The following is a 115,343-nucleotide window of genomic DNA, read 5'->3' as shown; positions in this document are numbered from 1 at the left end:
AATAATATTTTAACTATATAAATAAATGCATTAACCGTGCGTTAAAGATGTTGAAAATCTAATTTAAGCTTGGGAGGGTGCTATATATTCTAATTTAGTTTATAAGAAATGAGTAGTTAAAAATTGCATGAGAATTTATTAATGAAAAAGGGCGGGCGTATGTAATATTAATAAAAAAATAAATTTTTTGTTTTTATGTATTGACAAAGTTTAAAAATATGTTAGAATATACTAACAAATGTTAGAGAGTATTTATAAAGTCAACAACTTTGTATCCCTAAATTGATACAATATATTTTATAACCTTCATTTAATTAAACTGTATGCCCCCTATGATAAGTAGGGGGTAATATTTTTTTATAAATTGTAAAAATAAATATAGCAAATTATTTTTTATAATTTATAATATTTTATCAATAAAAAAATTATAAATGGAGGATTAAAATATTATTATGAAAGCCATAACAACTATATTACTTCTTATTATGTCAAATACATTTATGACATTTGCTTGGTACGGACATTTAAAATTCAGCGAGATAAAAGGCTTTGAAAAACTATCACTTCCTATAATTATATTAATAAGCTGGGGTATTGCTTTATTTGAATACTGTTTTCAGGTTCCGGCAAATAGAATAGGGTTTCAAGGTAATGGAGGACCTTTCTCATTAATGCAGCTTAAAGTTATGCAGGAAGTTATTACATTAACTATATTTACTATTTTTACTGTAGTATTTTTTAAAACAGAAACTTTAAGAATAAATCATTTTATAGGTTTTTTATGTTTGATATTAGCAGTATTCTTTATTTTTAAGAAATAGCATTATTAATTATAAAAATATATAAATAAAGGCAATTATATTTTGTATAATTGCCTTTATTTATGCTAGTCTTATATTTTATCTTATATTATGTTTTTTCACTCTAGCTTCTTGTATATGTTCATTTTCCCATTCTAATTGAATATTATTAATTCTCTGTCTTTTAATAGTATTTATATTAATAGCATTTAAATCAGCAGTCTTTGGCTTTTCTTCAGAAACTAATCTTATAACAGCCACACCATTATCTAATTTTATAACATCACTTATTTGATTAGTTTGCATAGAGAATACATGCATATAGAAAGATTCAGTTGAAGAGTCAGGTATAATAGTTCCTTCAGCTGTATTTAATCTTCCTTGATTATAAGAGAAAGGTGCTGCTGGTTTATAATATTTGATATATCCGTTTCCATTTAAAGCTGCTAGATTATTAATGCCGGTAACTGCAGCTTTTAATACCTCAGCTTGTTTTGTTTTTTCAGCTTCTAAAAGAGTATTAATATTGGCATTTAAATATTCTCTTTTCAATACTTCAGGATTAACATCATTGTATTTTTCTGGAAGCCTTATATCATTAACAAGAACTATGTAATAATATCCATTTGCATATATAGGCTCAAGTAATTTTTGTCCTTTATTATCAGCAAATATCTTATTAGCAAAATCTTCGGTAGGAAGCTGCATTCTAGTAACATAACCTAATTTATAATTATTACTAGCGATACTTTTTTCTAAAGCAGTTTTTTCAAATAAAGTTATATCATCTTTTAAAGTCTTATATAAATTATCTGCCACTCCGCCGCTTTCTAATACTATCCAAGATATATCAGCCTGTGCAAAATTGGTTTTATTATCATTAAAATATTTCTCCAAATCATTAGAAGCTATTTCATTAGCCTGTACTATTGCAGCAGCATCTATATAAGCCATCTCTATATCTCTTTTAGTAAAATTTCTTTTATATTCTTTTTGAATATCAAGAGGATTTATTTTAACACTTGTAAAAAGCTCAGAAGAAATTGTTTGTGATAATATCTCCTCTCTCAAATCCTTTTCTATTCTTAATTTATCAGCCTGAGTAGAGTTTTTAATGAATGATTCATAAGCCATTTGATTATAAACACCATTAGTATCTATAAATTCACTTTTCATAGCTTCAACTATAAAATTATCGCTTACATTGATGTTTTTTCTTGCTATATCATTTAACAATATAGTAGAAACAGCTCTTCTAAATGCCAAATCTTCTATATACTTATACATTTCATTATTTATTTGTATTCCTAATTGCTGATAATAACTTTCTATCTGCTTAAAAGCTATGCCATAAGGACTAGTACTTGTGTAATATATAGGTTTTCCATTAACTGAACCTATAGTAGGAGTTTTTTGGCTTCCCCTTGTATCAACTACCAAAAAATAAACTATTAAAAGTATAGAAACAGCAGATACTCCTAGCCATTGTAAAGTTTTTATTACCGGGCTTTTCTTTTTAGGTACAAATTTTTTATTAGATGACATTATATATATCCTTAATTCTTTATTAAAAAATGATTATAATTTAATAATTATATAAGAAGAGTTTAAAAAATTCAAGTTTTTATAAAATTAAATTTATAATTGCTTATAGTTATTATTATTATAAAATAGCTAAAAAAATCTGATAACTTTACTGTATAAATAAAATTATCAGATATTATTTTATTATTAATAGTTAGGAGCTTTAGAAGTAATTTTTACATCATGGACATGACTTTCAGCCAAACCTTGATTAGTTATTCTTATAAATTCAGCTTTATCCTGAAGCATCTGTATATCTTTAGCACCTATATATCCCATACCGGCACGAATACCGCCCACTATTTGATATACAACATCAGCAACATGCCCCTTATATTCAGTAACTCCCTCTATTCCTTCAGGTACAAATTTAGATTTATTAACAACCTCACTCTGGAAATATCTGTCTTTACTTCCATGTATCATAGCACCAACAGACCCCATTCCTCTATAAGGCTTGTATTTTTTACCATCTATTATGATAACATCTCCCGGAGCTTCATAAGTAGATGAGAAAAGTCCTCCAGCCATAACAGCATCCGCCCCTATAGCAAATGCTTTTACTATATCGCCTGAATATTTAATTCCTCCGTCAGCAATAGCTCCCACATTATGTTTTTTTGCAATTTCAGAAGCGTCATGTATAGCAGTAAGCTGAGGAACTCCAACACCAGCAATTATTCTTGTTGTACAAATAGAACCAGCTCCTATTCCTATTTTTATGGCATCTACTCCTGCATCAATTAATGCTTTAGCTCCGTCGGCAGTAGCAATATTACCTGCTATTACTTCAACTTGAGTGTATTTATCTTTTATCTCTTTTATAGCAGTAAGCACATTTTTTGAATGTCCATGTGCTGTGTCTATTACTATTAAATCCACTTTTGCTTCTATAAGTTTTTCTATTCTCTCATATCTGTCTTCAGATATACCTATAGCAGCTGCCGCTATTAAAGAACCATCTTCTGATAAAGTAGCTTTTTCTTTGTCTTCTATATCTTTAAAACTTTTTACCATTTCTACTTCTTTAGTTTGCTGTTCCAAAGGCATATTTTTATGTATAACGCCTAATCCTCCGCATAATGCCATAGCTATTGCCATTTTAGATTCTGTTACAGTGTCCATCGGAGAACTTATTAATGGCGTGTTTAATGTTACTTTTTTTGTTAATTTTCTTCTTAAAACTACATCTTTAGGCAGAATATCTGATTCTTTTGGTACTAATAATACATCATCAAAGGTTAATGCTTCTTTAATATTAATAGGCATAATTATTTTTCCTCTTTTTTAAATTTTAGATATGAATTGAATAAAAAGATATTTTGATAATCGATTCTATAGTAAAAATGCTTTAATTGCAATTATTTTTTATTTTTTTATCTGAGATTTTTATTAAAAATATTAGGATGTATTAAATGTTTTTTAGTATTGTAATAATAGTGTAAAATTATAAGTATTTTTATATTTTTTAAGTAAAATATATTTACAAAACTGCTATAATATATTATACTATAATTGTAAATAAAGTTTACTTAGTATACAGGAGGTAAATTATGACTGCAGAAATAAAAGAAAATAATAATTTATTTGATTTATATAAGAACTATTTTAATCAGACAGATTTAACTTTAAATAATTTTACTAAATTAAAAAAGAATGAACTTTTATCTTCTTTGATTAAAGAGGTAGAAGAAATTAATTCTAATAGGGGAAGCATTTCCGAAAAAGATTTTGAAAGTATTTATTATATTTTGATAAAACTTTCTATTATAGCTAGAATTGACTTGATTATAGTTATGAATTCTATAAAGAATAAAGATATGTCATTTAGAAATAGTTTAAAGTATTCTAAAGATGTTATAGATCTAAGTTTGAGAATTATAGTAAAATTATTGAATAAAATGAATAGTGAAGATCTTAATTTATATTTTAAAGAATATTTGGTAAATAATGATGATATTATATCCCATACTAATAGAGTATTCATTACAGTAGTAAGATTTATAAAGTACTACAATGATAGTATACATAATAATATAGTTATTGATATAAGAAAAAAATTCAATAAAAAATATGCATATTATTATAGAAGTATTTTCAAAAAATTTAATATAAATAAAAATGTATCTAAATTAGAGCATGTATATAAATATGGTTTAAGAGATATGTTATTTAATGAGATAATTAATATTTCTATAGCGGCATTTTGGCATGATATAGTAAATGTTTTTAATAATTATAATACAGAACACAATGCAGATAAATGCTACTCTTATTTAAAACATTTTATTAGATATAATGATGATATATCTTTAACAGTTGCTCTTCATAACGAGTATTATGGATATGGCAGCGGAGTATTTTTAAATTATTATAATACGCTAATAAATTCAAATGGAGCTTATAATTTAGATTACGCTGTAAGTTTTGATTATAATGATACATTGAAATTCAGCAGCGTATCATATTTTCCATCTAAGGTTCTTGAGATAATAGATTTGTTTGATAGGGTTAATAGTTCTTCGAGCATTGATAATACATTGTTATTTATTAGAGAAAATTATTTAGAGGTAGAGGTAAAAATAGATCCTATAATTTTTGATATATTTTCTTCTTTTGTATCTGATAATATGAAATTAATAGCTTGATAATAGATTAACCTTTTAAAAAGAAAAGAGGGAGAAAATTATTTCCCCCTCTTTTTATTTTTAATACAATATAAATTCTAAAAATTAAAAGTTTTCAACACGAACTTCAAAGAATTTTTTAGCATGTTTACAAACAGGACAAAGTTCAGGAGCTTCTTCGCTTTCAACTATGAAACCGCAGTTTCTGCATTTCCATTGAACTTTAGTAGCTTTTTTGAAAACGCTTCCGCTTTTTACAGCTTCTCTTAATTTAGCATATCTTTCTCTATGTTCTTTTTCAACATCACCGATTAATTTCATAGAACGAGCTATTTCATCGAAACCTTCTTCAGTAGCTTCTTTAGCCATTCTTGGGTACATATTTTCATATTCTTCATTTTCGCCTTCCCAAGCAGATTGTAAGTTTTGAAGTGTATCACCTATACCATTAAGATATTTGAAATGTACTTTAGCATGTTCTCTTTCATTTTCAGCTGTTTCAAGGAATATAGCAGCTATTTGTTCATAGCCTTCATTTCTTGCTACGCTAGCAAAATAAGTATATTTGTTTCTAGCCATAGATTCGCCGGCAAAAGCTTCATTTAAGTTTTTTTCTGTTTTTGTACCTTTTAAATCCTTCATTTTAATTCTCCTAAAAAGTATATAAATAATTAGTTTGAAACTATATTATTTAGCAAGTTTAATCCTTTCTGCAACATAATCCCAATTTACTAAATGATCAACAAAAGTAGTTAAGAAATCAGGTCTTCTGTTTTGATAATCAAGATAATATGCATGTTCCCAAACATCGCAAGTTAAAACACCATGTACTTTATCAGCAACAGGGTTCATAGCATTAGCATATTTTCTAACTTCTAATTTACCATTATTCATAACAAGCCAAACCCAACCAGAACCAAATTGAGTTTTACCGCCTGTAGTGAAAGCTTCTTTGAAAGCATCAAAAGAACCGAAATCTGCTTCAATTTTTGATTTTACTTCTGCAGGTATAGCAGTATCTTTTTTAAGCATTTTGAAGAATTCTTCATGGTTATAAACTTGACCGGCATTATTAAATACTGCTTGTTTATCAGCATTGTTATGTGATAAAGTAATCAATTCTTCAATGCTTTTTCCTTGTAATGATGAATCCTTAGATACTAAATCATTAAGAGTAGTTACATAAGTATTTAAGTGTTTTCCATGATGGAAATCCAATGTGTTGGAAGACATATATGGTGCTAAATCTTCCTTTCCGTAAGGTAATTTCATTAGATCAAACATATATTTTACTCCTTCATTTTTATTTTATTTAAATAAATAATAAACTATTTTAAATTAATGTCAAGCATTTATTAAATAACAGAAAAACTTTATTAGTAAAAATTACTATTAATAATAAATAAAGGCATACCAAAAACATGGCATGCCTTCAAATTATTTATCAATTTTTTTATTAATTAGCAGTATCAGCCGCAGTTTCTGTTTCGGTAGTAGTTGTTTCTGCAGCTACAGTATCTGAAGATTCGGTTTCAGAATCTTTATAAACAGGCATTTTTTCTCTGCTTAATATTTCATCTTCTGTTTTACCGTAAGTAAATCCTAATTCATCGTAATATTTAGAATATGTAGTTCTAAATCTTTCAGAAGTAGTATATAAAACTTTATGGTATTTAGTTATTAATAATTTATATTTAGCAGTTTTAATATTTTCATCAGCTGTTTTCAAAGTAGTTAGATCCCAAAGATTATTGAACATTTCATTTAGGAAATAAACTTTACTTACATCGCTGTTCTGATTGATAGTAGCTAAGTTATAGTTAACGCCTGCTAAATAAGTATTTAACATGATCAAATTAGTAGTATTATTCTGCCCTGCTTTTTCATTATTCAAAGCATTCATTAAATGATATCTGCTTTTTGCATAATATCCGGCAGTACCTTTGAAAAGATTAAATATTCCAGCATATAGATTTAATTCATAATCAGCCTGAGCTAATTCATTAGTTTTTCCAAGTATTTCATAAATAGGTTTTACTTCATCATAAAGTCTGAAAGATTTATCTAATTCATAAAGAGCTATATCCACATTATTATCATTAGCTATAGGATTAGCAACTAAATCGTAATAGTAAACAGCATTGTAGAACATTTCATTAGTATCAATGAAATTAACATTAGTATAACGTTCTAATATTTTGTTGGCTTTATAAAGTATTCTGAATAAATAATCTTCTCTTATTTTAGTAAGATTAGTTTGAAGAAGATTGTATTCTTTATCAAGAGCAGCATCATCAGTATTCCTTAAATCAACAAAAGAAGGTGCAAAAGCTGATACTTCATTTACAGTGTTAGTATTTTCTGAAGCTCCTTGATTTTCATCTGTAGCAGCAGTTTGTTCTGTTGCAGCAGTATCTGTAGTTTCTGCTGCTGTTTCATCCTGAGCGTATGCTGAACTTAACGCTAGAATCATTACGCTTAATACAAGAAATAGTTTTTTCATGTATAACTCCTATAAGTTTTTATTATAATTGTGTAACCACATATAAATGTTGCCTAAAGTTTTATAAAGCAGCATTTTAGGTTGAGTATTTGTATTCATTAGAATATTGACTGCTGAATCCAATTCATCAATAGTCCATACAATACTTTCATCTGAAATAGAACTAGGAAATATATAATCTCTATTTTCTATTCCAAGGTATTTATCTTCTAAAGACTTTTTAAGAATATTTATCATTTCTATAATAGCATCCGTAATCTCATATTCTCCTTCGCTCAAAAGGGAAGTTAAGGAGGCTATTTGAGGCTGAACATTATTTAATGCAGCGTCCATAAAAGATAATAATACTTTGTATATATTATCGCTTGTATTTGATTTTTTGTCAAGTACATATTTTACTGCTTTAGCAACACTTCCATAAGAATTTTCTAGTGCAAGGGCTGTTTTTTCCTCATTTAGCCTTAATCTCTTCATTAATATGGATCTTAAAGTATTTTCTGACAACGGTGAAAATTTTAATTCCATCATTCGCGAACGAAGAGGCTTCATACCATCTTGAACCAATTTATTAGTATCTGAAGTTATTAGAATAAATATATTATTGTCGGAAGGTTCTTCTAAAGTTCTTAAAAATATGTTAGGTGCCCTCTTATCCATTAATTCTATGCCTTCTATGATAATAATTCTTTTATTTGATATTCTCGGCTTTCTGTATGTTAATTCGATAATATTTCTTACGGTATCAAGAGGAATTACAGTATGTATTATATTATAATATATTTTTTTTAAGGCACTGAAAAAATCTCCTTCTATTGAAATTTTTTTCTTTCCGCCTTTGTTTTTGGCTATATTTAAAGCTTCTTTTGATTTATTTCTAAATATTGAATCTATAAACTCGGCATTATCAGCATTTAACTCATTTAAAGTATAATTTGCAGCCAAATAATAAGGTTCTATAAGAGCATATCTTGAAGTTTCTTTTTTACTTCCAAGCATATATTCTTTAGGTTCGTTTACAGGATAATTGTCATAACTATCAAAAAGCATAGATTCTGCCTTATACAGTATAGAACGGCATGAAGTATAAAAATTATTAAATAAATGAGGAAGTTTATATTCTAAATACTGATTAAAATAAAGCTCAGCATTTCTAAATCTCTCATCTGTAGCTGCTACTATGACATCCGGATGTTTATATTGATCTATCATTTTACACGATTTGCATTCATCGCAGTAAGTTCCGTTTCCTCTCTCACAGCAAATAGCTTTAGCATAGTTTAAAGCACTTTCAAATTTTCCAATTCCTTCATCTCCGTAAAAAAGATATGCATGATGAATACGGCCGCTTTTATATATTCCAGCCATTATTTTTAAAGGAGTTGTTTGTCCTAATACTTTAGCCAATATTAAACCTCTAATCATATATTTTTACGAATACATGTATAAAGCATAAATAAAATTATATCAACAATAATTTTTTGATTTTAAATTATAAGTATAATAATGACGATATTTTACTGTTATGTTTTAATTTTATCTAATTAATATAACAATATAATAAAACGAGGAATATCTTAATGGCTGCAAATGATGATATGATAAAAAAAGATTTAATAGAAGATGGCGGAAATTCTCTTGATAATAAAATTGTGAATATTTATGAAAGAATAGACAAGCTGGAAAAAGATTTAGAAAATATTTTTTCTAATGATAAAATAACAGAAGATGAAAAAAAACATATTATTAAAGAGATTGTACAAGATGAAGATTTATTAAAATTTGCAGCGGAAACTATGAATAAAGACAGCTTAAAATATGATGAACTTATAAATGAATTAAAAAAAGAATTGTATAATAATGTTGATGATAAGATAGATGAAAAAATAGATAAGAATAATTCCAATTATAATAATATAATGCTTGAGCAGAATCTCAAAAATTTTAAAGATATTTCTAATTTAAGAAAGAATCAGAAAGATTTAGAAAACTCTATCAATGAGAATAATACAAAATATGATGAAGTAATAAATAATATTAATAATATCAATAATAAATTAGATACTCATTCAGAAGAGTATAAAAAAGAGATAGAAAGTTTAAATATAAAATTAGAAGAAAGCCGAGAAGAACAAAATAAATTTCTAGAAGAAGAAAAAGAAAATTTAAATAATCTCAAAGAGGAATTATCTAATAGTATTAATGAAACTATAGATGAAAGAATAGAAAAAAATAATGCTAATTACAATAGTATAATGCTTGAGCAGAATCTCAAAAATTTTAAAGATATTTCTAATTTAAGAAAGAGTCAGAAAGATTTAGAAAACTCTATCAATGAGAATAATACAAAATACGATGAAGTAATAAATAATATTAATAATATCAATAATAAATTAGATACTCATTCAGAAGAGTATAAAAGAGAAATAGAAAATTTAAATAATAAAATAAATGAATCAAAAGAAGAGCAAACGAAATTTTTAGATAAAGAAAAAGGAAATTTAAATAAAAATTATGAAGGTTTATTAATTGATATTAAAGACATTAATGAAAAAGTAGATAGGTATAAATCTCTATATGATGAAAAACTTTCTACAGCAGAAAATCAATTTAGTACATTAATGTTGGATCAGAATTTAAAAAATTATAATGAGATTGACAGCTTAAAGAAAGAGCATTCAGATTTAAAAGATTTTGTAGAAAAAATAGATAATACAGTAAGTATAAATAGTTTAAAATATGATGATTTAATAAATGATATTAATAATAAATTGTCAGACAATTCATTCAAACATAGAAAAGAGATGGAGAGCTTAAATACAAAATTAGAAGAATCTAAAGAAGAACAAAATAAATTCTTAGAAGAGGAAAAAGAAGATTTAAATAATATCAAAGAAAATTTAAATAATCTTAAAGAGGAATTATCTAATAGTATTAATGAAACTATAGATGAAAAAATAGAAAAAAATAATGCTAATTATAATAGTATAATGCTAGAGCAGAATCTCAAAAATTTTAAAGAGATATCAGATTTAAGAAAAAATTATAAAGATTTAGAAAACAGCATAAAAGAAAATATTTCTAATACAGTTTATGCTTCAGTTAATGAAAATAATTCCAAATACGATGAATTAATAAGTCAATTAGGAGTTAAGACAGAAGATAATAAAAAAGAAATAGACGGTTTAAATAGCAGAGTAGAAGAGGTAAGAGAAGAACAAACTAAGTTCTTAGAAGAAGAGAAAGAGAATTTAAATAATCTCAAAGAAGAATTATCAAACAGCGTAGATGAAAAAATAGAAAAAAATAATGCTAATTATAATAGCATAATGCTGGAACAGAATCTTAAGAATTTTAAAGAACTATCCGGCTTGAAAAAAGTACAGAAAGATTTAGAAGATTCTATCTTAGTAAATAATTCCAAATATGATGAATTAATAAATCAATTAGCAGTTAAGACAGAAGATAATAAAAAAGAAATAGACAGCTTAAACACTAGGGTAGAAGAAGTTAGAGAAGAACAAAATAAATTTTTAGAAGAAGAGAAAGAGAATTTAAATAATCTCAAAGAAGAATTATCAAACAGCGTAGATGAAAAAATAGAAAAAAATAATGCTAATTATAATAGCATAATGCTGGAACAGAATCTTAAGAATTTTAAAGAACTATCCGGCTTGAAAAAAGTACAGAAAGATTTAGAAGATTCTATCTTAGTAAATAATTCCAAATATGATGAATTAATAAATCAATTAGCAGTTAAGACAGAAGATAATAAAAAAGAAATAGACAGCTTAAACACTAGGGTAGAAGAAGTTAGAGAAGAACAAACTAAATTCCTAGAAGAAGAGAAAGAGAATTTAAATAATCTTAAAGAAGAATTATCAAACAGCGTAGATGAAAAAATAGACGAAAAAATAGAAAAAAATAATGCTAATTACAACAGCATAATGCTAGAACAGAATCTTAAGAATTTTAAAGAACTTTCCGGTTTGAAAAAAGTACAGAAAGATTTAGAAGATTCTATCTTAGTAAATAATTCCAAATATGATGAATTAATAAATCAATTAGGAGTTAAGACAGAAGATAATAAAAAAGAAATAGACGGTTTAAATAGCAGAGTAGAAGAGGTAAGAGAAGAACAAACTAAGTTCTTAGAAGAAGAGAAAGAGAATTTAAATAATCTCAAAGAGGAATTATCTAATAGTGTAGATGAAAAAATAGACGAAAAAATAGAAAAAAATAATGCTAATTACAACAGCATAATGCTAGAACAGAATCTTAAGAATTTTAAAGAACTTTCCGGTTTGAAAAAAGTACAGAAAGATTTAGAAGATTCTATCTTAGTAAATAATTCCAAATATGATGAATTAATAAATCAATTAGGAGTTAAGACAGAAGATAATAAAAAAGAAATAGACGGTTTAAATAGCAGAGTAGAAGAGGTAAGAGAAGAACAAACTAAGTTCTTAGAAGAAGAGAAAGAGAATTTAAATAATCTCAAAGAGGAATTATCTAATAGTGTAGATGAAAAAATAGAAAAGAATAATGCTAATTATAACAGTATTATGCTAGAACAGAATCTTAAGAATTTTAAAGAACTTTCCGGTTTGAAAAAAGTACAGAAAGATTTAGAAGATTCTATCTTAGTAAATAATTCCAAATATGATGAATTAATAAATCAATTAGGAGTTAAGACAGAAGATAATAAAAAAGAAATAGACAGCTTAAACACTAGGGTAGAAGAAGTTAGAGAAGAACAAACTAAATTCCTAGAAGAAGAGAAAGAGAATTTAAATAATCTCAAAGAAGAATTATCAAACAGCGTAGATGAAAAAATAGATGAGAAGATAGAAAAAAATAATGCTAATTATAACTGCATAATGCTAGAACAGAATCTTAAGAATTTTAAAGAACTTTCCGGTTTGAAAAAAGTACAGAAAGATTTAGAAGATTCTATCTTAGTAAATAATTCCAAATATGATGAATTAATAAATCAATTAGGAGTTAAAACAGAAGATAATAAAAAAGAAATAGACGGTTTAAATAGCAGAGTAGAAGAGGTAAGAGAAGAACAAACTAAGTTCTTAGAAGAAGAGAAAGAGAATTTAAATAATCTCAAAGAGGAATTATCTAATAGTGTAGATGAAAAAATAGAAAAGAATAATGCTAATTATAACAGTATTATGTTAGAACAGAATCTTAAGAATTTTAAAGAACTTTCCGGTTTGAAAAAAGTACAGAAAGATTTAGAAGATTCTATCTTAGTAAATAATTCCAAATATGATGAATTAATAAATCAATTAGTAGTTAAAACAGAAGATAATAAAAAAGAGATAGACAGCTTAAACACTAGAGTAGAAGAAGTTAGAGAAGAACAAACTAAGTTCTTAGAAGAAGAGAAAGAGAATTTAAATAATCTTAAAGAAGAATTATCAAACAGCGTAGATGAAAAAATAGATGAGAAGATAGAAAAAAATAATGCTAATTATAATAGCATAATGCTAGAGCAGAATCTCAAGAATTTTAAAGAGCTTTCAGGCTTGAAAAAAGTACAGAAAGATTTAGAAGATTCTCTCTTAGTAAATAATTCCAAATACGATGAATTAATAAATCAATTAGGAGTTAAGACAGAAGATAATAAAAAAGAGATAGACAGCCTAAACACTAGAGTAGAAGAAGTTAGAGAAGAACAAACTAAGTTCTTAGAAGAAGAGAAAGAGAATTTAAATAATCTTAAAGAAGAATTATCAAACAGCGTAGATGAAAAAATAGACGAAAAAATAGAAAAAAATAATGCTAATTATAACAGTATTATGCTAGAGCAGAATCTCAAGAATTTTAAAGAACTATCAGATTTGAGAAAACATTATAAAGAATTGGAAGAAGAGATTAATAAACTTGCTAACAAAGATATTCAATATAATCCTAACAATTCTAATTTTGAAGAGTTTGCTGATATTATCAATAAAAGATTGAATAATCAGGAAGCAAAGAATGATGAGTTCATAAAAACTGTAAATGATATCTTGAATAAAAATAATATAAAGTATGAAGAGTTATTTGATTCAGTAAGCAGAAAATCTGATGTTTATAATGTTAATAATAATTCTGAATATATAAGATATGTGAAAAATAAAGAGGAAAGATGTAAAGATAATAAAACATTAGATAAAAAAATAAGCGATGTTACTATATTATCCATTTCTATTTTTGCAGTTATAGTTGTTATATTTTTGGCATATCAGCTGCTGTAATTTTATATAAAGATTTATATATGTTTTTTGATGATAAAGCAGATAAATTTGTATATGAAAGAGAATATTTATCATTGGGGCATAAATATATATGCGGCATTGATGAAGTAGGCAGGGGCTGTTTATTCGGACCTGTTACGGTTGCTGCAGTTATAATGCCTTTAGAATTTTACAATGATACTGAATTAAAAATAGAAAACATAGTGAAAGAAGTTGATGATTCAAAAAAAATATCTGCTAAAAAAAGAGAAGAGCTTTATGACAAAATTATAGATAAGGCTTTATCTTTCAGTATTTACTCAGTTGATTCAAAAACTATAGATGAGATAAATATTTATAATGCTGTAAAACTTGCTATGATTAAGGCAGTTGAAAAATTGAGTATTAAGCCTGATATATTATTAATAGATGCTATGAAGCTGGATACTGATATAAAGCAATGTTCTATAATTAAAGGTGATTCTAAGTCCTATAGTATAGGCTGTGCAAGCATATTAGCGAAAGTATACAGAGACAGAATGATGAATGATCTTCCTGATTTTTATCAGAAGTATAAAGTTTCAAAAAATAAAGGATACGGCACTAAAGAACATATGAAAGCTATAGAAATGTACGGACCAAGCGATATGCATAGATATTCTTTTGAGCCTATGAAATCAAATTATAAAAAAACTGAAGATGATTTATTATTATAAAATACTTGTTTTTGATAAATTTTATGATAATATATTTATATGATTAATAATATAAAATTAATAGCAACCGATTTAGACGGCACATTTTTCAATAGCAGGAGTTCTATAAGCGATTATAATAAAAATATTTTTCAATTTCTAATGAAAAACGGTATAGAAATAATACTTGCCACAGGAAGATCTTTCAGCGGTATGAAGCCGTATAAAGATATTCTTTCTAATGATAATTATTCTATAATATTTAATGGTGCTATAATAATAGATAATAAAGAAAATTTTATATATGATAAGGTTATAGATTCTGATACATCAAAATCTATCATAGATATTTATGATAAGTATAATGTTCATCTTCATGTTTATAAGGGAAATAGACATATAGCATCAGAATCTGATTTTTATTTGGAGAAATATATTAGAAAGTCAAAAATTAATGATATATCTATCGGTTTAGAAAATATTGATAATTTTGAATTTAATAAAATGGTATTTATAGGTGACAGAGAAGAACTTGAAAGACTTCAAAATGATATACGAAAGAATTTTAATGTTCATACATGTTTTTCCCATACTAATTTTTTAGAAATATTAGCTTCAGGAATTAATAAAGGCAGTGCTTTGGAATGGATATGTTCAAAAAAAGGAATAAATAGAGATGAAATAATAGCTTTCGGAGACAATTATAATGATATTGAAATGATAGAATATGCCGGAATTGGTGTTGCTATGGGAAATGCCGAAGATGAATTAAAAAGAAAAGCCGATTATATATGTTTAAGTAATGATGAAGACGGAGTAGGAAGATTTTTAAAGACATATATGAAATTTTAGTTATATAAGTTTTATTAAATATATTTTTATTAACGGACTATTGACATTTTTTATATTTAATGTTATATTTCTTTCAATGTCTATGCGGGAATAACTCAGTTGGTAGAGTTTCTGCTTGCCATGCAGACTGTCGCGGGTTCGAGTCCCGTTTCCCGCTCATTAATAAACCCCAGTAGATGTATTTTTTTCTATTGGGGTTATTTTTTTTATTTTTATTTAAAAAGGTATTGCTAAAATGGATATTAAAGATTTAAATTTTGAAACTTCAACCGATGAAAAAGATTTAGTTACATTAAAAATCACTATTTCTAAAGATGCTTATGATAAAGAATTAGAAAATCAAATAGAATATTATAAGCCTAGAGTTAATGTTAAAGGTTTTAGAGTAGGTCATGCCCCTAATAATATTATACTTTCAAGGTATAGAGAGGCTTTAGAAGGTGCTACTAATGAAGTTTTGATAGAAGATGCTTGGAATACTTATCATGACGAAAAAAATGTTAAGGCTTTAGGTACTCCTAAACTTCTTAATTTAGAAAAGAAAGATGACGGACTTCATCTTGATTATGAATATTATCCTATACCTGAATTTGATTTGCCGGATTTGTCATCTATAAATGTAGAAAAAAATAAATATACAGTTGATGACAATGTTGTAGAAGAAGCTTATAAACTTTCGCTTCAAAGATTTTCTCATTTTGAAGAAAGCGAATTGAAATCTGAACTTGGCGACAGAGTTTTTGTTAAAATAGAATTTGATGATGATGAGAATAAAAAATATGATAAAGAACTTACAGTAGTTGCAAGCGATGATGAAAATGAAAGTATATTTGCTAGAAATGCTGTTGGTGTAAAAAAAGATGATAAAAAACTTCTTAAAACTTATGTTGACGGCAGAGAAGCTACTTTAATAATGAATATAGTAAAAGTAGAAAAACCAGATATGAAAGATGATTCTAAAGAAGAAGACAGACAAAAAGTAAAAGAATCTTTGAAAGAACATTTAATAAAAAGAGCCGAAGACAGAGCTAATAGCGAACTTATTAATGATACATTATTTAATAAATTAATAGATTTAGTTAATATCACACTTCCTAAAGGTTATTTTGAAGAGCAATTAGAAATCTCTTTAAATGAATTTGAAAGATCTATGTCCAGCAGAGGAATGAGCAAAACAGATTTCCTTATTTCTGTTGCTAAAACAGATGAAGATATCAGAAAAGAATATGAAGAGAATGTAAGAAAGCAAATAACTTTTGATATGATTATGGCTAAACTTTCAGAAACTTATAAAGATTCTATAACAGTAAATGAAGAAAAAGCTAAAGAATATGCTAATAGAATGTATCAGTATCAAAGCTATATGGGACTTGCTAAACTTCCTAAAGAAGAACAGCAGAATATAGTTAATTATATAATGAGAGATGCACATACAAGAGCAACTTCTGAAGCTATAATGGACTATGTTAAAGAGCATGTAAATGTTTCAGAAAAAGATGCAGGTGAATTTAAGCCTGAGGAAAGCGATATTTGGGGCGGATATTAATAATTAATTATGATAAGAGGTAATATAGAATGGAGAAGAATTATATGACTATACCTTATGTAATAGAACAAACAAGCAGAGGAGAGCGTTCCTACGATATATATTCGAGACTTTTAAAAGACAGAATTATATTTTTGGGCGGTGAGATTAATGATGATGTTGCTAATGTAGTTATAGCACAGCTTTTATTTTTGGAATCTGCTGATCCTGAAAAAGATATTTCTTTATACATAAATAGTCCGGGAGGAGTTGTTACTGCTGCTTTGGGTATGTATGATACTATGCAGTATGTTAAGCCTGATGTTGCTACTTTATGTGTTGGACAGGCTGCTTCAGCAGGTGCTTTGCTTCTTGCAGGAGGAGCTAAAGGAAAAAGATTTGCTACTGCTAATTCAAGAATAATGATTCACCAGCCTTCAGGCGGTTCTAGAGGTATGGTTACAGATATGGAAATACAGCTTAAAGAAACTATTCGTTTGAAAAGCATACTTAATAATATTATGGCTAATCATACAGGTCAGGATATTAAAAAACTTGAAGCTGATATGGATAGAGATTATTTTATGAGTGCCGATGAAGCTAAAGAGTATGGGATTATAGATAAGGTTTTTTCTAGCAGAGAATAATTTTTTTTAGTATTAAAATATAAAAGCTAATAATCTTTTTATTAAGTTTATTAGCTTTTAATTTTTTTATTGTAATTTTTTATTGCAATAGTTCTATTATAATATAGAATATGTTAATTAAATTTAAATTATTTTTATAAAAAATAATATAGTTGTATTGGAGAGATATGTCTAAAAAGAATAATGATAAAAAAGAAGTTTGTTCTCTATGCGGAAGAGAATTAAAAGAATTAAGCCGATATATTGAAGGCAATGAAGGATATTTATGTTCTGATTGTTCTGCTATAGCAAATGATTATTTTAACATGAATGTTCAAAAGAAAAAATCTAAAGAAAAAGATTATGATATAAAAATACTTCCTCCGAAGCAGATAAAATCTTTACTAGATGAATATGTTGTAGGACAAGATTATGCTAAAAAGGTATTATCTGTAGCGGTTTATAATCATTATAAGAGAATAACACAAAATACTGAAGATAAAAATGATGTTGAAATAGAGAAGTCCAATGTACTTTTGATAGGTCCTACAGGAAGCGGTAAAACATTACTTGCCCGTACTTTAGCTAAGGCTCTGAATGTACCTTTTGCCATTGCTGATGCTACTACTGTAACAGAGGCTGGATATGTGGGTGATGATGTTGAGAATATATTGCTTAGGCTTATACAGAATGCTGACGGCGATATAAAATTGGCTGAAAAAGGTATAATATACATTGATGAGATAGATAAAATTTCTCGTAAAAGTGAATCCCGTTCTATTACAAGAGATGTATCAGGAGAAGGCGTACAGCAGGCTTTATTAAAAATAGTTGAGGGTACTATTGCTACTGTTCCTCCTCATGGCGGAAGAAAACATCCGCATCAGGATAATCTGCATATAGATACTTCTAATATACTTTTTATATGCGGAGGGGCTTTCATTGATATAGAAAAATCCATTGCAGAGAGAACTTCTAAAAAAGGTTTGGGTTTTGCAGCTGAAGTTAATTCTATAGATAATCTTAATTATGATGAGATAATGAAAAATATTTCTACAGAAGATTTAGTTAAATACGGACTTATACCTGAGCTTATAGGAAGACTTCCTGTTATAGCTACTTTAGAAGAGCTTAAAGAGGAAGAACTTATGAAAATATTAAAAGAGCCTAAGAATGCCTTAACTAAGCAGTATCAGAAATTATTTTCTTATGACAATATAGAATTAAAAATAGATGATGAGGCATTAAAATCTATAGTGAAAAAAACTATGGAAGAGCATACAGGAGCTAGAGGATTAAGAGCTTTATTTGAGAGAGTTATGCTTGATGCTATGTATGATATGCCTAATGATAGTAAAGAAAAACAAGTCTTTGAACTTGATAAAAAATATGTTGATGATAAATTGGGTATTATAAGCGAATAATTTTATGTATTTAATTATATTACAAATTAAAAAAATAACAAAATAATTTTTTAGGGAGTTTTAATGTTACCAGTAAATGATTTAAGAAAAGGCGATGCTATAATTTTAGACGGAGAAACTTATTTAGTAGTAGATGCACATTTTCATAGGGCACAGCAGAGAAAAGCGAATGTGAAGACAAAATTAAAAAATATGCTTAAAGGAAATATGATAGAAAAAACTTTTTCATCTACTGAAAGTGTTGAAGAGGCTGATATATCATATAAAAAAGCTCAGTATGTTTATGAGGATGGTAATAATTATATATTTATGATATTAGATAATTATGAACAAGTTCCTGTTGATGCTGATATATTAGGAGATAGTAAATATTATTTATTAGATAACAGCGAAGTTGATTTACAATACATTAATGATGAAGTTACAGCAGTTCGTTTTCCTATACATGTTGTATTGGAAGTTACTTATACAGAGCCTGGTTTTAAAGGTGATACTACAGGTTCTACTTTGAAGCCTGCTAAACTTGAGACTGGTATAGAAGTTAATGTGCCTTTGTTCATTAACATAGGCGATAAAATTAAAGTTGATACTAGAGATGACAGTTATGTTGAGCGTGTAAATAAATAATGCTTTACATACTATATATCATTTTAGCTTTATTTATATTAATAACTATATTTTTTATAAAAGTTAATTTTTTAATATATACTTTAGCAGCTCTTTTTATAGTTCATATAATATTTACAAAGTCTTTTTATAAAACTATAAAAAAGCTGCTTTATTTAATTCCTTATTTTCTTGCAATATTTATTATTCAGGCTTTAAACTCGAGAGGAGAGTATTATACTATTTTTAGTATTTATCTTGATAAGGTTGGTGTGGATTTCACTATTATTTATTTTATTAGAATAGCATCTGTTCTTTATTTTTTATCCATTTTCTTTATTATAATCAAAAAATTAAGAGTGCCAAACGGGAAATTTTTTGATGAGATGATAAGAATAAGTATTTTTATGAAGATAGTTAGAAAATCATTTTTTACAGAGTTTACTAAAATAAGAGATAAAAATAAAACTTTTAAAGATAAGCTTAATTTAATAAAAAATTTACTTGAGAATGTTTATAATGATTCTTTTAAACTTTATCCTTATGATATGCTAATTTATCACTACAGAAATTTAAAAAAGTAAATTTATTCTAATTGCCCGCCCTATATATTTGCTGCTTTATTTTTTATTAGAATTTCATTATTTTTTATTGTTTAATTCAGATATTATAGTATCCCACCCAAGCGGAGTGTAAATTTTTTATTTCTCAAACGCACGGTTAGTGAATCTAAAGTTTTTGAATTAATTTATAAATACAATTTTTATTATATTTTAAATTTTGCTAACCGTGCGGTAAAAAATACAATAAACCTAATAACAACTAGGGTGGGGCATGCTTTTTCTTTTTTAGCCGTATATCTTATTAAAACTATGAATACAGTGTTAACAATAAATTTAAAGGGCGGGGTATGTAATTGATTTTAATAAAAAAAGGAAATCAGTAAAACCGACTTCCTTTTTTGTTTTATTTTTAAATTACTTTTCTAAATAAGAGTAATGGAATCTGTATTTAGCTAAAGGATCTAATTTGTAATCTTTAAGCTGTTTTGAAACCATTAAAGCATTTGCTCTGTAATGTATAGGTATTATAGGCATATCATACATAAGTATTTTTTCAGCATCATGGAGAACTTTCATTCTTTCCTGAGGATTCACTATAAGTTTAGAGCTTTCTATAAGTCTGTCGTATTCAGGATTATTGTATCCCGGATTGCTTGGAGCATAACTTAAATATAATTCAAGCATAGTCATAGGGTCATTATAATCACCTGTCCAACCGCTAAGCACCATTTGATAACTTAAATCTCTGAAACTCTGAAGTATAACAGCCCATTCTCTAGGTACTATAACAGCATCAACACCAATATTTTTCCACATTTGTTGTATAGCTTCAACCATAACAACATTTCCATCATTTGCTACCAAAACTTCTAAAACAGGATAATTCTCTCCATTAGGATATCCTGCTTCAGCCATTAATTTTTTAGCTTCTTCTATATTTTTCTGATAATCATTAGTCTGTACGCTTATATAATCCCCGCCTTTAGTTCTGAATTCACCTTCATAATCACTGATTAAAGGAGGAACAAAAGCACCAGCAGGTTTCTGACCGGATTTATTTATAGAATCTACTATATAGTTTCTGTCAATAGCAAGAGCTAATGCCCTTCTAACTCTAGAATCTTTTAATGCTTCATTTGTAAGATTCATTTCAAAGAATACAGTACCATAAGCCTGATTCATCACAATTAATCCTTCTTTTTGCAGATTCTCAACTTCCTGAGCAGGCACTAAAGTAGAGAAATGTATTTGTCCGTTTCTTAAAGCAGCCAATGCAGTATTTTTATCTGATATCATTGAGACTGTAATTTTTTTAGCAACCATAGAATCTTTATCATAATAGTTAGTATTAATTTCCATTACTATTCTATCATCTCTTATTCTTTCAGTCATTTTATAAGGTCCGTTTCCTATATAGCTTTCAGGTGAAGAAACCCAATCATCTCCATATTTTTCTATAATGTCTTTTCTAACAGGAACAAACATATCAGCAAGTTCTAAAAAGTATGCAGTAGGATTTTCTAATGTTATTTCTATAGTATAATCATCAATCTTTTTTATTCCTAATTCTTCAACATTAATGTCGCTGCTTGATATTTTTAAAGCATTTTTTATAGGAGCCATAAGCGAAGCATAAGGAGCAGCCGTATTAGGGTCAACAAATCTTCTATAGCTATATACAAAATCATCAGCGGTAACAGGTACTCCGTCAGACCATTTTGCATTAGTTCTTAAATGAAATGTATAGGTAAGTCCGTCCTCACTCATTTCATAGTTTTCAGCCATTCCGCCAACTAATTTTCCTTCTTTATCTTTTTTCATGAGCCCTTCAAAAAAATGTCTTATATAAACAGTACCTGCACTTGCAGTATTAAGATGAGGATCTATAGTTGCAACTTCTCCTCCTAAAGATACAACTATTGAATCATCTTTAGTTTCTTTAGATGAGCATGAAAACATAAAAAGTGATAAAATAACTACTGAGATTAAAATTTTTTTCATTGTATTCATCCTTTTATTAGTATGTAATATTTTATTATATAGTATGTTATATTTTATTATAAAATAATAAAAAGTACAAATTTTCATAAAGATATTATTAACTAAAATAATAGACTTGCTTCAAAAGTACTTGATAATCAATTTTGAGAGTTTTTATTTTATTGTAATTAGATAATATCAATTATTGCAAAAAATATATTATTTATTAGTATCTATGTAGCAGTAGTTAAACCTGTGTCTTCCCAATGGATTTAAAATAAGCCCTTTTAAATTAGTTGCTACTATGAATGCATCAGCTTTGTAATAAAGAGGTATAATATGCATTTCATCTAATAATATAGCCTCAGCCTGCTTCATATTCTCTATTCTGAGACTTTTATTTGTATATATTGTCTTAACTTCTGTTATAAGCTCATCGTATTTGGCATTAGAAAAACCTGAATGATTAACACCTCCGTAACTAAGCATAATATCAAGCATAGTCATAGGATCATAATAATCTCCAGTCCAGCCCATTCTTGCAATTTGATAACTTTTTTTTGTAAGTGATAATAAAGTAACAGGAAATTCCTCTTCTAAAAGTTCTACATCAATATTTAGATTATCTTTCCACATTTTTTGTATAGATTCAACTATTTTATAAAATAATCCCGGAGATACTTTAAACTCTAAAGTAGGGTAATTTTTCCCATTAGGATATCCAGCATTTGCCATTAATTCTTTAGCTTTTATTATATTTTTATCATAGTTATCAATATCTATAAAATTTGATGATTCTTCTCTGAAATAATTACTTAATCCTTTTATAGCAGGCGGTACAAAAGCAGCAGCAGGAGTTTGCGAACCTTTAATTATATTATCAACCAAATATTTTCTGTCTATAGCCAATGATAAAGCCTGTCTTACTCTTTTATCATTTAAAGCCTCATTTGTTATATTTAATTCTAAATAAATTGTTACTATCGCATTATTTGCTCTAATTAAGCCTTTTTCATTAAGATATTCTATTTCGCTAGATGAAGGTTCTAAAGATGAAAAATGTACTTCATTTTTATCAATTTTTTCTATCATATCAAATACATCAGAACTAGATACAAAAGTAAGTCTTTCAGCAACTATTTCATTTTGATCATAATAAAAAGGATTTTTTTCAAATATTATTTTTTCATTTTCTATTATGTCTTTTAACATATACTGCCCATTGCATATATAGTTTTTTGGTTTTATAGTCCATTCATTTCCATACTTCTCTATTATATCCTCCCTTAATGGCAGAAATACAGTAGAAGATGCTAAAAAATCAATAAAATATAAAGACGGAGTTTCTAATACTACTTTTAATGTATTATCATTTACAACTTCTATTCCTAAATTTGTAATATCCATAATACCAAGATTTATATTTTTAGCATTTTTTATTATTTCAAGCATATATGCATACGGTACATTTAAAGTTTTATCCAAAGCTCTTCTCCAGCTATATTCAAAATCTTTAGCCGTTACCGGTTTCCCATCAGACCATTTTGCATTTGTTCTTAAATAAAAAGTATATGTAGTTCCATCTTCAGAAATATCCCATTTTTCAGCCATTCCCGGCCTTATATCATTATTTTTGTCAATTTTCGTGAGTCCTTCAAAAGAATGCAGTATATAAGTACTAACTACTCCTATAGAGTTTAATGTTGGATCAATATTTACAGGAGAACTTCCCATATTAATAATTATTTCTTTATTTGAATTTGCAATATAATTTTGATTATTACAGGAAAGTATTATCAGCGATATAAAAATAAATAATATTTTTTTTATGTACACAGATAACTCCTAATAAAAATATTATATTATAATATTATATTTTATTTTATATAAAGTCAATATAATATATTAGACTTGTTTCAAAACTATTTGGCAAATAATTTTACGAGTTTTTTATTTTATGCTCAATTTATATAATTTAATATTTACGAATAGATGCTTTATATTCGTGTAAATTACATATTCAAGCTATAAAAATGCAGTCTTTCTACGAAGATTTACTTTGTTCTATTGCTGGGTATATTTCTTACCTACAGCACAAAAGAATTGGAGATGGATTTGGCAGGGCTAGTTACGCAATTAATAAATAAAATTAGTTTTGAAATAAGTTTATTATATAAATTTTCAGGTATGATTTTTATAGTGTTTGCGTTTTATACCGATACCGGGTATATATTAAACTTGCTATGATTTATCATATTTGCTGAAATTAATATGTAATTATGAAATTCTTAAATGAAAAATATATTTTTAGAAATAAAAATTTTATTAATTTAAGTTTTCAAATAGAGTTTTTTATGCTATTTATATTTTATACTAATCCCGGGTATATATTAAAGCTGCTATGATGTATTATATTTTTAGAAATTATTATGTAATTGTCAGATCTTTAAGAAAAAGTATATTGAAAAATAAAAATAAGTATGTATCTTTGCATCATGCTGCTTTATTTTTATTAAAAGTATATTTATAAGTATTGTTTTTATATATAATATGATTTTATTCACAATAATAGATATTTATTAACAAATACTACTGATTTAAATAAAAATTAATTAAAAAAAATGTTTAGAAATGAAAATTTAATTGACAATTGAATTTTATTTTACTATACTAGAGTTTGTTAAAAAAAGATTAATTTTATTCAAAATATATTAAGTGGGGAGTTTTTTATGGATTTTAAAGCATTATACAAACAAAAATTAACAACAGCTGATGAAGCAGTAAAAGTTGTTAAATCTGGAGATTGGATTGATTATGGCTGGGTAGTTGCTACAGCAGTAGAATTAGACAAAGCTCTAGCAAAAAGACTGCCTGAATTAACAGATCTTAATTTCAGAGGCGGTATATTGATGTGGGAGCCTGAGATTTTCAAAATAGAAAATCCAGAAAAACATATTACATGGAATTCATGGCATATGGCAGGTTTAGAAAGAAAAGCAGTAGACAGAGGATTTTGTTTTTATGATCCTATTCGTTATTCAGAAATGCCTAGATATTATAGAGATTTGCCAAGAGGAATAGATGTAGCAATGTTCCAAGTATCAGAAATGGATGAGAACGGTTACTTTAATTTCGGACCTTGTTCATCACATATGCAGGCTATGATAGAAAGATGTAAATGTGTTATAGTAGAAGTTAATAAAAATATGCCAAGATGTTTAGGAGCTAGCCATATAGGAGGCGAGGCAGTACATATTAATCAAGTAGATATGATAGTAGAAGGAAGCAATCCTCCTATAAAAGAAATGCCAGCAGGCGGAGCTACAGAAGTAGATAAAACAGTAGCTAAACTTATAGTAGAAGAAATACCAAATGGTGCTTGCTTGCAATTAGGTATAGGCGGTATGCCTAATGCTGTGGGTTCATTGATAGCAGAATCAGACTTGAAAGATTTAGGTGTTCATACAGAAATGTATGTAGATGCTTTTGTTGATATATCTTTAGCAGGTAAAATCACAGGCTCTAAAAAGAATATAGACAAAGGCAGACAAACTTATGCATTCGGTGCCGGTACTAAAAAACTTTATGATTACATACATAATAACCCAGAATGTTTATCAGCTCCTGTAGATTATACTAATGATGTAAGAGTAATATCTTCTATAGATAACTTCATGTCAATAAACAATGCAGTAGAAATAGACTTATTCGGACAAGTAAGTGCTGAATCAACAGGATTCAAACATATAAGCGGAGCCGGCGGACAATTAGACTTTGTATTAGGAGCTTACTTATCTAAAGGCGGTAAAAGCTTTATATGTTTATCTTCAACTGTAACAGGTAAAGACGGACAATTAAAATCAAGAATAGTTCCTAGTTTCTCTAGCGGTACAGTAATTACAGATACAAGAGCTAATACTCATTATGTAGTAACAGAATATGGTAAAGTAAATTTGAAAGGTTTGACTACTTGGCAAAGAGCTGAGGCTTTAATATCAATAGCACATCCAGACTTGAGAGACGGATTAATTAAAGAAGCAGAAAAAGCTAAAATTTGGAGAAAAAGCAATAAATAAATTTGAAAATTGATTATCATTTTATATACTATTAATTAAATAATATTGTTATAAGGAGAAGCAAATGTTTAAAACAACAGAAAAGCATGAAGAACTTCGTGCCAAAATTAGAGCATGGGCTGAAGAAGTTGTAACTCCAATAGCTCATGAGCACGATCAAACAGGTAAATTCCCAACAGAAGCTGTAAAACAATTAGGTAAAGCTAAATTAGACATAATGGGTTTGCCTTTTGAAACAAAATACGGCGGAGCAGGATTTGACAATATCGCTTATGCTATAGCTGTAGAAGAACTTTCAAGAGTAGATGGAAGTATGGGTGTAATTTTATCCGCACACTGTTCTTTAGGTTCTTATCCTATTTATGCTTTCGGTACTGAAGAACAAAAGAAAAAATATTTAGTTCCTCTTGCAGAAGGTAAAAAATTAGGTGCTTTCGGTTTAACTGAACCTGAAGCTGGATCTGATGCAGGCGGTACAGAAACTACTGCAGAATTAAAAGGTGATCACTATATATTAAATGGTGAAAAAATATTCATTACTAACTCTATAGAAGCTGAAACTTATGTAGTATTTGCAGTTACTACTCCTGGTATCGGAACTAAAGGTATCAGTGCTTTCATAGTTGAAAGAGGCTGGGAAGGTTTCGAATTTGGTGAAAAATATGACAAATTAGGAATCCGTGCTTCTGCTACAGCTCAATTACTTTTCGATAATGTTAAAGTTCCTAAAGAAAACTTGCTTGGTAAAGAAGGACAAGGTTTCAAAATCGCTATGCAAACTCTTGACGGCGGTCGTATTGGTATTGCTGCTCAAGCATTAGGTATTGCTCAAGGTGCTTATGAAGCTGCTGTTGCTTATTCTAAAGAAAGAATACAGTTCGGACGCCCTATAGCTCAACAACAAGCTATCGGCTTCAAACTTGCTGATATGGCTACTAAATTACGTGCTGCTAGACTTCTTATCTACAGTGCTGCTGCTAAAAAAGACAGACATGAACCTTATGGTACTGAATCTGCTATGGCTAAATTATACGCTTCTGAAATAGGTTTGGAAGTTGTAAACCAAGCACTTCAAATCCATGGTGGTAACGGTTATATTAAAGGTGCTTATATAGTAGAAAGAGCTTACCGTGATGCTAAAATTTGTACTATTTATGAAGGTACAAGTGAAATACAAAAAGTTGTTATTTCTGCTGCTATTCTTGGTAAAATGCCTAAATCTCCTGTTGCTGTTGCTGGTCCTATGGCTAAAAAAGGTCCTATTACTGGTGAAAGAAGAAATATCATCTTCAAAGAAGGTTCAGCTCAAGACAAAGTTGATGCTTTAGTAGCTGCACTTAAAAAAGATGGAATTGATTTCTCTGTAGGTATTGATATTAATACACCTATTATTAATGCTGAAAGAGTTGTTTCTGCTGGTAAAGGTATTGGTGCTAAAGAAAATATGAAACTTGTTGAGGACTTGGCTAAAGCTGCTGGTGCTGCTATAGGTTGTTCTCGTCCTGTTGCTGAAGAATTGAAATACTTACCTATCATCAGATATGTTGGTATGTCAGGTCAAAAATTCAACGGTAACTTATATATAGCTTGCGGTATTTCTGGTGCTAACCAACACTTGAAAGGTATCAAAAACGCTTCTATAATAGTTGCTATCAATATGAAAGCTTCTGCTAAAATATTCAAAAATGCTGACTATGGTATCGTTGGAGATGTTAAAGAGATTCTTCCATTATTGACTAAAGCTCTTGATACAGGTGCTAAAAAACCTGCAGAAGTACCATATAAGAAAATGAAAAAAATTACTCCTAAGAAAACAATCGAAATACCTAAAATCTATGTATGTAGCGGTTGTGGTTATGAGTATAATCCATTCATTGGCGATCCTGAATCTGAAATAGCTCCAGGTACAGACTTTACAGCTCTTCCAGATGAATGGGTATGTCCTGAATGTAGTGAAGAAAAAGCTAATTTCATTAAGGCTTAAAATTTAAATTAATAATTTTTTTGAGGAGGAAAATAATGCATTGCGTTAGAAAAGTTACTGAAGATTTATATTGGGTTGGAGCGAATGAACATCGCTTGGCTCTATTTGAAAATGTACACCCTTTAACTAAAGGTGTTTCTTATAACTCTTATGTTCTTTTAGATGAAAAAACAGTTCTTTTTGATACAGTTGACTGGGCTGTTTGCAGACAATTCTTAGATAACTTAGAATATGTTTTAAATGGTAAAAAACTTGACTATATGGTTATTAACCACATGGAACCAGATCATGCTGCTTCTATAGATGAAGTTTTAATAAGACACCCTGAAACTAAAGTTATCGCTACTGAAAAAGCTTTCATGTTTATGGATCAATTCGGATTTACTATTCCTGATGATAAAAAAGAACAAGTTAAAGAAGGCGATAGCAGAAAATTTGGTAAGCATGAAGTTGCTTTCGTTGCTGCTCAAATGGTACACTGGCCAGAAGCTATGGTTACTTTTGATACTACTAATGGAGTATTATTCTCTGCTGATGCTTTCGGTTCTTTCATCGCTTTAGACGGAAGACTTTTCAATGATGAAGTTAACTTCGATAGAGATTGGTTAGATGAGGCTAGAAGATATTATACTAACATCGTTGGTAAATATGGTCCTCATGTACAAAACTTGCTCAAAAAAGCTGGCGGAATTATTGATAAAATTAAAATGTTCTGTCCTTTACATGGACCTGTTTGGAGAAACAATTTAGGTTATATCCTTGATAAATACAACAAATGGAGTACTTATGAACCTGAAGAAAAAGGTGTATTAATCGTATATGCTTCTATGTATGGTAATACTGAAAATATGGTTGGTGTTTTAGCTGCTAAATTAGCTGAAAAAGGTGTTACTAATATAGCTATGCATGATGTATCAAGCACTGATGTTTCTTACTTGATCTCTGATACTTTCAAATTGAGCCATATTGTATTAGCTTCTGTTACTTACAACCTAAATATTTATCCTCCAATGCATAACTATTTAGATGATATGAGAGCTCTTAATGTTCAAAAACGTAAGTTTGCTATCATAGAAAATGGTTCTTGGGCTCCTAAATCTGGTACTTTGATGCAAGAGTTCATTGAAGCTAACTTGAAACAATGTGAGATTTTAGATGCTCAAGTTTCTGTTTCTTCTTCTATGAAAGCTGCTAATGTAGGCGAAATGGACGCTTTAGTAGACGCTATAGTTGAATCTATTAATAAATAATACCATAATTATTTATTAGACTATATAATAAAGACCGGTTCAGGTGATAAACTTGAATCGGTTTTTTATTAAAACATTATTAAATTTTGACGAAAATAAAAATAATATAGATAATATATATAGTTAAGGAAATAATTTTTTATGGTAAGTATCAAAAGACAAAGACAGATTAAGTTATTTTGTATATTATCTATTATATTAATAGTAATAATTTCTTTATTTATTATATTTGGATATTTTCCTTATGGACTTCATAAAAAAGATATGTCCGAAGTCAAAATACCTAAAGATAATATTGCCTATGTAAGTGTTAAAAGTCTTGATAAAAGTTTGCTTAAATTTTCAGATTCCATATATGCATATAGAATATCTCATGATGAATCTATGTATGACTTTTCTATTTTGCTTAGAAAGGCAGATGCATTTGCAGATAGACTAAAAACAAATGATAATTTTTTTGTTAAAATGGCTTCCAAACCTATATTAAGAAGAAATGCCGCTTTACTTTTTTGGGGATATAATGGAAATTTGGATAATTCAGAAATTTTTTATTTATTTGATATAGGAAGATTAAATTCTTTTATATTCCGTTTTTTCTTTAATTCTGAAAGATTGACTATAGATAATATTACTTATGAAGTAAAAAAAATTAATTATAATGGAAGCAGAATATATGCTTTAGATAATGGAAGCCCTTATTTATTTTTTAATTTTTATAAGGGACTTTTGATAGTTACTAAAAATTATAATCATATAAAAAAATTAATTGATTTTCTAAATTCAGATGCTGAAAGTATTAATGAAATACGATTGCTCAATAATGTTGAAAATAAATATGAATCTGATATTTCTTTCTATGTTAATAAACAGCTTTTTGATTATAATAATTGCGAAGGATCTTTATTATTTACGCCGTTAAAATATTTTAATAAGGCATATATCATATATGGAAATGCTAAAATAAATGATGATAACGGATTAATTGATATTTTTGTTGATTATGAATATGGAGGATCTGAAAGATATTCTCTTTATGGTTTAGAAGGCAACATAGATATACAGAATTATTTGCCTAAAGAAAAAACTGTTATGTATTTTGCATTAAAGTCATATTTAGCAGGACTTTATCCTATAATATATAATGATTTGAAAATGGATCATAATAATAAACTTTATTCAGAATTATACAATCTATTTACAAAGATGAATGATGTTTATTCATTTGGAAGCATTATAAATGATTTGTATGGTGAAATGGCTGCTGCATATATAGAAGCAAAAAGATCTGAATTAATTTATCCTGTGATAATTTTTAATATAGAAAATGATGCTGATTTGCTGCCTAAATTGGAAATAGCATTATTAGAAAAGTATAATAATCTTATCAAAAAAGAAAGAAACTATAATAATCATTATATATATTCTTATGATTTAAATAATGGAAATATGTTTTATTATACTTTTATAGATAAAGTATATTTTGTTAGTGAGAATGAAAAGGCTATAGAAACGATTATAGACAGCATTTATGACGGAGAATCTTTGGATACTTATATAAAATCTCAAATATCAAAAAATATTAATCCTGATTATATATTTACAATACAGCTTTCAAAATCTCAGGACATATTAAGATATTTTAATATACCTCTAAGAACTTGGAGTTATCCTAACAGTATTATAGTAGGTTCTGCTATTAATTCTAATTATACACATATTAATATAGATTTTGAAGCTAATTTTAATAGTGTAAGTAAATAATTAATAATTATCAAAAATTATATAATAGTTGATAAATATCATTATTTGTATATAATTATATTTATTTTTTGGAGTGAAATTTATTTTATGTCAATAATTGATAAACTGTCATTGGTAGAAAAAACTTATGAAGATATAGTGCAGAAACTTAATGATGCTAATATAAAAGATAACAGACTTATACAGGATTTGATGAAAAAAAAATCAGAAATTGAAGATATTGTAGAAGAATATAAAAAATTAAAAACAGTATTAAAAGAAATTGAAGAATCCAATGAAATGATTAATAATACTGATACTGATAAAGAACTTAAAGACATGGCATTACTAGAGATAGAAGAGCTTAATCAAAAAAAAGAAGATATAATAAATGGGCTTAGACTTCTTCTGCTTCCTAAAGATAAGAATGACGGTAAGAATATTATAGTTGAGATTAGAGTTGGTACGGGAGGAGATGAATCTGCTTTATTTGTGGGCGATTTATTTAGAATGTATACTCGTTTTATAGAGAGAACTAATTTAAAAATGGAAATAATAGATACTAGCCCTACAGAGCTTGGAGGATATAAAGAGGTGATATTTTCAGTATCCGGAAAAGATGCTTACAGAACATTAAAATTTGAAAGCGGAACTCATCGTGTACAGAGAATACCTGCTACAGAGTCCGGAGGAAGAATACATACTTCTGCTTCTACTGTTGCGGTTATGCCTGAAGCTATGGAAAGCGATGTTGTTATAAAAGATGAGGATATAAGAGTTGATATATTTCGTTCAAGCGGACCTGGAGGACAGTCTGTTAATACTACTGACAGTGCTGTTAGAATTACTCATTTACCTACAGGATTGGTTGTGCAGTGTCAAGATGAAAAGAGTCAGCACAAGAACAAGGCAAAAGCATTAAAAGTTCTTCGTGCTAGAATATATGAGAAAGAAGAAGCTGAGAGAAAGGCTAAAGAAGCTAAGGAAAGAAGAGAGCAGATTGGTTCAGGAGATAGGAGTGAAAGAATAAGAACTTATAATTTCCCTCAGAATAGAGTTACGGATCATAGAATAAATCTTACTTTGTATAAATTAGATAGATTTATGGATGGAGAAATTACAGAGATAACAGATGCTTTATTTAAAAAGGAACAAGAGGATATGCTTGCTTCATATTCTGATTAATGCTTTATGAAAGATATAGAAAATATATTAGGCGAAGAAAAGATTATTCATAAATTATATGATGATGATCCTGTTATTAGATATATAAAAAGTTTTGATAATGTTTTATATGCTGATTATTCTTATAGCGGAAATGATTCTTATGAAACTTATGATTCTTTGATTGGATTATTTGCTTATCATAAAGATGATAAATATTTATTCGGTGAATTTGGATATTTTAAAGAAAACAAAGAAGAATTAAAACTTATTGTTAGTGATTATCCTGAATATCTAACTTTAGACAATTATAAACTTACTGATGAAATATTTAATGATTTGATTAATTTACATAATATTTCTATGAATCAGTTTAATGCTTTAATGATAGGAAAAAATGAAATAGATGATATAAAATCTAATTCTTTGAAAAAAATTACTTTAGATGAATATATAGAAATTTTTCCTCATAGATATATAAATAACAGAATAAAATTTTCATCAAAATATAATCGCTATGAAAGAATATATATAGATGATATACCAGAGGATTTAATTTACAGATGTTCCTATTGCGGATGTTCTAATTTTGCTGAAATAATAAATAATGATATTAATAATTTGAAGGATATTGATATTGCTGATTATGATGATAATTCAGAAAAAAGCTTGTATATATGCAAGGTATGCGGTTTGATATCAAGAAGTCCTGATAATATTATGGATTATATTTAATTAATTTAATAAGAGGTAAAAAATGAGTTTTTTAATATTAGCTGACAGAACTTTTTCTAATGAGTTTTCTATAATATTTGATAATATTTTTAATGATAAGATAAATACTTTAAAAGAGAAATTAAATTGCGATGTTAAATATATAGAAAATAATGATCTTGAAAAAATAGAAAATTATTTAAATAATATATATGCGGAAAGTGAGAATTATGATAATATAATTTATATACCATGCAATATGCCTTTATTTAATGCTGATGAAACTATTAAATTAACTAAGATACATGAAGAAAATATATCGTATTTTAGTTATGGCGAAAATTATCCTTCTGGTATAGTGCCTTTTATAATAAGAAGAACCGCATTTGAGAAATTATTTAACATTATAAAAACAAAAGATATTAAAGTAAGTGAAAATGCGATAAGCAATATTGTATTTGTTGATCCGAATTTTTTTGAAATAGAAATACTTATATCAGAACATGATATGAGATATTACAGACTTCATCTTTTCGCTGATAGTAAAAGAAATGCTATTTTAATAAAAAAACTTATAGACTATAAAGATTATAATGAAATGGTTAAGGCAATAGAAGAAAATCCAAGTATTAGAAGAACATTGCCGTCATTTATAGAGATAGATATTAGTAATAGACAAAATGTGTTCAATAAATATTTATTAAAAAATCAAACTATAAAAAATGAACTTTCAAAAGAAGAAAAAAATATTACTTTAGATGAGTTTAAAAATATTTATGATAAACTTTATAATTTTTGCGGCGATTTTCATATTTCTATAGGAAGTTATTATGAGCCTCTTTTGAATAAAGATATTTTTGATATATTAGAATATTCTACAAGAAATAAAAATGTTCAGGTATATTTAGAAACTAATGCTTTGCTTCTTGACAGCGGCAAGGCTAAAAGATTATTATCTATGCAGTCAGAGAGAAGCAATCTTAATGTTATTATACATTTAGATACTGTAGAAGAAGATGTTTATAATAAGATATATGATAATGGTGATATAAAAACTATTATGTCTAATATAGATTATTATTTGCTTAGAGAGCCTAAAAATACTTATTTGCAGATAACAAAACAAAAAGATAATTTTGATTATTTAGCTTCTTATTATAAATATTTTGATAAATATAAAATAGATATTATAATGCAGAAATATTATAATTACAGGGGTATTATAGATGATAATAGAGTGGGGGATATGGCACCTATTATTAATATAGGATGCTGGCATTTGGCTAGGGATTTATTCATAGATAGTTATGGGGATATTTATATTTGCAGATTTGATATAAACAAAGAAAAGAAAATAGCTTCTATATATGATGAAAATTTAGAGGATATATGGAAAAAGATTGAAAATTATTTTTTAGATAATGTTTCTAAGAAATTAGATTTTTGTAAGAATTGCGATGAGTGGTATTTATATAATTTTTGATTATGGAAAATATAATAGTAAAATATTTAGAGTTTGTTTTGGCTTGTTATGTGGTTAGATTTTTAGCTACTAGATTTATATTAGAATTCCAATCGGTTAAAAAATTTTATTATAGAAGAGAGATATTGCCCGGAGTCCGTAATTGGAATAATAGAATTAAAATGCTCTATTACTCCGAGTTTTTTTCTTTTATTCAAAGTTTATTAATAGCATTATTTTTTATGGTATTTTTTTATTTTATTCCTTTGAGAGAACATATAAAACTATTTGTAGGATTTTTAACATATTCATCTTTAATAATAGCAGACAAGGTAAGATTTTCAATGATGCTTACTAATTATCCGTATTCTCTTTTGATAATGGATACGGGAATATTTTTATTTGTGAGTTTTTTGCAATTTATTGTAATGGGATTTATGAATGCTACATTATAAAAAATAAGGAAGTCATCTATTTATAAATGATAACTTCCTTTTTAATATTTCAGATTAAATACTAATTTTGTTCTATGGTTATAGAAGCTCCTATATCCATTGAAGTAGTTTTTCCTTTATATGTAACTTTTTCAGATATTATAGAATTATCCATAAAGGCATTAGATATATTTACTTCTTCAAATATAATGCAGTTTTTTATTATAGAGTTTTCTATTTTAGAGTTCTTTCCAATATGTACATAAGGTCCTATTACTGAATTTTCTATTTTTACATCCTTATCTATAAATACAGGAGGTATTATAGCGGTGTCTTTTATACCTTTACTTAATATATCATGTTTAATAATAGATTTATTTGTTTCTATCATAGTGGCTTTTTCGCCGCAGTCATACCAGCCGTCTAATTTGAATGTTTTGAATATTATTGAGTTTTTTATCATATATTCTAAAGCATCTGTAAGCTGATATTCATTTTTAGTTTTTATATCATTTTTAATAATATAATCTATAGCTTCAAATAATTCTTTAGTATTTACTATATTATACATTCCTGTAAGAGCTAAATTGCCTATAGGTTCTTGAGGTTTTTCAACCAATTTTGTTATAATACCTTGTTCATTTAATATTGCTATTCCGAATCTGCTTGGATTGTCAACTTCGCATACTCCGAGAGAGTTTTCATTTTTGCTTACTATATTTGAAAGATTTAATTTGAATATAGTATCACCCAAAATAATAAATATTTTATCATCATATTTTATATATTCTTTTGTAAGCGATATTGCATGAGCTAAACCTTTGTACTCTTTTTGTTCTACGAATCTAAGTTTTATATTTTTATATTTATCAGTTAAATATTCAATCATCTTATCTTTTAAATATCCAACTATAAATATTACTTCTTCTAAATCCTGTATTGAAGATATTTCAGTCATTATGAAATCTATAATTGTAGAACCTGCTATAGGAAGTATTGGTTTTGGTTTTGTAATTGTGTGAGGTCTTAATCTAGTGCCTTCTCCGGCTGCCGGTATAATAACTTTCAATTTTATAATCCTTAAAAAATCTTTTATATATATTGTTATACTATATATAAAAGATTAATAAAATCAATATCTTTTTATTATTTTATTAGATTAACTAATAAAGCATTAGATAATTCTTCATTAGAACCATTTAAATATTTAACTAACTCTAAAGCAAAAAATACAGTAGTAGCAGGACCTTTAGAAGTGATAACATTATCATTGCATACAACAATATCTTTTTCTACATATTCTCCGCCTTTAACAGCACTTTCACAGCTAGGATAACAAGTGTATTTTCCTTTAATAACACCAGCCTCTCCAAGCACTATAGGGGAAGCACATATTGCTGATACTAATTTTTTAGCTTCATACATATTTTTAAGTTTTTCTAATACTCTTTTATCATCTTTTAAATTATTCATTCCGCCGTAACCGCCTGCAAGTGCTATACCATCAAAATCAGAGTTAACTATTTTTTCAAAAGAAGTGTCTGCTTTTATTATAATATTATGAGCTCCTTTTACTTCTAAATTATCAGTTAAAGAAGCAGTTACAACTTCTATATTTGCTCTTCTTAAAACATCAATAATTGTTACAACTTCAATTTCTTCAACTCCTTCAGCTAAAGGTACTAAAACTTTTTTTGACATATATTGTAATCTCCTTTTATCATAATTCTTATCATTTATATAATAGTTTATATTTATAATATTGCAAGCTATTTTATTATTGCTAATAAAAATTGTATGCTAAAAATGTATAGCCGCCTTTGGCGAATTTCTATACACTCACAATTTTTATATTTAGATATTTAATACTTAAAAACTATTATTTACTTGCATCATTATTTAATTTTTCTATAGCTTTTTCATATCCTAAATCGGCAGATTTCTGTAAGAATTTTTTAGACTTTAGTAAATATTTTTCTTTTATCGCTTCGTCATTTTTATAATTTGAAAGTATACCATAGAGTTTGTATAGATCATAATATGCTATATAGTCTTCATTATTAAATTCTAATGTTTTTTTTAAATATTTTATTGCCTTTTTATATTTCTTTTTTTTTCTATAAGCTACAGACATTAAATAATAAGCATCAGAATACGCTTCATTTTTTAATATGCTTTTTTCTAAATCTTCTATAGCTTTATCATAATCTTTTTTGTTTAAATAAGATTCTGCTCTGTAATAATATGTATCGCTGTCATGCGGATATATTTCTATAGATTTATTGTATGTATCTATTGCTTTGTCGTAATTTTCCATATCATAATAAACTCTTGCTAAATTATGATAGGCATCTAAATTATGAGGATCTATTTCTATAATTTTAATCAGATCATCAATAGCTTCATCGTATTTTTTATTTTGTATATTATTCAATGCACTATAAAAATATTTATTTTCTTCACTAATCATATTATTGTCCTATTATTATATTAAAATTACAATATATAGATTATACAAAAAATAATAAGTGAATGCAAATTTATTTTTTATAAATTTATAATCACTTATTATATATATAAAAGCTGATATAAAAACAATAAAAAAGTTTTATTAATTTTACAAATCTTTTATTAAATTATGAGCTTCTTCAAATCTTCTTTTTATTTCTTTCCAATTTTTCTCTTCCATCAAGTTTCTAGGACAAAGCCAAGAGCCTCCGCATGCAAATACATTTTTGTTTTGCAAATATTCTTTTACATTGTCAATGCTTACTCCACCCAAAGGCATAAACTTAACACCTGTATGCTGATAAACAGGAGCTATATTTTTTATCCAATTAATTCCTCCAAATAAACCAGCATGGAAAAATTTTATATATTTATGCCCATAAGCTAAACACTGCTCAAGTTCAGCAGGAGTAGCAGCTCCCGGTATATAATTATATTTTTTAGTTTTAGCATATTCCAACATTACAGGCTGAAACCCCGGGCTTATTATTAAATTAGTTCCTAAATCAAGTATTTTATCAACTTGTTCTGTATTTAAAACAGTAGCAGCTGCCCTTGGAAGAGTAGGGTAGTCTTTTGCTAATATCTCTAAAGCTTTATATCCGTATTCTGTTCTAAGTGTCAATTCTATAGAAGGCAGAAACTCCAAACAAAGCTCGGCTATATTTCTTATCTCTTCTTCATTTTCTACAACTACTACAGGTATAATTTTATTTTGTATATATTTTTCAAACATAAATGCTCCGTAAAATTTTTTATTATTTTTAGATTAAAAAAATTATTACTTATTTTAATTTATCATACTTAACTATTAAAGTAAATATTAGAATTATTAAAACATATATTTTCTATTATACTTCCTAAATATTTAATATTATTAGGCACTTCGCCGTCTTCTGCCCATTTTCCTATTAAATTGCATAGTATTCTTCTAAAATATTCATGCCTTGAGTATGAAAGAAAACTTCTTGAGTCAGTGAGCATTCCTACAAATAAGGCTAAAGAACCGCTGTTTGCAAGCACTTTTAACTGCTCTTTCATTCCGTCTTTATTATCTAAGAACCACCAAGCAGAACCAAGCTGCATTTTACCTTTTATGCCTTCATCTTGAAAACAGCCCATAAGTGTAGAAAGCGGATAATAATCTTTATTGTTAAGACTATAAAAAATAATTTTTGGAAGTCCTCCGTTATTATTGGCAGTTTTTAATAGTGATGATAATTTTTCTATAATATTAGAATCTCCTACAGAATCATATCCAGTATCAGCACCTAGTTTTTTAAACATTACTTCATTATTGTTTCTCATAGCTGAAATATGTATCTGCATAACTAGATTTGATTCTTTATATTTTTGAGTTAATTTAATAAGTATATATGTTTTATATTTTTCTATTTCTTCTAAAGACAATTTTTCTTTATTCATAGCTTTTTTGAAAATAGTATCTATATTATTTTCATCATCTAAATTAAAAGGCACTAATGACAAAGAACAATCGCTTGATACACAGCCTAAAGTTTTAAAATAATCTATTCTTTTGTATAAAGCTTCAACTAATGATTTTATATCTTTTATATTAACAGAACTTGCTTTTTCTAACTTTTTTATATATTCGCTGAAGTCCGGCATTTCTATATTAATTGCCTTGTCTGGTCTGAAAGAAGGAACAACATTTGTATCAATTTTTCCTATTTGAGCTTTTCCTTCTCTGATTAATTTATGATATTCTAAATCATCTATTGGATCATCAGTAGTGCCTATTGTATGAACTTTAAATTTTTTGAGAATATCTTTAACTGTCATATTCTGTAATTTTTCATTGGCTTTTTTCCAAATTATATCAGCATTATCCTCATTTATAATTTCATAAATATCAAAATATCTTTGAAGCTCCAAATGACTCCAATGATATAATGGATTTCCTATTAAATTAGGAACAGTTTTTACCCAAGCTCTAAATTTATCATAATCTTCAGCATCTCCTGTTATAAATTTCTCATCTATTCCATTTGCCCTCATCATTCTCCATTTATAATGATCTCCGTAAAGCCAAATTTCAGTAAGATTTTTAAATTTTTTATTTTCAGCAATTTCTTTAGGACTCAAATGACAATGATAATCAAATATAGGGCATTTTGAAGCATAATCATGAAAAAGTATTTTAGATGTGTCATTGTATAATAAAAAATCTTTATCCATAAAATTTCTCATAATATTTATCCCTCTTAAATTAAAACAAATGCAATACAATTATAATTTTTATAACCGTATTGCATTAATGATATATGTTCAATTATTTACTCATTTTTTCTATAGCTTCCCATAAACCTTGTAAATAAACAGCACCTAATGCTCTGTCATAAAGTCCGTATCCGGGCATAGATACTTCGTCCCAAATAGCTCTTCCATGATCAGGTCTGAAAGGTCCTTCAAAACCTATATCATAAAATGCTTTCATAATGGCGAACATATCCATAGAACCGTCGCTTGATAAATGTGCTGCTTCTTGGAATTTTCCAGGGGCAGTATGCTCTAGGTTTCTAACATGAGCAAAGAAAATTTTACCTTTCAAACTTCTTACTATATCAGGTATATCATTCTTAGGATTAGAACCTAAAGAACCAGCACATAGAGTTACTCCGTTGCAAGGACTATTAACACTATTAACCATTCTCAAAATATTTTCTTTATTAACTATGATTCTAGGAAGTCCGAAAACAGGCCAAGCAGGATCATCAGGGTGTATAGCCATTTTGATATTGTATTTTTCACAAGTAGGCATTACAGCACTTAAGAAATATTTTAAATTTTCAAATAATTTCTCATCATCAACATCTTTATACATTTCAAAAAGATCTTTTAATCTGCTTAGTCTTTCAGGCTCCCATCCCGGTAAAACAAATCCATTAGAACTAGAATCAATTTGTTCAAACATTTTTTGCGGATCTATTTTATCTATTATATCTTGGTCATAAGATAAAACAGTGGATCCATCTGGTCTTACTTTTGCTAAATCGCTTCTAGTCCAGTCAAATACAGGCATAAAGTTATAACATACTAAATTAATTCCATTTTTTCCCAAAACTTCTAATGTTTTTATGTAGTTTTCTATATATTTATCTCTGCTAGGCAAACCTATTTTTATGTCATCATGTATATTTACACTTTCTATGCCGTATATTTTTAATCCAGATTCTTCAACTTCTTTTTTTAATTTTTGTACATCTTCTTCTTTCCAAACTTCTCCAACCTTACTATCATATAAAGTTGTTATAACTCCTTTTACTCCGGGTATTTGTCTAATCTGTTTTAGAGTAACAGAATCAAAATTCTTTCCAAACCATCTTAAAGTCATTATCATAATAGAATTTCTCCTTAATTTATTTAATATATTTGTTTAAGCACTCTCTGACTGCATTTACACCTATTATCATTTCTTTGAAATATTCTTCTATTCTGTTTCCTAGATTTATTTTTTCATCATATAAATCACAAGCAAATATAATTTTGTTTGATAGTATAGGCTTTAAATTATCTCCTACACTATTTACATCTTTAAATTTTATGTTTTTTATATGTTTCTGCAATTCTTCAAGCATAGGATCAGGACTTATTTCCATAGTATTTCCTTTGTCATCTATTCCCATTAAATATCTAAACCAAGCTGCTATTGTTATAGGTATTCCAATTAAAGAAGAAGTATCAAGTCCGTTTTTTACATAAGATTTTAAAGTTTCTCCATATCTGATAGGTATTTTTTGTGAAGTATCTGTTGCTATTCTTTTAGGAGAATCTGGTATATACGGATTAACTAGTCTTTCTTCTATAACCTCTTTTATAAAGTCCATTGGATTTAAGATTTTAGGATTAATAACTACTTTCATGCCCTCATCATAGCCTATTTTTTCAACCAACTTTTTTAATATAGGGTCTTTCATTTCATTATATATAAAATCATAATCTAAAAGACAGCCGAATATTGCTAAAGATGTATGAAGAGGATTTAAACAAGTAGTAACTTTCATTTTTTCAGAGTTTTTTACAGTTTCTCTGTCTGTAATATATACTCCTGCTTTATTTAAATCAGGTCTGCCGTTTGGAAATAAATCTTCAATAACTAAATATTCAGGCACTTCAGCATTTACAAAAGCAGCCATAGGATTATGTCCTACTTTGAATATCTGCATATCTTCAAGCCCTATACTCTCAAGTTTTTTTGAGATAATTTCAGAAGGTCTAGGAGTAATTTTGTCAATCATACTAAAAGGAAAAGCAGCTTTTTTATTATCTTCAAGATATTCTATAAATCCATTGTCAGCGAAACCTTTTTTTACCCATTCCTTAGCTATTTCAATAATAGAATCTTTTAATTTATCTCCATTATTAGAGCAGTTATCAATACTAAGCATTGCTATAGGATAAGCTCCGTTTTTATATCTTTCTAGAAGCATAGCACAAGCAATACTCATAATATTTTTTGCTTTTTTAGGTTCATTTTCAATATCATAAGCAACTATTTTATTATAATTACCATTAGAATCTTTTATAGAGTAACCTTTTTCTGTTATAGTAAAACTTACTATTTGAAGCGAATCTGATATAAATATTTTTTTTAATTCTTCATAATAATTGATAAAATCAGCATGAAGTATATCAGTAATGCTTCCTATAACTTTTTTATCTATATTCCCATCACTTTTAATAGATGCTAAAAGAGTGAGATTATCGAAAGGCTTATAAACTTTTTCAAGCATTTCATAATCATCATCTCTTCCAGCAGCATGTGTATCGACAGCTATTATACCAGTATTTATAACATTATCATTTAAAATAGTATCCGCTATTCTCGCAACAAAACCTCTGAATATATTACCAGCTCCGAAATGAATCCAAGTTGGTTTTTCATTTGTATTTTTTCTAATTTGTTTTATATCATATTTTGGTATTTCTATATTGTTTTTTTCAAAAAAGGTTTTATTGTTTATTAAGTTTTCAATATTAATTTTCATTTTATAGCCTCTAAGTTGTATACTAGTATATTAATTTTACAAAAATAATATAAACTGTCAAGCAAAAATTATATTATTGATTTTTAGCTTTTATCTCAGCTATAGCTCCTTGTATCTCTTCCATTTTCTCTCTAGTAAGAGGATAGAATCTCATAGCTATTATATTTAATACCCATCCAATCATAGGAGCAAGGAATACACAAAACATAGTTACCCAGAAAATTCCTGTTGTGTATGGAGTATCAGGAGTAGGCTGAGTAGTTTTGAATCCTATCATAGCAATTAAAAGTCCTACTATAGTAGTAGCGAAAGATGATATTATTTTGTCTACGCAGCTGAATAATGTACCCATCAAACCCGGAACATATTTTCCAGATCTATAAGTTTCATAGTCGGCACAGTCAGCAGTCATAGGTATAACTATATTAGTAGATATTCCAGCAAAACCTTGCATTAATATCCATAATACTATGAATGCTATAGTAAAGAAATTAGGATTTTTAAAGCTCATAGTAGTAGGCTCTCCAAAGATAAATAATAATAATAGAAGAGCAGCAAATATTATACAGCCTATAGTACCAAATAATAATGCTTTTCTCTGACCCATACGGCTGGCTACAAATTTCATACCCAATATTATTATAATTATACTAGGTATACTATATATAGCAGAAACCTCACCGCTTAAAGCATAATTTCCGCATATTATACCATAAAGCATAACTAATACTATAGAGTTAGATTGTATAGTAACAAAAAGTTTACTTGTAGAAGCTGCAATTACAAGCATTTGTATTGCTCTGTTTTTTGTTATAACAGTCCAATAATCTTTAAAAGTGATTAATTGAGGTTTTCCAAGTCCGAAATATTCTGTTCTGTCTTTAGTCCATAATCCTATTATTGCAAGTGCAGATAATATAGCAGATACAATTATAGTAAATGTTAAGAAAGTATTAAAAAACTCAGCATTAAAACCGCCGTATTTTGGTATCCATACTTTAGAAACTACAATCTGCATGCCAGCAAATAATACAACATTATAACTTCCGTCAAATATTGTAAAATAAGGTCTTTGTTTAGGATCATTAGTAAGACAAGTTTGAGCAGATTTTGTAACAACACATTGTAAAGTATATCCTATAATATATACAGCATAAACCAATATAAAGAATAATAATCTCATATTTTCAGGAGCTTTATATGCAAATTTGTACATTATAAAACAAGATATAATCATCACAATATTTCCAGCAACTATAAAAGGTCTGTTTTTACCAAATTTTCCATTGGTTTTATCTAGTAAATAACCAACGAAAGGATCTGTTATAGCATCCCAAATACGCATAGCAGTAAGAAGTGTAGATACCAAAACTACTCCTAATCCTAGCATTCCTGTAGCGTAATAAGATATAAAAAACATGAAAAACATGTATAAGTTGGTAGCTGTGTTATTAAAAGCAAAAAATGCTATCTGCCATATTTTGGCTCTATGATAATTAATTGTATTATCCATTATCTGTGTACCTCCTATTTTTTATAAAGGGTAGGAGAATTGTTTTTTTAATTTCCTACCCATAGTTTTTTTCAATTATTATTTTTTGTAATCTAACGGCAATTTAGTCCATCTGCTTCTTATATAATGAGCAACTGCTTTAGGCTGACGGGTTCTAGTAAATATTCCTTTTTTGTTTCCGTCTACTCTGAATATTCCTTCAGTAGTTTGGAAATCAGCAAAGTTCCATAACTGTTCGCCTATTATAAAGTCGTAACTATCAAAAACTTTGAAGTTCATTTCGTAGTATTCGCATTGATATTCTTCGCTCCACATAACAGAAGGGAGTTTATGAACACCTGCATAAGTATCAGCTCCGTATTCTGTAAACATAACAGGCTTGTTCATATCTTTATAGAGGCTCATCTCTTCTCTGAATTTTTCTTCTGACATATCTATTTCATAACCGCCCAAGAAATACCATCCGTAGTATCTATTTAATGTAATTACATCGCATAGATGCATACATTTGCATTTACCCGGAGCAGATGCCTGAATAGCAGCAAAAGTTTTTGGTAAGTTTTGTTTGTCTATACTTTTTGCAAAGTTGAATATGTCCTCAAAGTATGGCAAAGCTTCATCTTTAGAAGTATCAGGTTCATTAAATAAGCTCCACATAACAACAGAAGGGTGATTCTTATCTCTTGTAATAAGTTCTTCTACAGCTTTTTTATGAATTTCTTTAGTTTTTGTATGCACTTCTTCTAAAGAGAAATAATCAGCTTTTGATGCCCCCGGATTTAATACGGATCCCACATCGAACATACCAACGGCAGCTATTTCATCTATAATAACTATACCTTCTCTGTCAGCAGCCTGCATTATCTCTTCACTGTATGGATAATGAGAAGTTCTAAATGAATTAGCACCTATCCATTTAATAAGTTCAAAGTCTCTTTTTATTACAGGAGGATTATAACCTCTTCCGGCTGTTTCACTGTCTTCATGTTTTCCGAATCCTGTAAAGTAGAAAGGTTTTCCGTTTATTAAGAATTTTGTACCTTCAACTTTTATTGTTCTTATTCCAAAGTCAAGATAGTATTCATCTATTAATTCTTCGCCGTTTTTGATGCATGCTTCAAATTTGTATAAGTAAGCAGCTTTCGGATTCCACAATTTAGCATTTTTAATAACTATTTTTCCATTTTTTCCTTCGGCACTTGCTGCTTCTTTTCCTTCTTCATCATATATTTTTATGAATACTTTATTTTCACCTGTAGTATGTACTTCATAATTTACTATACCATCACTGCCGTTTACTTCAGATAATATATCTATATCATAAATATATTCTTTATTTGTAACAGTAATTTTTACAGGTCTATTCAAACCAGCATAATTGAAAAAGTCAAAAGAAGGTTTGATATATTTTTTGCCTGAAGGTTTAGTTTCTGTATGTCCGCAAGGCAATGTAGTATTGCTAAGCTCATTATTAACAACAACTACTAATTTATTTTTTTCTCCGAATACTCCGGCTTCATTAACAGGAGCATTAAAAGGCATAAATCCGCCTACATGCGTACATACTTCTTTTCCATTAATATATACAGTAGCTTCATGTGTAGCACAGCCGAATCTAACATTAACATTTTTGTCTTTCCATTCTAAAGGAAGATAGAATGATGTTTCATACCATATATCTCCGGCATGTTCTCTTATATTTTTATCTGTAAAAAGATCATTAAAACTAGATGGTACAGGTATAAATGTAGTATCTTTTAATCCGTTGGCATAACCGTTTTTTCTTCCTTCATTGTTTGAGTCTATCTTAAATTCCCACATTCCAGATATATCAACAACTCTTCTCGTTCTGCTTTCTCTAGGATATAGCATAGAATTAACCATAAATTCAATTTCCTCCGTAAATCTATAATATTTATATATTAATTAATCAAAGAATAATTTTGTCAAGTCAATACCAACTTTAAGTTCAAATCCCCATCCATTTTTATTAAACTCAGAAGAACCAATTCCTAAAGCAGACATATCTTGTTTGAATATACCACCATAGAATAATCTAGGTTCGATGAAGAAAGTCCATTCTTCTAGGAAGAACTGTAAACGAGGATTGAATCTTATCCAATACCATTTATTGAAATCTGTTTGAGCACCTGATAATATTTTGAATTGTATTTCTGGTCTTAAAGCAAACCAATCATTGAAACGCATTTGATAAGCTACTCTAAACTCAGTACCATCATACCATCCTTGAGTTAAAGCACCTGTTTTAGCGTCGTACTGATTTCCTCTTATATATATATTCTGCTGAGCCATAAATGTTAAAGAGTGAGATTTGAAAGCTGCAACATCAGGAAGTCTTTTATTCAAATACATCATAAATACAAAGTCCCCTGATGAAGTAAGCCCTAAGCTAAAAGTATTTAAGAAATGTACATTTGCTGTTAATTCAATATTACTAAATGGATTGGAAGTATTTTTTCCTGGTCTGCTGCCTTCTTTCCAAGTAGGGTCATAAACGCTTGGATTGTCAAACTGTGCTTGGAATATAAATCCAAATCCCAACCATGGAACACTTTTTAATGTTTGCAAATATGTAAGTTTTGTATCAAAATTTTCCATCATTCTTTTTGCTTTAGGGTCTGTTCCTAAGCTTGTTAAATCACCTGAAGCGTATTCAACATAAAAACTTAGCATTTTCATTGAACCCGGATATACATTAAAGAATTGAAGGGCAGGATTTGTTTGAGTATTTGCTGCCTGCTGAGAAAATAATATGCCATTTGTAAATAATACTAGGCTTATGATAGTTATAAAAACTTTTTTCATAATAAAACTCCTTTACTAACATACTAGTATTTTAGTAAAAATAAAATCCATTGTCAACAAAAATGATGATTTTTTTATAAAAAAGTAATATTTTGGATTTATTTATTTATTTTTTATTGCTTGAAGTTTTTCATAAATGATGTATCTTTAATACAATCTTTATTAAAAGATTATATTAAATTTAAAGTCAGCTTATAGTATGCAATAATAAAATATGTTTGTATATTCAAATAAATTTATCCGCTTATTATAGCTTGCCGATTAGCTGATTTATTTTTATACAAATAATTTTAAGGATATATTTTCAGATTATGCCGAAAGTTAAGAACAATAATGCTGATAATTTAATAATATTAGAGAGAGAAATTAATGAGCCTATAGGCGACTATGCTGTTAGATGTTTAGAATATAACATTATCAATATGGCATTGCTTCCAGGTACTTTTATTAGTGAGAAAATAGTAAGCGAGGTATTGTCTATAAGCAGAACTCCTATAAGAGAGGCTTTCTCAAGACTTGAAAAGATGCATTTAATGGAAATATACCCTCAAAAAGGAACTATGGTATCATTGATAGATACTTCTATTGTTGAAGAAACTAGCTTTATGAGAATGGTGCTTGAAAAAGAAATAATCAAAATAGTTTGCAAGAATCAGACAGAAAAAGATTTAAAATTAATAAATAAAAATATAGAACAGTATGAAAAGAACATAAATACTAATAAAGTTTATGAACTTCTCAAATTGGATAATGAATTTCATGAGTTATTATTCTCAATAGCAGACAAAAAATTGACATTCAGTTTGATAAGAGATTCTATAAAACATTTTAACAGAGCTAGAATATTCAATATAATGGAAATGGATAGAACTAGAACATTAACAGAGCATAAAAATATACTTTCCTATATAAAAGAAAAAAACATAAGAAAACTTATTCCTCTCATGGAAGTACATTTAACGCATGTAAAAGATGATTTGGTGTTTTTAAAAAATAAATTCCCTGAATATTTTAAATAGCGAATTTATCTTTTTACATCCAATCCGTCTTTGGATTTCATTAAATTTATTACCTCATCTTTTGTTGTTAAATTCCAATCACCCGGTATGCTATGTTTTATACAGAAAGAAGCAGCAGCAAATTCTAATATATCCTGATAATTATCAAATAATTGTATTCCGGAAAGTATTCCTGCCGCAAATGAGTCTCCTGTACCTATTCTGTCAATAATATTTTTTATATAGTATTTTTTTGATTTATATAATTTTTTACCTGCATATAACATACTGTATATATTATTATGATTTGAACTTATAGCCTCTCTTTTAGTTGTTATTACCATATCTAATGAATATTTATCTATTAACTCATTCATAATGGATTTATAGTCCTCATCGCTTATATCAGAATCAACATCAACATCACTTTTTACACCTAAAATTTTAATAGCATCGTATTCATTAGCAAATACTATATCAGAATATTTGACTATTTCAGGCATTACATCTTCTATTTTTTTACCGTATTTCCATAGTTTTTTTCTATGATTAATATCGCATGAAACTTTCACATTTCTTTTTTTTGCTTCTTTTACAGCATATAGTGTAAGATCCGCGGCAGTCTGACTTATGGCAGGAGTTACTCCGCTTATATGAAAATATGAAGCATCATTAAAAACTTTATCCCAATCAAAATCTTCTATTAGAGCCTGAGAAATAGAAGAATATTCTCTGTCATAAATAACATTTGAACTTCTATAATTATTACCCGGATCTACAAAATATATTCCAAGTCTTTTACCTTCCCAAGATATTGCAGATGTATCAACTCTATGACTTAAAAGCAATTCCTCTACCTTTTTACCAATAGCATTGTTAGGAAGAGCAGTTACATATCTGCTTTTTAATCCGAATATAGAAGCTAAAACACAAATATTAGCCTCAACGCCTCCGAATGTTGCATTAAGTTTTGAGGACTGAAATAATCTTTCATTATCTATTGATGAGAGCCTTAGCATTATCTCTCCAAATCCTATTATATATGACATATTACCGCCTCTGCTTATTAATATACTAGTATGTTACAAATATTATAATAGTACACTAAAGATTAATTGTCAAATAAATATTAAAAAAAATTCAATGTTTATTTAAAAAAGAAAAAGGTTAAATACTTTTTGATTATTTAACCTTTTATAATTTTAAGAATAGAAAAAATATTATAAATTTTCTTTTAGTATTTTGATGATATCTTCTTTGCTTAATACTTTACCATAAGAAAGAACTTTATCATCTAATAATAGAGCAGGAGTTGACATTACTCCATACGAAGCGATTTCAGCCATATCTTCTACATATTTAATTGCCAAATCAAGTTTAGCTTCTTCTACAGCAGCTATTACATTTTCTTCTAATTTTTGACACTTAGAACAGCCTGTACCCAATATTTTTATTCTAGCTTCTACAGGCGATTCTTTTTTTGTTTCCTCTTCAACGAAGGGATTAATAGAAGGTCCTCAGCCGCATCCTCCTCTTCCAAATAGAATATCTTTTAATGACATACTTACTCCTTTTAATTATTTTATTATAATTTTTCTTTTAAAATATTGATGATTTTTTCTTTATCTAAGACTTCTCCATAAGATATAAGCTCATCATTTACTATAAGTGCAGGCAAAGTCATAACTCCGTAATATGACATAATTCCTTTACTGTCTGTATATTTTATGGATAAATCTAAATTTAACTCCAATATAGCTTTTCTTAAATTATCAAGCATATCGAGAGAATTTTTATCATCATTGCCTAAAAGCAGTATTTTTTCTATCTCTCTTTCTACACCCTCCTCCTCTAGAGGGTCTGGCAAACAGCCTCAGCCGAATTGAATTTTTTCTATAGCCATAATATGCCTCCAAACTTATTTATACATATTATAGGTATATATAAAATAATTGCAAATTGAAAAATCAAAAAATCATACATTTATTACAATTTATCTTTTAATAAAGCAATGACTTCATCTTTAGTAAGCACTTTTCCATAAGACAATACTTTATCATCTAATACAAGGCTAGGTGTGGATATAACCCCATAAGCGGCAATTTTATCTATATCAGTAACATGCCCCACTGTTAAATCAAGTCCCATATCTTTTAAAGCCTTTAAAGTATTTTCTTCTAATTTTTTACAGTTACTGCATCCTGTGCCTAATATTTTTATTCTAGCATTTTCATCAGATGAAGTTTCACATGAACCTCCGCAGCAGCATTCTGATTTTTTCTTAAAGAACATAATTTTCTCCTTTTTTATTATATAAATATAAAATAAAAATTATTAAATAAATATCCAATAATTATTATACCAATAGTTACAACTGACACAAAAAATATAAGCAGCGGCATCTTTACAACTTTTTTTATCATGATAATTGAAGGTAAAGATAAAGCGGTAACAGCCATCATAAATGATAAAACAGTACCGATTCCTGCACCTTTATAAAATAAACTTTCTGCTATAGGTAAAGTTCCGAATATATCGGCATACATTGGAATACCTACTAAAGTTGCTAAGGGTACGGAATACCAATTATTTTTTCCTAATATATTATTTATCCAGCTTTCTGGTATTACATTATGAATAAAAGCTCCTATTGCTACTCCTATAAAAATATATAAATAAACTTTTTTTATAGTTTCTACAACTTGTTCTTTTGAATATATTAATCTTTCTTTTTTTGTCATAGTTTGTATTTCTAATTCTGTATTATTTGTTTTTATATTTTTAACAAAATCCTCTAAATATTTTTCCATTTTGAATTTTCCTATTAAAGTTCCGCCAGCAACAGCAAGTACAAGTCCTACAATAACATAAGCTATAGCAATCTTCATACCGAATATGCTTGATAAAAGTATTATAGATGCTAAATCTACAAGAGGCGATGATATTAAAAAAGAAAATGACATAGAAATAGGTATTCCTGCAGAAGTAAATCCTATAAAAATAGGTATTGATGAGCATGAGCAAAATGGAGTAACAGTTCCAAGTAATGCTGCTAATATATTTGCATATATTCCATTAAATTTGCTTAATATTTTTTTTGTTCTCTCCGGAGGAAAAAAAGACTGAATATATGATATACAAAATATTAATACAGAAAGAAGAACAAATATTTTTATAACATCATAAAAAAAGAATTGTAATGCCCCTTTCAATGTTTCTGATAAACTAAAATTATTTAGTATATTGCCTATCAATGTATTTAGCCATTTCATTGATATAATTTGATCCTGTATAAATATAAATATTGTTTTTATGATTTCCATTTTTATAACTCCAAATTTTATTTTTTTAATTAACTTCTAATATTTTTTATATTTTAATTATTAAAAATATTTAGAGTAATAACATTTACCTTTTATAGATAAAGTTCTGCATATTGATATTATGTTTTGCATTATTACCGCCTATTATTAATTTGTGAATTTACTTTTTGTTGCATTTACTATTTTTACAAGAGTAAGCATTACAGGTACTTCTACTAATACTCCTACAATAGTCGCAAGTGCAGCTCCAGAATTAACTCCGAATAATGATACAGCCACAGCAACGGCAAGCTCAAAGAAGTTTGAAGCCCCTATCATGCCGGCAGGTGCAGCTACATTATAGGGAAGTTTCAATAAATAAGCTGCAATATAAGCTATGAAAAATATTAAAAAAGTCTGTAATATTAAAGGTATTGCTATCAAAATTATATGTATAGGATTTGATAGTATGACATTTCCTTGAAAGCTGAATAATAATATTAATGTTAATAGTAATCCTATTATTGTAATATTATCAAATTTATGTATAAAAATATTATTAAAATATTCTATTCCTTTTTTACCGCATACATAAACTCTTGTGATAATTCCAGCAGTTAATGGTATAAGTACAAATAATACTACAGATAAAAATAATGTATCCCAAGGTACAGCAACATTTGATATGCCTAATAAAAATTTTACTATAGGAACGAATGCTATGAGTATTATTAAATCATTAGTTGCAACCTGAACTACGGTATATGAAGGATTTCCATTTGTTAAAGCACTCCAAACAAATACCATTGCAGTACAAGGAGCAGCACCTAAAAGTACGGCACCAACTAAATATTCTTTTGCTAAATCTTTTGGTATTATATTATTTAATATAGTATAAAAAAATAAAGATGATATAAAAAACATAGTAAAAGGTTTTATAAGCCAATTTACAACCCAAGTGAGAAAAAGTCCCTGAGGATTTTTTGTAATGTTCTTTATGCTTTGAAAATCTACACTCATCATCATAGGGTATATCATTAGCCATATCAATACTGCTATTGGTATAGAAACATTTGCATATTCAAATTTATTTAATGTGTTTGGTATTACTTGTAAAAATTTTGATATTAATATTCCTATAATCATACATATAAATACCCATAAACTTAAATATTTCTGAAAAAAACTTATATTTTCTTTTTTATTATTCATTGTACTATCCTTTAAAACTCATCTTTAGCATTTACATTTTTCTTTTTTTATTTCATCTTTTTTATATGATGATATATTTGTGTAATATCCTATCAATTTTTCTGCTTTTTTTATTCCTTCTTCATTAAAACTATAATAAGTCCATTTACCTTCTTTTCTTCCTATTACAATTTTTGAATCGCAAAGTATTTTCATGTGATGAGATAATGTGGACTGTACTATATTTAATTTTTCTAAAATTTCACATGCACATATTTCTCCTTCTTTAATCATTTCCAATATTTTAAGTCTGTTTTCATCGCAGAATGCTTTGAATATAATTGCTTCTTCTTTATAATCTTTCATTTTGTAAATTATCCTTTAATAATTATATATCGATTATTATCGATATGTTTAGATTGTATCATACATATCGATAATTGTCAATATGTTTATTATTATTTATTGATATTTATTGAAATAAAAACATATAATGATATAATTTAGTATTGATTATTAATATTAAATAATTTGGAGTTTTATAGTATGCAGGTTAAAAATTTTGGAAGCGGTTATCTTTTATATGAGTTAAAAAACAAAAATGACATGGTATTAAAACTTACAGATATAGGTGCTTCAATAGCAGGTGTATTTTTCAAAGATAAAAAAGGCGATGAAGTGCAGGTATCATTCGGAAGTGATGATTATTCATTTTATTTGAATCCTCATGATTATATAGGAGCTTCTGTAGGAAGGGTAGCTAATAGAACTATAAATGCAGAATTTACACTTGACGGACAAACATATAAATTAACTAAAAATGACAATGGAAAACATCATTTACATGGCGGTGATAAAGGAATATCATTTCAAAAATTTGACTCTAAAGTTTTGGATAATCATTCTGTATTATTCAGTTTAAGCTCAAATGAAGGAGATGAAGGTTATCCGGCTAATGCTGATATAGATATAACATACTCTTTAACAGATGATAATGAAATAATTATAGAATATTTTGCTACAGTGAATGCTCCTACACCAATAAATCTTACAAATCATGCATATTGGAATCTTAATGGTGAAGGTACTATATATGATCATGATTTATTTATAGATTCTTCATTTTACTTGCCTGTAACAGATGAATGCGTTTCTACAGGAGAGATATTAAAAACAGGAAATACACCTTTTGATTTTACTAAAACAAAAAAAATAGGTGCTGATATAGAAAAGGCAAACGGTTATGATAATTGTTTTATATTTAATGAAAAAAATATATTGTCTCATATTGATGAAGAAAATAATAATCTAAATAAATTAAGAGCTTCATGCTATAGTGAAAAAACAGGAATATGCTTAGAGCTTTATACCACAAAACCCGCTATGCATTTTTATTCAGGAAATATGCTTAATAATAGAGAAGTAAGAAATACAGTTTTAAATAAGCATAATGCATTTTGTTTTGAAACAGAGTATTTACCCGGAGCTGTAAACTTTCCTCATTTTCCAAGCATAATATTTGATTCTGATAAAAATTACACTCATAAAACAATATATAAATTATCATTGAAATAATTGTAAAAAATTAGATAATATTTTTGGAAGGGTATATGAGTAATAACAATAAAAAATCAATAATAATAGAACATTACATTGAAAGGGTAAAAGATTTTAATATACCGGAATATCAGGTTTTGGATTGGGAATCTAAAGATGCTCAGGAGGCTAGATTTAGGGCTTTGCTTAATCATTTTGATATAAGAAAATCTATTTTGCTTGATGTGGGATGCGGACTTGGGCATTTGGCTGAGTATATAGATAAACAGAATATTGATACTTATTATATTGGTATTGATATAATGCCTGAAATGATTGAAAGAGCTAAGAATAAAAAATTTAAAAATATTAATCCTCAATTTATGACTATAGATTTTTTTAAGACTTCTGATATTGAAGATGATTTTGATTATATATATTCTTCAGGCATATTTAATCTTAATCTTGGGAACAATGAAGAGTTTTTGAAAAATGCTTTAAAAAATTTCTTGATTGCTGCTAGAAAAGGCGTATGCTTCAATCTGCTTGATATATCCTGTAAAGAAAAATACGGAGATAAATATTACTACTATAAAAAAGATGATGTATTTAATATGGTTTGCGATATAGTAAAAGATTTGGATTTAAAATGCAAGATAAAAATATCTGATGAGTATTTATCAAATGATTTTTCTGTATTTGCGGACATATTATAGTAAATATATTTAATATGGAGTATTTATGTTACAAAAATTATTAATAATTTCTATTTTTTTGATTTGCAGTTTTTTTCTATATTCTCAAACTTCAAAAGAGGCTAATAACACTTTAGAAGCCGTATCTATAGCTTATGACATGGAAATTAATTCTTCTTTTGCCTATGCTAAATTTTCTGCAGCTTCAAAAAATAAAGCTATAGTTAATTTATTTCAGGCTGTTTCTGATTCAAAATCCTGTCATGCTAATATTTTATATGATGCTGCTATTCAGGATAAGATAACAGATACTATTTTAAAAGCTCAGGTAGGAGATTCTAAAGTAGGAGAAGATATTGAGAATTTAGAATCGGCTGCTTCAATGACTTCTTATGAATATACTAAAATGTATCCTGAATTGTTAAAAGTAATAAATAAAGATAATAAAAAAGAAATGGCAGAAGAGATGAATAACATAATAAAAGTAGAGAAAGCACATAATATTTTATTTACCCAAGCTATAAATAATTTGCAAAACAATAAGCCTTTAGCAGATAAGTATTATTTATGTGAAACTTGCGGTTATATTGAAGCTAACTTAGCACCGAATAAATGTCCTATATGCGGTAAAGATGAAAATACTTTCAAAGAATATAAATAATTAATCATTTAAAAGTAAAGACTGAAATTTTTTATTTTCAGCCTTTATTTTATTAAGATTTTTATTTATTTATAGTACGCATATCTATTACATATCTGAATTTTACCTTGCCGTCTATAACTTTTCTGTATGCTTCTTTTATAGTTTGGGCATCAGCTTTTATTATTTCTACGCTAGGGTATATATTATTTTCTATAGAATAGTTAAGCATTTCCTGAGTTTCTTTTATTCCTCCTATTAAAGAGCCGAATAATTTTTTACTGCCATGAGTACCTATCATTGCTGTAAGTGTAGGCATTTTTGAAGTTCTAGGAAGTCCTAATAAACACATAGTTCCTCCTCTTTTAAGCATACGCATATACATGTTAACATCATAGTATGCTGGTATGGTGCTTATAATATAATTAAGAGTATTATTAACATTTTTTAAATCTTCTTGATTATTTACATTAACATATTTTACTGCTCCCATATTCAAGGCATCATCTCTTTTATCTTCTGTAATGTCAAAAACTGTAACTTCAGCTCCTAGTTTTACGGCATATTTTACAGCCATAGATCCAAGTCCTCCAAATCCGGCAATACCTACTTTCTCTCCTTTTTTTACATTCATAACTTTTATAGGTGAATAAGTAGTTATACCTGCACAAAGAAGCGGAGCAACCTTATCAAGTTCGGCATTATCTGGTATAAGTATTGCAAAGTTTTCAGATACTACTATATTGTCAGAGTATCCTCCTTGAGTTATTTCATTATCATGGAATCTATCTCTTGAACCGTAAGTATAAACTGCTCTATTTAAACAGTATTGTTCCAAATTATCTAAGCAGCTTTCGCATTGTCCGCATGAGTTTACCATACAGCCTACACCAGCAAAGTCGCCAACTTTAAACTTTGTTACTTTACTTCCTACTTGCACAACTCTTCCCGCTATTTCATGTCCTACTACTAAAGGAGTATTGCTTGATTTGCCTTCAACAACATGAATATCACTATGGCATATTCCAGCATAAAGTATTTCTATTAGCACATCATTGTCTCCTACTGCATGCCTTGTAAACTCATGATATTTAAAATCCATATTAGCAGAAACAGCCGCAAATCCTCTTGATTTTACTCTTCCGTTTGCATTAGTTTGTATATTGATCGGTGCTTTTTTAAGTTCCTGATTATACATTGCATTTGAAGAATTATTTTGATTTTGTAATATGTTATTATTATTTTCTGTATTTATGCTTGTTTGGGCATTCGATGAATTATTGCATGACAGCACATACAATATTGAGAGTATAGTTATTAATATAGCTTTTTTCATTTTAAAATCTCCTTTTTATATTTTATTATTAAACTTTTTTAAAAATTAATAAATATTTATGTTATTGTCTTTTATAGTTTTACTTGGGGCTTTACCCCACACCCCAGTTCTTTTTGTGTCCAAAAGAACCAAAAAAGACTGCATTTTTGTATATAAAATTAATTATACATATATAAGACATTTATTCCTGTAATAATTTATATTATTAAATTTTATATAAAATAATAAACTTGTAAAAATTATCTGTCAATAAATTTTTAAATATATTTATATTATATCATTGAAGTTTACTCCAGAGTCAAGCAATTTTTTTAAATTTCTTCATATATTTAATTTTATTCTAATTCCCGCCAAAGATTTATTTAGATTTTGAATTTTATTCACCGCACGCAGAATGGCATTATAAATATAAATTGATTTTGTATGTTAATTTTATTATATATAAAATGTAATTAACCGTGCATAGAGTAAGTCTATATATTTAATAATCGCTTGGGTGGCTGCTTTAGTTTCTAATTAAGCTATAAATATAATAAAAATTAGAATTTCAAAATAGAGTTAGATAAATAAAAGGGTGGGGTATGTGAATAAAATTTTAAAATATAAAAAATTATTTATGCTATAATTTATAAAATAGTGGTCTTCATTGTAATTGAGTTTTAAATGTTAATCTTTAATAATTTTTTAAAAAGAATGAAACTAAATCTAAATTAGAAAAATTTTGATTGAAATATTATAAAAAAGTTTTGGAATTATATTCTAATAATAATACTGTTATAGAAAATATAAAGAAAATTGAAGATAAATATATTTTCTAATATATTGTTTTTTTTATTGATATTAAATATAATTATTTTAGAGGTATCTATTATGGTTTTTAAAGTGATTGTGCATCAAGATGAAGATGGTTTTTGGGCAGAAGTTCCATCTATAAAAGGGTGTTTTACTCAAGCTGATACTATGGAAGAATTAGAATTCAATATTAAAGAAGCTATTGAAGGATGTCTTTCAGTTGATATTGAAGAATATAATAAAGATAATATTATAAAAACTATTGATGTAGTATTATGAAAACCGTAAGCGGTAAAAAATTTTGTAAATTATTAGAAAGTCATGGTTGGGTTCTTGCTAGAATAAACGGAAGCCATTATATTTATGTAAAATCTGGTAGTGATTTAAGAATATCTGTACCAGTGCATAAAAATGATGATCTAAAGATAGGACTTTTGAAAAAATTATTAAAGATTACCAATATATCGGAAGATGAATTATAATAACTTTTTTCTAATTCCCGCCCATTTTGTTTTACGATTTTATTTGTTATCATTGTTCTATTATTCTTTTTAGTTTTCACTGTTACTATAACGCCCGCCCTAGATTTATTTATATTTTGAATTTCCGCACCGCACGCAGAATGGCATTATAAATATAAATTGATTTTAAATGTTAATTTTTATTATATATAAAATTTCATTAACCGTGCGTGGAGTGTGTTATTAAATTTAATAATCGCTTGGGTGGGTGCTTTAGTTTCTAATTAAGCTATAAATATAATAAAAATTAGAATTTCAGAATAAAGTTTAATAAATAAAAGGGTGGGGAGTGAAGAGGATTTTAAATTTATTATAAATAAGTTTTTAATTTTTATAAATTTTTTTAATAATTAATTTTATGCTTTAATATAATAAAATCCATAAAAAATAAATAGTTGATTGTGTAATAAATTTAAAATAATATTATCACTTGAAAAATATACAATTTTGCAATATAATTTTTGTCATAAAAATATGTAAATAATAAATTAATTTTTTTATTAATAAATAGTATCAAACTACGGAGTGTTAATCATGGAATATAATTTTACTACCATTGAAAAGAAATGGCAGAAATTCTGGAAAGATAATAATTCTTTTAAAACAGTATCTAAACCTACAGACAAAAAATACTATGTACTGGAAATGTTTCCTTATCCGTCTGGTAAAATGCATATGGGGCATGTTTCTAACTATACTATAGCTGACTCTATAGCTAGATACTATAGGCTTTTAGGATATGATATCTTGCATCCTATGGGTTGGGACGCTTTTGGTATGCCTGCAGAAAATGCTGCTATAGAACATAAAACTCACCCAGCAGAATGGACTTTAAAAAACATAGCTAATATGAAAGAGCAGTTAAACTTACTCGGATACTCTTATGATTGGGACAGAGAAGTTACTACTTGTTTGCCTGATTATTATAAATGGGGACAATGGTTTATATTAAAAATGTATGAGAAAGGTCTTCTATACAGAAAAGGCGGAGACGTTAACTGGTGCGATCATTGTAATACAGTTCTTGCTAATGAGCAGGTTACTCCTGAAGGAACTTGCTGGAGATGCGACGGAGAAGTTACTAAAAAGAAATTAGAACAATGGTATATAAAAGTTACCGATTATGCTGAACAATTAGACGCAGATTTAAAATTACTTGAAGGATACTGGCCTGATAATGTTATAGCTATGCAGAAAAACTGGATAGGAAGAAGTGTTGGTGCTTATGTTAATTTTACTTTAGATGACGGAAAGGATTTTCCTATATTTACAACCCGTCCGGATACTATTTACGGTGTTACTTACATGGCTATAGCTTGGAATTATGACGGACTTTTAGATATGTGTACAGCTGAGCAAAAAAATGCTGTAGAAGAGTTCATAAAAAAATCTGCTAAAATAGATCAAAAAACTGATTATGAGAAAGAGGGGGTATTCACTGGAAGATATGTTATTAATCCTTTCAATAAAGAAAAAGCTCCTTTATACGCTGCTAATTTCGTTTTGGCTGAATACGGAAGCGGTGCTGTAATGGCTGTTCCTGCTCATGACCAAAGAGACTTTGAATTTGCTAAAAAATATAATATACCTGTAAAAGTGGTTATACAGAATGCTGATAATTCTTTGAAAGCCGAAAACATGACTGAAGCATATACTGAAGACGGAGTTGTTGTTAATTCGGATATTTTAAACGGACTTTCTACAAGAGATGCTATTAAAAAAGCAATTAGCTATGCATCAGAAAAAGGTTTCGGCAGCGAGAAAGTACAATACAAACTTAGAGATTGGCTTATATCAAGACAAAGATATTGGGGTAATCCTCTTCCTTTTGTACATTGTGAGAAATGCGGAATTGTTCCTGTGCCTGAAAGCGAACTTCCTATAACTCTTCCTATGGATATTGAGTTTACAGTTGGAGATAACCCTCTTAAAAAATCTGAGTCATTCGTTAATACGACTTGTCCTAAATGCGGAGGAAAGGCAAAAAGAGAAACTGACACTATGGATACATTTACATGCAGTTCTTGGTATTATGCAAGATATACTGATGCTCATAATGATAAAATGCCTTTTGACCCAGCTATTGCCAATGCTTGGCTTGGAGTTGACCAGTATATAGGAGGTATTGAGCATGCTTGTATGCACCTTTTATATTCAAGATTCTGGTACAAGTTTATGAGAGATATCGGACTTATCAAAGGAGATGAGCCTTTTAATAGACTTCTTACTCAAGGTATGGTTTTAGCAAACAGCTATGAATCAAGAGAGCTAAAAAAATTCTATACTCAGGAAGAGATGAATAATAAAGCATATGAAAAAGACGGTATAAAAAAAGAAGATATAATAGTAAAAATGGAAAAGATGTCTAAATCAAAAGCGAATGGTATTGATCCTACTGAGATTATAGAGCTTTTTGGGGCTGATGCCGTTAGAATATTTGTTATGTTTGCTGCTCCGCCAGAAAAAGATAAAGAATGGTCTGATGAGGGTGTTAAAGGTTCTGCAAGATTTTTAAACAGAATTTGGAACTTATTTCTAAAATACAAAGATGAAGAGGCATTCAAAAATAATAAATCATTTGATTATAATAACTTATCAAAAGAAGCTAAAAATCTTTATAAAAAATATCATAAAACTATAAAAAAAGTTACAATAGATATCAAAGACAGATTCCATTTTAACACTGCAATTGCTGCTTTGATGGAGCTTTTAAATGATATGTCATCAATAAAATTAAATGGTGATGATGAATATGCTATGTTTAAAGAGGTTATAAGAGGATATTTAATACTTCTTAATCCTATAGCTCCTCATATAACAGAAGAGCTTTATCAGATATTAAACTTTGGTAAGATGATACTTGAAGAAAGCTGGGTTGAACATAATGAAGAGTACTGCAAAGATGATGTATTTGAATTAGTATTTCAAGTAAATGGTAAAATAAGGGACAGAGTAGAAGCTGATATTAATATAAGCGAAGATGATGCTAAAACTCAGGCACTATCAAGCGAAAAAGTAAAACAGTTTACAGACGGCAAAAACATTGTTAAAGTAGTTTATGTTAAAGGTAAGCTTGTAAACATAGTTGTAAAATAATATTTAATTAATTTATAATAATAAAAAAGAGTATGGACTTAAAAAATCCTTACTCTTTTTTATTTGACTTTAATTACATCCCGCCCTTTATATTTTATTGTTTTATTTTCACATTTTAATTTTTATTATCTTTATAGCTCAATCAGAAATTATAGCACCCACCCAAGTGTTTATCAAATTTAAAAATTTACTCCACGCACGGTTAGCTAAATTTTATATATAATAAAAATTATAATTCATAATTAATTTATATTTTTAGTTTTATTTAGCGTGAGTTAGAAGATTATAGTTTTAAATAAATCTAGGGCGGGTGTTAGAATAACAGTAAAATCTAAAAAGAAAAATAGCATAAAAATGACAAATCATAGTTATAAACAAAAAATGGTGGGTAAGCGTAATTAAATTTTAAAACTTTAATTTCATGCCCACCCTTTATTCTTTATTGTTTTATTTTCACATTTTAATTTTCATTATCTTTATAGCTCAATCAGAAATTATAGCACCCACCCAAGTGTTTATTAAATTTAAAAATTTACTCCACGCACGGTTAGCCAAATTTAATATATAATTAAAATCATAATTCATAATTAATTTATATTTTTAGTTTTATTTAGCGTGCGTTAGAAGATTGTAGTTTTAAATAAATCTATGGCGGAAATTATAATAATTCATTTACATTATCAATATTATAATTATAAGATTTAACACCTTCTTCAGTATTAGTTATGTTAATAATGTTTATTGAATCTTTTATATCATTAAATTCTTCGCTGTCATTTACTGTTTTATATAAAAGTTTTAATGTATCATAATTATTAATTGTGAAAAACATTTGCATATCATTATTTCTGCTTAAATTTAAAATGCTTTTAAATAAATATTTAGCAGTGTCATTATCTAATGAGCTTGATATATCATCTGCCAAAATTACATTATTCTTATTTGCTGCTATAGGAAGTATTATAGATAAATATTTTTTTAATCCTTCGCCCATTAAATTCAATATTAGTAATTCATTCATTCCTTCAATATTAAGATAAATATTATTGTTAAGTACATTTATTGATTTTATATTATTATTGAAAAATGAAAGCATTTCTATTATAGGCTCTTCATTTTTATTTTTTAAAATTTCTATTAGATATGCTGTTAATGTATGATATTCTATTGTACTTGCTATATAAGTTTCCTCTCTATTTCCTATATTTTCAGCTTTTCTGCCCATCATATATATAGTATTATTTATGTTTGGAATATTTAATTTTTTTTCTTCTATGGAATCATCATTATTAATAATAGTATTATAATTTAATTCAATATTATTATCATTATGTATCTTATTATCTTTTAATATAGGGCTAATATTGATATTATAGCTTGTATTATCATATTTATTGTAATTAAAATTTATATTGTTATTATAGTCAAAATTATAAAATAATGTTTTTATTTCAGTTTTATTCTCTTTTACTCTGCTTATAGTTTTTATATTTTCTATTATATTGATACGAGATTCTGATAAAATGAGCATTAAAGTTTCAAGTATAGTAGTTTTTCCTAAGTTATTTTTCCCTGCTAAGAAATTTATTTTTTTAAAATTATCTATTTTAATTTTATTAAAACATTTAAAATTTTCTATATATAAATCTTTAATCATAATAAAAATCCCAAAAATTTAAATTACTATAAAATAAAATATCGGAGTTTTGAGAAAAAAATAGAGTTTATTAATTTTTACATTTATCAATTATATGCTATAATAAATACTATTATAGATAACAATATTTTTAGGGGATTAATATGTATATACTACCTGCAATAGATTTGAAAAACGGCGAGGTTGTAAGGCTTGTAGAAGGCGATTATGATAATAAAACTACTTATTTTAAGGATCCTTTAGAGGTCTTGGAATTTTTTGTTAAAAGCGGAAGCAGTTATTTGCATGTAGTTGATTTAGACGGAGCAAGCGACGGAGAAACTATTAATTTTAAAACAATAGAAAAAATAATAAAGAACTGTAATTTATTTGTAGAAGTAGGCGGCGGCATAAGAAATGAAGAAACTATAAAAAAATATTTGGACATAGGTGTAAAAAGGACAATATTAGGAACCGCTGCTGTTGAAAATATAGATTTTACTGAGAATATGATAAATAAGTATAAAGAGCATATAGCAGTTTCTATAGATTCAAGAAATAGAATGATAGCAGTTAAAGGCTGGAAAGAAATAAAAAAATTGGACTCCGTAGAGTTTTGTATGAAATTAGATAGTATGGGAATAGATACTATTATTTATACTGATATATCAAAAGACGGAAAACTTTCCGGAACTAATTTGGATATATATAAAGAGTTGAGAGAAAAACTTTCATGCAATATTATAGCTTCAGGAGGTGTTACTTTTGAAGATGAAATTATAAAATTAATGGACATGAAAATTAATGGTGCTATAGTTGGAAAAGCTATATATGAAGGTAAAATGGATTTAAAGAGAATAATAGAAATAACAAATATATAATTATTGATATTTGTGGGTATTATAAAAATTGTGATCATCTAGCAGGGTCATTTACTAAACATTGTTAGCGAACAATTTTTATTAGCAATAATTTGGGGGTATTATAAAAATTGTGAGTGTCTAGTAAATTCATTTACTAAACATTGTTAGCGAACAATTTTTATTAGCAATAATTTTGTGTTGTTATAAAAATTGTGATCGTCTAGCAGAGTCATTTACTAGATATTGTTAGCGAACAATTTTTATTAGCAATAATTTTGTGTTATTATAAAAATTGTGATCATCTAGCAGGGTCATTTACTAAACATTGTTAGCGAACAATTTTTATTAGCAATAATTTGGGGGTATTATAAAAATTGTGAGTGTCTAGTAAATTCATTTACTAAACATTGTTAGCGAACAATTTTTATTAGCAATAATTTGGGGGTATTATAAAAATTGTGAGTGTCTAGTAAATTCATTTACTAGATATAATTAGCAAATAATTTTTATTAGCAATAATTTGGGGGTATTATAAAAATTGTGAGCGTCTAGTAAATTTATTTACTAGACATTGTTAGCGAACAATTTTTATTAGCAATAATATGAAAGAAATAAATAATATATTAGAAAAATGCAGAAAAATAGTAAATAAAAATTTTATAAAAGAAGAAATAGATAAAATAGAAAACAATGATAATTTTATCAGAGCAATGAAAGAAGAAAATAATAATAGTTTTGATATTTTTTATAATATGCTTTCAGAATCTTATTCTAAAGATTTATTTGAAAAAATAGTAAGATATAGATATTTATTGTCATTTTACAGAGATGCTTATACTAATTCAAAAGAAAAAATAAAATTAAGTATGAAATATGGTTCTATTGATATATTTTCTTGGGGATTAAAGAGATTTTTATTTTATTTACAAAAATATAAATATCCTAACGAAATAGAAAATTTTTTACTTTTTTATATATTCGGACTTGAGCAATACAATGTAAAAAAGATATTTGAAGTAGGCGGTGATAGTGTTATATTCGATATAGGTGCTTGGAAAGGAGATACGGCTTATTTCTTTTCAAAAAAATGTAATGATAATGCAAAGATTTATGCTTTTGAGCCGGATATAAATGCTTTTGAAACATTGAAATTGATTAAAGAAAAATATAAATTAAATAATGTTATTTTAGAAAATATTCTTTTTTCTAATAAAAACGAAACTGTAGATTTTGTATCTATGACACCTAATACTCCTACAGTTAAGATGAATGCTGTTACTGTAGATGAGTTTGTTGAAAGTCATGATATAGGCAAAATAGATTATCTTAAAATGGATGTTGAAGGAGCAGAAATGCATATACTAGAAGGTGCTTTAAATACAATAAAAAAATTTCGTCCTTCTCTTGCTATAGCTGTATATCATGGGGGCGATCTTTTTATGGAGGATTTTTATAAAATACCTGTATTTATAAAAGAAATAACAGAAAATTACGAATATTATATAAGAACATTTTCTCCTTGGGGAGGGGAGACAATACTTTTTTGTATACCTAAAAAATAAAATTATGTTATAATTGTTATAGGCTAATATATAATATTGACTTTTTATAACTATACTTATAAAATGCAACTTTAGGAGATAAAAATTTATGGCAAGAAAAGATATAGTAAACAGTGTTATAGGGGATGGTTCATCTTTTAAAGGTACTTTTATTGTAAAAGGTTCTTTTCAAATAGATGGAAAATTTGAAGGCGAATTAAAGATAGACGGACATTTAATTATAGGTCCTAATGGTAAAGTAAAGACAAGCACTATCATAACAGAAAGCATCACAATAGCTGGTACCTTGATTGGTAATATAGATGCCCAAAAAGAAGTTATATTAATAGAAACAGGAAGAGTTTTAGGAAATATAGAAGCTCCTAAAATAGATGTAGGAGAAGGTGCTGTTATACAGGGAGAAATGACTATAACAGGCGGACAGAAAAAAGATATAACAAAAGTAGTGCATGAATCTTTCACCGGTATAAAAATAGAAGATGAGTCATTAGTAAATAACAGCGGTTATTCAGATAATACTTCTTCAGAAAATAATAGTTATAATATAGATAATAATTCAAGCAATAGTATTTTTTAATTAAGGTGTATTCGTAAATGGCTATAAAAATAAAAACACAAGCTGAAATTAATTTAATGCGTGAAAGCGGACATATATTGGCTAATGTATTTAAAGAAGTTGAAAAGATAATTCAGCCGGGAATATCTACTAAAGAAATAGATAAATTTGTTTATGATTATATAAGAAAGCATAATGCTAAGCCTTCATTTAAAGGTTATGGTAAGCCTCCTTTTCCGGGGTCTATATGTTCTTCTATAAATAATGAAGTAATACATGGAATACCAAGTAAAAAGAAAATTTTAAAAGATGGGGATATCATAGGGCTTGATATAGGTGTATATTATAAAGGTTATCATTCTGACAGAGCATTTACTTTTAAAGTAGGAAATGTGTCAGATGATGCTTCAAGATTGATTGAAGTTACTATGGAGTCATTTTTTAATGGCGTAAAAAAGATAAAAGACGGCGTTCATTTGGGAGATGTTTCCCATGCTATTCAAAAAACTGCTGAAGATGCAGGTTATTCTCTGGTAAGAGAGTTTCAAGGTCATGGAGTTGGTGCAAATTTGCATGAAGAGCCTGCCGTACCAAACAGAGGAAAAGAGGGAGCAGGTCCTATACTTAAAACTAACATGGTTATAGCAATAGAACCTATGGTTAATATGGGGCATCATGCTATTTTAATAGAAGATGATGATTGGACTATCATAACTAGGGACGGATCATTATCAGCACATTATGAACATACTGTAGCGGTAAAAGAAGATGGGGTTGAGATATTAACCGCTTTAGAAGATGATGAGATAGTAAAAAAATATCTTGGTAAATGATTGGAAAATAAATTGAAAACTCTATTTAATAAATATTAAGTAGAGTTTTTTAGTTTTAATTAAAAATATAAATAAGGATATAAAATTATGGCTGCTTTTGAAATCAAAGAAGAATTTATTTTAAATGGCAAACCTATAAAAATTTTATCAGGAGCTATTCATTATTTTAGATTTGTTAGAGAATATTGGGAAGATTGTCTTTATAATTTAAAGGCAGCTGGATTTAATACTGTTGAAACATATATACCTTGGAATATTCATGAGATAGATGAAGGCTTTTTCGATTTTTCAGGCAATAAAGATATAGCATCTTTTATTAAAACTGCTCAGAAATTGGATTTATTGGTTATATTAAGACCTACTCCGTATATATGTGCTGAATGGGAATTCGGAGGACTTCCTGCATGGCTTTTAAGATATGATAATATAAAAGTTCGTACTAATACTCAATTATTTTTAAGTAAGGTTGATGCTTATTATAAAGAGTTATTTAAACATATTGATGATTTGCAAATTACTAGAAACGGACCTGTAATTATGATGCAGATTGAAAATGAATATGGTTCATTCGGAAATGATAAAGAATATCTCAGAGCTTTAAAAAATCTTATGATTAAACATGGTGCTGAAGTGCCTTTATTTACTTCAGATGGTGCTTGGGATGCAGTTTTAGAGGCAGGTACTTTAATAGATGATGGAATATTAGCTACTGTTAATTTCGGTTCTAAGGCTAAAGAAAGTTTTGATGATACAGAAAAATTTTTTGCAAGAAAAGGTATAAAAAAACCATTAATGTGTATGGAATTCTGGGACGGTTGGTTTAATTTATGGAAAGATCCTATAATAAAAAGAGATGCTGATGATTTTATAATGGAAGTAAAAGAGATTTTGAAAAGAGGAAGTATAAATCTATATATGTTTATAGGAGGAACTAATTTTGGTTTTTATAACGGCACTTCTGTAACAGGTTATACAGATTTCCCTCAAATTACATCTTATGATTATGATGCTGTTCTTACAGAATGGGGTGAGCCTACAGAGAAATTTTATAAACTTCAGAAACTTATAAATGAATTATTTCCTGAAATAAAAACTTTTGAACCTAGAGATCATAAAAGGTTAGATTTCTCAGAGGCAAAACTAAAAAATAAAACTTCATTATTTTCAGTTATAGATAAAATATCAAAATGTCAGAAAAGCGATTTCCCTATAACTATGGAGAAAGCAGGAAGCGGATATGGTTATATGCTTTATAGGACTAAGGTAAAAGGTTTTAATAATAATATGAATGTAAGAGCAGTAGGTGCTTCAGATAGGGTTCATTTTTATTTAAATGGCGAATATAAGGGTGTAAAATATCAAGATGAGCTTATAGAGCCTATTGAAATGCATTTTAATGACGGCGATAATATATTGGAATTATTGGTTGAAAATGTAGGACGCGTAAATTACGGTTATAAACTTCAGGAATGCAGTCAGGTTAAAGGTATTCGTATAGGGGTTATGGCCGATATACATTTTGAAACAGGCTTTGAACAGTATGCTTTATCTCTTGATAATATAGAGGATGTAGATTTCAGTGCCGATTGGATAGAAAATACTCCTTCTTTCTATCGTTATGAATTTGAGGTTAAAGAGGCTGCAGATACTTTCCTTGACTGTTCTAAACTAGGAAAAGGTGTGGCATTCATAAACGGATTTAATTTAGGAAGGTATTGGAGTGAAGGACCGGCATGTTATTTGTATATACCTGCTCCTCTTTTGAAAATAGGAGTTAATGAAATCATTGTATTTGAAACTGAAAATATGCTTGCTGATAGCATTGCTCTTAGAGATAAGCCTACTTATAAGGAAATAAAAAAATAGTATAATGTAAAAATTTATTATACCGATACTTTAGACAATAAAACTTTATTTTTGATTTATATTATGAAACATATATTTTTGATATTTATTATATTAATATTGACTTGTTTATCAGTATATTCGCAGGGGCAATCGCTTAATACTCCTAATAGAACAGCAGATACTGTCAGAACTATGGAAATGGATACCAATACATACGAATCATTATTCAGCGGTAAATTAGAGCCTGCTTGGGTATATATAGGAGAGGCAAAAAGAGCAATACATAATAATGATATTCCTTATGCTCTATTTATAATGAATAAAACTTTGATGTATTATCCTAATAATGCAGATGCTCATTATTTTTTAGGTTTAATATATGAAAAAGAAGCTGGAAACCCAGCAGAACAGGGCGGTGCTGCATCTTATCGCTTAGCTATAGAGGAATACAAAAAAGCTATAAATTTTGCTACTAATCTTACAATACCGGCATATAAATTGGATGCATATTTCAGTCTTTTATATATATATGAGAAATTAATAGATGAAAATAATTATGCCGCTATAGAAAAAGAGATTATTGCCATGGCTGAAAATACATATAAAAATTATGAAAAAGGAAGAATATATTTCAAATTAGCAGAACATTATGGAAGTAAGAATAGAGGTACTTCTGCAGTAGATTATTACAGACAGGCATATATTAACGGATACAGACAGAAGCTATCCCTTTTTAGAATGTCTTTAATATATAGAAGAATGCGTAATTATGTACAGGAAAAAGAAACTTTAATGCTTGCTATTAAATATGATTTTGATAATGTTGAGCCTAGCAATTTTGATGTTCAGAAGGCTATAGTTCAAAGATTAGAGGCATTGAAGAATGTACGAATACCTAAGAAATTAAATTAATTTTTTAATTATCTTAATAATAAAGTAAAAGCAATGGTGTATTTTGCATCATTGCTTTTTATTTTTTTATAATTTTAATTATTTATATTGAGAAAAAGAGATTATTATATTAAAATATAATATTTAATAGATAAATAAATATTAAGAGATGTAAAATGAAAACAAAAATAATTGTAGTATTATTAATATTATTAAGTGCTTCAAGTTTATATTCTCAGGAAGATCAATTTAATAATGATTTAAATTTTTTAGAAGATGATTATACTTTCAGTAATCCTTTTCGCATATATGAAGTTGATAAATATTACATGGGGTGGCAGGATCCTAGGGCATTTATAGGGCGTATATTATTTGCTAAGAACTTTAATGTAGATAAAAATTTATCACTTATTGCTCCTGATGTTAATTGGGATTTTAAATCTGTATCGGTTTATGTTGAAGGCCGTTTAGCTAGTGAGATAATGTTTTATAGAAATAAGTATTTTTCTGTAGGTATGGGCGGAGCTATGGAGATATCAATACTTGGAAGAAGCAGCGGATTATTCGATGTTTATGATTTTTCCGGGCAGTTTATGGTATTTGCTGATTTATGGCTTCAGAATCTTGTTGGAATTAATATGAAAATTAGATTTATACCTATGTACCATCAATCTACGCATTTGGTAGACGGATTTAAAGGCGATACTCAAATAAAAAGCGGAAGCAGTTATGAATTCGGATCTATAGCAGTTTATTATTATATTAAAAATTTTAGTGTTTATTTGGGCTCTGAAATTTCATATAATGCGGTAGGAAATAGTCCGCAGTTATTCAGGATACATACAGGATTGGATTATAGATTTCCTTTATATAAAGATCAAATTAGCTTAATAACAGGAATAAATATTGCTGCCATTTTAGATAAAAAAGACAGGCTTGGACTTATAAAAGAGCCTTGGCATGCTGCTGTCAATTTCGGTATTGGAGTTGAGTTTTATAGATATGCTGTGTCTTTAAAAGTCGGTTATGGAAAGCCTAGAGGAGCATCTAGTTATTTCGGATATGAAACTAAAGTTGGACTTGAAATAAGTTTATTATTTTAATATTTTATTATTGACAAAATAATTAATAATATTGATAGTATGATCTGCAGTTGACAAATCCGCTAAAGTTATAGGAGCTTATATTGTATTTGTAATATGCTGATATAGCAGACTTATCTTTACAAAATAAATATTTTAGTATAATATTTGTTTTATACGGTTGTTTTTCTATATGCATAATAATTTTATTAATTTTTTTGTATAATTTATTATTTTTTTATAAAAAAATTAATAAACTATATATTCAAAAATTATTTATTATGTTAAATTATAACCATGAAATGGAGGTAATTATATATGGCTGGATTATTCGATATAATAGGTCCTGTTATGATAGGTCCTTCAAGTTCTCATACAGCCGGTGCTTGCCGTATTGGGAAACTTGCTAAGAAGATTTTAGGTGAAGATGTGAAGGAAGCAAAAATATATTTGCATGGTTCTTTTGCTTTAACTTGGAAAGGTCATGGAACTGACAAAGCTATTTTGGCAGGACTTTTAGGATTTGAAACTGATGATCCTAATCTTAGAGACAGTTATAGTCTTGCTGAAAAGGCTAATCTTAAATATGAGTTTATTCCTACCAAATTGAGAGAGGCTTTTCACCCTAATACAGTGTATATTGAAGCTAAAGGTGAAACTAATGAGATTAATATATTAGCTTCTTCTATAGGCGGAGGATTAATAGTTTTGGATAAAGTTAATGGCATAGAGGTACATTATAAAGGAGATTTTCCAACTATTGCTATAGTTAATAAAGATGTTCCGGGTATTATAGCTAAAGTTACTTCTATTATATTTGAAAATGGAATAAATATTGAGAATATGAATGTAACTCCTCAATTTGAAGGTATTAACAGAGGATATGCTATTATTGTTATTGGTATGACTGATGTTATATCAAAAGAGATAGAGGAAAAAATAAGACATATAGAAAATATAAGGGACTTTGTATTTTTAGATAAGTTGTATTAAATATTATATGGAGTATAAAAAGTATTATGGATATAAAATCTATAGAATCATTGGTGGCTTTAGCTGCAGAAAAAAAAGTAAAAATAAGTGATATAGTAATAGATATAGAAGCAGAATCAGAAAAAACTGATAGGCAATCAGTTATTGAGAAGATGACTTCTTATTATGATATAATGAAAGAAGCTGTTGAGAATGGAAAAAAGGATAAATTTAATTTTGTAACAGGTTTGCAAAATGAATGTGTAGAAATAGTAGATAAATTTTATAAAGATAAAAAAAGCATATTGGGAGAGATAGTAGGCGAGGTAGTAACTGCAGCTATGTCAGTAAGCGGTTATAATGCATGTATGGGTAAAATAATAGCTGCCCCTACTGCAGGAAGCTGCGGAGTAATGCCTGCTGTACTTACTGTATGTGAGAGCAGAGGATATAAAAAAGAAGATATAGTAAAATCAATGTTTACTGCTGCAGGATTTGCTGATATCATAGCACAGATAGCAACATTCGCCGGTGCTGAGGGAGGATGTATGGCTGAATGCGGTTCGGCTGCTGGTATGGCTGCTAGTGCTTGTGCTGAGATTATGGGCGGTACGCCTCAGCAGTGTGCAGATGCTTTTGCACTTACTATATCAGCTATGCTTGGACTTATATGCGATCCTATTGCAGGATTCGTTGAAGTGCCTTGTATGGGTAAAAATGTTATGTCTGCTGTTCATGCTATTGTTTCAGCAGAGATGGCTTGTGCAGGTTTTAAAAGCGTTATACCGGCTGATGAGGTTGTATCTGCCATGAAAGAAGTTGGCGACGGAATGGATGAGAGATTTAAAGAAACTTCTTTAGGAGGGCTTGCAAACACTCCTACAGGACGCGCTATATCCGAAAAACTATTGGGTAAATTAAATAAATAATAATTGTTTATTAATTTATAATTATATATAAATAAAAGATCTCTGGTAAATTTGTTTATCAGAAATCTTTTATTTATGATAAAATATAGTCTTATTATTAGTTAAGTATAGAAACTATAAGTATTATATAAATTAACTTGCTTGATAATGTATTCTTTTAATTTTGATTAGCAATAATGAAATATACGATTATTTTTAGTCTTTTTATTTTTTAATATATATTATATCAATGCATTATTTTATAGATATAGTATTTATCTAAAATAATATTTCATAGAAAAATATACATACATTTTGATAAATATGGCAGATATATCATAATTGATATAATTAATAATATATGTTATTATATATATAATAGTTCAATGTGTAAATAATTATTGGGGGGCTTTATGAGATTTATTTCATGCACATTTTTATTATTGATACTATTATCATGCACTCAAAATTCTGATTCTAATACTAAAGAAAACATTCAAAATAGTGAAACTTCTATAGAAGATGTAAATATAGTTCAGGATTTATCTTTAGAAGATGCTATAGCAAAATATGAAGAATATCCTAGTATAGATATAATAAAAAATCTTCTTGATTCAGGTAATATTAATAACACTTTAGCACAATCCACAAATATAGTAAATGCTGAAGATACAGAATATGATCTTAGTGTAACTTTTGATGAGGGTACTACTGCTTTAATGATAGCTTCTTATTACGGATATGCCGATTTAGTAAATGCACTTATACAAAATAATGCTGATGTTAATATGAAAAATAAAAGAAATTATACAGCACTTTTATATGCTACAGATATATGGGCTAGACAAGGTATAGGAATATATGACAGCAATTTTAATGTGGTTGAGCTTTTGGTGATGGCTAAAGCAGATGTTGATGCTGCTGATAATAATGGCTGGACTCCTTTATTTTTTGCTGCGGATAATTCTAATTCTGATGTAGCGGCATTTTTAGTTGATAATGGTGCTAATATAAATATTATAGATAATGAAGGAATAACACCTCTTTTAGTAGCAAATGATGTTGAAACAGTTAAAATATTATCTAAGACAGTTAATATTAATAAACCTAATTTCTCTGGAGTAACACCTTTAATAGCATTTTCTATGAGGGATATATCTACAGATGCTATTAATATTTTATTAGAGAATGGTGCTAATGTTAATATTGTAGATAAAGATGGTGAAACAGCTCTATCTTATGCTATTGAAAATGGTAATTTTGAGGCGGCTTTAATATTGCTTGAAAATAATGCTAATCCTAATCTTGCTAAGAAAAAAGCTAAGGAGCTTGCAAGTATAGCTAGAGAATTGGGGGATGAGGAAGTAGCTTCTATATTAGATAAATATTAATAAAATGTCTTTGTTGACAAATTATTTTATTTTGGTATATTTATTATATTGTAAAAAAATATATATATTTTATTTGGAGTTTTATAATGTTTGATAACAATGTCCACTATATAAGAAAAGAGCTAGAATCTATTTATAAAATTATAGTAGAAAATTTAGGAAAAGAATTATTAAATACTGAGATTAAGCGTCTTGAGTATGAGCCTAAAATGGATAGGATTAATATTAATAACTTTATATTTATAAGGCTTACTTTTGAAAATGAATATGATCATAAAGAACTTTATTATGATATATATATTGAAGATGAAGATGGACATGATGTTGAAAGGGCTTTAATTAGTGTGGAAAAACCTTTTACTAAAGTGGTTGATAAAATAGATTACTTGGTAAAACTAAACTATCAAGCTAATAGCGATGACTAATAATTTTTAATTGATTATTTTGTTTTACATTAAATTTATTTTATGCAATAAAAAACAAGGAGTAAAAACCCCTTGTTTTTTTATATTATTTAGAAATTATTTTTTAATTAATTCAAAGATTTAGTAGAAAGTACAAATTTGTCTTCTGCATATCTTTGAGTATTTCCTGATATTATATCATTTAATTTTTCTTTTACTTCTGCTTCATCATCTCCGTCAACTATATATAAAGTATCTCTATCAACTAAATAATATCCTTCGTATTCCATATCTGTTTCATATTTTCCGAACTCTGTATTTCTTACTATACAGGCATTTCTGCTTTTTTTATCATCTTGAACATTAAGAATAATATCTTCAATCCATGTTAATGTAGCATAATCATCTCTGCCGTCTACTATACCATTTTCATACTCTCTTTTTACCATTTCTGATTTATCATTGAAAAATACAAATTCTTCTTCTGTTTCTAATCTTCCGTCATCATAATCTTCTTCAGACTGATACCAAGTAGTAGAATATAATCTTTCTAATAAAGTATATTCTTTTGCAGTATTTTCTGCTGCTGCATTATTAACAGATACAGAAGCATTTATTTTCATAACCTGAGAACTTCCATTCCAACTAGCTAATGGAGTACCGTCTTTTACTGTTTTATCATCACTTGGTACATTAGTAGTTAATGGTTTACTGCCTGATGCCGGACCTGTTGATGCCTTATTACTACAAGCAACTGTTAATACAGATAAAATACTTAATATTAATATTATTTTTTTCATAATTTTTTTTAACCCTCTGTTTAAATTTTTTATTTATAATATTATAATAATAACATAATTTTAAATAAAATGTAAAAAAAATTCTTTTTATACTAGTTTATATAAATTTTTTTTATATATTTAGTTGTATGGTAAATTATAATTACATAGTTATATGATAATATCATCTAAAAATTATAAAAAATATATATAATTTTAGATTTTATCTATGGTTTTTATGATAATTATAATAAATATTTTTTGACAAATTTTTATATTATTCTATAATATAAAATATTAAATAAAGTAACTAGAGGATTGATATGCTTCAATATGCTGTTATAGGAGTCGGCACTTTAGGTAAGGCATTAATTAATAGACTTATGACAAAACCTTCTATAGAAGTATTTGCTATAGATAATGATATAAATGAAATAGAGGCTATAAAAAATAATGTTACTCAAGCCATGCGTTTGGACTCCACTCAAAAAGAGGCATTAGAAGCTATTGAGATTAATAAATTTGATGCTGTAATACTTACAATAGGTGAAGATATGATGACAAGTATATTGACAGCATTACTTTTAAAAGAGCTTAATGTAAAAAATATTATAGCAAGATACTCTAATGAAAAGCATAAGGCGATACTTAGTATGATAGGGATAACACATTTAGTAAGCCCTGAAGAATCTATGGGGATACATATTGCTGAACAGCTTGAGGTGGGTGATACTGTTTTGCTTTATGATTTGACTGAATATCACTCTATAGTAGAATTTCCTGTTCATGGAGGGCTTGCTGGTAAAAACTTCAAAGAGCTTGACCTTAGAAAGAAATATAAAATAAATGTTGTTGCTGTAAAGAAAGAAACAGTTGGAATATTAGGCGAGAAAAAAGTTATTGTAGATTGTACTCCTGATCCTGATGAGCCTATGGTTGAGGGTGATATACTTATCATTGCGGGGCATGACAAAGATATAGAGAAGATGCATAAAAAAATGGCTGAATAATAAATGAATATTCAATTTGCAAAAATTTTTATAGTTATTGGTGTTATTTTAATAATTATAGGTATATTATTTTTATTTAATATCAAATTGCATTTTGGAAAACTTCCAGGAGATATAGTCATAAAAAAAGAGAATTTTACTTTTGCTTTTCCTCTTATGAGCAGCATTATAGCTAGTATTGTACTTTCTTTTATTATGTGGTTAATTTCTAAATTTTAATGATATTATAACTATTAAAGTATAATATTTTTATGCTATCATTTTTGTAAAACATTTTCTGCTTATATAAAAGTTTTTAATTATTCTTTATTCTTCAAAATCATCTTTAGTTTGAGTGATACTGCTTATAAAGTCTAAATAATCATCAATAAAATCTTTTTTATTAATACTATTTAAATATTGTTCTAGCTTTTTGAAGCAAATTCTATTTAAATCACTAGGTATATTATATTCTATTAAAGGACAGCAGCAATTTTCTTCAATACATTCTTTATCAAATACATTTTCAGAAAATTCTTCTATGTTTATTTCATTAGATATTAAGAATTTATTAAATATAGCCTTATTAATACGATTGGAATTATCATAAATCTTCATAATTTATACTCCAATAATATTAAACTGTTTGAGCTTCAACTTTTATTCTATTTTTATACTGATGTTTTGTAGTATTGTGAAGTATTTCTGCATCAGCATTAAGATACTTATCAGGTATTGGTATGCTTCCATAGTTTCCTTCACTTTTTACACTTTTCCATGCCATTAGAGGTATTCTTTTATCTCCATGGCTTAATTCAGATAAAGCTTCAGGACTCATCTCGCATAACCATTCTTTTATACACATTTTTATAGTTTCTTTTTCTTCATCGGTCAAAAAATTATAGTTTTCTTCAACATCATACCAATCAATTTCATCTTTATCTATTGCAGGACCATTTGGAAGTGCTTTAAATGTTATATCTGTTATCATTGGTTCTTTAAAAAAATGTCTATGATACAGCTCAGCGAAGAAAAGTATTTTATTTGTTTTAATCGCTTTATTTTTCAAACTTAAATTTTTTAAATAGCCATTTACTTCTAAAATATGATATACATAAGAAAAAGCGTCTTTTCCTATCATAATTACACTCCTTTTTTATTTACTGTAGATAATAACAGTAATATTGAAAAAGTCAATACCTTATTTAGCTATATAGTATAGTATAATTAATTTATATATATTTTCAAGCATTATAACAAAACATTTTCTGCTTTATGCATTAAAGTTTTCAATTATTATACTTGTTTCAAAATTATTTATTTATTAATTGTGTGAACTAGCCTACCCCCACTTATTTTTTTGCCACAAATAGGCTATATACTCACAAGCTCTGATAGACTTCGAGAAAGACTGCGTATTTATAAGTAAAATTATGGTGTGTACAACATATAAAACATTATCTTTATTATTTATAAATACTAAATTTTTACATATAATCTTATCAAGTAGTTTTGAAACAAGTATAATAGTTTTCTATTGAGATTATAGACATATATAAAGCTCCAATATATATACTGCTTAATATATATTACAACATATTTTTTATATAAATCAATTCTTATTTATCTTTACTGCAAATTTAGGTAAAGTAAGCATGTATATAAAAGAAATACCAATACTAATAAGGTTAAAAAATGAGTAAGGCATGTACTGTAAAGTATGCACTCCAAGTATAGAAGTCATATAAACTCCCGTAACAGTCCAAGGAAGCAGAACTTCTGTGAGTGTTCCTCCTTCTTCCATAGTTCTTGAGAGTACGCCTCTGTTTATATTATATTTATCATATACAGTTTTTAATACAGAACCCAATGTTAAAAATGTAAACTGCAAACTGCTTAATGCTGAATTAATAGTGAATGTTGTAAACCAAGTTATAAATATTAAACTTCTTACCCCTTTTGTGATTTTTATCAATAGTTCTATTAGAGTATTGAAAGTGCCTATAAGTTCAAGCATAGCTCCGTAAGTGAGAGCAAGTATTAAAAATAATACGCTGGGCATAGTGCTTATCATACCGCCTCTATTGAGTAAAAAATGCAAAGTATCTGGTATATTATCAGGATTAACTGTAGGAGACATTGATATATTAAACCCTGTTACAAAAGATTTCATAGAGTTTATTAAGCCGAAATCTTGAATTACAGCTCCGATTATTATAGCAATTAAACTTCCTATAAACATAGTAATTACAGGATTAACTCCTTTAACGCTTGCAATAAGTACGAATACAGGAGGCACCAATAAAAGTATATTAAAATTAAATATTTGTTCTAGAGAAGTTAATATCTCCTGAGCTTCTTTCAAATTTGATATATTAACATTTGCATCTGAGGCATTCAAGCCCAATACTGTAAAAACTAAAGCCGCTAATATTGCAGCAGGTATAGTATTTGCGAGCATAGTTTTTATATGATTAGAAAGCGTAGTGCCTGCCCCCATAGCAGCTAAAACAGTAGTATCTGATATAGGCGAGTTTTTATCTCCAAGGTAAGCACCACTTATAACGGCACCAGCAACTAAAGGCAAAGGTGTATTTGTAGCCTGAGCAATACCTATGAATGCAACGCCTGCAGTAGAAGCAGATCCCCAAGAAGTTCCTGTAAATACAGAAAGAAATGAAGTTACAATAAAAGCCATTACAGGTATGAATGACGGATGTATTAATTTTATTCCATAGTATATAAGCATAGGTACGGTTCCTGAATATACCCAAGCTCCAACTACTACACCTATCAGTATAAATATTAATACTCCAATCCAAGTGTCAACTACTTTCTTTATAAATGCATTTTCCATATCCTCCCATTTATATCCTGCAAAGTATGCTATTATACATGCAGATAAAGTTCCTAGTGTAAGTAAAAATTCTATAGGAACTCCGTATTGTACAGTGAATATTAAAACGGTTACTAGTATAAAGAGCAGCGGAAATAGTTTCCAAAAAGTATTAATTTTTTTTATTTTCATAAAGGTACCTCTATGCATTGTATACTATATTAGGGTATTATATATTCATAATCATAATAAATCAATCCTATTTAATTTTAATTATTAATTAGTATGTTTATTTTTAAAGCAAGTTAGTGAGTATTTATAGTATTTTTTACAATTAGTGATATACTAAACACGCGTTAAATTCGCTGTAAAAAAGAAATAGTTAATAACTGCATATTTACTATATATTTAAATTCATTTACCGCGTGTTATGAAAGTCCTAAAATTAAAAAACACTTGGGCGGGCATGCTTTTTCTTGATGAAGTAATAATGATTAATAAAATTTTTATTACAGTGTTAAGTTAGAAATTTTAGAGGGCGGGGATTAAAAGAAATTATCAATCTTAATTTATTTAAATGATGAAATAATACAATATATATTATTTTATAAATAGTTTTGAAACAGTTATAATATTTATTGTACTATTATTAAATTTATATTATTGACTTTTAGCTAAAAATATAATAGAATATATTTTACTAAATTAAGATAATAGATTTTATATAATTTTATCTTTAATATATTTAGTAGGTATAAAATATAAGAAATCATTTCCGATAATATATTAACCTTTAAAATTATGGAGGCATAATAAATGGCAGAGCAACAACCTATTGAAAGTACTGAAAATAGAGTTGAGTTAGAAGATAGTACCAACCTTGTTACTTTTAGATTAGGCAGCGGTGAGTATGCTATAGATATCATGCAGGCTAAAGAGATAATTAAAATGGAAAAGATTACTCTTATTCCTAATGCCCCAGACTTTGTAGAAGGTGTAATAAATTTAAGAGGTAATATTATACCTATAATTGACTTAAAAAAGAGATTTAATTTAGAAGAAACAGAAGGAGATAAAAATACAGGTATTATCATAGTAAAAATAGAAGATGTTGATATGGGTATAATTATTGACTCTATTTCTAAGGTAGTATCCATTTCAAATTCTGATATTCAGCCTCCTCCTCCAATGCTCTCAGGTATAGGTCAGAAATATATTAAAGGTGTAGGTAAATTAGAAGATAAATTATTAGTTGTTTTAGACCTAGAAAAATTATTTACTACTGATGAAGAAGATGAAGAAACATCTGCTGATAGTTAAAGTTAAAAAGTAGCAGTTATTACTTTACTTTCACTGATAATAATATCCAATATCTCGTCATTATCATCTTTTGGTATTGATGGAAGTATCTGATAATCATAAGCTAAGCCTATTCTTAATGCACTCTTATTAATTCTTAATATATTGTCATAATATCCTCTTCCAAACCCTAGTCTATTACATTTTTCATCAAAAGCCAAAGCAGGAATAATGAACATAGATATTTCATCTATATTACAGTCTTTACAATATTCAAAAGGTTCACCGCATCCGAACTTTGTATTTCTGTTGATATCTTTATCATAATCATTTATATATTTTAATTTCATATTATGATTATCTATAAGAAATGGTACAGATACTTTAATATTATTTTTTAAAGCATATTTTATTATTTCATTTGTTGTTACTTCATTGTTGAAATCTACATATACAGATATAGAGCTAAATTTGTTAATATTTACTATATTTCTAAATTTTTTAGAAATTATAGAACTTTTATCCTTAATAAAATTAGAATCTAAGTTATTTCTGATGAGTTTAAAGGATTCTCTTATTAATTTTTTTTCTTCTTTAATATTATCTTCATTAGGAGAAATTTTCATCATTTAATTCTACTAACAATTCCTGTAATAGTTTATCTCTAATAATTTGATCAATAATTTTTTGAGAAGCCATACCTATATCAATAAACTGTACAGCAAAACCTTTAGGCAAGTCAGGTTTTTGATTATCATTATTAATCCAAACCACTTTAGCTTCAGTAAATAATTTGAAATCTTTAAAAGATATAGTAAGTCCAAGCATATCACCCTTATCAGGAATATTAGTATCAGATGATATATAAGCTCCATTACCGCTTATAGAAAGTATATTTCTATCTATCGTTCCTCTAATTTTATCTTTATATGCTATTACAACATTTAAAGGCCAATTAACTCTTGAATACTGTCTTCTTTTTGTATTACCATCTTCTAATAGTTTTGAAACTTCGTTTTGTATAGATTGTACTATTACACTAACATCAGTATTTCTATGGAATATTAAAGCATAAGGATATGCATTTTCATCAAAACCATCTGTAACATCTGTCATAACCAATTTTATTTGAGGATTAATTTTTTTTACTTTTTCTACAAATAAACTAATACTATCTTTTTCACTTTCATTGAATCTTAAAATATAAAAATATATATTTAAATTATTTTCTATAATATAGCCTAAAGAAGAATTGGTATCATTAAAAGTACTTATATCAAATACATTGTTAAAAGCATTTTTATATTTAGTTAAAATAGAAGGATTATTTTCTATAATTACACCTTTTACTTGTTCTTTATCCATTATTATTTCTCCTCATAATACTTGCTTACTAAGTATAACATAATTTATTATTTATGCAATATTTTGAGTAAAAAAATAGAAGTCTAAAGTTGTTCATATTTTCTGTTTATATGTTATAATAATAATAAATATAAATTAATAAAAGTATTAAAGAGAGTGTTTATGGGAATAAAAGAAAAATCAAAAGAATTATGGGATAAAATTTCATTAGAAACTACATTTGAAAAGTTAACATCTATTATTGATAAAACAAAAGATATATTGAATCTTTCATCATCAAGACATCTTTCTAAATTTTTAGATAAAATTCAATTAATGGTTGATATGATAGGAGATTATGTAAATGGCAATTATAAGGATATTCCTTGGAAAAGTTTATCTGCTATAGCTGGGGCATTAATATATTTAATAATTCCTTTAGATGTACTTCCTGATTTATTTCCATTTATAGGATTATTAGATGATGCTTTTATAATAGGATTATGTATAAAGTGTTTTTCTACTGATTTGCAACAATATAAAGTTTGGAAATATGGCGAATCAGATGAAGAAGAATCAGAAGAAGATACAGAATATAATGAAGCAGATTATGAAATAGTAGGCGATGAAGAAAGTGAAGATGATGAATAGGATATATATTTGTTAAATAATGATTATAGTAAAGATATATTTACTAAAAGTATAAAATATTCAAAAGGCGTAGGTCCTAAATACGCGGAAATACTTGCTAAGAAGGGTATAACTACTCTATATGATTTAATAGCATTTTTTCCTAGAACCTATGATGACCGAAGAAAAACTTTGAAACTTCATGAGGCTTTGGAGAATAAGGATAAAACTTCTGTTGTATATGTGGAAGTCATAGATATTTCTAGCTTTACTTTTCAATATAGGAATAAACCTTTAGTAATAGTTACAGACGGAATTGCTGTATGCGAAGTTCCTATTTATGGCGGCAGACTTCCTGCTGGAGTAGCAAAAGGTGCAAAATTATATTTAACAGGTAAGTTTATAAGAAGCGGAAGGGGTAAGCTTCAATGCAGAATGACTGAATTTGAGAAACCATCTTCAAATGCATTATCATACGGAAAGATAGTGCCAATATACCCTCTTACAGAAGGGCTTTCCCAGAAAAAATTGAGAACTTTAATTGTAGATGAGCTTGTAGGATTTGAAAAGAATATGAAATATGATATACCTAGTGTCATTAAAAAGAAATACAGGCTTAAAAGTTTTGTTCCTTCTATTATGGAGATGCATTTTCCTACATCGTTTGAAGCACTTGATGAGGCTAGAGAGAGCTTAATTTTTGAAGAGTTTTTGACTTTTCAGTATATACATTTAAGTGAGAGAAGACCTAATATTTTAATAAAAGAAGAAAGATACAATTCGTTAAACTTGCTTGAAAAAGTAAAATCTGCTCTTCCTTTTGAACTTACCGAAGATCAATCAAATGCTATAAACGAAATAAAAAATGATTTATTTTCAAAAAAACAAATGTTTAGACTTCTTCAAGGTGATGTTGGTGCTGGTAAAACTATAGTGGCATTTTTAACTGCATTGATACCTGCTGAATCAGGATTTCAAACAGCATTTTTGGCTCCTACTGAAATACTAGCTTTACAGCATTATAATACTTTTAAAAAACTCATTAAAGCAGCTGGCTTAGAAGATATTATAAAAATAGATATACTTACATCATCTGTAAGTCAAAGCGAAAGAGGATATTTATTGAAAAGGCTTAGGGAGGGTAAAAGTAGTATATTAGTAGGTACGCATTCTATTATATATGATGAAGTAGTATTTAAAAATCTTTCTTATGCAATAGTAGATGAACAGCAAAGATTTGGGGTAGCTCAAAGAAATAAATTATTATCGAAAGGTAAAAATATTGATTATCTTCTTATGACAGCAACTCCAATTCCTCAGTCATTAGCATTAACATTATTTGGGGAGTTAGACTTATCAATCATAAAAACTCTTCCTAGCTCAAGAAAAGGGGTACTCACAAAATATAAAGAGCTTTATGAAAGGGATCATTGCTATAAATTCTTAAAAAATAGAATATCAAAAGGAGAACAGGGTTATGTTGTATTTCCTCTAATAGAAAATAATGATTCTAGTTTTATCACTCTTTCAAGCGAGTTTCAGAGAGCAAAAGAAACATACTTCTCAGATACCCAAATAGAAATAATACATGGCAAAATGAAAGATGAAGAAAAAGAATATATAATGAATAGATTTGCAAGTGGAGAGATAAAAGTACTATTTTCTACTACCGTAATAGAAGTAGGTATTGACAACCCAAATGCGACAACAATACTTATAGAAGGAGCAGAGCGTTTTGGTTTATCACAGCTTCATCAATTACGAGGACGAGTGGGAAGAGGAGATAAATTAGGTTACTGCTATCTTATACTACACAGCGAGCTTAATGACATCATAAAAGAAAGAATTAATATAATATGCGAAACTACTGACGGATTTAAAATATCAGAAAAAGATTTAGAATTAAGAGGGGCTGGTGAGTTTTTAGGCGATAAGCAAAGCGGTATTCCGGACTTCAAACTTGGAAATATCATAAAAGATAAAGAGATAATGCGTAAGGCTAAAGATGAAATGCGTTCTTTACTTAAAGATGAAATCTCAAAAGAAGCTTTTTATAAAGAAAATGAAGCGTTTATATTAAAGGCTAATTATTTAAAATCGAGAATTGTTAAAGATGAATAGTTTATATATATTTTAGTATTTTTTATTAAATAAAAAATACTAAAATATAATAATTTATTTTATAATAAAATATTTTGATTTAATGTTGACAAAAAAATTATATAATATATGATTATATCAACAGGACCCCCAGCATTATCATTTATATGATGTGCATCATGGGGGACATTTTTTATTTTGGTTATCTTATGGATATAAAATGTCCTTATAAATATGAAGAACAGCTTCAAAAATTAAAAGATAGAGGCTGTATCATTAATAATGATCAAAAATGTATATCTATACTTGAGTCAGTAAATTATTATCGTTTTAGTGCTTATTTTTTACCTTTTAAACAAAATGATGGCAATTATATTAATGGTACTTCATTTGAAAAAGTTTTTAATATTTATGAGTTTGATAGAAAATTGCATACTATATTATTTAATGCTTTAGAAGAGATAGAAATTTTTATTCGTGCTAAAATAGCATATTATCATGCTCATAAATATGGAGCGTTAGGATATTGGGATGAAACAAATTTTTATAATAAAAATTCTAATCAAAAATATATAAATAAAATCATAAATTATCATAAAAAATTTATAAATAATTTTCAAAGAGAAATAAAAAGTAATAAAAAAGTTTTGTTTGTTAAACATCATATATCTAAATATAATAGTAATTTTCCAATATGGGTGGCAACAGAAATATTTACTTTTGGAATGTTATCAACTTTTTTTGCTAATTTAAAATTAGAGGATCAGAAAATATTAGCAAAAGATATGTATAACATTACTGCTAAAAAATTAGAAAGTTGGCTTCGTTGCTGTACGGATTTAAGAAATATTTGTGCTCATTATGGAAGACTTTATTATAGAATTTTTTCATCTATTCCAAAGCAAATGAATAATTTAGATAAAGATTCGGAAAGAAAATTATGGGGGGCTATTTTATCAGTTAAAGAATTGTATCCTTTTAAAGAAAAGTGGAATGATGAAATACTTACAAATTTTATTAATCTTATTGATGAATATGAAAATGATATAGATTTTGTTCATATAGGATTTCCTGAAAAATGGAGTGTTTATTTAAATAAATAATTATTAATTTATATTTAAAAATTTTATTTACATTCCCGCCCTTTATATTTTATTGTTTTATTTATAAATTTGAATTTTTATTATTTTTATAGTCTAATTAAAAATTAAGGCACCCACCCAAGTTTTTATTAAGTTTAAAACTTTATTCAACGCACGGTCAGCGGAATTTTATATCTAATTAAAATTAGAATTTATAATTAATTTATATTTTTAATTTTACTCTGCGTGCGTTGTGAAGATTATGATTTTAAATAAAGCTAGGGTGGGCGTTATAATAACAGTAAAAATTAATAAAAAAATAATACAATAATAACAAATAAAATTACAAACTAAAATGGGCGGGGAGTTAGAATAAAGTTAAAAATATAAAATCCGCATTAAATGATGAGGATTTTATATTTAAAGTAAATAATTATTATACTTCTTATAATTTCTATCTATGTTCATCAAAAAAATTAAGAACTAATTTTATAATAAAGAATAAAATAGGGTAGTAAATAAAAGGTAATATAAGAGCAAGAAAAAATCCGCTGCTGGTTCTTATTGGGTATATAAACATAGAAGCAAGCAATATAAATGGAAAGAATAAAATTCCTAAAATTACTATAAATATCCATTTTATTATAGTTAATAATAGAGAAGTTTTTGTTATTTTAGCTTGCACATTGACATCGTATAATATTTCTTTATTTTCTATATTTTCATTTGTGAATGTACTTTTTAATGTAAAATATAAATTAAAAGCATTAGTCTGCAAATTTGTTATTTTATAAAAAGAGTTTGATATTAAGTTTATTTTAACTCATTTTTCATAAAAAACTTCATTTTTCTCTAATGTAAAATCTTTAATATTAAAATTTAAATTTTGATTATTCGATACGCTTACTAATTGAGTTTTATCAATTTCTAATTTTTGATTTAAGTAAATAGTAATTTTTGGCATTTTACTTTTTTCAAAATTATTTGTCTATATAGTCATTTTTGAAACGGTAATTTGTCCGATAGATATATTTGTACTTGTTTGTTCATTGCTGACACTTACATAATTACCTGAACAGCTTATTATGAATATCAGTAAAAATGATAATATTATAATAATTTTTCTCATATAATCTCCTTAAATATGATTATCTAATTATATATATTATACTTTTTCACCATGACAAAAAATGTCGTATAAAAAAGAAGCCCCATTAAAAAATAGGACTTCTTTTATTTTTATTACTAATACAAATTATAAAGTTTATGGCTAGCAATAATAAAAAATTATTCTTTAATAAACTTTTTGAAATTAGCCACTTTTTCTTTGGCTACAGCAAGTCTCTTATCTTTACTTTCTTTTACGCAAACTTCAAAATAGAATTTTATTTTAGGTTCAGTACCAGAAGGTCTTATAGTGATTTTAGTTTTATCAGCAAGTATGTATTGAAGTACATTAGATTTAGGTAAAGTTATATCTTTTATTTTTTTACCTGTATTATCATAAACTTCTTTTTTCTCATAGTCGCTTATAGTCTCTACTTGAACTCCTGAAATTTCTTTAGGTAAATTGTTTCTATAATAAGTCATCAAATCAGCTATAGCCTTAGCTCCGTCAGCACCTTTTTTTGTAATTGATATAGTCTCTTCATAGAAGTATCCATATTTTTCATAAATACTTTCTAAATAATCAGCTAAAGTAATGTTATTATCTTTACAGTAAGCAAGCACTTCAGCAAGCATCAAGCAGGAACTAACACCGTCTTTATCGCGTACATTTGAATTTATACAGTAACCGAAACTCTCTTCAAATCCGAATAAATATGTTCCTTCTTTATCTCTTTCTATAACATCAGCAATCCATTTAAAGCCAGTAAGCACATCATAAATCTTAACATTATTAGCATCAGCAATAGCCCTAGCTAGTTCAGTAGTTACTATTGTTTTTACTATATATGGATTTTTAATATTTTTTTTGTTTGTAATGAGGTAGTATGCCATTATGGATCCTATTTGATTACCAGTAAGATACATATAGCTTCCATCTTTAGTAAGCAAAGCACAACCCATTCTATCGCAGTCTGGATCAGTACCCATAACAAGTTCAGCACCTATCTCTTTAGCTTTATTAACAGCTATCTGTAATGCTTCAGGGTTTTCAGGGTTAGGAGATTCCACAGTAGGGAAATTTCCGTCAGGAGGCTGAGCACCTTCTAATGTTGTTAAATTAGTGAATCCTGCTTTTCTTAAAGCCATAGGAACCATTTTGTATCCAGAACCATGAATAGGTGTATAAACTATTTTTATGTCATGATGTTTTTTAATAATATCTGGATTTACCAAATATGTCATTAAGTCATTCATATATTTATCTTCAATATCTTTGCCTATTATTGTGATTTTTGAAGAGTCTCCCATTTTTACTTCTTCAGGCTTAACTTTTAATACTTCATCTATTATATTTTTATCATGAGGCGGTATAACTTGAGCTCCGTCAGTCCAATAAACTTTATATCCATTATATTCTTTAGGGTTATGGCTTGCGGTAACAACTATTCCAGCAATACAGCCCAAACTTCTAACAGCATAAGAAAGAAGCGAAATAGGGTGAATATCATCATATAAATAAACTTTTATTCCGTTTGAAGAAAGTATCTCAGCAGCAGCTTTTGAAAATACATCAGAATTATTTCTTGAATCATATCCTATGGCAACTTTATAATCACTTCCGCCTTGTTTTAATATATAATTAGCTAAACCTTGAGTGGCAACTCCAACAGTGTATTTATTCATTCTGTTAGTGCCTACTCCCATTATGCCTCTAAGTCCGCCTGTACCAAACTCTAAATCTCGGTAAAATGCATCTGTTAATTCTTTTTCATTACCAGCATCTAATAATGCTTTAATTTCTTTTTTTGTTTCATCATCATAAGGACCATTAAGCCATGAATCTATTCTTGCTTTTACTTCTTGTTCCATTATACACACCTCTAATTTTTAAAAATTTTATATATAAATTATAGTATACAAAAAGTATATAATCAAGTAAAATATTTAATTATTGCGGCATAGAAGCAGTATAATGTATTGCAGTCCAAGCTGCACCTAAAAAATTATTCCATCTTCCGTCTTGAGGATCAGTTTTAACATTTGGAAGATATAAGTCTGTAGGTTTAATAGAAGCAAAAGCTGAAGTTGTAAGAGCATTTGGAGAAGTTCCTAAATATTCAACATTTTTAAGAGAAGTACAATTTTCAAAGCTAGTATCATTTATTTTTATTGTACTGCTTGATATTTGAATATTAACCAAAGCTGTGCAGTCTTTAAAAAAGTTTGCAGTTATTTGTTCAGTTGTAGCCATTATTACTGTTTTTAAAGTGGAAGCTCCTTCAAGTGTAAACTTATATGATGTTTCAAAAGAAGCAGCTGATAAATCTAATATAATATCTTTTTCATTTTGTGCAACATTTTTTATTTTATCAAAAATAGTAGAAGAACTATCTATATACCCTTTAACAGTTATAAGATTTTGTCCTGTTTCTTTTTTATTATTTTCTAAAGCATTTTTTATTTCTTCTTCTGTAGATTCATTTCCCACTACATATATTTTTTCATTTACTTGATTATTATTTAGTTGATTATTATTTTTGTCATCGTATGGGGAAATGAGTTTATAATTACATGAATATATTATAAAAGAAAGCAGTATTATCACCAATATTTTCAATTTATTCCTCCAAAGTTATTTTTGATTATTAGGACATATTTTTACCATAAAAGATTTTATCCTTTTCCCAAGTATAGTTTAAAAAACTCTCCCAACTAGAATCGCTTGATGCATTAGGCAGATGTAAATTTTTAGGCTTAGAATTTTCAACATATCCGTCAAATACATTTCCATTTTTTATTTGTATATTATTAACATTATCACCAAGATATTCTACATCACTTAAAGAAGAGCAGTCTCCAAATGAATATCCATATATATATTTCAAACTACTAGGCAGACTTATTTTTGTTAATGATTTACAGCTAATAAAAGCTGATGGAAGTATGTATGTTAATTTAGATGTAAAGTTAATGTCATTAAGAGAATAGCAGTAAGCAAATGATTCAATATTTATTATTGTCAAAGTATCGGGCAATACAACAGAATTAAGGCTTATGCAATTATAAAATACTTTATTTTCTATTGATGTTATTTTTGTTTTGCTTAAATCGGCTTTTATTAATTTTATGCATTTATTAAAAGATGATGTTTTTATTGATTCTATTGATGAAGGAAAGTTAATTTCACTAAGTATAGAACAATTCTCAAATGCACTAATTCCTATTGTTTTTATAGTTTCAGGTAATTTTATTGCTATTATATTGTTATTATCTTTGAAGGCATTATCTTTTATTTCTGTAACTGTAGTTCTGCTTATATCAAGTGCAACACCATATTTGCTATATTCTGTTTTTTCTATTATTTTATTTATTGTTTCTATTGTGCTGTTTTTATCTATATTATCTCCTGTATCTTGCAAAAATATTACATAATATCCATATTTATTGAAATATTCCTGCATTTTATTTTCTATTTCTGTTTCCTGAGTATCAGCTTTGATAATATAATCTTCATCTATATTTTCTGGAATTGATGCAGATATGTTTTGATTATTATTATCTATATTAAAAGGAGATGTAGCCTTATAATTACTGCATGAGATTAAAAATAAAATATATATAAAAAAGAGCTTTATTTTAAACATTATTACAATATATATCCTTATAATTTTCATGCATTTTATTTAGATATGTAAAAAAATCAATAACAAAAATAAAAAAATATTGATATATTCTATAATTTTTATAAATATACTTACACTACAAAATATAAATTATTCAATATAAAAAATATTAATATTTTGTAAAATATAAAATTAGCTTTTTATATTTTTTAATAAGTATAGATATATTGTGATATTATTGCTGCATTAATTATTCGGCATACTTTGACCATAATGAATTTTATCAGCCTCCCAAGTAACGCCTAAAAACTTATCCCAACTATTACTGCTAGGTGCTTCAGGCACATTAGGAAGATATAAATCAGTAGGTACTGCGGAACTACTAAATGGAGTATCTGTTATAGTAGGAGTATCTCCTAAATATTCTACATTTTTTAAATTAGTGCATAATGCAAATGATGTACTATTTATAGAGGTTAAACTTGAAGGCAGTGATATATTTACAAGGCCGCTGCAGTTTTGAAATACATTAGCACCTATTTCTTCTAATTTATCATTTAGTTTAATTGAAGTAAGTAAAATACAATTATCAAATGTTGATGTTTCTAATGATGTGATATTTGGAGGAAGTACCACATTATTTAATTTTTTACAATTATAAAATGCTTTATTTGCTATGGTTTTAAGATTATCATTAAAAATTACTGTCTGAAGTTCACTGCATCCTGCAAATGAATGATGTCTTAATATAGATAAACTAGAAGGAAGAGTTACAGAAGTTAAAGAAGTACAGCCCTGAAATGCTGATATTGCTATTTCTTCTAATGTTTCAGGAAAAACTATTGCACTTAATGTTGCTGAACTCATAAATGCTTCTTGAGGTATACTAGTAAGTGTAGTTCTGCTCAAATCAACTTCTATTTTTTGCTCTTTGTAGTACTCTTTATTTATAATTTGTTTTATATATTCTAATGTTTTTGAGCCATTTATATTACCTTTTACTATTATTTTATATTTATTAAATTGTTTATAATATTCTCTCATATTATATTCTATATCAAAATCAGTGGCTTCAGGTCCTACAGCATATAAATCATCATTAATATTAATAATATTATCGTTGTTATTTATATTATTATTGTCATAAGGGGATGTTGCCTTATAGTTACTGCATGAAATGAATAATGATGATATAAATATCAACAATAGTAAAATTATTCTTATAAACATTTTTTAGATTCCTTAAATAATAATTAATAAAATAAAAAATTAATATTTTTTAATTAATTAATATTATTTATACACACAATATTACTGCTATAAATATAACATTTTTTTTATTTTTTGATACTGCTTCCGTAATTTTTTTGTGTCCACTTAATGCCTAAGAAAGAGTCCCAACTTCCATCACCAGGATCTTTTTGAACATTTGGAAGATATAAATTTATTAATTTATTCACACCTGTTAATGATACAGTATTAATAGTAGTCGTTTCTGTTCCTAAATATTCTAAATTTGCAAGCTCAGTACAGCCGTCAAAACTACTTGCTTCTAAATCAGTTAATGATTCAGGTAAGGATATAGATATCAATGCTGTACATCCATTAAAAGCATTGGCCTCAATTGTAGTTAATTTATCATTTAAGCTAACTGTAGAAAGTGCAGTACATCCGCTAAAAGCTGCTGATTTTATAGAAGCGGCATCAGCAGGCAGGTATATTGCTTTTAAAGTTATACTGTCTTTAAAAGCATCAGCTGCTATTTCTGTTAAAGTTGTTTTAGTCAAATCTACCTCTATTTCAGCTTTAGCATCTTTGTAGTAGTTTTTATCTATTATTTTTTTTACATCAGTTAATGTACTAGTTTTTGATATATCTCCTGATACGATTATTTTGTATATACCAAATTTTTCTTTATACATTCTCATATTATATTCTATATCAAAATCGGTTGCATCAGGTCCTGATATAAAATCATCTTCAGTAACGGTAGTCTCAGAATCAACAGAAGTATTAGAATCAGAACCAAAAGGATTAACGAGTTTATAATTACTGCATGAAACAATAAGTAGTAAAAATATGATTAAAAAATATTTAATGTTGTTTTTCATAAATAACCCCTCTATTAAATTATTATAATTTAGGTACTTTAAATCTTACTCCAAGAAGTGCCTCATGATATCCATCTGCTCTTGTGTCTATTAAATATCTGTATCCCAAATCTATAGACATATATGGAAGTACATTGAAAGCAAAACCTCCGCTGAACCCAAAAACTATAGTAGTTAAAGAATTTCTTAATTCCATATTATTTAATTTATAATTAAAAGTATCATTTATTCTTCCTCCTATAGAAATGCCTAAATAAATTGTAAATGGAGGATATTTTTCTAATAATGTTTGCTTATAGCTTTCATCTGTTAATTGTTCTTTTATAAGGAAAAAGTTAATATCAAAATATACTGAACCTAAAAGAGTATGCATAGCTATATCATTAGTCATTCCTATTATTTTTCTTCCTATGTATTCAAATTCAAATCTTACAGGGGATGACTTGTTTATACTTGGTACGCTGTATCCTAAAGCAAAACCTCCGCCTAAATAATTGAAATAACCCTTTTGTCCGTTTCCTTTATCATAATAATAATTTCCATCATGAGAGAATACGAATTTAGGTGTGATATATAAACCTTCGGGTATCATAGAGAATAGTTCCTGAGTTCCATAAAATAAAAATACAAGCATAAATACTATTATATAATGTCTTTTCATTTATTTTCTCCTCTGAAACTAAAAATTAAACCTTACCGAAGCTACTATATCATGATTAGACTGTGTTTTAGTATTTAATATAATCCTATACCCCAAATCCACACTGACTAATGGAGTTACATGAAATGCCAAACCGCCGCCGAATCCATAAATAAATTGAAATTCATTAAAATAAGTGCTTGTTTTAATAAGTCCATTATATTCAAAGTTGTTATTTATAATATAAGTGTTCAATTCTCCGCCGATTAAAAAACCAGCATAAACTGACATAACAGGTCTTTTTCCATTATGAAATGTGCTTATCACAGAATCAGAATTATTATAATCTACATACCAAAAATAAAAATCATAATAAGCAGCTGCCAAAAAACTATGAGCCTGCATAGTATTTATAGTAGATACATATACATTTGCCGGTAATGGATTTCTGTATAAATACTCAAATTCAACTCTCACTGTTGAATATTTATGAAGTACATTAAAATTATAACCTATAGCAAGCCCGCCGCCGATATATAAATTTTGTATATTCTTACTGCTGTTTTCTTTTTCTATTCCGGAATCTTCTATTTCAAATAAAAATTTTGGTGCTAAATAAGCTCCTATATCCATAGACATAAGCATATTAGTAAAACATGCGGTAAATATAGAGATAATCAAAAATTTTCTTATTAAAAACTTCATAAAATGTTATCCTTAAACATCAAAACAATATGCCTATAGCAAATCTTGGCAGAGGAACAATTCTTATTATACTTTTATATGAAAAGCCTATATCTATTATTGATATATCAAAGAAAGGACGAACCCCGCTGTTAATACCCAAACCTCTTGAAATATCTATTCTAAATCCCATCTCTCCGGATACATAAAAATCCCATATATTACTATTTATATTAGTATATGTTGATGTTTCTTTTTGTAATTGTTTTCCTTGAGTCATAAATAATGTTGTTCCTACTTTAGGCATTAAGAAAAAACCTGAGGCTCGATCTTTACTATTGAAATAAAATCTTCCGCCTACAGAAAGTCCAAGTCCGTATACATTTCCATTATATTCGGATGTTGAATTATTATAATATGTTTTCATAGCATAAAAGCCTGTGTCTACATTAATGTCTATTTTTTCTGATGCTCTGAAAGTATATGTAAGGTCCAATCCGAAATTACCTTGTAGTTTCAAATTTTTACTGTCGCTTGATGGTAATAAAAGATTTACAACAGAAGGAGCAAGAAGCGTATAAAAAATTGTAGTTCCGAAATTGACACCTATAGAATTTCTATGCGAATTTATTCCGTTTTCATTACTGCTATTATTTTTGTATTTTTCTAATCCAATATTTGAAACTTCATCAGCAAATGTGATATCAGCAAGTATAAATAAAAATAAAATTATTAATATATTCTTTCTCATATTATTTATACCTCACTAAAACCTTAAGCTGAAACCTATTCTAGGGAATATAGAAAATCTTATTGCAGAAACATAATTTACCCAAGAAGGAAAAGAATTCCAAGCAGGTATGCTGGCAGTTAAATCTATTAATCCTCCACCGAAGAAATTTATTCCTTCTCTCATATCTTCATATACTCCCGGAAGTCCTGAGCGTACATAATATCCTATTTCAAATAATGATATATCTATATAAGGTTTTACAGCCCATTCTCTAGTAGGAAATAATTCTATACTCCAGCCAAGCTCATAAGAAATATACATTCCTGTATCAATAGTATGCCTTTTAGTTTTTAACCCTGTAACACCATTTTCTGTTTCTACATCAGATATCAATGTTTCTAAACCAAATCTAAAAGTATTAAGAACTTGTCTATTTTTTCCGCCGTAAAATGTTATACCAAAAGTTACAGGTACAAATATTAATGATGCCTTTAATCCTGTATCAGATGATATTAATCCGCCTATATTGCCGAAATCTCCTACAGTAACTGTAGAATCAATTAATTCACTAGCTTTATCTTTTGGTATATTTAAATTAAATGACATAGATTGAACACCCACACCAACTTCTATTCCTATTCTAGGGTGAAGCAGCAATGTATATGATATTGTAGGTACATACCAAAAACTGCCTTTTATCTTTATGGCATCAACAAATTTTTGATTTTCTCCGAAATCAAATCCGATTAATCCGCTAAATGTATCAAGATTATCAAACAGAGTATTAATCATAGGCGGAAATAATCCTGCATATCCCGGGCTAAGATTTACACTTATTATTTGTCTGCCTTTAATCCAGCTATAAGTATTTGTATCCGATTGTGTGGACAGAGGTATACCATTGGCATATAGACTAATAAATGATATATTAAATACTATAATAGCGGTAAGGATTTTTTTCATCATTTTAACCCTTTTTATTTATGATTTACTGCTGTCAGGTTTTATTACTTCAGGATTTCCAAAATGGCTTCCGCCGTTCAATCCGCTAAGTATATCTTCTATTCTTTTTCTCTCTTCTTCCGTAACATTACTATTACCTACAACAGCATCTACATCTATATTATTTGGATCTTTACTTTGTATTATTCCATTCATAGCACCCAATGCATTTTCAGATCCTACTATATTGATTATTTCATTAACAGCTTCTTTTGCATCTTTATCCATACTAACTGTACCTAAACTATCCCCAGCAGGTACTGTTACAAGATATCCTCCGTTGCCGTCATTATATACTCCGCCTATTCCTAATATAGGCTCTTCAAATGTATACTCTCCTTTGTTGTCTCCTGAACTGATTGTTAATTTATTTCCATTGACTGTAACTCCAGGCCAATTACCATTTTGCATTTTTCCTAAGAAGAAATCCGGTCCTGGTTCTGTTATTGTAAGTTCTGTTTTTCTGCATGAAAATATGGTTAACAAAATAAAAATTATTGATATATATTTATTGAATTTCATTGTGTATTCCTTCAAAAAATAAAAATTATATTTTAATTATATAATTTTTATCAATAAAAACAACTAAAATAAAAAACCATCAGTATAAACTCGGATATATATACATTAAAATTTAATATATGTATTATTAAAACAAATAAAATATATTATACTTGTTTCAAAATTTAACAAAGATATTCACATTTTAAATTATAAAAAATTACAAAATAATGTTTTATATATTTGTTATTTTAAATTTAGAATTATTTTATCTTGTATAAACGGTTAGGGTTGGAAAAGAATCATAATGTTATGTTATAGGTACTTTTTTCAGTATATAGTATATTTTATGGGTAAATTATATAATATTAAATACTGATATTAAAAATAGTGTTAATTAATTATTATAAAAATAATGCCATCAATATGATATGAATTGTATTATAAATATTTTTATGAATTGTATTATAAATGCTTGACAGAAAATTTGAATTGAAGTAAAATTCTCTAATACGCATTAAAGAATTAGGGTAAATTTTTTGTCTTATGGATAAAAATACAGAGCATATCACTTGTTTAATTAATCATGAAGAGAGCTTTAAAAGGATTATTATAAATAGGAATTACAAAACAAAAAGATACTATATAGATTTTTTTGTTGCAGGATACAAATATAATAACGGAAAAGATGTTATAGATTTATTACTTAAAAATGAGCCTATAAATTTACTTCGTGATATAACAAATCCTTATGATAGATTTGCTATAGCTATTTATGACAGAAGTTTTGATTTTAGGCTTGGATATGTTCCGAGTATTATCTCTCCTTTAATATCATATAAACTAGAGGATAAAAGAAATAAAGTATATGCTAGGATAAAGAATGTAAAATTAGATGCTATAGATGAGTGTAAAATAGAAATAAGGGTATTTATAGATATAGATAAAAATAAGAAAAAAGCTGTATGAGATATAATATTGCTTATATAAAAATATATGATATTATGTATTTGTTATGAATAAAGTTTCAGTAAAAACAGAGATAGAATTTCAAAAAGTTAAAGATAATTATATAAAAGAACCATTTAAACATTGTATTTATATACTTACAGGTAAAGAAAGACTTTTTAAAAAAGCATTCATAGCAGCTATGCATTCTAGTATGTTTCCAGATGAAGGAGACAGTGAAATGAATTATAGTGTATTTTATGATAAAAATGATGCTGTAGGTTTTACTCCTTTAGAGGTGGCAGATACTCCTCCATTCGGATCTAAATTAAGACTCATAGTAATTTATAAATATAATAATTTTCAGGAAGATTTTTTAGATTATTGTTCAAATCCTTCAGCAACTTCTATAGTTATACTTGAAACAGAAAGTTCATTAGATGAGGATCCTATATATAAATATTTTTCTAAAAAGAAAGATGCTAATAATATATATTTTATAGATTTTCCTCTTCCTGATGAAAGAGATTTCAGAGGATTAATAAATGCTTATATTATTAAACAGGGTAAAAAAATATCTTCTGAAGCTATAGAGTATCTTATTAATAATATAAATTTGGATTATGATTCTCTTTATTCAGAGCTTGGAAAAATATGCAGCTATAATGATAAGGAATATTTAAATGTTGAAGATATAGCAGATTTTACTTATGTATCAAAAAATAGGAATATATTTGATTTTTTAGATGCCGTTTTTGAAAGAGACAGAAAAAAATGCTTTAGTATAATGCATAGATTGGATCAAGATGCTTCAAATTCTTTGACTTTAATGATGAATAATTTTTTGGCTGTATATTATATGAAGATATTTCCGCCTCAAACTACATTGGGAGAAATAAGCAAATTAACTAAAATTCCGGAGTTTATATTAAAAAAGAAAAAAACTTCATTAAAACTGTTTTCATTGGAAGAAATATTAACAATAATATCTAAGATATCATATTTAAATACTTTAAGTGTTACAACACCTGTCAATATTTTTAAGGCTCATTTTGAATTATTTTTATTTACAATAACAAAATAATTTTATAATGATTTTATTTTTAGTTTATTATGATAAGGTTAAAAATGCAGTATTGGTTAGTTACTCTGTGCATAGTAAGTTTATAATTATTAATATCATAACTATATTTTTTACTTTATTATTATTTTCATACTATAGATATATACTTCTGTATTAGAACTTTTTTATATTTTATTTTTAAAATAGCAATATATTTTTACGCAAAAATTATATAAATAAACAACTTTTATATTACAATTCATAAATTTATTTTATATTAATAGAATTTTCTTTGACAAATAATCGTTTATTTCGTATAATATTATATATACTTGGAGGGCGGTTTTTATGTATTTAGTAAATCTTATGGAACAAAAAGTTTCAAAACTAGCAGACTCATACTTAAGAGAAAAAAATATTCCCGTTAATACTAATATGCGTATGGATATAATAGCTTATACCTTGAATAGAGTTCAGCCTCAGTATGTTACAAGTGCCAGAGGAGTTCTTCATAGTTATAATAAAGATCCCATACAAAGCAATACGGAAATATTGAGTATTATAGCAGATGCCTGTGAAATAGTTACTAGAAGAAAGGAAAATACATTACTTGAGTCGGTTCCTTCTATTGATGAAAGCGGATATTATTTAACTTATCCTAGTATAATGGGTAATATTACGGCTTCTAATAATTTTGAAAAAATAGAAAATGCTTTAGTTTATATATTTTGCGAAGGAAAGATATTGCAAGGCTATGGAGTTAATTTTCCTAATCCTGCTATAGTATCAAGCAATGTTCCCGGTAAATTTATGTTCTGCTTTATGCCGAAAAAAGTTGATTCTAATGATGAGGTTGAAGTTAAACTTAATATAGTGATAGAATCAGAAAAGTTTATGCAATATGAAAATGTATTAACTTTCAAATTGAAGCCTTCATACTATAATGCAGGAGATATGCCTCTGTTTTCTATAGAAGAGGTTAATGATATACTACTTATAGAAAATCATAATATACCTAGTTAACTATAATATATTTACCATTGTCAAATATACGCTGTTTTGTTTAAAGATTTGAAGAGAAGTTGATGAAAGTAATTAGATTTATAGTTTTTGCATGTTTTTTGGTTATTTTTATAGTTATAGCAAATATAATTCATAAGAATATTGATTCGTATGAAGCTGCGGATATAAAAAATCCGTTTACTTATTATAATTTAATATCATACAGTAATAATGATATTAGGTCATTGGCTTCTTTATCATTTAAAGATTCATTTGAAAGTTTATCTGAAATGTTTGATATAGACAGAGCTTTTGCCGCAAATAATATACTGAAAAAAGACATAAAGATTAGGGAAGATGATGCTCAATTAGTTGTATTTACAGGCAGCAATTATATAACACAGATAACGGTTAATAGCCGTAATAATGCTGAAGCTTTATTTGATAATATATTGAATAGTTTGGATTCTAATAATATACAATTAGAAAAGTATTCTTTAGATGATGAAAAAGGAAATATCTTAGCTGAAATTTATACTCATAAAGCTGATAATTATAAAATAGTAATAACAAAGAGTTATATATCAAATTCTATTAATTTATCTATAGATTATGTTAATTTATTAGAATTATAATATTTTTTCTGTATTATTTGTATAAAATATTATTTTTTTCTTGACAAATAATTTACTTGATATAATATTACTAAATAAGATTAATTATTAATTGCTTTAGCAAGGAAATTAGATTATGAATAATACAAGAAATACAATACAAAAACAGGTTATTTTAAATGCCGTTAGAGAGCTTAAAAATCATCCGACTTCAGAAGAAGTTTATAATTATATAAAACCAAACTTTCCATCTATAAGTTTGGGTACAGTGTATAGAAATCTAAATTTGCTGTCAGAAACTAAAGAGATTCAAAAATTATCTATAATAGATGATGCTGTACGCTTTGATCATATAACTAACGATCATTATCATTTTCAGTGCAGTAAATGCAAAAAATTATTAGATATACCTATGGAATATCAGAAAAAACTAGATGAATTAGTTTCTAAAGAATATGATGTAGATGTATTTAAACATGATATTGTATTTACAGGTACTTGCAGGAATTGTAAAGATTGTTAATTAATTTATAGCATGAATTTTATTATGATTTTTATTTTTTAATGATTAAGTATATTGAAAGTCTTGATTTTAATATTTATATTTTATATACTATTTATATAACATTTTAAATTTAAGGAATAATTATGTCAAAAGGCTATTTAGCTTTAGTGCTGCATGCTCACTTGCCTTATGTGAGACACCCTGAACATGAAAATTTTTTGGAGGAAGAATGGCTGTATGAAGCTATCACAGAAACTTATATACCTCTATTAGATGCTTATGACAGAATGGTTAATGATGGTGTTAACTTCAAGATAACTATGAGCGTAACTCCTCCTCTTATGAATATGCTTGCCAATGAATTACTTCAAAATAGATATGTTAATTATATAGAAAAATTAATAAAATTATCAGAATTGGAGTGTGAAAGAACTTCATTAGATCCTAGTTTTCATCATACTGCTGAATTTTATAAAAATAAGTTTAAAAAGATAAGAGATATTTTTGTTTATAAATATAATAAAAATTTATTGAATGGTTTCAGATACTTTTTAGAGAGAGGGAATTTAGAGATAATTACCTGCGGTGCAACACATGGATTTTTCCCATTTATGCAGGAATATCCTAAAGCAATAGAAGCCCAATTAAAAATGGCTGTAAAAACTCATGAAAGACATTTAGGCAGAAAGCCTACAGGAATATGGTTGGGCGAATGCGGTTTCTTTCCTGGACTTGAAAAGCATCTTGCCAATAATGGCATTAAATATTTCTTTGTTGATACCCATGGTATAATGTATGCTGATAAAGTACCTAAATACGGAGTTTATGCTCCTTTATACTGTTCAAGAGAGAGTAGGGTAGCAGCTTTCGGAAGAGATATAGAGAGTTCAAGAAGCGTATGGAGTGCCGAAGTAGGTTATCCGGGCGATTTCAGATACAGAGAATTTTATAGAGATATAGGTTATGATTTGCCTTTCGAGTATATTAAAGATTTTATACAGAGCAATGGACTTAGAAAAAATACAGGAATAAAATACTATAGAATTACAGGAAAAGACTGTCCAAAAGAGCCTTATAATCCAGAATGGGCTATGGAGGCAGCAGGAGAGCATGCCGGAAACTTTATGTTCAATAGAGAAAAGCAAATTGAGTATTTAGATTCTGTTATGGACAGACCTCCTATAGTTGTGTCTCCTTATGATGCTGAATTGTTCGGACACTGGTGGTATGAAGGTCCTATGTTTATAGAGTTTTTAATGAGAAAGATACATTATGATCAAAATACTATAGAGACCATTACTCCTAAAGAATATTTGGAAAGACACCCTGTCAATCAAATATCAATGCCTTCAATGTCAAGTTGGGGAGCTAACGGATACGGAGAAGTTTGGCTTAATGGTACTAATGGCTGGATATATAGGCATTTGCATAAAGCTGCTGAGAGAATGATAGAATTAGCACATGATTATTATAATGAAACAGGGCTTTATGAAAGAGCATTGAATCAGGCAGCCCGTGAATTACTGCTTGCTCAAAGCAGCGATTGGGCTTTCATTATGCATACAGGCACTATGGTTGAATATGCTGTTAATATGACAAAATTATATATAAAGAGATTCACAGACCTTTATTATGCTATTAAAAACAGAGATTTAAATGAAGAATGGCTAAGAAAGATAGAGTGGCGTGATGATATATTCCCAGAGATGGATTTTAGAATATACAATTAAAAATAATTTGATTAGAATAATAAAAGAGTATGTATATTTATAATATGCATACTCTTTTTATATAATAGCATAGCGTTTCTTGGGTATATAATTTAAAATATTAAATGATTTTTTATCATTATAAGAATGACAAGAAAAAATTATTTAGCTATAATTTACTATTATATTTTTTGATTATAATTGATATGGGGATATTTTTATTTATTTCTTCTTCAAGATTATAATTGTTTAGTATGTATAGAAATTCATAACCATTCGGCATTATTCTTATATAGGCATCTGATAAATCTTCAATACTTACAGGATAATAAGGTATTCCTAAGCATTTATTATCATATAAAAGCTGTATATGATTTATAAAATTATTTCTTTTATTTTGATAATCATTTTCTATTTTTTCATTTGATTCATTTAATTCGCTTTCTGATATTTTATTTTCATTGTATACATCAAACTGTTTTGATAAACTGCTTCCAATTATTTGATAAGAAGAACTATTATATATAAACTCAAAAATATCTTTAATAAGATTAAAATCTATTTTCATGATTGTAATATTATTATAAAAAATTTGGAGATGGCGGGACTCGAACCCGCGTCCTACGAAGCGTACCACATTCGTCTACATAGCATATCTTATCTTTAAGAATTTCGCCTTATAGGTAGAAGATAAGCAGAAAAACTACAAGACTAGCATGAGTATACTTAATATCAGGCTCATACGGCACCCAATACAAGTTCTATGTGTTTTGGCACCGAAAAAGTAACCCATAGACAAACTACTTAATCAGCGGCAGCTTCAATTAAGCTGCAAGTGCGTATTCGTCTGCACTTATTGTTCAGTATGATATTAACGTGCATACACCTAGCACGACTATGCAAAATATGTTCCAACCATCGCAGTCGAAGCCGGAGCATCCCCTTTCAAAGATCAAATATGTGTATTTATGGTATCATTTATACAAAAATTGTCAATACATTTTTAACATATATTTTTTATAATTTTATTAGCTTTTTGGAAGAAGTTTTACAGGATCTATAGATCTTCCCTGATAAGAAATTTTAAAATATAATTCGCTTCTGTCTATCATACCTGTATTTCCTATATCTCCTATATAATCGCCTTTTTTCACAATATCCCCAAGTTTAACATTTATTTTAGAAAGATGAGCATAAGAAGTATTATATCCGTTTTTATGTTTAAGTATGATAACAGTACCGAATCCTCTTATATTATCAGCATATTCTACGATTCCGTCATCAGAAGCTATAACTTTATCGCCTACATCTCCTAATATATTTACACCTCTGTTTGCAAGTTTATCAGAAGCTACTCCATATCCTGAAATTATTATTCCTTTATAAGGCCATATAAAAGAACTTTCAGGCAATAAGCTGTCATCATTAAAAGAGTATGGAACCATTTTTGCCATTTTTATTTTTATATTTGCCCCTGCATATAATTTATATTCATTAGCATTTTTTATATTATTAAGCTGCATTAAATCTCTTAAATCCATTTTATGTTTCTGAGCTATTGAATATAAAGTATCTCCGCTTTGTACTTTATAATTTGATATTACTAAAGCAGTAGTTTTTTTAGGATTAGCATATACTTTAAGAGTATCTCCAACTTTCAAAATATATTTGTCATTTATATTATTTATGGAATATAATTCTACTAAATCCATTCCTCTTGCTAATGCTATTTCGCTTAAAGTATCTCCATTTTTTACTTTATAATTTTCTAAGGTTCTATATGAAGATTGTTTTGAAGAACTGCTTATATTAATATTATCATATATTTTTAAAGTATCTCCGATTTTTAGTACATAATTATTATTAAGATTATTTAACTCAAGCAGATCTTTTAAAGACATAGAATTTTTTAATGCTATTTCTCCAAGAGTATCTCCATTTTTTACTTTATATGTTTTTATAGTTTTGCTTTGTGCATTAGATGTATTTGCTCTTGCATATATTTTTAATTTTTCGCCTGTTCTTAATTTATATTTTAAAGGATCATCTATATTATTAATTTTTAGAAAATCATTTACGCTGATATCATTTTGGAAAGCTATTCCATATAAGGTATCGCCGCTTTTAACAGTATAATATTCTATTTCTTTTTCAGCCTCTTTTTCATTATTTGTATTATTTTCTTTTTTAGATGATTTCACATACATAGTTTTACCTACATATAGTTTATATTTATCAGGATCATCTATATTATTTATCTTCAAAAATTCGCTTGCTGTCATGCCATGAGAAAAAGCTATTCCATATAAAGTGTCTCCGCTTTTTACTTTATAAGTATCATAACTTTCTGTATTATTATTATTATCTGTATTATTTGAACTTGAAGCATTACTTTCTTTTTGATTGTTTGCAACTTTAAGAGTTTCTCCAACTCTAAGATTGTATTTATTGGCATCTTTAATATTATTTATAGCTAGAAATTCATTAGCAGTCATTCCATGTGCGAATGCTATACCGAATAGAGTATCTCCATTTTTTACTTTATAATCTTTATATGAGTTTCCTTCCTCTCCTTTCAAGCCGAAAACTTTATTATCAGAATCATATACAAGAGTATAGCCTTTTTCTTTTACTTTTAAAATTTCTCCAACTTTAAGATTATATTTATCAGGGTCTTTAATATTATTTATTTTTAAAAATTCATTTGCACTCATATCATGGGCGAATGCTATTCCAAATAAAGTATCTCCATTTTTCACTTTATAATCTTTATAATCAGCAGCAAAATTTAGAGAAGCGAAAGTGCATCCTATAATAGAAGCATATTTAAAAATATTTCTCATAATTATTGTTTTCAGTTCAATTTTGGGTCTTTAATTTGCTATTTCAAAAACATCATCCATAGGCGGATCAGAAGGCATAACTGTAACAGTTACCTCTTTAACACTAGACATCTGAGGTCCTATCTTGATTTTTTCTATAAACTCATCAATACCATTTTTAGTCTCTAAATATCCAATGACTTCTACTGAACCGTCATAATTATTCCATACTTTTCCGCTGACTTTCATTTCATCAGCTACCTGTTTGGCATAGTATCTGAAACCTACGCCTTGAACTCTTCCTTTTAATATAATATCTACTTTAAACATATATAGATTATCGGAAATATATTTTATTGAATTTATATGTATAAATGAAAATTGACAATTTATACAAATGGTTATAAAATGCTTAAAATGTATAATATAGAAATTACTATAAAAAATATTGATTTAAAGTTTACTTCAAATGATAAATTATTTTCGCCTAAAAATATAGATATAGGAACATTATCTATGATTGATGAGGTAAATTTTGAAAATGAAAATAAAATTTTAGATTTAGGATGCGGATACGGAGTTGTGGGAATATTAGCAGCAAAGATAATAGGTGAAAATAAAGTAGTTATGTGCGATATAGATTCTGAGGCTGTAGAAGCATCAAAGAATAATGCTGTTTTAAATAATGTTTCAAATATCAGTATTATTCAAAGCGACGGATTAAAAAACATAATTGATAAAGATTTTTCTATGATACTTTCTAATCCGCCTTATCACACAGACTTTTCTGTTGCAAAACATTTTATAGAATCAGGATTTTATAAATTAGCATTGAATGGTAAATTCATTATTGTAACTAAAAGGCTTGATTGGTATAAAAATAAACTTTCATCTATTTTCGGCGGTGTGAAGGTGAAAGAGAAAAATGGATACTATATTTTTATATCTGAAAAGAGAAATATGCTTGACTCAAATAAATTAAAGAAAAAATTAAAAAAAGAGGATAGAGATGCTCTTAAAAGTATGAAATCCAATAAAAAGAATCATAAATGACCTATTATAGGAAGTCCTGTTATATAGAAAAACAATACATTTGCTAAAAAGCCTATTATAGTACCAAAAATTATACCGAATATTACATCAAAAGGATAATGAAGTCCTACATATACGCGGCTGAATGCTATAAGAGATGCTATAGGGTAAAACAGCAAAGCAGAATATAAACTATAACTTCCCATAGAAAATGATACCGAAAAAGCTACCATTGTGTGTCCTGATGGAAATGAATGCTTATCAGGAGGGTACATAAATGGTATTTTGGCATGCTTTTGATAGGGACGCGTTCTGCTGAAGAAACTTTTTATATATAGAAATAAAAATATGCAGATAAATATTCCCGTTACTGCTCTTGAAAAATATAAATGGGCATAATCTATTCTGAACATATAAAATATCAAATAAATTATCATCCATATATATCCGTCTCCCATTCTGCTCATAAATTTCATAAAGGTTTTTACAGGACCTTTTCTATTATCTTTAAATATTTTTAAGAATAATTTACTGTCTATATTAGACATAAATCTTATCAATGGAAGATTATTTATATAGCTGAGCCTTTTCTGCTTTCTTCGCTTTTTTAGAATTTTTTTAATTTTTTTTCTTATTTTTTTCTGATTTTTGGGGCTATCATCATTAATGTTATTTTGTTTGTTTTCCATAAAAAGAAGTCCAATTTAATGATCTATAATAAAATACCATAAAATATAAATAAATCAACTATTAAAAAATATTACAATGTATATTAATTTTAAAATATTTAGTGAATTTTGTAAAGTTTCCGAAAATAAAATAAACATATAAAAAATTCATTTTAGGATATAAAAAGGTGCTTGTAGGAAATGATGCTTATGAAAAGTTTATCGATTATATAGAAAATATTATAAACTTTAATTTTTTATCTCATATACCCGGTTCTGATGATACTGTAGAAATGCAAAGGGAATCTATTATTAATATAGTGAAAAGATCAAATACTAATGAAGCTTTTTTAGAATATATATCATATACATATACAATATTTGAAAATGATATAATCAGACAATTATTATCTATTTCTTGGACTAAAGGAAACGGCGAAGAAGATAAAATAATTAATGATGATAAATTTGAACTAAACAATGAAGAATTAGTTAATTATGTATCCATACTTTTAGTTTTAAGAGATGTAATGCATACAAGTTATATAGCATCTCTTCCTATATACTATGAATATAAATATGAACAGAAAGAGTTTATTGACAAGGCAAGAGAAATGATAGAGCATTCTGTATCTAATATATCTACTTTAGAGAATATTAATCCTATATTTATATCAATAGCGGCAAAAAGTGTTATTCCCTATTCTATGACAAATGATGAGCTTTCTTCCTCATCTAAACTTATAGCAATACTTTTTAATTTATCAAGAATAATGGCATCATATCCTTATACTGATAAGATTATTGAAAATACTCAGCCCATATTCTCTAGTGCTTTATATAATTTAGTTAATAATGCTTCTTTCTTGGGATTGGATTATAAGATGATAAGAGTTATATATGATAAAGCAAAGGTAGGAGAAATAAATTGGAAAAATTAAGTAAATATAATATAAACTTTATAGTATCTGCTATATCATCTTTAGTTATAATATCAATGTGTGCTTATATGATTTTAAATATACCGGCATATATCATGAAAATATTGATGTTTATAGAATTTTTATGTTCTTTTTATTTTGTATGTGTTTTATTTTACAAAATGAATAAATATTCAAGAATTGAGACTTTTTTTTATTTAATTATATATTTAGTTCCTTTTATATTGTCTATACTTGGACTTTTTTATATAACTAACTTTTTTTCTTTAAACAGAGTATTTTTAAGAGAAAATATTATATCTTCTTTTCTTACTAGAGGATATCATGTTCTTTTTATTTTTTATGTATCACATATAATATACTTTTTTTATTTGTTCAGTATTGAGAATAAGAATACTTTTTATTCTTTGATATCTTCAAATTTTATCATAGTTATTTCTGTGATAATGGCTGTTATATTTATAGTATTATATGGAATAATAAATTGGGTTTTTGACAATAAGATAATAACTTCTTATGAAGATAAAAAAAATGAAATAATATATGAGGCAGGACTTGCATTTTCTCAGAATGCTGACAGTGATGAACTTGAATATGAGGGGTTTGCTAAAAGTTATAATATGGTTCTTGTATATTATGATAATGAATTAAAATACAGATCAGAAGATTGGGATAATTTTGAAAGAAGTAATTTGCTTTTTGAAGTTTCTATTATGCAGGGAAACGGATTTTTATTTATGGGAAGCGGGAAGGAATTTATTTATCCATATTACATGTTTATACTAATATATGTAATAATAAATTCTATTATATTAACATGTTCTATAATGTTCTTTAAATTATTCTTAGACAGAAAATTTAATAGTTATGTTAATATTATGATAAAAGGTTTTAAAGAAGATAGTTATATATATGCAATAGATACTGATAAAATGGACGATACAGAAATAAAGAAATTATCAGAATTATATAATAAAAAACTACTTACATACAAGTATAGAGAAAGATTTATAAAGATGTTTACAAGATAAAATTTATTCTGTAATGTATAAAATACTGCTGTATTATCTTTGTATATAACGATTATTGTATCATTTAATAAAAGTCTATTTAATATTTTTTAATTATATTATAAAAGTCATTTTTTTAATAATATTTAATTGGAATTTACCTGAAACTTTTTTTACATTTTATCGTCTAATATGCTATAATATTAAGATGATGTAAAATATAAAATTAAGAAAACATTTATGAGAACAATAATAGAAACAGTTGTAAAAAGACCCGTAACTATACTTATGGTTATTCTATCAGTGATTATTCTAGGTATTGTAAGCCTTTCAAAACTTTCAATAGATTTCATGCCTAGTGTAGAAGTTCCTTATGTAAGCATATATACAAGTTATAGAAATGCTGGTCCTGAAGAGATAGAAAAATCGGTTACAAAAATCATTGAAGGAGCTGTAGCTACGGTAAATGATATAAAAGAAGTTACTTCTACATCAAGAGAAAATGCATCGGATGTAACAATAGAGTTTAATTGGGGAACAGATTTAAATGATGCTTCAGAGGATATAAGAGAAGCATTGGAGCAGGTTGTAGATTTACTTCCGGATAATGCAGAAAAACCTATAATAAGAAAATTCAGTACAGATGATATTTCACTAATGGAAGTTGCTATTTACGGCATAAATGATCAGGCGGCTTTATATAATATAGCGGATAATCAAATAGCACCTCAAATAAAGCAGGCTAAAGGCGTAGCTCAGGCTGAAGTTTTAGGCGGCTTAAAGAATGAAATAAAAATAGATGTTAATTTAAATAGATTAAAAGCATATAATATTAATATAAATGATATAGCTTCTGTACTTGCAAGGGATAATAACAACTTAGTAGGAGGACAGGCTAATCAGGGTTTTTACAGATATACAATAAGAACAATGGGAGAAATCAAAAGTGTTGATGATATAAAAAATACTATTATTGATTTGAAAACAGATGATTTAGGCAATTCTTCTATAGTAAAAATACAGGATTTAGCTGAGGTTTATGAAGGATATGATGATGATGTTAATATAATAAAGATTAACGGTGAAAATTCCATATCAATATCTGTAAGTAAAGAGTCAGGAGCTAATACGGCAGAAGTTTCTAAAAATGTAATAAGACAATTAGAAGAATATAATTTTCCTCAAGGCATAAAATATGAAATAATGTTTAATACAGCAGATAGTATAAATGAGTCTATAGCAGGTGTTCTTGATGCTGCTTGGCAGGGCGGACTTTTTGCAATTATAGTTCTTATGATATATATGTGGAATATTAGAACTGTATCTATAATAGCCATATCAATACCTCTTTCTATAATAGTAACTTTTACTCTTATGTATTTTATGAAGGTTACTTTAAATGTAATATCTCTTTCAGGACTTGTACTTGGAATAGGTATGATGGTTGATAATTCTATTGTAGTACTTGAAAATATATTTTATTACAGACATCATGGCTATGGAAAATATTCATCAGCTATTAACGGAGCTTACAAAGTATCGCTTGCTATTTCAGCTTCTACTTTCACTACTATTGCTGTATTTCTTCCTTTTTTATATATTGAGGGTATGGTTAGTCAAATTTTTAGAGATTTATGTATTACAGTTACAATATCAATGATAGCTTCATTGCTGGTTGCTATTTTGATAGTACCTATGTTCGGAGCAAGACTTATAACAAATAAAAAATTAAAACTTTTGTCAAAATTTGAAGCTTTAAGTAATAAATACATACATAATAATATGAAAAATCTTTATGATAAAATTCTGAGTTTTGCAATAAGACGAAAAAAAACAGTATTAATACCGTCTATGGTACTAGTATTTGCAGTGATATTCTTAGGTGTTAGTTTTATTGGCAAGGAGGGTTTTCCTGAAACAGATGAAGGTCAGTTTATGGTACGCGTAACTATGCCTATAGGTACAAAATATGAACAGACAGAGTCATTTATTGGGCTTATGGAAAATGATATAAGAGAAATAGTTAAAGATGATTTAATTAAAATTCAATCAAGGATAAGAAAAGGAGATGAGGCAAATAGTGCTAATATAAGGATAGAATTAAAATCTAAAAGCAATGGAAGAAAAGGGAGTATTGAAGATTATATAGAATTTATAAGAGAAAAACTTCAAATATATCCGGCAAAAATAAATGTTATGGCATTGGGTTCTAGTTCAGGAGGATCATCAGGAGAGGCTATAAAAATAGAGATGCTTGGAGATGATGTTGAGCAGGCAAAAGAACTTGGCGACAGAATAGTAAGTGCTATATCAAATATAGAAGGCATAAGAGGGGCAATGGTTGATATTGATGAATCAAATAGGGAACTTCAAATATATGTTAATAGAGACATTGCCGCTAAAATGGGACTTAAAGTTAATGATGTTGCAAGAATAATAAATACAAGTTTTGCAGGAAGAACAGCTACTACAATAACTCCTGAAAATTCTGACTTTACAGATGTAGATGTTAATGTTCAGCTTGAAAATATTGATAAGGTTACAATAGATGATGTAAAAAAGATAAGCATACCTGTAAAAGGTGTATTGATACCATTATCATCAATAGCTGACATAGTAAAAAGTTACGGTCCTAATAGAATATACAGAAAGGAGCGAAAGAGGTATACAACTGTAATTGCCAATATTTATGAAAGACCTTTAAATGAAGTTATTACTGAAGTAAGAAACACCATAGATGATAATGTTTTTATACCAAATGGAATATATATAAATTACGGCGGAGATTTTGAAGATATGAATGAAGCATTCGGACAGTTAATACAGGCTTTGATTTTGGCTTTAGTTTTAGTTTATGCAATAATGGCTAGTCAATTTGAATCTTTAATAGCTCCTTTTGTAATAGCATTTGCAATTCCTTTTGGATTTGCAGGTTCGCTTATTGCCTTGTTTATAACGAATACAACACTCAATGCTTATAGTGCTATAGGTTTTATAGTTTTAATTGGAATAGTAGTTAATAATGGTATAGTATTAATAGATTATATGAATCAGATAATGCATGAGAAGCATATAAAAGGAGATGAAGCTGCATTGCTTGCAGGAAAAAGGAGATTAAGACCTGTGCTTATGACAACACTGACAACTATATTAGGTATATTGCCTATGACTTTAGGTATAGGAAGCGGAAATGAAATGTATAAGCCTTTAGCTACAGCTTTATTGGGTGGGCTTGTAGTTTCTACTATGTTTACATTAATTATAGTACCAACAATTTATGCAGCTATTAGAAATAAAATACCTCTTAAAGATTATGATAAAAAGGATAAGGAAAGTGCTAATGATTTTGAGGTTAATAATGCTTTAAATTCAAAATCATAAATTTTTAATTATTAGAGTTTATATATGAGCAAAAAAATTTTAATTATAGGAAGTATAAATAAAGATCTTGTTATAACAGCTCCTCGTTTTCCTAAGGAAGGAGAAACTATATTAGGCAGCAATTTTTATACAGGTAATGGCGGAAAGGGGGCAAATCAGGATTGTGCTATAGCTAAATTGGGAGGATGTGTGAGTATACTAGGAGCTGTTGGAGATGATGATTTTGGAAAAGATTTATTTTATGCTTTGGAGTCTAATAATGTTAATACGGATAATTTAATAATAAAAAAGAATGTTTCTACAGGTATTGCAGTTATTACGGTTACTGATTATGGAGCAAATAATATTATTGTGGCACAAGGAGCTAATGCTTTAATTACAAAAGATGATATAAAAGAAGAATTAATATCTTTATATGATATTATAGTGCTTCAGCTTGAAATACCTTTAGAAATAGCTGAATATTCTGCATATATTGCTAATAAACTAGGAAAAACGGTTGTTCTTAATCCTTCTCCGGCAGTAAAACTTAATAAAAATTTTTTAAGTTATGTTGATATATTGATACCTAATGAAACAGAGATAGATATTATAGGCGGTGCAGATTATGCTTTTAAGTGCGGAGTAAAAAACATAATACTTACTTTGGGGGCTAATGGCTGCGATTTAATCAATAAAGAAGGAATAAAACATTTTGATGCTTATCAGGTTGATGTTTCCGACACTACTGCTGCGGGAGATAGTTTTTTGGGCGGAGTTGTGAGAATGATGGCAGATGATAAAACTATTGAAGAAGCTATTTCTTTTGCTATGAAAGTATCTAATATAACAGTTACAAGAAAAGGTGCAATAGATTCCATACCAACTTATGATGAAGTTATTTCTAAAAAGTGGTAATATTTTTATTTTATAAATATATTGTTTTTATATTATTGACATATTGACTTTTTTTACTATACTAAAAACTATATATAGTAAAACTAAAAGAGATTTTATTTATGAAAAAATATTTATTTATATTATCATTTATGCTGCTTGTTATGTTTTCAGAAAAAGAATGCAAAGGACCAGACGGAGACAGCAAACCAACACCTTTTAGAAAAGAAACAGAAATGATTTATAATAAAAGATATAATTTAAATTTAAACGATGTTTTTTATAGTATAATGATATTTGCAGTAATTTCTTTGCCTTCATTATATGTTATAAATAAAAAAATAAATTAAAGACTATTTGTAAAATTGTGGAGAATATTATGATAAATGTAGAAGATTTAATAGATGTAGAAGGTGCAAATATAAATGAAGATGATTGGAAATTGTATAAAGTATTTAAGCCTATGAAAATTTTTGGTAAAGAATTAGAAAGTTTATTTGATATAGGTGTTCATAAAGTTTTGAAATTAGAGGATATTATAAATGATTTGAAATCCCATATTAAATTATTGTCAGATTCGAGGGAAGAATTAAAGAATGCCTACGGCGATTTTATGTTTATAGATGTAGATGATAATTGGTATGATAATCTAGAAATATATAAAATCCTAATAAAAGTAAATGATGACGGCAGTATAGATTCCAAAGTAGATTGCGGAGACGATGAAAATATATTCAGTGTATATTTTAAGGATAATGATATAATTAATATTATGGAATCAAATATAAGATAGATTTAATTCCATATAATTAATAGCATTTTATATAGTATAGGAAGTATTACAACAGTTAAAGCCCCAGCAATACCTATTGCAAGCCCAGACATAGCCCCTTCAGTTTCGCCAAGTTCTATAGCCTTACTAGTTCCTACAGCATGGGAACAAGTACCTATTGCAAGTCCTACTGCAAGAGGAGATTTTATTCTAAATATTTTGCATACAAAAGGTGCAGTGATAGCTCCTACTACTCCAGATATAATAACCGATAGAACAGTTATAGATTTCATTCCTCCCATATTTGCAGTTATATCTACAGCAATTGCAGTAGTAACGGACTTTGTCAGCAGAGAAGGAAATAATTCCTGAGATATTCCAAGTAATTTTGCTGAAATAAATATTCCGGTAATACCTAATGAACTGCCGATAGCTATACTTATTAATATTACAGCCAAGTTAGCTTTTAATATAGGCATATTTCTATATATAGGCAGAGCCAATGCTACAGTTGCAGGTCCTACAAGAGCATTTATAAATTTTCCTCCGCTTTCATTATAAACTGTGTAAGGTACTTTCATAAAATATAGAGAAAAACCAACTAATATTACACTAGTTACTAAAGGTGTAAGTACAGGTAATTTAGTTTTTATATATATAATATATGCTATTATATATGCTATTAAAGTTATTACTATTGGTATTATAGGATTTTGTATAAATAATTCTTTCATTTTGATTTCCTTATTTTAGAGAATATTTTTTCTAAAGATTGAGCTGAGAGACCTGTTATAACCATTATAATTATAGTTAGCAATAAGCATATAATAACAAAAGGTATTATTTCTGCTTTAACATATTTGTATTCATCTATAATAGCCAAAGTTCCCGGTATAAAAAGCATTGACATATTTGCTATTAATAAATCGCTTGCTTCATCTATATGATTTTCTTTTATTATTCCAAGTGCTAGTAATACAAAAAGAAGTATCATACCTATTACATTGCCAGGTATAGGAAGTCTTAAAGTTTTACTAAATATATCAGCTATAGAGTATATAGAAAAAATAATTGTGAATTGTTTTATTAATTTCATTTTTTATTTCCAAACTAGAATAAAATTTTATTTTTTGATAATAGATTATATAACTAATTTATTGTTTTTCAATAGCTTAATACTATTAAAAATAATGTTTTATATAAAAAATATTATTTTTATATTTAGTTATTGACATAATTTTTTTTTAGTTATATAATAGCATACCTTGTAAATTATAGGCTATCTAAAAATGTTTTAAGGAGCAAGAAATGGCAGGTGCTAAAGTAAAAACAGAACAAATCCATCTTCAATGCACAGAATGCAAAAGAAAGAATTATATAACAACAAAAAATAAACAAAATGTTCCAGAAAAATTGGAATTAAAAAAGTATTGTCCTCATGATAAAAAACATACAATTCATAAGGAATTAAAAGTATCAAGATAAATAATTCTGAATTAAGAATGTTTATAAATTTGGGTCAGTAGTTCAATTGGTAGAGCACCGGTCTCCAAAACCGGGTGTTGCAGGTTCGACTCCTGTCTGACCTGATTATATCTAAATTGTTGTAATATAATTTAAGGTAATATTTATGGCTGATAAAAAGAAAAATAATATAATTGACTCTATCAAAGAGATAAAAAAAGAACTCTTTGAGAGAAGTGTTTGGCCTACTCGTCAAGATGTAATGAATCAGACAGTTATTGTTATAATACTTCTTATTTTAGCATCAGCTTTCTTAGGAGCTGCTGATTATGTAGTAACATTTTTGACAAGGGCTTTATTAGATGGTTCTATTTTGGGTAGCTTAATATCCTCTAAAATCACATTAGTTCTTATTCTTGCCATAGTTGTTCTATTTGTGGTATATTTTGCTATTCGCTATATGAGAAAAAATAGATATAATAGGTGAAAAACATGTCTGAAGAAATATCTGATATAAAAGATTATAAATGGTATATAGTTCATACTCAGCACGGTTATGAAAATAAAGTTCGTGAGCGTATAGAGAAAAGAGCTAAAGAAAATGGTATGACTGACCTCATAGTCGATATATATATACCTTCAGAAACAGTAACTTCTACAAAAAACGGTAAGAAAGTTTCTAAAGAGGAATTTTTTTATCCGGGCTATGTTTTAGTAAAGATGATAATGAATGATGCAACACAGTCTATGGTTAGAAGAACTCCGGGCGTTGCGGGCTTTATAGGAAGTCATGCTACAACTAAAGAGGAAGGTAATATTATTCCTACTCCTTTAAGCGAATCAGATGTTGCTCGTATATTCTCCGACAGAGAAGAAAAATCTAAAACAGGCATCAATGAAATTATTGGAATGGAATTTGATATAGGTGAAAAGGTTCAGGTAATAGACGGACCTTTCAATGGACTTAATGGTATAATAGAAAATATTAATTCTGATAAGGGCAGAGTAACAGTAAAAATAGAGATATTTGGAAGAAGTACTCCTACAGAATTAGAATTCACTAAAGTAAAAAAGTTATAATCTAAAAAATAAAAATAAATAAATCAAGAGGTAGTAAAAATGGCTAAAAAAGTGGTTGGTATTGTAAAGGTTCGCATACCAGGCGGAGAGGCAACACCTGCTCCTCCATTAGGACCTGCATTGGGTCAGAAGCAGATACAAATAGCCGCTTTCGTTAAAGATTTTAATGCAAAAACTTCTAAAATGAAAGGGCAGATATTAAATACCTACATAACAGTATATGAAGACAAAACTTATACATTTGT

General features: G+C 27.4%; 110 protein-coding genes, 2 tRNA genes and 1 other RNA gene (1 of these 113 only partly in view). 61 read left to right on the top strand and 52 right to left on the bottom strand.

Annotated elements, in window-relative coordinates; genetic code table 11:
- The first annotated feature begins 452 nt into the window (after positions 1-452).
- Positions 453-821: a DMT family protein gene (locus tag BHAMNSH16_RS05070; protein WP_008730838.1), complete on the top strand. Its 369-nt coding sequence runs from the start codon at positions 453-455 to the stop codon at positions 819-821.
- Positions 822-899: 78 nt separating this feature from the next.
- On the opposite strand, the gene BHAMNSH16_RS05065 is transcribed toward BHAMNSH16_RS05070, so the two are convergent.
- Together BHAMNSH16_RS05065 and guaB are read right to left on the bottom strand one after the other, a co-directional pair.
- Positions 900-2,345 (bottom strand): peptidyl-prolyl cis-trans isomerase, encoded by a 1,446-nt coding sequence (locus BHAMNSH16_RS05065; protein WP_008730840.1) that lies wholly within the window; start codon positions 2,343-2,345, stop codon positions 900-902.
- Positions 2,346-2,531: 186 nt separating this feature from the next.
- Positions 2,532-3,653: an IMP dehydrogenase gene (guaB, locus tag BHAMNSH16_RS05060; RefSeq protein ID WP_008730842.1), complete on the bottom strand. Its 1,122-nt coding sequence runs from the start codon at positions 3,651-3,653 to the stop codon at positions 2,532-2,534.
- A gap of 284 nt (positions 3,654-3,937) precedes the next feature.
- Here guaB and BHAMNSH16_RS05055 point away from each other — a divergent pair, with 284 nt between their 5' ends.
- Complete coding sequence (locus tag BHAMNSH16_RS05055) at positions 3,938-5,032, top strand: hypothetical protein (RefSeq protein WP_069732063.1); 1,095 nt, start codon at positions 3,938-3,940, stop codon at positions 5,030-5,032.
- 84 nt (positions 5,033-5,116) lie between these two features.
- Here the strand turns inward: BHAMNSH16_RS05055 and rbr are convergent, their stop codons facing one another.
- The 4 genes from rbr to BHAMNSH16_RS05035 form a co-directional block, all read right to left on the bottom strand.
- Positions 5,117-5,653: a rubrerythrin gene (rbr, locus tag BHAMNSH16_RS05050; protein WP_008728022.1), complete on the bottom strand. Its 537-nt coding sequence runs from the start codon at positions 5,651-5,653 to the stop codon at positions 5,117-5,119.
- Between the two features lie 45 nt (positions 5,654-5,698).
- Positions 5,699-6,295, bottom strand: coding sequence for a superoxide dismutase (locus tag BHAMNSH16_RS05045; RefSeq protein ID WP_008728023.1), 597 nt, complete (start codon positions 6,293-6,295; stop codon positions 5,699-5,701).
- 172 nt (positions 6,296-6,467) lie between these two features.
- Positions 6,468-7,514, bottom strand: coding sequence for a lipase chaperone (locus BHAMNSH16_RS05040; protein WP_008728024.1), 1,047 nt, complete (start codon positions 7,512-7,514; stop codon positions 6,468-6,470).
- A gap of 9 nt (positions 7,515-7,523) precedes the next feature.
- Positions 7,524-8,918 (bottom strand): hypothetical protein, encoded by a 1,395-nt coding sequence (locus BHAMNSH16_RS05035; protein WP_039954228.1) that lies wholly within the window; start codon positions 8,916-8,918, stop codon positions 7,524-7,526.
- Between the two features lie 173 nt (positions 8,919-9,091).
- Between BHAMNSH16_RS05035 and BHAMNSH16_RS05030 the strand changes: the two genes are divergently transcribed.
- The 9 genes from BHAMNSH16_RS05030 to BHAMNSH16_RS04990 all read left to right on the top strand — a co-directional run bounded on the left by BHAMNSH16_RS05030 (position 9,092) and on the right by BHAMNSH16_RS04990 (position 20,056).
- Positions 9,092-13,765 (top strand): rhoptry family protein, encoded by a 4,674-nt coding sequence (locus BHAMNSH16_RS05030; RefSeq protein ID WP_088859733.1) that lies wholly within the window; start codon positions 9,092-9,094, stop codon positions 13,763-13,765.
- Positions 13,766-13,785: 20 nt separating this feature from the next.
- Positions 13,786-14,460 carry a ribonuclease HII gene (locus BHAMNSH16_RS05025; RefSeq protein ID WP_008729295.1) on the top strand — a complete coding sequence of 225 codons (675 nt, stop codon included), beginning with the start codon at positions 13,786-13,788 and terminating at the stop codon, positions 14,458-14,460.
- A 39-nt stretch (positions 14,461-14,499) separates the two neighbouring features.
- A complete protein-coding gene (locus tag BHAMNSH16_RS05020) occupies positions 14,500-15,291 on the top strand; it encodes a Cof-type HAD-IIB family hydrolase (RefSeq protein WP_008729296.1) in 792 nt (263 codons plus the stop codon).
- A gap of 84 nt (positions 15,292-15,375) precedes the next feature.
- A tRNA-Gly gene (locus tag BHAMNSH16_RS05015) sits at positions 15,376-15,448 on the top strand.
- Between the two features lie 78 nt (positions 15,449-15,526).
- The gene (locus tag BHAMNSH16_RS05010) at positions 15,527-16,837 is read left to right on the top strand and encodes a trigger factor (protein ID WP_008729297.1); all 1,311 of its coding nucleotides are present in this window, start codon (positions 15,527-15,529) and stop codon (positions 16,835-16,837) included.
- 44 nt (positions 16,838-16,881) lie between these two features.
- A complete protein-coding gene (gene clpP, locus BHAMNSH16_RS05005; protein WP_008729298.1) occupies positions 16,882-17,463 on the top strand; it encodes an ATP-dependent Clp endopeptidase proteolytic subunit ClpP in 582 nt (193 codons plus the stop codon).
- A gap of 167 nt (positions 17,464-17,630) precedes the next feature.
- Positions 17,631-18,866: an ATP-dependent Clp protease ATP-binding subunit ClpX gene (clpX, locus tag BHAMNSH16_RS05000; protein ID WP_008729299.1), complete on the top strand. Its 1,236-nt coding sequence runs from the start codon at positions 17,631-17,633 to the stop codon at positions 18,864-18,866.
- A 63-nt stretch (positions 18,867-18,929) separates the two neighbouring features.
- Complete coding sequence (efp, locus tag BHAMNSH16_RS04995; RefSeq protein ID WP_008729300.1) at positions 18,930-19,493, top strand: elongation factor P; 564 nt, start codon at positions 18,930-18,932, stop codon at positions 19,491-19,493.
- Positions 19,493-20,056, top strand: coding sequence for an energy-coupling factor transporter transmembrane component T family protein (locus tag BHAMNSH16_RS04990; RefSeq protein ID WP_069732253.1), 564 nt, complete (start codon positions 19,493-19,495; stop codon positions 20,054-20,056). The genes efp and BHAMNSH16_RS04990 overlap by 1 nt, the downstream gene beginning before the upstream one ends.
- Positions 20,057-20,449: 393 nt before the next feature.
- On the opposite strand, the gene BHAMNSH16_RS04985 is transcribed toward BHAMNSH16_RS04990, so the two are convergent.
- Both BHAMNSH16_RS04985 and BHAMNSH16_RS04980 read right to left on the bottom strand, forming a co-directional pair.
- Positions 20,450-22,036: a peptide ABC transporter substrate-binding protein gene (locus BHAMNSH16_RS04985; RefSeq protein WP_008726973.1), complete on the bottom strand. Its 1,587-nt coding sequence runs from the start codon at positions 22,034-22,036 to the stop codon at positions 20,450-20,452.
- A gap of 198 nt (positions 22,037-22,234) precedes the next feature.
- Positions 22,235-23,851, bottom strand: coding sequence for a peptide ABC transporter substrate-binding protein (locus BHAMNSH16_RS04980; protein WP_008726972.1), 1,617 nt, complete (start codon positions 23,849-23,851; stop codon positions 22,235-22,237).
- 893 nt (positions 23,852-24,744) lie between these two features.
- On the opposite strand from BHAMNSH16_RS04980, the gene BHAMNSH16_RS04975 reads away from it, so the two are divergent.
- From BHAMNSH16_RS04975 to BHAMNSH16_RS04940, 8 genes are all read left to right on the top strand, one after another.
- Positions 24,745-26,091 (top strand): butyryl-CoA:acetate CoA-transferase, encoded by a 1,347-nt coding sequence (locus BHAMNSH16_RS04975; RefSeq protein WP_008726971.1) that lies wholly within the window; start codon positions 24,745-24,747, stop codon positions 26,089-26,091.
- A gap of 64 nt (positions 26,092-26,155) precedes the next feature.
- On the top strand, positions 26,156-28,075 hold the full coding sequence (locus tag BHAMNSH16_RS14500) for an acyl-CoA dehydrogenase family protein (protein WP_008726970.1): 1,920 nt from the start codon (positions 26,156-26,158) through the stop codon (positions 28,073-28,075).
- A gap of 35 nt (positions 28,076-28,110) precedes the next feature.
- A complete protein-coding gene (locus BHAMNSH16_RS04965; protein WP_008726969.1) occupies positions 28,111-29,325 on the top strand; it encodes an FprA family A-type flavoprotein in 1,215 nt (404 codons plus the stop codon).
- A gap of 141 nt (positions 29,326-29,466) precedes the next feature.
- Positions 29,467-31,086 carry a hypothetical protein gene (locus BHAMNSH16_RS04960; RefSeq protein ID WP_069732254.1) on the top strand — a complete coding sequence of 540 codons (1,620 nt, stop codon included), beginning with the start codon at positions 29,467-29,469 and terminating at the stop codon, positions 31,084-31,086.
- Between the two features lie 87 nt (positions 31,087-31,173).
- Complete coding sequence (gene prfA, locus BHAMNSH16_RS04955; RefSeq protein WP_008732369.1) at positions 31,174-32,250, top strand: peptide chain release factor 1; 1,077 nt, start codon at positions 31,174-31,176, stop codon at positions 32,248-32,250.
- Between the two features lie 6 nt (positions 32,251-32,256).
- A complete protein-coding gene (locus BHAMNSH16_RS04950; RefSeq protein ID WP_008732368.1) occupies positions 32,257-32,964 on the top strand; it encodes a hypothetical protein in 708 nt (235 codons plus the stop codon).
- 22 nt (positions 32,965-32,986) lie between these two features.
- On the top strand, positions 32,987-34,426 hold the full coding sequence (locus tag BHAMNSH16_RS04945; RefSeq protein WP_069732255.1) for a spiro-SPASM protein: 1,440 nt from the start codon (positions 32,987-32,989) through the stop codon (positions 34,424-34,426).
- Between the two features lie 2 nt (positions 34,427-34,428).
- Positions 34,429-34,860 (top strand): hypothetical protein, encoded by a 432-nt coding sequence (locus tag BHAMNSH16_RS04940; RefSeq protein ID WP_069732256.1) that lies wholly within the window; start codon positions 34,429-34,431, stop codon positions 34,858-34,860.
- Between the two features lie 61 nt (positions 34,861-34,921).
- On the opposite strand, the gene BHAMNSH16_RS04935 is transcribed toward BHAMNSH16_RS04940, so the two are convergent.
- From BHAMNSH16_RS04935 to BHAMNSH16_RS04890, 10 genes are all read right to left on the bottom strand, one after another.
- The gene (locus BHAMNSH16_RS04935; protein ID WP_008727514.1) at positions 34,922-35,908 is read right to left on the bottom strand and encodes a sugar phosphate nucleotidyltransferase; all 987 of its coding nucleotides are present in this window, start codon (positions 35,906-35,908) and stop codon (positions 34,922-34,924) included.
- 77 nt (positions 35,909-35,985) lie between these two features.
- On the bottom strand, positions 35,986-36,540 hold the full coding sequence (locus tag BHAMNSH16_RS04930) for a DJ-1 family glyoxalase III (RefSeq protein ID WP_008727517.1): 555 nt from the start codon (positions 36,538-36,540) through the stop codon (positions 35,986-35,988).
- 178 nt (positions 36,541-36,718) lie between these two features.
- Positions 36,719-37,309: a tetratricopeptide repeat protein gene (locus BHAMNSH16_RS04925; RefSeq protein WP_069732257.1), complete on the bottom strand. Its 591-nt coding sequence runs from the start codon at positions 37,307-37,309 to the stop codon at positions 36,719-36,721.
- Between the two features lie 147 nt (positions 37,310-37,456).
- Positions 37,457-38,083: a bifunctional 4-hydroxy-2-oxoglutarate aldolase/2-dehydro-3-deoxy-phosphogluconate aldolase gene (locus tag BHAMNSH16_RS04920; RefSeq protein WP_008728929.1), complete on the bottom strand. Its 627-nt coding sequence runs from the start codon at positions 38,081-38,083 to the stop codon at positions 37,457-37,459.
- Positions 38,084-38,151: 68 nt separating this feature from the next.
- Positions 38,152-39,558, bottom strand: a complete 1,407-nt coding sequence (gene uxaC, locus BHAMNSH16_RS04915; RefSeq protein WP_008728928.1) for a glucuronate isomerase — start codon at positions 39,556-39,558, stop codon at positions 38,152-38,154.
- Between the two features lie 82 nt (positions 39,559-39,640).
- Complete coding sequence (gene uxuA, locus BHAMNSH16_RS04910) at positions 39,641-40,708, bottom strand: mannonate dehydratase (RefSeq protein ID WP_008728927.1); 1,068 nt, start codon at positions 40,706-40,708, stop codon at positions 39,641-39,643.
- A 19-nt stretch (positions 40,709-40,727) separates the two neighbouring features.
- Complete coding sequence (locus tag BHAMNSH16_RS04905) at positions 40,728-42,356, bottom strand: mannitol dehydrogenase family protein (RefSeq protein ID WP_008728925.1); 1,629 nt, start codon at positions 42,354-42,356, stop codon at positions 40,728-40,730.
- A 73-nt stretch (positions 42,357-42,429) separates the two neighbouring features.
- Positions 42,430-43,869, bottom strand: a complete 1,440-nt coding sequence (locus BHAMNSH16_RS04900; protein ID WP_008728924.1) for an MFS transporter — start codon at positions 43,867-43,869, stop codon at positions 42,430-42,432.
- 78 nt (positions 43,870-43,947) lie between these two features.
- Positions 43,948-45,753, bottom strand: a complete 1,806-nt coding sequence (uidA, locus tag BHAMNSH16_RS04895) for a beta-glucuronidase (RefSeq protein WP_008728923.1) — start codon at positions 45,751-45,753, stop codon at positions 43,948-43,950.
- Between the two features lie 42 nt (positions 45,754-45,795).
- Positions 45,796-46,695, bottom strand: coding sequence for a hypothetical protein (locus tag BHAMNSH16_RS04890; protein WP_008728922.1), 900 nt, complete (start codon positions 46,693-46,695; stop codon positions 45,796-45,798).
- Positions 46,696-47,006: 311 nt separating this feature from the next.
- Between BHAMNSH16_RS04890 and BHAMNSH16_RS04885 the strand changes: the two genes are divergently transcribed.
- Positions 47,007-47,714, top strand: coding sequence for a GntR family transcriptional regulator (locus tag BHAMNSH16_RS04885; protein WP_008727462.1), 708 nt, complete (start codon positions 47,007-47,009; stop codon positions 47,712-47,714).
- A gap of 5 nt (positions 47,715-47,719) precedes the next feature.
- Here the strand turns inward: BHAMNSH16_RS04885 and BHAMNSH16_RS04880 are convergent, their stop codons facing one another.
- The 7 genes from BHAMNSH16_RS04880 to BHAMNSH16_RS04850 form a co-directional block, all read right to left on the bottom strand.
- The gene (locus tag BHAMNSH16_RS04880; protein ID WP_008727464.1) at positions 47,720-48,742 is read right to left on the bottom strand and encodes a sugar kinase; all 1,023 of its coding nucleotides are present in this window, start codon (positions 48,740-48,742) and stop codon (positions 47,720-47,722) included.
- A 171-nt stretch (positions 48,743-48,913) separates the two neighbouring features.
- Positions 48,914-49,255 (bottom strand): thioredoxin-like selenoprotein Sec.2, encoded by a 342-nt coding sequence (gene sec2, locus BHAMNSH16_RS04875; protein ID WP_199852245.1) that lies wholly within the window; start codon positions 49,253-49,255, stop codon positions 48,914-48,916.
- A gap of 23 nt (positions 49,256-49,278) precedes the next feature.
- Entirely contained in the window at positions 49,279-49,596 is a 318-nt protein-coding gene (gene sec1 / locus BHAMNSH16_RS04870) for a thioredoxin-like selenoprotein Sec.1 (RefSeq protein WP_199852246.1), read from the bottom strand.
- A gap of 83 nt (positions 49,597-49,679) precedes the next feature.
- Positions 49,680-49,985, bottom strand: coding sequence for a thioredoxin family protein (locus BHAMNSH16_RS04865; protein ID WP_008727467.1), 306 nt, complete (start codon positions 49,983-49,985; stop codon positions 49,680-49,682).
- Positions 49,986-50,002: 17 nt separating this feature from the next.
- Positions 50,003-51,016: a permease gene (locus tag BHAMNSH16_RS04860; RefSeq protein ID WP_008727468.1), complete on the bottom strand. Its 1,014-nt coding sequence runs from the start codon at positions 51,014-51,016 to the stop codon at positions 50,003-50,005.
- A gap of 147 nt (positions 51,017-51,163) precedes the next feature.
- Complete coding sequence (gene arsB, locus BHAMNSH16_RS04855) at positions 51,164-52,207, bottom strand: ACR3 family arsenite efflux transporter (RefSeq protein ID WP_069732258.1); 1,044 nt, start codon at positions 52,205-52,207, stop codon at positions 51,164-51,166.
- Positions 52,208-52,231: 24 nt separating this feature from the next.
- Entirely contained in the window at positions 52,232-52,552 is a 321-nt protein-coding gene (locus tag BHAMNSH16_RS04850) for an ArsR/SmtB family transcription factor (protein ID WP_008727471.1), read from the bottom strand.
- A 180-nt stretch (positions 52,553-52,732) separates the two neighbouring features.
- On the opposite strand from BHAMNSH16_RS04850, the gene BHAMNSH16_RS04845 reads away from it, so the two are divergent.
- From BHAMNSH16_RS04845 to BHAMNSH16_RS04835, 3 genes are read left to right on the top strand one after another with little or no spacing between them, the layout of a single operon-like run.
- The gene (locus BHAMNSH16_RS04845) at positions 52,733-53,761 is read left to right on the top strand and encodes an aldose epimerase family protein (protein ID WP_008727472.1); all 1,029 of its coding nucleotides are present in this window, start codon (positions 52,733-52,735) and stop codon (positions 53,759-53,761) included.
- Between the two features lie 35 nt (positions 53,762-53,796).
- Positions 53,797-54,438: a class I SAM-dependent methyltransferase gene (locus BHAMNSH16_RS04840; protein WP_008727473.1), complete on the top strand. Its 642-nt coding sequence runs from the start codon at positions 53,797-53,799 to the stop codon at positions 54,436-54,438.
- A 25-nt stretch (positions 54,439-54,463) separates the two neighbouring features.
- Entirely contained in the window at positions 54,464-55,078 is a 615-nt protein-coding gene (locus tag BHAMNSH16_RS04835) for a rubrerythrin family protein (protein ID WP_008727474.1), read from the top strand.
- 61 nt (positions 55,079-55,139) lie between these two features.
- Here BHAMNSH16_RS04835 and BHAMNSH16_RS04830 read toward each other — a convergent pair whose 3' ends face one another.
- Complete coding sequence (locus BHAMNSH16_RS04830; protein ID WP_008727477.1) at positions 55,140-56,393, bottom strand: NAD(P)-dependent alcohol dehydrogenase; 1,254 nt, start codon at positions 56,391-56,393, stop codon at positions 55,140-55,142.
- A gap of 870 nt (positions 56,394-57,263) precedes the next feature.
- Here BHAMNSH16_RS04830 and BHAMNSH16_RS04825 point away from each other — a divergent pair.
- From BHAMNSH16_RS04825 to leuS, 3 genes are all read left to right on the top strand, one after another.
- A complete protein-coding gene (locus tag BHAMNSH16_RS04825; RefSeq protein WP_008727892.1) occupies positions 57,264-57,464 on the top strand; it encodes a type II toxin-antitoxin system HicB family antitoxin in 201 nt (66 codons plus the stop codon).
- Entirely contained in the window at positions 57,461-57,667 is a 207-nt protein-coding gene (locus BHAMNSH16_RS04820) for a type II toxin-antitoxin system HicA family toxin (RefSeq protein WP_008727891.1), read from the top strand. Before BHAMNSH16_RS04825 ends, BHAMNSH16_RS04820 begins: the two co-directional genes overlap by 4 nt.
- A gap of 573 nt (positions 57,668-58,240) precedes the next feature.
- Positions 58,241-60,802: a leucine--tRNA ligase gene (gene leuS, locus BHAMNSH16_RS04815; RefSeq protein ID WP_008727890.1), complete on the top strand. Its 2,562-nt coding sequence runs from the start codon at positions 58,241-58,243 to the stop codon at positions 60,800-60,802.
- A gap of 658 nt (positions 60,803-61,460) precedes the next feature.
- Here leuS and BHAMNSH16_RS04810 read toward each other — a convergent pair.
- Positions 61,461-62,459: an AAA family ATPase gene (locus BHAMNSH16_RS04810; RefSeq protein ID WP_069732259.1), complete on the bottom strand. Its 999-nt coding sequence runs from the start codon at positions 62,457-62,459 to the stop codon at positions 61,461-61,463.
- A gap of 143 nt (positions 62,460-62,602) precedes the next feature.
- Between BHAMNSH16_RS04810 and hisA the strand changes: the two genes are divergently transcribed.
- From hisA to BHAMNSH16_RS04755, 11 genes are all read left to right on the top strand, one after another.
- Positions 62,603-63,319, top strand: a complete 717-nt coding sequence (gene hisA, locus BHAMNSH16_RS04805; RefSeq protein WP_008730350.1) for a 1-(5-phosphoribosyl)-5-[(5-phosphoribosylamino)methylideneamino]imidazole-4-carboxamide isomerase — start codon at positions 62,603-62,605, stop codon at positions 63,317-63,319.
- A 584-nt stretch (positions 63,320-63,903) separates the two neighbouring features.
- Complete coding sequence (locus BHAMNSH16_RS04800; protein ID WP_069732260.1) at positions 63,904-64,863, top strand: FkbM family methyltransferase; 960 nt, start codon at positions 63,904-63,906, stop codon at positions 64,861-64,863.
- 88 nt (positions 64,864-64,951) lie between these two features.
- Positions 64,952-65,440, top strand: coding sequence for a bactofilin family protein (locus tag BHAMNSH16_RS04795; RefSeq protein WP_008727265.1), 489 nt, complete (start codon positions 64,952-64,954; stop codon positions 65,438-65,440).
- Between the two features lie 17 nt (positions 65,441-65,457).
- A complete protein-coding gene (gene map, locus BHAMNSH16_RS04790) occupies positions 65,458-66,252 on the top strand; it encodes a type I methionyl aminopeptidase (protein ID WP_008727264.1) in 795 nt (264 codons plus the stop codon).
- 87 nt (positions 66,253-66,339) lie between these two features.
- Positions 66,340-68,118 (top strand): glycoside hydrolase family 35 protein, encoded by a 1,779-nt coding sequence (locus BHAMNSH16_RS04785; RefSeq protein ID WP_008727263.1) that lies wholly within the window; start codon positions 66,340-66,342, stop codon positions 68,116-68,118.
- Positions 68,119-68,181: 63 nt separating this feature from the next.
- Positions 68,182-69,012, top strand: a complete 831-nt coding sequence (locus tag BHAMNSH16_RS04780) for a tetratricopeptide repeat protein (protein ID WP_008727262.1) — start codon at positions 68,182-68,184, stop codon at positions 69,010-69,012.
- Positions 69,013-69,167: 155 nt separating this feature from the next.
- Positions 69,168-70,094 (top strand): hypothetical protein, encoded by a 927-nt coding sequence (locus BHAMNSH16_RS04775; protein WP_008727261.1) that lies wholly within the window; start codon positions 69,168-69,170, stop codon positions 70,092-70,094.
- A gap of 297 nt (positions 70,095-70,391) precedes the next feature.
- Entirely contained in the window at positions 70,392-71,066 is a 675-nt protein-coding gene (sdaAB, locus tag BHAMNSH16_RS04770; RefSeq protein WP_008727260.1) for an L-serine ammonia-lyase, iron-sulfur-dependent subunit beta, read from the top strand.
- Between the two features lie 26 nt (positions 71,067-71,092).
- Positions 71,093-71,974 (top strand): L-serine ammonia-lyase, iron-sulfur-dependent, subunit alpha, encoded by an 882-nt coding sequence (sdaAA, locus tag BHAMNSH16_RS04765; protein WP_008727259.1) that lies wholly within the window; start codon positions 71,093-71,095, stop codon positions 71,972-71,974.
- Positions 71,975-72,366: 392 nt separating this feature from the next.
- Positions 72,367-73,344, top strand: a complete 978-nt coding sequence (locus BHAMNSH16_RS04760; RefSeq protein WP_008727258.1) for an ankyrin repeat domain-containing protein — start codon at positions 72,367-72,369, stop codon at positions 73,342-73,344.
- Between the two features lie 86 nt (positions 73,345-73,430).
- Entirely contained in the window at positions 73,431-73,769 is a 339-nt protein-coding gene (locus BHAMNSH16_RS04755) for a hypothetical protein (protein ID WP_069726578.1), read from the top strand.
- Between the two features lie 107 nt (positions 73,770-73,876).
- Here the strand turns inward: BHAMNSH16_RS04755 and BHAMNSH16_RS04750 are convergent, their stop codons facing one another.
- A complete protein-coding gene (locus BHAMNSH16_RS04750) occupies positions 73,877-74,548 on the bottom strand; it encodes a hypothetical protein (protein WP_069732261.1) in 672 nt (223 codons plus the stop codon).
- A gap of 302 nt (positions 74,549-74,850) precedes the next feature.
- Between BHAMNSH16_RS04750 and BHAMNSH16_RS04745 the strand changes: the two genes are divergently transcribed.
- Together BHAMNSH16_RS04745 and BHAMNSH16_RS04740 are read left to right on the top strand one after the other, a co-directional pair.
- Positions 74,851-75,537 carry a potassium channel family protein gene (locus BHAMNSH16_RS04745; protein WP_069732262.1) on the top strand — a complete coding sequence of 229 codons (687 nt, stop codon included), beginning with the start codon at positions 74,851-74,853 and terminating at the stop codon, positions 75,535-75,537.
- Positions 75,538-75,540: 3 nt separating this feature from the next.
- Positions 75,541-75,756, top strand: a complete 216-nt coding sequence (locus BHAMNSH16_RS04740; RefSeq protein WP_008727422.1) for a DUF2905 domain-containing protein — start codon at positions 75,541-75,543, stop codon at positions 75,754-75,756.
- Between the two features lie 87 nt (positions 75,757-75,843).
- On the opposite strand, the gene BHAMNSH16_RS04735 is transcribed toward BHAMNSH16_RS04740, so the two are convergent.
- The 3 genes from BHAMNSH16_RS04735 to nhaC form a co-directional block, all read right to left on the bottom strand.
- Complete coding sequence (locus tag BHAMNSH16_RS04735) at positions 75,844-76,134, bottom strand: hypothetical protein (protein WP_008727423.1); 291 nt, start codon at positions 76,132-76,134, stop codon at positions 75,844-75,846.
- A 19-nt stretch (positions 76,135-76,153) separates the two neighbouring features.
- Positions 76,154-76,657, bottom strand: a complete 504-nt coding sequence (locus tag BHAMNSH16_RS04730) for a type II toxin-antitoxin system antitoxin SocA domain-containing protein (RefSeq protein WP_008727424.1) — start codon at positions 76,655-76,657, stop codon at positions 76,154-76,156.
- Between the two features lie 471 nt (positions 76,658-77,128).
- Entirely contained in the window at positions 77,129-78,544 is a 1,416-nt protein-coding gene (gene nhaC / locus BHAMNSH16_RS04725; protein ID WP_008727425.1) for a Na+/H+ antiporter NhaC, read from the bottom strand.
- A 624-nt stretch (positions 78,545-79,168) separates the two neighbouring features.
- On the opposite strand from nhaC, the gene BHAMNSH16_RS04720 reads away from it, so the two are divergent.
- A complete protein-coding gene (locus tag BHAMNSH16_RS04720) occupies positions 79,169-79,672 on the top strand; it encodes a chemotaxis protein CheW (protein WP_008727426.1) in 504 nt (167 codons plus the stop codon).
- Positions 79,673-79,674: 2 nt separating this feature from the next.
- Here BHAMNSH16_RS04720 and BHAMNSH16_RS04715 read toward each other — a convergent pair whose 3' ends face one another.
- Both BHAMNSH16_RS04715 and BHAMNSH16_RS04710 read right to left on the bottom strand, forming a co-directional pair.
- A complete protein-coding gene (locus BHAMNSH16_RS04715) occupies positions 79,675-80,277 on the bottom strand; it encodes a 5-formyltetrahydrofolate cyclo-ligase (protein ID WP_083250085.1) in 603 nt (200 codons plus the stop codon).
- Positions 80,261-81,016, bottom strand: a complete 756-nt coding sequence (locus BHAMNSH16_RS04710) for a PilZ domain-containing protein (protein WP_069732264.1) — start codon at positions 81,014-81,016, stop codon at positions 80,261-80,263. The genes BHAMNSH16_RS04715 and BHAMNSH16_RS04710 overlap by 17 nt, the downstream gene beginning before the upstream one ends.
- Positions 81,017-81,178: 162 nt before the next feature.
- Here BHAMNSH16_RS04710 and BHAMNSH16_RS04705 point away from each other — a divergent pair, with 162 nt between their 5' ends.
- The 3 genes from BHAMNSH16_RS04705 (at position 81,179) to BHAMNSH16_RS04695 (ending at position 84,828) form a co-directional block, all read left to right on the top strand.
- Complete coding sequence (locus BHAMNSH16_RS04705; protein WP_039955043.1) at positions 81,179-81,646, top strand: YkvA family protein; 468 nt, start codon at positions 81,179-81,181, stop codon at positions 81,644-81,646.
- A 9-nt stretch (positions 81,647-81,655) separates the two neighbouring features.
- Positions 81,656-83,746 carry an ATP-dependent DNA helicase RecG gene (recG, locus tag BHAMNSH16_RS04700; RefSeq protein ID WP_008732055.1) on the top strand — a complete coding sequence of 697 codons (2,091 nt, stop codon included), beginning with the start codon at positions 81,656-81,658 and terminating at the stop codon, positions 83,744-83,746.
- Positions 83,747-83,934: 188 nt separating this feature from the next.
- Complete coding sequence (locus BHAMNSH16_RS04695) at positions 83,935-84,828, top strand: Abi family protein (RefSeq protein ID WP_069732271.1); 894 nt, start codon at positions 83,935-83,937, stop codon at positions 84,826-84,828.
- Positions 84,829-85,261: 433 nt separating this feature from the next.
- Here BHAMNSH16_RS04695 and BHAMNSH16_RS14490 read toward each other — a convergent pair whose 3' ends face one another.
- The 12 genes from BHAMNSH16_RS14490 to BHAMNSH16_RS04640 all read right to left on the bottom strand — a co-directional run bounded on the left by BHAMNSH16_RS14490 (position 85,262) and on the right by BHAMNSH16_RS04640 (position 95,232).
- Positions 85,262-85,585 (bottom strand): hypothetical protein, encoded by a 324-nt coding sequence (locus BHAMNSH16_RS14490; RefSeq protein ID WP_008730889.1) that lies wholly within the window; start codon positions 85,583-85,585, stop codon positions 85,262-85,264.
- Between the two features lie 210 nt (positions 85,586-85,795).
- Positions 85,796-85,936, bottom strand: coding sequence for a hypothetical protein (locus BHAMNSH16_RS14485; RefSeq protein ID WP_241033659.1), 141 nt, complete (start codon positions 85,934-85,936; stop codon positions 85,796-85,798).
- Between the two features lie 158 nt (positions 85,937-86,094).
- A complete protein-coding gene (locus tag BHAMNSH16_RS04685) occupies positions 86,095-87,786 on the bottom strand; it encodes a phospho-sugar mutase (RefSeq protein ID WP_008730891.1) in 1,692 nt (563 codons plus the stop codon).
- Positions 87,787-87,865: 79 nt separating this feature from the next.
- Entirely contained in the window at positions 87,866-88,534 is a 669-nt protein-coding gene (locus BHAMNSH16_RS04680; RefSeq protein ID WP_008730894.1) for a leucine-rich repeat protein, read from the bottom strand.
- A gap of 28 nt (positions 88,535-88,562) precedes the next feature.
- Entirely contained in the window at positions 88,563-89,561 is a 999-nt protein-coding gene (locus BHAMNSH16_RS04675; protein ID WP_164071387.1) for a leucine-rich repeat domain-containing protein, read from the bottom strand.
- 225 nt (positions 89,562-89,786) lie between these two features.
- Positions 89,787-90,770, bottom strand: a complete 984-nt coding sequence (locus tag BHAMNSH16_RS04670) for a leucine-rich repeat domain-containing protein (RefSeq protein WP_008727220.1) — start codon at positions 90,768-90,770, stop codon at positions 89,787-89,789.
- A gap of 107 nt (positions 90,771-90,877) precedes the next feature.
- On the bottom strand, positions 90,878-91,651 hold the full coding sequence (locus BHAMNSH16_RS04665) for a leucine-rich repeat domain-containing protein (RefSeq protein WP_008727221.1): 774 nt from the start codon (positions 91,649-91,651) through the stop codon (positions 90,878-90,880).
- Between the two features lie 22 nt (positions 91,652-91,673).
- The gene (locus BHAMNSH16_RS04660) at positions 91,674-92,312 is read right to left on the bottom strand and encodes a hypothetical protein (RefSeq protein WP_008727222.1); all 639 of its coding nucleotides are present in this window, start codon (positions 92,310-92,312) and stop codon (positions 91,674-91,676) included.
- Between the two features lie 18 nt (positions 92,313-92,330).
- Positions 92,331-92,996 carry an outer membrane protein gene (locus BHAMNSH16_RS04655; RefSeq protein ID WP_008727223.1) on the bottom strand — a complete coding sequence of 222 codons (666 nt, stop codon included), beginning with the start codon at positions 92,994-92,996 and terminating at the stop codon, positions 92,331-92,333.
- 19 nt (positions 92,997-93,015) lie between these two features.
- Positions 93,016-93,726, bottom strand: a complete 711-nt coding sequence (locus BHAMNSH16_RS04650; protein WP_008727224.1) for a hypothetical protein — start codon at positions 93,724-93,726, stop codon at positions 93,016-93,018.
- A gap of 15 nt (positions 93,727-93,741) precedes the next feature.
- Positions 93,742-94,671, bottom strand: a complete 930-nt coding sequence (locus BHAMNSH16_RS04645) for a hypothetical protein (RefSeq protein ID WP_008727225.1) — start codon at positions 94,669-94,671, stop codon at positions 93,742-93,744.
- An 18-nt stretch (positions 94,672-94,689) separates the two neighbouring features.
- Positions 94,690-95,232, bottom strand: a complete 543-nt coding sequence (locus BHAMNSH16_RS04640) for a hypothetical protein (protein WP_008727227.1) — start codon at positions 95,230-95,232, stop codon at positions 94,690-94,692.
- 525 nt (positions 95,233-95,757) lie between these two features.
- Between BHAMNSH16_RS04640 and BHAMNSH16_RS04635 the strand changes: the two genes are divergently transcribed.
- The 6 genes from BHAMNSH16_RS04635 to BHAMNSH16_RS04610 all read left to right on the top strand — a co-directional run bounded on the left by BHAMNSH16_RS04635 (position 95,758) and on the right by BHAMNSH16_RS04610 (position 101,073).
- On the top strand, positions 95,758-96,180 hold the full coding sequence (locus tag BHAMNSH16_RS04635) for an HIRAN domain-containing protein (RefSeq protein WP_008727228.1): 423 nt from the start codon (positions 95,758-95,760) through the stop codon (positions 96,178-96,180).
- Between the two features lie 46 nt (positions 96,181-96,226).
- Positions 96,227-97,243 (top strand): DNA polymerase III subunit delta, encoded by a 1,017-nt coding sequence (holA, locus tag BHAMNSH16_RS04630; RefSeq protein ID WP_069732265.1) that lies wholly within the window; start codon positions 96,227-96,229, stop codon positions 97,241-97,243.
- A gap of 327 nt (positions 97,244-97,570) precedes the next feature.
- Entirely contained in the window at positions 97,571-98,245 is a 675-nt protein-coding gene (locus tag BHAMNSH16_RS04625; protein WP_008730905.1) for a late competence development ComFB family protein, read from the top strand.
- Positions 98,246-98,307: 62 nt separating this feature from the next.
- Positions 98,308-98,859: a hypothetical protein gene (locus tag BHAMNSH16_RS04620; protein ID WP_008730909.1), complete on the top strand. Its 552-nt coding sequence runs from the start codon at positions 98,308-98,310 to the stop codon at positions 98,857-98,859.
- 115 nt (positions 98,860-98,974) lie between these two features.
- A complete protein-coding gene (locus BHAMNSH16_RS04615; protein WP_008730911.1) occupies positions 98,975-99,361 on the top strand; it encodes a Fur family transcriptional regulator in 387 nt (128 codons plus the stop codon).
- Positions 99,362-99,486: 125 nt separating this feature from the next.
- Positions 99,487-101,073 carry a glycoside hydrolase family 57 protein gene (locus BHAMNSH16_RS04610; RefSeq protein ID WP_008730912.1) on the top strand — a complete coding sequence of 529 codons (1,587 nt, stop codon included), beginning with the start codon at positions 99,487-99,489 and terminating at the stop codon, positions 101,071-101,073.
- A gap of 148 nt (positions 101,074-101,221) precedes the next feature.
- Here the strand turns inward: BHAMNSH16_RS04610 and BHAMNSH16_RS04605 are convergent, their stop codons facing one another.
- The 4 genes from BHAMNSH16_RS04605 to BHAMNSH16_RS04590 form a co-directional block, all read right to left on the bottom strand.
- Positions 101,222-101,620, bottom strand: a complete 399-nt coding sequence (locus BHAMNSH16_RS04605; protein WP_008730913.1) for a hypothetical protein — start codon at positions 101,618-101,620, stop codon at positions 101,222-101,224.
- Between the two features lie 24 nt (positions 101,621-101,644).
- Positions 101,645-101,995, bottom strand: a transfer-messenger RNA (tmRNA) gene (gene ssrA / locus BHAMNSH16_RS04600).
- Positions 101,996-102,080: 85 nt separating this feature from the next.
- Entirely contained in the window at positions 102,081-103,895 is a 1,815-nt protein-coding gene (locus BHAMNSH16_RS04595; protein WP_069732266.1) for a LysM peptidoglycan-binding domain-containing protein, read from the bottom strand.
- 30 nt (positions 103,896-103,925) lie between these two features.
- On the bottom strand, positions 103,926-104,204 hold the full coding sequence (locus tag BHAMNSH16_RS04590) for an acylphosphatase (protein WP_008727267.1): 279 nt from the start codon (positions 104,202-104,204) through the stop codon (positions 103,926-103,928).
- An 87-nt stretch (positions 104,205-104,291) separates the two neighbouring features.
- Between BHAMNSH16_RS04590 and BHAMNSH16_RS04585 the strand changes: the two genes are divergently transcribed.
- Positions 104,292-104,927 carry a class I SAM-dependent methyltransferase gene (locus BHAMNSH16_RS04585; RefSeq protein WP_039953926.1) on the top strand — a complete coding sequence of 212 codons (636 nt, stop codon included), beginning with the start codon at positions 104,292-104,294 and terminating at the stop codon, positions 104,925-104,927.
- Here the strand turns inward: BHAMNSH16_RS04585 and BHAMNSH16_RS04580 are convergent.
- The gene (locus tag BHAMNSH16_RS04580) at positions 104,918-105,595 is read right to left on the bottom strand and encodes a phosphatase PAP2 family protein (RefSeq protein WP_069732267.1); all 678 of its coding nucleotides are present in this window, start codon (positions 105,593-105,595) and stop codon (positions 104,918-104,920) included. The genes BHAMNSH16_RS04585 and BHAMNSH16_RS04580 overlap by 10 nt on opposite strands.
- A 167-nt stretch (positions 105,596-105,762) precedes the next feature.
- Between BHAMNSH16_RS04580 and BHAMNSH16_RS04575 the strand changes: the two genes are divergently transcribed.
- From BHAMNSH16_RS04575 to BHAMNSH16_RS04550, 6 genes are all read left to right on the top strand, one after another.
- Complete coding sequence (locus BHAMNSH16_RS04575; RefSeq protein WP_069732268.1) at positions 105,763-106,515, top strand: pyridoxine kinase; 753 nt, start codon at positions 105,763-105,765, stop codon at positions 106,513-106,515.
- Positions 106,503-107,546, top strand: a complete 1,044-nt coding sequence (locus BHAMNSH16_RS04570; protein WP_069732269.1) for a hypothetical protein — start codon at positions 106,503-106,505, stop codon at positions 107,544-107,546. Before BHAMNSH16_RS04575 ends, BHAMNSH16_RS04570 begins: the two co-directional genes overlap by 13 nt.
- A gap of 219 nt (positions 107,547-107,765) precedes the next feature.
- Positions 107,766-110,906, top strand: coding sequence for an efflux RND transporter permease subunit (locus BHAMNSH16_RS04565; protein ID WP_008728868.1), 3,141 nt, complete (start codon positions 107,766-107,768; stop codon positions 110,904-110,906).
- Positions 110,907-110,930: 24 nt separating this feature from the next.
- Positions 110,931-111,803: a ribokinase gene (locus BHAMNSH16_RS04560; RefSeq protein ID WP_008728867.1), complete on the top strand. Its 873-nt coding sequence runs from the start codon at positions 110,931-110,933 to the stop codon at positions 111,801-111,803.
- Between the two features lie 101 nt (positions 111,804-111,904).
- Positions 111,905-112,132, top strand: a complete 228-nt coding sequence (locus tag BHAMNSH16_RS04555; protein WP_008728866.1) for a hypothetical protein — start codon at positions 111,905-111,907, stop codon at positions 112,130-112,132.
- 29 nt (positions 112,133-112,161) lie between these two features.
- Positions 112,162-112,575 carry a hypothetical protein gene (locus tag BHAMNSH16_RS04550; RefSeq protein ID WP_008728865.1) on the top strand — a complete coding sequence of 138 codons (414 nt, stop codon included), beginning with the start codon at positions 112,162-112,164 and terminating at the stop codon, positions 112,573-112,575.
- A 2-nt stretch (positions 112,576-112,577) separates the two neighbouring features.
- Here the strand turns inward: BHAMNSH16_RS04550 and BHAMNSH16_RS04545 are convergent, their stop codons facing one another.
- Both BHAMNSH16_RS04545 and BHAMNSH16_RS04540 read right to left on the bottom strand, forming a co-directional pair.
- Entirely contained in the window at positions 112,578-113,288 is a 711-nt protein-coding gene (locus BHAMNSH16_RS04545) for an LrgB family protein (RefSeq protein WP_008728864.1), read from the bottom strand.
- Positions 113,285-113,650 carry a CidA/LrgA family protein gene (locus BHAMNSH16_RS04540; protein ID WP_008728863.1) on the bottom strand — a complete coding sequence of 122 codons (366 nt, stop codon included), beginning with the start codon at positions 113,648-113,650 and terminating at the stop codon, positions 113,285-113,287. The genes BHAMNSH16_RS04545 and BHAMNSH16_RS04540 overlap by 4 nt, the downstream gene beginning before the upstream one ends.
- A gap of 212 nt (positions 113,651-113,862) precedes the next feature.
- Between BHAMNSH16_RS04540 and rpmG the strand changes: the two genes are divergently transcribed.
- The 5 genes from rpmG to rplK all read left to right on the top strand — a co-directional run.
- Complete coding sequence (gene rpmG / locus BHAMNSH16_RS04535) at positions 113,863-114,039, top strand: 50S ribosomal protein L33 (RefSeq protein ID WP_008723772.1); 177 nt, start codon at positions 113,863-113,865, stop codon at positions 114,037-114,039.
- A gap of 31 nt (positions 114,040-114,070) precedes the next feature.
- Positions 114,071-114,143 (top strand) — tRNA-Trp (locus BHAMNSH16_RS04530).
- Between the two features lie 41 nt (positions 114,144-114,184).
- Entirely contained in the window at positions 114,185-114,505 is a 321-nt protein-coding gene (secE, locus tag BHAMNSH16_RS04525) for a preprotein translocase subunit SecE (protein WP_008728861.1), read from the top strand.
- Positions 114,506-114,510: 5 nt separating this feature from the next.
- Positions 114,511-115,098: a transcription termination/antitermination protein NusG gene (nusG, locus tag BHAMNSH16_RS04520; protein ID WP_069732270.1), complete on the top strand. Its 588-nt coding sequence runs from the start codon at positions 114,511-114,513 to the stop codon at positions 115,096-115,098.
- 39 nt (positions 115,099-115,137) lie between these two features.
- Positions 115,138-115,343: the beginning of a 50S ribosomal protein L11 gene (gene rplK, locus BHAMNSH16_RS04515; protein ID WP_008723779.1), read on the top strand. Its footprint extends 217 nt past the window's final position; 206 of the gene's 423 nt are visible here — the first part of the coding sequence; the start codon lies at positions 115,138-115,140; the stop codon falls past the right edge of the window.

It is taken from the genome of Brachyspira hampsonii (genome assembly GCF_002214805.1).
GTDB classification, from domain to species: Bacteria; Spirochaetota; Brachyspiria; order Brachyspirales; family Brachyspiraceae; genus Brachyspira; species Brachyspira hampsonii.
The sequence above is the reverse complement of the archived record's forward strand: the minus strand, read 5'-3'. Positions and strand labels throughout refer to the sequence as shown.

Bases quoted from the DNA above. Each gene is read 5' to 3' on its own strand.
- BHAMNSH16_RS05070 (WP_008730838.1), top strand. From the start codon at position 453: ATGAAAGCCATAACAACTATATTACTTCTTATTATGTCAAATACATTT.
- BHAMNSH16_RS05065 (WP_008730840.1), bottom strand. From the start codon at position 2,345: ATGTCATCTAATAAAAAATTTGTACCTAAAAAGAAAAGCCCGGTAATA.
- guaB (WP_008730842.1), bottom strand. From the start codon at position 3,653: ATGCCTATTAATATTAAAGAAGCATTAACCTTTGATGATGTATTATTA.
- BHAMNSH16_RS05055 (WP_069732063.1), top strand. From the start codon at position 3,938: ATGACTGCAGAAATAAAAGAAAATAATAATTTATTTGATTTATATAAG.
- rbr (WP_008728022.1), bottom strand. From the start codon at position 5,653: ATGAAGGATTTAAAAGGTACAAAAACAGAAAAAAACTTAAATGAAGCT.
- BHAMNSH16_RS05045 (WP_008728023.1), bottom strand. From the start codon at position 6,295: ATGTTTGATCTAATGAAATTACCTTACGGAAAGGAAGATTTAGCACCA.
- BHAMNSH16_RS05040 (WP_008728024.1), bottom strand. From the start codon at position 7,514: ATGAAAAAACTATTTCTTGTATTAAGCGTAATGATTCTAGCGTTAAGT.
- BHAMNSH16_RS05030 (WP_088859733.1), top strand. From the start codon at position 9,092: ATGGCTGCAAATGATGATATGATAAAAAAAGATTTAATAGAAGATGGC.
- BHAMNSH16_RS05025 (WP_008729295.1), top strand. From the start codon at position 13,786: ATGTTTTTTGATGATAAAGCAGATAAATTTGTATATGAAAGAGAATAT.
- BHAMNSH16_RS05020 (WP_008729296.1), top strand. From the start codon at position 14,500: ATGATTAATAATATAAAATTAATAGCAACCGATTTAGACGGCACATTT.
- BHAMNSH16_RS05010 (WP_008729297.1), top strand. From the start codon at position 15,527: ATGGATATTAAAGATTTAAATTTTGAAACTTCAACCGATGAAAAAGAT.
- clpP (WP_008729298.1), top strand. From the start codon at position 16,882: ATGACTATACCTTATGTAATAGAACAAACAAGCAGAGGAGAGCGTTCC.
- clpX (WP_008729299.1), top strand. From the start codon at position 17,631: ATGTCTAAAAAGAATAATGATAAAAAAGAAGTTTGTTCTCTATGCGGA.
- efp (WP_008729300.1), top strand. From the start codon at position 18,930: ATGTTACCAGTAAATGATTTAAGAAAAGGCGATGCTATAATTTTAGAC.
- BHAMNSH16_RS04990 (WP_069732253.1), top strand. From the start codon at position 19,493: ATGCTTTACATACTATATATCATTTTAGCTTTATTTATATTAATAACT.
- BHAMNSH16_RS04985 (WP_008726973.1), bottom strand. From the start codon at position 22,036: ATGAAAAAAATTTTAATCTCAGTAGTTATTTTATCACTTTTTATGTTT.
- BHAMNSH16_RS04975 (WP_008726971.1), top strand. From the start codon at position 24,745: ATGGATTTTAAAGCATTATACAAACAAAAATTAACAACAGCTGATGAA.
- BHAMNSH16_RS14500 (WP_008726970.1), top strand. From the start codon at position 26,156: ATGTTTAAAACAACAGAAAAGCATGAAGAACTTCGTGCCAAAATTAGA.
- BHAMNSH16_RS04965 (WP_008726969.1), top strand. From the start codon at position 28,111: ATGCATTGCGTTAGAAAAGTTACTGAAGATTTATATTGGGTTGGAGCG.
- BHAMNSH16_RS04960 (WP_069732254.1), top strand. From the start codon at position 29,467: ATGGTAAGTATCAAAAGACAAAGACAGATTAAGTTATTTTGTATATTA.
- prfA (WP_008732369.1), top strand. From the start codon at position 31,174: ATGTCAATAATTGATAAACTGTCATTGGTAGAAAAAACTTATGAAGAT.
- BHAMNSH16_RS04950 (WP_008732368.1), top strand. From the start codon at position 32,257: ATGAAAGATATAGAAAATATATTAGGCGAAGAAAAGATTATTCATAAA.
- BHAMNSH16_RS04945 (WP_069732255.1), top strand. From the start codon at position 32,987: ATGAGTTTTTTAATATTAGCTGACAGAACTTTTTCTAATGAGTTTTCT.
- BHAMNSH16_RS04940 (WP_069732256.1), top strand. From the start codon at position 34,429: ATGGAAAATATAATAGTAAAATATTTAGAGTTTGTTTTGGCTTGTTAT.
- BHAMNSH16_RS04930 (WP_008727517.1), bottom strand. From the start codon at position 36,540: ATGTCAAAAAAAGTTTTAGTACCTTTAGCTGAAGGAGTTGAAGAAATT.
- BHAMNSH16_RS04925 (WP_069732257.1), bottom strand. From the start codon at position 37,309: ATGATTAGTGAAGAAAATAAATATTTTTATAGTGCATTGAATAATATA.
- BHAMNSH16_RS04920 (WP_008728929.1), bottom strand. From the start codon at position 38,083: ATGTTTGAAAAATATATACAAAATAAAATTATACCTGTAGTAGTTGTA.
- uxaC (WP_008728928.1), bottom strand. From the start codon at position 39,558: ATGAGAAATTTTATGGATAAAGATTTTTTATTATACAATGACACATCT.
- uxuA (WP_008728927.1), bottom strand. From the start codon at position 40,708: ATGATAATGACTTTAAGATGGTTTGGAAAGAATTTTGATTCTGTTACT.
- BHAMNSH16_RS04905 (WP_008728925.1), bottom strand. From the start codon at position 42,356: ATGAAAATTAATATTGAAAACTTAATAAACAATAAAACCTTTTTTGAA.
- BHAMNSH16_RS04900 (WP_008728924.1), bottom strand. From the start codon at position 43,869: ATGGATAATACAATTAATTATCATAGAGCCAAAATATGGCAGATAGCA.
- uidA (WP_008728923.1), bottom strand. From the start codon at position 45,753: ATGGTTAATTCTATGCTATATCCTAGAGAAAGCAGAACGAGAAGAGTT.
- BHAMNSH16_RS04890 (WP_008728922.1), bottom strand. From the start codon at position 46,695: ATGAAAAAAGTTTTTATAACTATCATAAGCCTAGTATTATTTACAAAT.
- BHAMNSH16_RS04885 (WP_008727462.1), top strand. From the start codon at position 47,007: ATGCCGAAAGTTAAGAACAATAATGCTGATAATTTAATAATATTAGAG.
- BHAMNSH16_RS04880 (WP_008727464.1), bottom strand. From the start codon at position 48,742: ATGTCATATATAATAGGATTTGGAGAGATAATGCTAAGGCTCTCATCA.
- BHAMNSH16_RS04865 (WP_008727467.1), bottom strand. From the start codon at position 49,985: ATGTTCTTTAAGAAAAAATCAGAATGCTGCTGCGGAGGTTCATGTGAA.
- BHAMNSH16_RS04860 (WP_008727468.1), bottom strand. From the start codon at position 51,016: ATGGAAATCATAAAAACAATATTTATATTTATACAGGATCAAATTATA.
- arsB (WP_069732258.1), bottom strand. From the start codon at position 52,207: ATGAATAATAAAAAAGAAAATATAAGTTTTTTTCAGAAATATTTAAGT.
- BHAMNSH16_RS04850 (WP_008727471.1), bottom strand. From the start codon at position 52,552: ATGAAAGATTATAAAGAAGAAGCAATTATATTCAAAGCATTCTGCGAT.
- BHAMNSH16_RS04845 (WP_008727472.1), top strand. From the start codon at position 52,733: ATGCAGGTTAAAAATTTTGGAAGCGGTTATCTTTTATATGAGTTAAAA.
- BHAMNSH16_RS04840 (WP_008727473.1), top strand. From the start codon at position 53,797: ATGAGTAATAACAATAAAAAATCAATAATAATAGAACATTACATTGAA.
- BHAMNSH16_RS04835 (WP_008727474.1), top strand. From the start codon at position 54,464: ATGTTACAAAAATTATTAATAATTTCTATTTTTTTGATTTGCAGTTTT.
- BHAMNSH16_RS04830 (WP_008727477.1), bottom strand. From the start codon at position 56,393: ATGAAAAAAGCTATATTAATAACTATACTCTCAATATTGTATGTGCTG.
- BHAMNSH16_RS04825 (WP_008727892.1), top strand. From the start codon at position 57,264: ATGGTTTTTAAAGTGATTGTGCATCAAGATGAAGATGGTTTTTGGGCA.
- BHAMNSH16_RS04820 (WP_008727891.1), top strand. From the start codon at position 57,461: ATGAAAACCGTAAGCGGTAAAAAATTTTGTAAATTATTAGAAAGTCAT.
- leuS (WP_008727890.1), top strand. From the start codon at position 58,241: ATGGAATATAATTTTACTACCATTGAAAAGAAATGGCAGAAATTCTGG.
- BHAMNSH16_RS04810 (WP_069732259.1), bottom strand. From the start codon at position 62,459: ATGATTAAAGATTTATATATAGAAAATTTTAAATGTTTTAATAAAATT.
- hisA (WP_008730350.1), top strand. From the start codon at position 62,603: ATGTATATACTACCTGCAATAGATTTGAAAAACGGCGAGGTTGTAAGG.
- BHAMNSH16_RS04800 (WP_069732260.1), top strand. From the start codon at position 63,904: ATGAAAGAAATAAATAATATATTAGAAAAATGCAGAAAAATAGTAAAT.
- BHAMNSH16_RS04795 (WP_008727265.1), top strand. From the start codon at position 64,952: ATGGCAAGAAAAGATATAGTAAACAGTGTTATAGGGGATGGTTCATCT.
- map (WP_008727264.1), top strand. From the start codon at position 65,458: ATGGCTATAAAAATAAAAACACAAGCTGAAATTAATTTAATGCGTGAA.
- BHAMNSH16_RS04785 (WP_008727263.1), top strand. From the start codon at position 66,340: ATGGCTGCTTTTGAAATCAAAGAAGAATTTATTTTAAATGGCAAACCT.
- BHAMNSH16_RS04780 (WP_008727262.1), top strand. From the start codon at position 68,182: ATGAAACATATATTTTTGATATTTATTATATTAATATTGACTTGTTTA.
- BHAMNSH16_RS04775 (WP_008727261.1), top strand. From the start codon at position 69,168: ATGAAAACAAAAATAATTGTAGTATTATTAATATTATTAAGTGCTTCA.
- sdaAB (WP_008727260.1), top strand. From the start codon at position 70,392: ATGGCTGGATTATTCGATATAATAGGTCCTGTTATGATAGGTCCTTCA.
- sdaAA (WP_008727259.1), top strand. From the start codon at position 71,093: ATGGATATAAAATCTATAGAATCATTGGTGGCTTTAGCTGCAGAAAAA.
- BHAMNSH16_RS04760 (WP_008727258.1), top strand. From the start codon at position 72,367: ATGAGATTTATTTCATGCACATTTTTATTATTGATACTATTATCATGC.
- BHAMNSH16_RS04755 (WP_069726578.1), top strand. From the start codon at position 73,431: ATGTTTGATAACAATGTCCACTATATAAGAAAAGAGCTAGAATCTATT.
- BHAMNSH16_RS04750 (WP_069732261.1), bottom strand. From the start codon at position 74,548: ATGAAAAAAATAATATTAATATTAAGTATTTTATCTGTATTAACAGTT.
- BHAMNSH16_RS04745 (WP_069732262.1), top strand. From the start codon at position 74,851: ATGCTTCAATATGCTGTTATAGGAGTCGGCACTTTAGGTAAGGCATTA.
- BHAMNSH16_RS04740 (WP_008727422.1), top strand. From the start codon at position 75,541: ATGAATATTCAATTTGCAAAAATTTTTATAGTTATTGGTGTTATTTTA.
- BHAMNSH16_RS04735 (WP_008727423.1), bottom strand. From the start codon at position 76,134: ATGAAGATTTATGATAATTCCAATCGTATTAATAAGGCTATATTTAAT.
- BHAMNSH16_RS04730 (WP_008727424.1), bottom strand. From the start codon at position 76,657: ATGATAGGAAAAGACGCTTTTTCTTATGTATATCATATTTTAGAAGTA.
- nhaC (WP_008727425.1), bottom strand. From the start codon at position 78,544: ATGAAAATAAAAAAAATTAATACTTTTTGGAAACTATTTCCGCTGCTC.
- BHAMNSH16_RS04720 (WP_008727426.1), top strand. From the start codon at position 79,169: ATGGCAGAGCAACAACCTATTGAAAGTACTGAAAATAGAGTTGAGTTA.
- BHAMNSH16_RS04715 (WP_083250085.1), bottom strand. From the start codon at position 80,277: ATGAAAATTTCTCCTAATGAAGATAATATTAAAGAAGAAAAAAAATTA.
- BHAMNSH16_RS04710 (WP_069732264.1), bottom strand. From the start codon at position 81,016: ATGGATAAAGAACAAGTAAAAGGTGTAATTATAGAAAATAATCCTTCT.
- BHAMNSH16_RS04705 (WP_039955043.1), top strand. From the start codon at position 81,179: ATGGGAATAAAAGAAAAATCAAAAGAATTATGGGATAAAATTTCATTA.
- BHAMNSH16_RS04695 (WP_069732271.1), top strand. From the start codon at position 83,935: ATGGATATAAAATGTCCTTATAAATATGAAGAACAGCTTCAAAAATTA.
- BHAMNSH16_RS14485 (WP_241033659.1), bottom strand. From the start codon at position 85,936: ATGAGAAAAATTATTATAATATTATCATTTTTACTGATATTCATAATA.
- BHAMNSH16_RS04685 (WP_008730891.1), bottom strand. From the start codon at position 87,786: ATGGAACAAGAAGTAAAAGCAAGAATAGATTCATGGCTTAATGGTCCT.
- BHAMNSH16_RS04675 (WP_164071387.1), bottom strand. From the start codon at position 89,561: ATGTTTAAAATAAAGCTCTTTTTTATATATATTTTATTTTTAATCTCA.
- BHAMNSH16_RS04670 (WP_008727220.1), bottom strand. From the start codon at position 90,770: ATGTTTATAAGAATAATTTTACTATTGTTGATATTTATATCATCATTA.
- BHAMNSH16_RS04665 (WP_008727221.1), bottom strand. From the start codon at position 91,651: ATGAAAAACAACATTAAATATTTTTTAATCATATTTTTACTACTTATT.
- BHAMNSH16_RS04660 (WP_008727222.1), bottom strand. From the start codon at position 92,312: ATGAAAAGACATTATATAATAGTATTTATGCTTGTATTTTTATTTTAT.
- BHAMNSH16_RS04655 (WP_008727223.1), bottom strand. From the start codon at position 92,996: ATGAAGTTTTTAATAAGAAAATTTTTGATTATCTCTATATTTACCGCA.
- BHAMNSH16_RS04650 (WP_008727224.1), bottom strand. From the start codon at position 93,726: ATGAGAAAGAATATATTAATAATTTTATTTTTATTTATACTTGCTGAT.
- BHAMNSH16_RS04645 (WP_008727225.1), bottom strand. From the start codon at position 94,671: ATGAAAAAAATCCTTACCGCTATTATAGTATTTAATATATCATTTATT.
- BHAMNSH16_RS04640 (WP_008727227.1), bottom strand. From the start codon at position 95,232: ATGAAATTCAATAAATATATATCAATAATTTTTATTTTGTTAACCATA.
- BHAMNSH16_RS04635 (WP_008727228.1), top strand. From the start codon at position 95,758: ATGGATAAAAATACAGAGCATATCACTTGTTTAATTAATCATGAAGAG.
- holA (WP_069732265.1), top strand. From the start codon at position 96,227: ATGAATAAAGTTTCAGTAAAAACAGAGATAGAATTTCAAAAAGTTAAA.
- BHAMNSH16_RS04625 (WP_008730905.1), top strand. From the start codon at position 97,571: ATGTATTTAGTAAATCTTATGGAACAAAAAGTTTCAAAACTAGCAGAC.
- BHAMNSH16_RS04620 (WP_008730909.1), top strand. From the start codon at position 98,308: ATGAAAGTAATTAGATTTATAGTTTTTGCATGTTTTTTGGTTATTTTT.
- BHAMNSH16_RS04615 (WP_008730911.1), top strand. From the start codon at position 98,975: ATGAATAATACAAGAAATACAATACAAAAACAGGTTATTTTAAATGCC.
- BHAMNSH16_RS04610 (WP_008730912.1), top strand. From the start codon at position 99,487: ATGTCAAAAGGCTATTTAGCTTTAGTGCTGCATGCTCACTTGCCTTAT.
- BHAMNSH16_RS04605 (WP_008730913.1), bottom strand. From the start codon at position 101,620: ATGAAAATAGATTTTAATCTTATTAAAGATATTTTTGAGTTTATATAT.
- BHAMNSH16_RS04595 (WP_069732266.1), bottom strand. From the start codon at position 103,895: ATGAGAAATATTTTTAAATATGCTTCTATTATAGGATGCACTTTCGCT.
- BHAMNSH16_RS04590 (WP_008727267.1), bottom strand. From the start codon at position 104,204: ATGTTTAAAGTAGATATTATATTAAAAGGAAGAGTTCAAGGCGTAGGT.
- BHAMNSH16_RS04585 (WP_039953926.1), top strand. From the start codon at position 104,292: ATGTATAATATAGAAATTACTATAAAAAATATTGATTTAAAGTTTACT.
- BHAMNSH16_RS04580 (WP_069732267.1), bottom strand. From the start codon at position 105,595: ATGGAAAACAAACAAAATAACATTAATGATGATAGCCCCAAAAATCAG.
- BHAMNSH16_RS04565 (WP_008728868.1), top strand. From the start codon at position 107,766: ATGAGAACAATAATAGAAACAGTTGTAAAAAGACCCGTAACTATACTT.
- BHAMNSH16_RS04560 (WP_008728867.1), top strand. From the start codon at position 110,931: ATGAGCAAAAAAATTTTAATTATAGGAAGTATAAATAAAGATCTTGTT.
- BHAMNSH16_RS04555 (WP_008728866.1), top strand. From the start codon at position 111,905: ATGAAAAAATATTTATTTATATTATCATTTATGCTGCTTGTTATGTTT.
- BHAMNSH16_RS04550 (WP_008728865.1), top strand. From the start codon at position 112,162: ATGATAAATGTAGAAGATTTAATAGATGTAGAAGGTGCAAATATAAAT.
- BHAMNSH16_RS04545 (WP_008728864.1), bottom strand. From the start codon at position 113,288: ATGAAAGAATTATTTATACAAAATCCTATAATACCAATAGTAATAACT.
- BHAMNSH16_RS04540 (WP_008728863.1), bottom strand. From the start codon at position 113,650: ATGAAATTAATAAAACAATTCACAATTATTTTTTCTATATACTCTATA.
- rpmG (WP_008723772.1), top strand. From the start codon at position 113,863: ATGGCAGGTGCTAAAGTAAAAACAGAACAAATCCATCTTCAATGCACA.
- secE (WP_008728861.1), top strand. From the start codon at position 114,185: ATGGCTGATAAAAAGAAAAATAATATAATTGACTCTATCAAAGAGATA.
- nusG (WP_069732270.1), top strand. From the start codon at position 114,511: ATGTCTGAAGAAATATCTGATATAAAAGATTATAAATGGTATATAGTT.